80 protein-coding genes, 11 tRNA genes, 5 pseudogenes and 2 other annotated features are annotated in these 103,600 nt (G+C 43.2%); of the genes and pseudogenes, 72 read left to right on the top strand and 24 right to left on the bottom strand.

Annotated features, from left to right (window positions below):
• The first annotated feature begins 20 nt into the window (after positions 1-20).
• The 15 genes from B1A98_RS15055 (at position 21) to B1A98_RS14985 (ending at position 8,994) form a co-directional block, all read left to right on the top strand.
• Positions 21-95, top strand: a tRNA-Gly gene (locus B1A98_RS15055).
• A gap of 7 nt (positions 96-102) precedes the next feature.
• Positions 103-179 (top strand) — tRNA-Arg (locus tag B1A98_RS15050).
• Positions 180-209: 30 nt separating this feature from the next.
• A tRNA-Ala gene (locus B1A98_RS15045) sits at positions 210-282 on the top strand.
• A gap of 96 nt (positions 283-378) precedes the next feature.
• Positions 379-455 (top strand) — tRNA-Asp (locus tag B1A98_RS15040).
• 51 nt (positions 456-506) lie between these two features.
• Positions 507-582, top strand: a tRNA-Phe gene (locus tag B1A98_RS15035).
• Between the two features lie 28 nt (positions 583-610).
• Positions 611-695 (top strand) — tRNA-Tyr (locus B1A98_RS15030).
• Between the two features lie 16 nt (positions 696-711).
• A tRNA-His gene (locus tag B1A98_RS15025) sits at positions 712-787 on the top strand.
• 26 nt (positions 788-813) lie between these two features.
• A tRNA-Gln gene (locus tag B1A98_RS15020) sits at positions 814-888 on the top strand.
• A gap of 12 nt (positions 889-900) precedes the next feature.
• A tRNA-Gly gene (locus B1A98_RS15015) sits at positions 901-974 on the top strand.
• Positions 975-991: 17 nt separating this feature from the next.
• Positions 992-1,065, top strand: a tRNA-Ile gene (locus B1A98_RS15010).
• Positions 1,066-1,071: 6 nt separating this feature from the next.
• Positions 1,072-1,143 (top strand) — tRNA-Asn (locus B1A98_RS15005).
• Between the two features lie 145 nt (positions 1,144-1,288).
• Positions 1,289-3,043, top strand: a complete 1,755-nt coding sequence (locus tag B1A98_RS15000; RefSeq protein ID WP_052475163.1) for a DEAD/DEAH box helicase — start codon at positions 1,289-1,291, stop codon at positions 3,041-3,043.
• A gap of 379 nt (positions 3,044-3,422) precedes the next feature.
• A complete protein-coding gene (locus tag B1A98_RS14995; RefSeq protein WP_052475164.1) occupies positions 3,423-4,055 on the top strand; it encodes a TetR/AcrR family transcriptional regulator in 633 nt (210 codons plus the stop codon).
• 211 nt (positions 4,056-4,266) lie between these two features.
• Positions 4,267-5,544 (top strand): IS110 family RNA-guided transposase, encoded by a 1,278-nt coding sequence (locus tag B1A98_RS14990; RefSeq protein WP_063383990.1) that lies wholly within the window; start codon positions 4,267-4,269, stop codon positions 5,542-5,544.
• A 387-nt stretch (positions 5,545-5,931) separates the two neighbouring features.
• Positions 5,932-8,994 (top strand): efflux RND transporter permease subunit, encoded by a 3,063-nt coding sequence (locus B1A98_RS14985; protein WP_063383989.1) that lies wholly within the window; start codon positions 5,932-5,934, stop codon positions 8,992-8,994.
• A gap of 147 nt (positions 8,995-9,141) precedes the next feature.
• Here the strand turns inward: B1A98_RS14985 and brnQ are convergent, their stop codons facing one another.
• The 3 genes from brnQ to B1A98_RS14970 form a co-directional block, all read right to left on the bottom strand.
• On the bottom strand, positions 9,142-10,500 hold the full coding sequence (gene brnQ / locus B1A98_RS14980) for a branched-chain amino acid transport system II carrier protein (RefSeq protein ID WP_041114261.1): 1,359 nt from the start codon (positions 10,498-10,500) through the stop codon (positions 9,142-9,144).
• A gap of 139 nt (positions 10,501-10,639) precedes the next feature.
• Positions 10,640-11,605, bottom strand: a complete 966-nt coding sequence (locus tag B1A98_RS14975) for a proline dehydrogenase family protein (RefSeq protein ID WP_063383992.1) — start codon at positions 11,603-11,605, stop codon at positions 10,640-10,642.
• A gap of 89 nt (positions 11,606-11,694) precedes the next feature.
• Entirely contained in the window at positions 11,695-12,675 is a 981-nt protein-coding gene (locus B1A98_RS14970) for a proline racemase family protein (protein ID WP_041098890.1), read from the bottom strand.
• Between the two features lie 204 nt (positions 12,676-12,879).
• On the opposite strand from B1A98_RS14970, the gene B1A98_RS14965 reads away from it, so the two are divergent.
• A complete protein-coding gene (locus B1A98_RS14965; protein ID WP_082821642.1) occupies positions 12,880-14,259 on the top strand; it encodes a sigma-54 interaction domain-containing protein in 1,380 nt (459 codons plus the stop codon).
• Positions 14,260-14,503: 244 nt separating this feature from the next.
• Here B1A98_RS14965 and B1A98_RS14960 read toward each other — a convergent pair.
• Both B1A98_RS14960 and B1A98_RS20220 read right to left on the bottom strand, forming a co-directional pair.
• Positions 14,504-14,749 (bottom strand): annotated as a pseudogene (locus B1A98_RS14960) (transposase); the annotation flags it as partial.
• Entirely contained in the window at positions 14,677-14,865 is a 189-nt protein-coding gene (locus tag B1A98_RS20220; RefSeq protein ID WP_478212334.1) for a transposase, read from the bottom strand. The gene B1A98_RS20220 and the pseudogene B1A98_RS14960, both read right to left, overlap by 73 nt.
• Before the next feature lie 555 nt (positions 14,866-15,420).
• Here B1A98_RS20220 and B1A98_RS14950 point away from each other — a divergent pair.
• From B1A98_RS14950 to B1A98_RS14910, 9 genes and pseudogenes are all read left to right on the top strand, one after another.
• Positions 15,421-16,269, top strand: coding sequence for a hypothetical protein (locus B1A98_RS14950; protein WP_087903775.1), 849 nt, complete (start codon positions 15,421-15,423; stop codon positions 16,267-16,269).
• 111 nt (positions 16,270-16,380) lie between these two features.
• A complete protein-coding gene (locus B1A98_RS14945) occupies positions 16,381-16,560 on the top strand; it encodes a hypothetical protein (protein WP_041098395.1) in 180 nt (59 codons plus the stop codon).
• Between the two features lie 97 nt (positions 16,561-16,657).
• A complete protein-coding gene (locus B1A98_RS14940) occupies positions 16,658-17,263 on the top strand; it encodes a hypothetical protein (protein ID WP_063383987.1) in 606 nt (201 codons plus the stop codon).
• Between the two features lie 138 nt (positions 17,264-17,401).
• A pseudogene (locus tag B1A98_RS14935) lies at positions 17,402-18,154 on the top strand (SDR family NAD(P)-dependent oxidoreductase).
• A 502-nt stretch (positions 18,155-18,656) separates the two neighbouring features.
• Complete coding sequence (locus B1A98_RS14930) at positions 18,657-18,851, top strand: hypothetical protein (RefSeq protein WP_041098399.1); 195 nt, start codon at positions 18,657-18,659, stop codon at positions 18,849-18,851.
• A gap of 163 nt (positions 18,852-19,014) precedes the next feature.
• Positions 19,015-20,457, top strand: a complete 1,443-nt coding sequence (gene pdxR, locus B1A98_RS14925) for a MocR-like pyridoxine biosynthesis transcription factor PdxR (protein WP_041114259.1) — start codon at positions 19,015-19,017, stop codon at positions 20,455-20,457.
• A gap of 233 nt (positions 20,458-20,690) precedes the next feature.
• Positions 20,691-21,887: a M14 family zinc carboxypeptidase gene (locus B1A98_RS14920; RefSeq protein WP_041098402.1), complete on the top strand. Its 1,197-nt coding sequence runs from the start codon at positions 20,691-20,693 to the stop codon at positions 21,885-21,887.
• A 213-nt stretch (positions 21,888-22,100) separates the two neighbouring features.
• A complete protein-coding gene (locus B1A98_RS14915) occupies positions 22,101-22,469 on the top strand; it encodes an ArsR/SmtB family transcription factor (RefSeq protein WP_041098404.1) in 369 nt (122 codons plus the stop codon).
• Positions 22,462-24,594 carry a heavy metal translocating P-type ATPase gene (locus B1A98_RS14910; protein WP_063383986.1) on the top strand — a complete coding sequence of 711 codons (2,133 nt, stop codon included), beginning with the start codon at positions 22,462-22,464 and terminating at the stop codon, positions 24,592-24,594. Before B1A98_RS14915 ends, B1A98_RS14910 begins: the two co-directional genes overlap by 8 nt.
• A 78-nt stretch (positions 24,595-24,672) precedes the next feature.
• Here B1A98_RS14910 and thrS read toward each other — a convergent pair whose 3' ends face one another.
• Entirely contained in the window at positions 24,673-26,604 is a 1,932-nt protein-coding gene (gene thrS, locus B1A98_RS14905) for a threonine--tRNA ligase (protein ID WP_063383985.1), read from the bottom strand.
• A gap of 56 nt (positions 26,605-26,660) precedes the next feature.
• Positions 26,661-26,883 (bottom strand) — a binding site (T-box leader).
• Positions 26,884-26,921: 38 nt separating this feature from the next.
• Positions 26,922-27,144 (bottom strand) — a binding site (T-box leader).
• A 287-nt stretch (positions 27,145-27,431) separates the two neighbouring features.
• On the opposite strand from thrS, the gene B1A98_RS14895 reads away from it, so the two are divergent.
• From B1A98_RS14895 to B1A98_RS20530, 6 genes are all read left to right on the top strand, one after another.
• Positions 27,432-27,929 (top strand): RNA polymerase sigma factor, encoded by a 498-nt coding sequence (locus tag B1A98_RS14895; RefSeq protein WP_041098411.1) that lies wholly within the window; start codon positions 27,432-27,434, stop codon positions 27,927-27,929.
• Positions 27,929-28,780, top strand: coding sequence for an anti-sigma-V factor RsiV (gene rsiV / locus B1A98_RS14890; RefSeq protein ID WP_041098413.1), 852 nt, complete (start codon positions 27,929-27,931; stop codon positions 28,778-28,780). Before B1A98_RS14895 ends, rsiV begins: the two co-directional genes overlap by 1 nt.
• Positions 28,781-29,303: 523 nt before the next feature.
• Complete coding sequence (locus B1A98_RS14885) at positions 29,304-31,178, top strand: acyltransferase family protein (RefSeq protein ID WP_063383984.1); 1,875 nt, start codon at positions 29,304-29,306, stop codon at positions 31,176-31,178.
• A gap of 183 nt (positions 31,179-31,361) precedes the next feature.
• The gene (locus B1A98_RS14880) at positions 31,362-31,880 is read left to right on the top strand and encodes a GNAT family N-acetyltransferase (protein ID WP_041098417.1); all 519 of its coding nucleotides are present in this window, start codon (positions 31,362-31,364) and stop codon (positions 31,878-31,880) included.
• A 194-nt stretch (positions 31,881-32,074) separates the two neighbouring features.
• Positions 32,075-32,497, top strand: a complete 423-nt coding sequence (locus tag B1A98_RS14875; protein WP_041098419.1) for a DUF5391 family protein — start codon at positions 32,075-32,077, stop codon at positions 32,495-32,497.
• Between the two features lie 118 nt (positions 32,498-32,615).
• Positions 32,616-32,792 carry a hypothetical protein gene (locus tag B1A98_RS20530; protein ID WP_156487241.1) on the top strand — a complete coding sequence of 59 codons (177 nt, stop codon included), beginning with the start codon at positions 32,616-32,618 and terminating at the stop codon, positions 32,790-32,792.
• 95 nt (positions 32,793-32,887) lie between these two features.
• On the opposite strand, the gene B1A98_RS14870 is transcribed toward B1A98_RS20530, so the two are convergent.
• Positions 32,888-38,077: an ATP-binding sensor histidine kinase gene (locus B1A98_RS14870; protein ID WP_063383983.1), complete on the bottom strand. Its 5,190-nt coding sequence runs from the start codon at positions 38,075-38,077 to the stop codon at positions 32,888-32,890.
• Positions 38,078-38,185: 108 nt separating this feature from the next.
• Here B1A98_RS14870 and sinI point away from each other — a divergent pair, with 108 nt between their 5' ends.
• A complete protein-coding gene (gene sinI, locus B1A98_RS20215; protein ID WP_231560092.1) occupies positions 38,186-38,338 on the top strand; it encodes a DNA-binding anti-repressor SinI in 153 nt (50 codons plus the stop codon).
• Here the strand turns inward: sinI and B1A98_RS14865 are convergent.
• Positions 38,328-39,038 carry a response regulator transcription factor gene (locus B1A98_RS14865; RefSeq protein WP_063383982.1) on the bottom strand — a complete coding sequence of 237 codons (711 nt, stop codon included), beginning with the start codon at positions 39,036-39,038 and terminating at the stop codon, positions 38,328-38,330. The genes sinI and B1A98_RS14865 overlap by 11 nt on opposite strands.
• 249 nt (positions 39,039-39,287) lie before the next feature.
• On the bottom strand, positions 39,288-39,527 hold the full coding sequence (locus B1A98_RS14860) for a helix-turn-helix domain-containing protein (protein ID WP_041098896.1): 240 nt from the start codon (positions 39,525-39,527) through the stop codon (positions 39,288-39,290).
• Positions 39,528-39,759: 232 nt separating this feature from the next.
• Here B1A98_RS14860 and B1A98_RS14855 point away from each other — a divergent pair, with 232 nt between their 5' ends.
• Genes B1A98_RS14855 through B1A98_RS14810 form a run of 10 tightly spaced genes read left to right on the top strand, consistent with a single transcriptional unit; the run spans position 39,760 to position 50,819 of the window.
• On the top strand, positions 39,760-40,683 hold the full coding sequence (locus B1A98_RS14855; protein WP_041098425.1) for an NAD-dependent epimerase/dehydratase family protein: 924 nt from the start codon (positions 39,760-39,762) through the stop codon (positions 40,681-40,683).
• Between the two features lie 11 nt (positions 40,684-40,694).
• Positions 40,695-41,459 (top strand): YveK family protein, encoded by a 765-nt coding sequence (locus B1A98_RS14850; RefSeq protein WP_041098427.1) that lies wholly within the window; start codon positions 40,695-40,697, stop codon positions 41,457-41,459.
• Positions 41,416-42,030: a CpsD/CapB family tyrosine-protein kinase gene (locus B1A98_RS14845; protein ID WP_063383981.1), complete on the top strand. Its 615-nt coding sequence runs from the start codon at positions 41,416-41,418 to the stop codon at positions 42,028-42,030. The genes B1A98_RS14850 and B1A98_RS14845 overlap by 44 nt, the downstream gene beginning before the upstream one ends.
• Before the next feature lie 20 nt (positions 42,031-42,050).
• Complete coding sequence (locus B1A98_RS14840; RefSeq protein WP_041098431.1) at positions 42,051-43,499, top strand: oligosaccharide flippase family protein; 1,449 nt, start codon at positions 42,051-42,053, stop codon at positions 43,497-43,499.
• Complete coding sequence (locus B1A98_RS14835) at positions 43,483-44,736, top strand: O-antigen ligase family protein (RefSeq protein WP_063383980.1); 1,254 nt, start codon at positions 43,483-43,485, stop codon at positions 44,734-44,736. Before B1A98_RS14840 ends, B1A98_RS14835 begins: the two co-directional genes overlap by 17 nt.
• The gene (locus B1A98_RS14830) at positions 44,733-45,785 is read left to right on the top strand and encodes a glycosyltransferase family 4 protein (protein ID WP_041114249.1); all 1,053 of its coding nucleotides are present in this window, start codon (positions 44,733-44,735) and stop codon (positions 45,783-45,785) included. Before B1A98_RS14835 ends, B1A98_RS14830 begins: the two co-directional genes overlap by 4 nt.
• A gap of 60 nt (positions 45,786-45,845) precedes the next feature.
• Complete coding sequence (locus B1A98_RS14825; protein ID WP_063383979.1) at positions 45,846-47,234, top strand: sugar transferase; 1,389 nt, start codon at positions 45,846-45,848, stop codon at positions 47,232-47,234.
• Between the two features lie 11 nt (positions 47,235-47,245).
• Positions 47,246-48,466, top strand: a complete 1,221-nt coding sequence (locus B1A98_RS14820; RefSeq protein WP_063383978.1) for a glycosyltransferase family 4 protein — start codon at positions 47,246-47,248, stop codon at positions 48,464-48,466.
• A complete protein-coding gene (locus B1A98_RS14815; RefSeq protein WP_041114247.1) occupies positions 48,466-49,842 on the top strand; it encodes a sugar phosphate nucleotidyltransferase in 1,377 nt (458 codons plus the stop codon). Before B1A98_RS14820 ends, B1A98_RS14815 begins: the two co-directional genes overlap by 1 nt.
• Positions 49,842-50,819, top strand: a complete 978-nt coding sequence (locus B1A98_RS14810) for a hypothetical protein (RefSeq protein WP_052477372.1) — start codon at positions 49,842-49,844, stop codon at positions 50,817-50,819. Before B1A98_RS14815 ends, B1A98_RS14810 begins: the two co-directional genes overlap by 1 nt.
• A gap of 209 nt (positions 50,820-51,028) precedes the next feature.
• Here the strand turns inward: B1A98_RS14810 and B1A98_RS14805 are convergent, their stop codons facing one another.
• Complete coding sequence (locus tag B1A98_RS14805) at positions 51,029-51,355, bottom strand: helix-turn-helix domain-containing protein (RefSeq protein ID WP_041114246.1); 327 nt, start codon at positions 51,353-51,355, stop codon at positions 51,029-51,031.
• Positions 51,356-51,504: 149 nt separating this feature from the next.
• On the opposite strand from B1A98_RS14805, the gene B1A98_RS14800 reads away from it, so the two are divergent.
• The 7 genes from B1A98_RS14800 to pyc all read left to right on the top strand — a co-directional run bounded on the left by B1A98_RS14800 (position 51,505) and on the right by pyc (position 63,228).
• Complete coding sequence (locus B1A98_RS14800; protein ID WP_041114245.1) at positions 51,505-53,262, top strand: phospho-sugar mutase; 1,758 nt, start codon at positions 51,505-51,507, stop codon at positions 53,260-53,262.
• A 396-nt stretch (positions 53,263-53,658) separates the two neighbouring features.
• Positions 53,659-54,378, top strand: a complete 720-nt coding sequence (locus tag B1A98_RS14790; RefSeq protein ID WP_041098445.1) for a FadR/GntR family transcriptional regulator — start codon at positions 53,659-53,661, stop codon at positions 54,376-54,378.
• A 181-nt stretch (positions 54,379-54,559) separates the two neighbouring features.
• Positions 54,560-56,344, top strand: a complete 1,785-nt coding sequence (locus B1A98_RS14785) for an L-lactate permease (RefSeq protein ID WP_041114243.1) — start codon at positions 54,560-54,562, stop codon at positions 56,342-56,344.
• Between the two features lie 168 nt (positions 56,345-56,512).
• Positions 56,513-57,229 carry a (Fe-S)-binding protein gene (locus B1A98_RS14780; RefSeq protein ID WP_041098449.1) on the top strand — a complete coding sequence of 239 codons (717 nt, stop codon included), beginning with the start codon at positions 56,513-56,515 and terminating at the stop codon, positions 57,227-57,229.
• A 17-nt stretch (positions 57,230-57,246) separates the two neighbouring features.
• On the top strand, positions 57,247-58,674 hold the full coding sequence (locus B1A98_RS14775; RefSeq protein ID WP_041098451.1) for a LutB/LldF family L-lactate oxidation iron-sulfur protein: 1,428 nt from the start codon (positions 57,247-57,249) through the stop codon (positions 58,672-58,674).
• Positions 58,674-59,390: a LutC/YkgG family protein gene (locus B1A98_RS14770; RefSeq protein WP_041114267.1), complete on the top strand. Its 717-nt coding sequence runs from the start codon at positions 58,674-58,676 to the stop codon at positions 59,388-59,390. The genes B1A98_RS14775 and B1A98_RS14770 overlap by 1 nt, the downstream gene beginning before the upstream one ends.
• Positions 59,391-59,769: 379 nt before the next feature.
• The gene (pyc, locus tag B1A98_RS14765; RefSeq protein WP_162301618.1) at positions 59,770-63,228 is read left to right on the top strand and encodes a pyruvate carboxylase; all 3,459 of its coding nucleotides are present in this window, start codon (positions 59,770-59,772) and stop codon (positions 63,226-63,228) included.
• Positions 63,229-63,320: 92 nt separating this feature from the next.
• On the opposite strand, the gene B1A98_RS14760 is transcribed toward pyc, so the two are convergent.
• A complete protein-coding gene (locus B1A98_RS14760; RefSeq protein WP_063383977.1) occupies positions 63,321-65,069 on the bottom strand; it encodes a sensor histidine kinase in 1,749 nt (582 codons plus the stop codon).
• On the bottom strand, positions 65,069-65,767 hold the full coding sequence (locus B1A98_RS14755; protein WP_041098455.1) for a response regulator transcription factor: 699 nt from the start codon (positions 65,765-65,767) through the stop codon (positions 65,069-65,071). Before B1A98_RS14755 ends, B1A98_RS14760 begins: the two co-directional genes overlap by 1 nt.
• Before the next feature lie 160 nt (positions 65,768-65,927).
• Here B1A98_RS14755 and B1A98_RS14750 point away from each other — a divergent pair, with 160 nt between their 5' ends.
• From B1A98_RS14750 to B1A98_RS14735, 4 genes are read left to right on the top strand one after another with little or no spacing between them, the layout of a single operon-like run.
• Positions 65,928-66,617, top strand: a complete 690-nt coding sequence (locus B1A98_RS14750; RefSeq protein ID WP_063383976.1) for an ABC transporter permease — start codon at positions 65,928-65,930, stop codon at positions 66,615-66,617.
• Positions 66,617-67,522 (top strand): ABC transporter ATP-binding protein, encoded by a 906-nt coding sequence (locus B1A98_RS14745; RefSeq protein WP_063383975.1) that lies wholly within the window; start codon positions 66,617-66,619, stop codon positions 67,520-67,522. Before B1A98_RS14750 ends, B1A98_RS14745 begins: the two co-directional genes overlap by 1 nt.
• 12 nt (positions 67,523-67,534) lie before the next feature.
• Positions 67,535-68,020 carry a PH domain-containing protein gene (locus tag B1A98_RS14740; protein ID WP_063383974.1) on the top strand — a complete coding sequence of 162 codons (486 nt, stop codon included), beginning with the start codon at positions 67,535-67,537 and terminating at the stop codon, positions 68,018-68,020.
• Between the two features lies 1 nt (position 68,021).
• Positions 68,022-69,461: a PH domain-containing protein gene (locus B1A98_RS14735; RefSeq protein ID WP_063383973.1), complete on the top strand. Its 1,440-nt coding sequence runs from the start codon at positions 68,022-68,024 to the stop codon at positions 69,459-69,461.
• A gap of 86 nt (positions 69,462-69,547) precedes the next feature.
• Here the strand turns inward: B1A98_RS14735 and B1A98_RS20210 are convergent, their stop codons facing one another.
• Positions 69,548-69,847, bottom strand: a complete 300-nt coding sequence (locus B1A98_RS20210; RefSeq protein ID WP_125474328.1) for a hypothetical protein — start codon at positions 69,845-69,847, stop codon at positions 69,548-69,550.
• 537 nt (positions 69,848-70,384) lie between these two features.
• Here B1A98_RS20210 and B1A98_RS14725 point away from each other — a divergent pair.
• The gene (locus B1A98_RS14725) at positions 70,385-70,675 is read left to right on the top strand and encodes a hypothetical protein (protein ID WP_041114236.1); all 291 of its coding nucleotides are present in this window, start codon (positions 70,385-70,387) and stop codon (positions 70,673-70,675) included.
• 288 nt (positions 70,676-70,963) lie between these two features.
• Positions 70,964-71,812 carry a PhzF family phenazine biosynthesis protein gene (locus tag B1A98_RS14720; protein ID WP_041114235.1) on the top strand — a complete coding sequence of 283 codons (849 nt, stop codon included), beginning with the start codon at positions 70,964-70,966 and terminating at the stop codon, positions 71,810-71,812.
• 172 nt (positions 71,813-71,984) lie between these two features.
• Here the strand turns inward: B1A98_RS14720 and B1A98_RS14715 are convergent, their stop codons facing one another.
• Genes B1A98_RS14715 through B1A98_RS14705 form a run of 3 tightly spaced genes read right to left on the bottom strand, consistent with a single transcriptional unit; the run spans position 71,985 to position 73,050 of the window.
• A complete protein-coding gene (locus tag B1A98_RS14715; RefSeq protein WP_041114234.1) occupies positions 71,985-72,218 on the bottom strand; it encodes a hypothetical protein in 234 nt (77 codons plus the stop codon).
• Positions 72,219-72,243: 25 nt separating this feature from the next.
• Positions 72,244-72,450 carry a hypothetical protein gene (locus B1A98_RS14710; RefSeq protein ID WP_041114233.1) on the bottom strand — a complete coding sequence of 69 codons (207 nt, stop codon included), beginning with the start codon at positions 72,448-72,450 and terminating at the stop codon, positions 72,244-72,246.
• A gap of 3 nt (positions 72,451-72,453) precedes the next feature.
• Positions 72,454-73,050, bottom strand: coding sequence for a TetR/AcrR family transcriptional regulator (locus tag B1A98_RS14705; RefSeq protein ID WP_041114232.1), 597 nt, complete (start codon positions 73,048-73,050; stop codon positions 72,454-72,456).
• A gap of 731 nt (positions 73,051-73,781) precedes the next feature.
• Between B1A98_RS14705 and B1A98_RS20785 the strand changes: the two genes are divergently transcribed.
• From B1A98_RS20785 to B1A98_RS14690, 3 genes and pseudogenes are all read left to right on the top strand, one after another.
• A complete protein-coding gene (locus B1A98_RS20785) occupies positions 73,782-74,105 on the top strand; it encodes a hypothetical protein (RefSeq protein WP_041114231.1) in 324 nt (107 codons plus the stop codon).
• A gap of 274 nt (positions 74,106-74,379) precedes the next feature.
• The gene (locus B1A98_RS14695) at positions 74,380-74,796 is read left to right on the top strand and encodes a MarR family winged helix-turn-helix transcriptional regulator (RefSeq protein WP_041114230.1); all 417 of its coding nucleotides are present in this window, start codon (positions 74,380-74,382) and stop codon (positions 74,794-74,796) included.
• Positions 74,780-75,129, top strand: a pseudogene (locus tag B1A98_RS14690) (DUF3147 family protein). The gene B1A98_RS14695 and the pseudogene B1A98_RS14690 overlap by 17 nt, the downstream one beginning before the upstream one ends.
• Before the next feature lie 87 nt (positions 75,130-75,216).
• Here the strand turns inward: B1A98_RS14690 and B1A98_RS14685 are convergent.
• Positions 75,217-75,675, bottom strand: coding sequence for a GNAT family N-acetyltransferase (locus tag B1A98_RS14685; protein WP_052477370.1), 459 nt, complete (start codon positions 75,673-75,675; stop codon positions 75,217-75,219).
• Between the two features lie 353 nt (positions 75,676-76,028).
• Here B1A98_RS14685 and B1A98_RS14680 point away from each other — a divergent pair, with 353 nt between their 5' ends.
• Entirely contained in the window at positions 76,029-77,354 is a 1,326-nt protein-coding gene (locus tag B1A98_RS14680; protein ID WP_041114229.1) for a short-chain fatty acid transporter, read from the top strand.
• 64 nt (positions 77,355-77,418) lie between these two features.
• Here B1A98_RS14680 and B1A98_RS14675 read toward each other — a convergent pair whose 3' ends face one another.
• Complete coding sequence (locus tag B1A98_RS14675; protein ID WP_052475171.1) at positions 77,419-77,655, bottom strand: hypothetical protein; 237 nt, start codon at positions 77,653-77,655, stop codon at positions 77,419-77,421.
• 441 nt (positions 77,656-78,096) lie between these two features.
• Between B1A98_RS14675 and B1A98_RS14670 the strand changes: the two genes are divergently transcribed.
• Positions 78,097-80,772: a YhgE/Pip domain-containing protein gene (locus B1A98_RS14670; protein ID WP_063383972.1), complete on the top strand. Its 2,676-nt coding sequence runs from the start codon at positions 78,097-78,099 to the stop codon at positions 80,770-80,772.
• A gap of 593 nt (positions 80,773-81,365) precedes the next feature.
• Complete coding sequence (locus tag B1A98_RS14665; protein ID WP_041114227.1) at positions 81,366-82,529, top strand: MFS transporter; 1,164 nt, start codon at positions 81,366-81,368, stop codon at positions 82,527-82,529.
• A 210-nt stretch (positions 82,530-82,739) separates the two neighbouring features.
• On the opposite strand, the gene B1A98_RS14660 is transcribed toward B1A98_RS14665, so the two are convergent.
• From B1A98_RS14660 to B1A98_RS14645, 4 genes are all read right to left on the bottom strand, one after another.
• Positions 82,740-84,392 carry a recombinase family protein gene (locus tag B1A98_RS14660; protein ID WP_063383971.1) on the bottom strand — a complete coding sequence of 551 codons (1,653 nt, stop codon included), beginning with the start codon at positions 84,390-84,392 and terminating at the stop codon, positions 82,740-82,742.
• Between the two features lie 57 nt (positions 84,393-84,449).
• Positions 84,450-84,653: a transposon-encoded TnpW family protein gene (locus B1A98_RS14655; protein WP_063383970.1), complete on the bottom strand. Its 204-nt coding sequence runs from the start codon at positions 84,651-84,653 to the stop codon at positions 84,450-84,452.
• Positions 84,654-84,727: 74 nt separating this feature from the next.
• A complete protein-coding gene (locus tag B1A98_RS14650) occupies positions 84,728-85,627 on the bottom strand; it encodes a phage major capsid protein (protein ID WP_063383969.1) in 900 nt (299 codons plus the stop codon).
• A 273-nt stretch (positions 85,628-85,900) separates the two neighbouring features.
• Positions 85,901-88,204 (bottom strand): phage/plasmid primase, P4 family, encoded by a 2,304-nt coding sequence (locus tag B1A98_RS14645; protein ID WP_063383968.1) that lies wholly within the window; start codon positions 88,202-88,204, stop codon positions 85,901-85,903.
• Between the two features lie 819 nt (positions 88,205-89,023).
• Between B1A98_RS14645 and B1A98_RS14640 the strand changes: the two genes are divergently transcribed.
• From B1A98_RS14640 to B1A98_RS14625, 4 genes are read left to right on the top strand one after another with little or no spacing between them, the layout of a single operon-like run.
• The gene (locus B1A98_RS14640) at positions 89,024-89,251 is read left to right on the top strand and encodes a helix-turn-helix domain-containing protein (protein WP_063383967.1); all 228 of its coding nucleotides are present in this window, start codon (positions 89,024-89,026) and stop codon (positions 89,249-89,251) included.
• A gap of 4 nt (positions 89,252-89,255) precedes the next feature.
• Positions 89,256-91,316, top strand: a complete 2,061-nt coding sequence (locus B1A98_RS14635) for a site-specific DNA-methyltransferase (RefSeq protein WP_063383966.1) — start codon at positions 89,256-89,258, stop codon at positions 91,314-91,316.
• 14 nt (positions 91,317-91,330) lie between these two features.
• Positions 91,331-94,285, top strand: a complete 2,955-nt coding sequence (locus B1A98_RS14630) for a type III restriction-modification system endonuclease (protein WP_063383965.1) — start codon at positions 91,331-91,333, stop codon at positions 94,283-94,285.
• 25 nt (positions 94,286-94,310) lie between these two features.
• Positions 94,311-95,930 (top strand): ATP-dependent nuclease, encoded by a 1,620-nt coding sequence (locus B1A98_RS14625; RefSeq protein ID WP_063383964.1) that lies wholly within the window; start codon positions 94,311-94,313, stop codon positions 95,928-95,930.
• Positions 95,931-96,055: 125 nt separating this feature from the next.
• On the opposite strand, the pseudogene B1A98_RS14620 reads toward B1A98_RS14625, so the two are convergent.
• A pseudogene (locus tag B1A98_RS14620) lies at positions 96,056-97,005 on the bottom strand (LysR family transcriptional regulator).
• Positions 97,006-97,122: 117 nt separating this feature from the next.
• Here B1A98_RS14620 and B1A98_RS14615 point away from each other — a divergent pair.
• The 6 genes and pseudogenes from B1A98_RS14615 (at position 97,123) to B1A98_RS14590 (ending at position 101,569) form a co-directional block, all read left to right on the top strand.
• Positions 97,123-97,893: a class I SAM-dependent methyltransferase gene (locus tag B1A98_RS14615; protein ID WP_170808518.1), complete on the top strand. Its 771-nt coding sequence runs from the start codon at positions 97,123-97,125 to the stop codon at positions 97,891-97,893.
• Positions 97,894-98,836: 943 nt separating this feature from the next.
• Positions 98,837-99,268, top strand: coding sequence for a spore coat protein (locus B1A98_RS14610; protein ID WP_041098488.1), 432 nt, complete (start codon positions 98,837-98,839; stop codon positions 99,266-99,268).
• Positions 99,269-99,302: 34 nt separating this feature from the next.
• A complete protein-coding gene (locus B1A98_RS14605) occupies positions 99,303-99,734 on the top strand; it encodes a spore coat protein (RefSeq protein WP_041098489.1) in 432 nt (143 codons plus the stop codon).
• Positions 99,735-99,764: 30 nt separating this feature from the next.
• Positions 99,765-99,992 (top strand): hypothetical protein, encoded by a 228-nt coding sequence (locus tag B1A98_RS14600; protein ID WP_041098491.1) that lies wholly within the window; start codon positions 99,765-99,767, stop codon positions 99,990-99,992.
• 548 nt (positions 99,993-100,540) lie between these two features.
• Positions 100,541-100,993: pseudogene (locus B1A98_RS14595) on the top strand (GNAT family N-acetyltransferase); the annotation flags it as partial.
• A 315-nt stretch (positions 100,994-101,308) separates the two neighbouring features.
• Complete coding sequence (locus tag B1A98_RS14590; protein ID WP_041098493.1) at positions 101,309-101,569, top strand: hypothetical protein; 261 nt, start codon at positions 101,309-101,311, stop codon at positions 101,567-101,569.
• 852 nt (positions 101,570-102,421) lie between these two features.
• Here B1A98_RS14590 and B1A98_RS14585 read toward each other — a convergent pair.
• The gene (locus B1A98_RS14585; RefSeq protein ID WP_041114225.1) at positions 102,422-102,943 is read right to left on the bottom strand and encodes a DIP1984 family protein; all 522 of its coding nucleotides are present in this window, start codon (positions 102,941-102,943) and stop codon (positions 102,422-102,424) included.
• A gap of 356 nt (positions 102,944-103,299) precedes the next feature.
• Between B1A98_RS14585 and B1A98_RS14580 the strand changes: the two genes are divergently transcribed.
• Positions 103,300-103,482, top strand: coding sequence for a hypothetical protein (locus B1A98_RS14580; RefSeq protein ID WP_041098495.1), 183 nt, complete (start codon positions 103,300-103,302; stop codon positions 103,480-103,482).
• The last annotated feature ends 118 nt before the right edge of the window (positions 103,483-103,600 follow it).

The raw sequence follows: 103,600 nt of genomic DNA, 5'->3' as shown, positions 1-103,600 counted from the left end.
CTTCACCCGCACTTCATTATGCGGAAGTAGTTCAGTGGTAGAACACCACCTTGCCAAGGTGGGGGTCGCGGGTTCGAATCCCGTCTTCCGCTCCAACTAATTGCGCCCGTAGCTCAATTGGATAGAGCGTTTGACTACGGATCAAAAGGTTAGGGGTTCGACTCCTCTCGGGCGCGCCATTAATAAATGGAATTATTTATAGAAATCTTGGGGCCTTAGCTCAGCTGGGAGAGCGCCTGCTTTGCACGCAGGAGGTCAGCGGTTCGATCCCGCTAGGCTCCACTTTATTCATGTGGCGCGTATAAAAGATAGCAATTTTGCAGCTTGTCGACATGTATCAGTTGAGAATTGCTAATGTTATCTAATTTGCTCCATCTTGGTCCGGTAGTTCAGTTGGTTAGAATGCCTGCCTGTCACGCAGGAGGTCGCGGGTTCGAGTCCCGTCCGGACCGCCATATTTCTTCCAGCAGGATGGTTTCCTTGCTGTTGATATATATACTAGGTGTGGCTCAGTAGCTCAGTCGGTAGAGCAATGGACTGAAAATCCATGTGTCGGCGGTTCGATTCCGTCCTGAGCCACCATATTTTTAATAAAGATCGTTTTTTATATGGAGGGGTAGCGAAGTGGCTAAACGCGGCGGACTGTAAATCCGCTCCCTCAGGGTTCGGCGGTTCGAATCCGTCCCCCTCCACCAGTTAATCAAAATGATGGCGGTCGTGGCGAAGTGGTTAACGCATCGGATTGTGGCTCCGACACTCGGGGGTTCGATTCCCCTCGATCGCCCCATTCTTATAGACGATACATAGTGTAAATGGGCTATAGCCAAGCGGTAAGGCAACGGACTTTGACTCCGTCATGCGCTGGTTCGAATCCAGCTAGCCCAGCCATTTTTTTCTGATGCGGGTGTAGTTTAATGGTAAAACCTCAGCCTTCCAAGCTGATGTCGTGAGTTCGATTCTCATCACCCGCTCCATTTATACATATATAAATGGGCCTGTAGCTCAGCTGGTTAGAGCGCACGCCTGATAAGCGTGAGGTCGATGGTTCAAGTCCATTCAGGCCCACTTTGTTCCGCAGTAGCTCAGTGGTAGAGCAATCGGCTGTTAACCGATCGGTCGCAAGTTCGAATCTTGCCTGCGGAGTTCAAAAAACCCTATTTCTTCCGCTTTTCGGATAGAAATAGGGTTTTTTTATCGGCACTATTCTGTGAAAAAGGGGCTCAGGCAATGTTTGAGAGGATGACAGTCCATAGCATATCTATTTTTAACAAGCTAGGAGAGACTCATCATGTATATAACGGACAATGATATTCAAATAGCTGTCAAACGGTTCAGCGATACGTACCAAGTCAAGCAGGAGCTTTTTGAGAAACTAATTGGGATGGAACACATGTCTCTTATTCGTTATCAGATTGAACAAGTCAATCAAGAGCCATTCACCTGCAAAAAATTACTTGAAACGATTATTCGAATCAAGGGGCCTTCTCTATTATCAGGAAGCAGCGAAGAGGTTCGCGAAATTCGGAGGGCGTTGTTAAGGAAGCTGCCTGAAAATGAATTGCGCTCTCTGTACGAGCGTAATGCCATTAAAGGAAAAAACATCCAATCTGTTTCGTATATGCCGCGAGCTCTTGCGCAAAAGCAGTGGAAGGCTGGCGGAAAGTGGCCGCGCGATTTTATTAAAACAGTCGGGCTGCCTCTCTGTTTTTCGGGGTTTGGCCTGGCTAAGGAGGAGTCTGTGCCAACGATCATGGACATTGAAGCAAGAAAAGCTGTCCCTCCACTGGCTCCGTATCAATTATTAATAAAAGAAGAAATGACAAGCATTCTATCCTTGGAGGACGATGCGACCAGGTGTATTGTTTCATTGCCGACAGGAGGAGGCAAGACACGGGTAGCCGTCGAGTCATTTATTGACTGGATGCAGCCGCGGTTTGCGGAAGGACGCTATATGCTGTGGATTGCGCAAAGTGAGGAGCTTTGCGAGCAAGCGATCGCCTGTATTGCGGATATGTGGCAGGAGCGTGAATTTCCTGAGTCTTTGCGCATTTATCGTTATTTTGGTACTCATAATATCAAGCCGGAAGATTTAATAGGCGGCGTAGTGGTGGCGAGTATTCAAAAAATCGTCCGTCGCTTAAAAAACGATGAAAATGATGAAGCATTGGATGATATTTTGCAGCTTTGCGGAGCGATGATCGTTGATGAGGCCCATCATGCGGCTGCACACAGTTATCAGCTTTTATTTGAACGCGCCAGAGAAATGACAAACGGCCGTTTATTTGCCATATGCGGATTAACTGCTACACCTGGACGTTCAGGCGATGAGACCGCCTTATTAGTCAATCAGTTTGAAGCTCGTCTTTTACGCCCTCGCTTTCCGGATCAGCGGGATTATGATGAGAAACCCCTGAAGTATTTTCGAGATCGAGGGTACTTGGCCAAACCAATCTATCGTTTGATGAAAGATCAACGCATGATGGTAGTGGAAGAAGACAAGCTGGATGAGTCCGGCGACCTGTCAACGGATATGCTGCGTGTGCTGGCCAGCGACAAGGCGCGGAATCAGTGGATTATCAATACATTATTGGATGTTCCGTCGGGATCATCGACATTAGTGTATGCTTGTACTGTAGAGCACGCAGAAATGTTATCAATGCTCATAAATACGGCTGGACGTACAGCAGCGGTTATCGCAGCAGATACACCAAAGGGACTGCGCCGCAGTATGATTGAAGCCTTTCGAAAAGGACAAATTGAATTTTTGTTTAACTATGGGGTGCTGACAACCGGATTTGATGCACCAAAAGTAGACCATCTTTTTCTGCTGCGTCCGACAGCAAGTGAGATATTATATGAGCAAATGGTGGGGCGCGGACTAAGAGGGCCTTTGTTTGGCGGAACCGAAACCTGCATGATTTATGATTTTTCCGGCAATGTAACTGTTCACGGCCAGCCGCTTGCATATGCCAGATTCTTAGAAAAGTGGGATATTTCATATAAAGAAGAGAGAGGCGGACAGCCAGCAGCAAACAGCGTATAATGATCTTAAATGATCACAGGGGGATTGAAAGGCGGAGCTAGGCGAATTTAACAACTGCTTGCTCTCATATCTTCCTGGAAGGCAGTTGCACTGCTTGGCTTTGTTGGATAAAATTGTCTAAGAGCGTGTGTCCGTCGGCAAAGGGAGTTACATAGAAATGGAAAAGTGGAGGAAGCAAGAACGCAGCACGGTGATTGGATGAGCTGCAGGTTAAGGTTCAAGTGTGTTTCTCGTTTCGTTCGCCGATGAAATAATAAAGGAAAGCAGGCAATGAACCATTCGCTCGCTTTTGAAGAATGTTTATTGTTGACTCATCATAAAAATCATATTATGATTTTATCAATTGATAGGTTTTTCTGCTTTCCTGGAAGGGATTTTGATGATGAATAACCGCTTTGAATATGGAAATAAAACCCATCAAAAAATTGTAAAGGTGGCGCGCGATCTTTTTATGGAGTTCGGTTATAGAGCAGTGTCCACCCGAAGAATTGCGGATGCTTGCGGAATTACCCAACCTACTCTCTATCACCATTACCCTAATAAAAAGACCATTTATCTTGAGGTGCTGAAATCTGAGTTGTTCGATATGCAAACGGCACTCAAACGAATTATTAAGCGCTGCGGAGACAATTTGGAAGAGTGTGTGTTCCAAGTTACTTATTATATATTAATTAATAAGCCCTCTTCCATGGGACAGATGTTCCATGATATTAAAAATGAGCTGGATGAAGAGCATCAAAAGGAAATACAGCAATGGTGGATGGAGTCTTATCAAGCACCCATTGCCTCTATTTTTGAAAAAGGAATAAAAGAAGGGAAAATTAGAAACCCAGCCGAATTCGGTTCTTACCCAGTCCCTTCTGCTTATTTGCTTTTAAGCTTAATTTCATCGAAACATATGGAGCAGCAAGTGCCGGAGCATGTTGCAAAAGAGCAAGCAAGACTGTATACCAAGGTTATTTTATACGGGTTAGCCTCTTCAAGTGAAGGACAAAAAAATAATGAGCTTTAACAGTCAGTATGTTGAAGCCTCTTTTTTTGCAGATAAATCTATCAGTTGATAGGGAAATCAATTACAAAGATGAGCCGTAATAAAACATATAAGGAGCATTCCTGTTAGAAGGATTTTCGGGGACTTGAACAAAAAGAGCCCTCTTGGTATGATGCGGGGTGTCAAATCTGGACGAAATGACCCCTAATTTGTAACCAAGGAGGACTCCATAATGGATTTTAAACAAAATCAAAAAATAAATCAAGTCACGGAACAAACACTCGTTGTCGGGATCGACATTGCGAAGCGCACACATTTCGCTTGCTTTGTAGATGATCGCGGCCGGGTGCTCCGAAAATCATTTTCCGTTTCGCAGTCGCGAGAAGGATTTGAGCTTTTCTATCAACTCATCCTAAATGCGCTGAAAGAACACGGAAAAACCGAAGTCCTAGTTGGGATTGAACCGACTGGCCATTATTGGCTCAATCTAGCTTATTTTCTTGAAGAACGAGGCATTCCACTTGTCATGGCGAATCCGATGCACGTCAAACGTTCCAAGGAGTTAGATGACAATCTTCCCACGAAACATGACCGTAAAGATGCACTTGTAATCGCCAGACTCTTGAAAGACGGACGCTTTAGTTATCCACTAATCTTAAAAGATGTGGAGGCTGAACTTCGAGTCGGATCCACGTTTAAAAGCAAGTTGACAGAGGAATTAGGGGCGGTCAAAAATAGCATCATTCGTTGGTTAGATCGCTATTTTCCTGAATTCACGCAGGTCTTTCCGTCATTCGGAAAGATGGCGTTGGCCGTACTTGAATGTACGCCATTTCCGAGTGATCTTCACCAGAAACAGCCCGATGAGGTACTATCCCTTTATCGAGAAGTTGAGGGGCTCAAATCGCCCCAAAGACCGAAAGCTACGCGTCTGATTGAAGTCGCAGCTCACTCGATTGGAGTAACAGAAGGACGTGAGATGGCCCGTTATGAAATCGCCACACTGGTCCGTCGTTACCACCAGTTAGAACAAGAAATCGAAGACATGACTCAGCGCTTAGTGGAGCTTGTCCAAACATCGGTCGAATACGAATGGCTCTCAACGGTTCAAGGTCTTGGAGATCCAACGATTGTCGAGCTGTTAGCTGAAATCGGAAGTTTTTCACACTATGAACATCCACGCCAACTCATCAAACTTGCGGGATTAACGTTACGTGAAAACTCCTCCGGTCAGCACAAAGGTCAAAAACGGATCTCCAAACGAGGTAGAAGGAAGCTGCGTGCTCTTCTGTTTCGAACCATGATACCGATCATTCGCCACAACAAGGCTTTTCGAACATTGCATGAGTACTACACCACTCGTACGGTAAATCCGTTACGCAAGAAACAGTCCATCGTGGTTTTATGCGGAAAACTATTAAAAGTGTTACATGGAATTAGCACGAAGCACCAAGCGTTTGACGCACAGCGAATGATGAAAGACACCCCTAGTCTCGCAGAGGCTATGTAACGTCTACATTCCCTTGAAAGACCTAGACAACAGGATGACACGGAGAAGCTGGCATTATACCATCCATTCGACCTCGAGTCCCTTAAGGAGCTTCGCTAGCCTCTGCCTTATGACTAGACCGAACGAAGGAATGTAGGCACACAGATGCCCAGAGACATGGGAGGGTACGTCATCATAAGTTACGCAGAGATCCATGGTGCATCGAATAAATCCACCACACTACTTACCATATTTTCCTAGTAGTGACCGCGTAGCGTACCCACTGACTGTTAAAGAATCACATATTTTAAAAATACTGTTAGGAATTGTGTTGAAAAATATTTTTTTGACACCCCACCAACGGGTTAAATCGTTGATAAATCAATATTTATAGAGGGAGGTAACTAAATGAACTTTTTAACGAAATTCAGTTTAAAAAATGCCGTTGCTGTTTTTATTATTTCGTTTTTACTCATACTGGGCGGTATTTATTCTTTTTCCAAGTTAAAAGTCGATCAATTCCCTGATATTGAGTTTCCCAAAATTTCCATTGAAGCCGTTTATCCAGGAGCGTCACCTGACGATGTTGATAAGCAGGTCGTTTCCAAGCTTGAAAACCAGTTGAATTCCATAGAAGGCGTCACAAAGGTGACCAGCTCGGCCTATGACAGCATTGGAATGATTACTTTAGAATTTCCCTTTGACACAGACCTTGATAAAGTGGAACAGCAGGTTAATTCGGCGGTAGAGGAAGCAAGCCTCCCGGATGAAGCAGAAGTAAAGCTCAACCGTTTATCATTTGGCGCTTTTCCTATTTACAATATTTCTGTCTTCAGCAAAGATGGAAGCAATATTGAACGGCTGATGAAAGACGAGGTTATTCCTGAACTCAAAAAGATAAAAGGCATTAACAACGTATCTGTCGCCGGTCTGACCGATAATCTTGTACAGATCACAATAGATAAAGAAAAAGCGGAAAAAGCCGGGCTGTCTCTCAGCAGTATAAAAGAGCAGATTAATGAAAAATATCTTTCTTTTCCGGCAGGTGAATTAACGGAAAATCAGCAACAAATTCCGATAAGGGTGGAAGAAAGCCTAGAAACTCTTGATAAACTGGAGAACCTGCAGATTACCTCTGCTTTCGGAGCGGCTGCGCCAGGAACGCAAGGTGTGCCATCTCAGCCTGCAGAGGCGGTTCGCTTAAAGGACATTGCATCGATTAAGCAAGTCACTGATAAAAGTGAAATTGCCCGTTACAATGAAAAAGAGTCATTATCCATGGCAATTACGAAAAAACAGGATGCCAATACGGTCGAGGTAGCAGATAAAGTAATGGATATCCTCAAGAAATATGACGACAAGATTGCTTATGAAATCGGCATTGACTCGGCAAAGGACATTGAAAAGTCAGTCAGCACTTTAGTGAAGGAAGGGTTATTAGGCGCCTTGTTTGCCTCGATTGCTGTTTTGGTGTTCTTGCGCAATGCCAGAGCCACTGTGATTGCAGTCATCTCGATTCCGCTGTCCTTGCTGATTGGAGCGATTTTCTTAAAACAGCTGGATGTATCATTAAATATTATGACGCTTGGAGGAATGGCTGTAGCAGTCGGGCGTGTAGTAGATGACAGCATTGTGGTCATTGAAAATATCTTCAGGCGAGTGCGAAAATCAAGTGAAGGCATGTCCAATACGGTCATTTTAGAATCGACAAAAGAAATCTTAAAGGCGATTACCTCCTCTACTTTAACAACGGTTGTTGTGTTTTTGCCTATCGGATTTGTCGGCGGCATCACAGGAAAGTTCTTCTTGCCGTTTGCTTTAACCATTGTGTTTTCGCTGTTAGCCTCCTTGCTTGTTGCTATTACGATCGTGCCAATTCTAGCCAAGTTTTCTTTCAAAAAAGTGCCGCCGGAAGAAAAAGAGGGAGCTCTTCAAAAGCTGTATGGCCGGTTAATAGAAAAATCATTGAACCATAAGTTTATTATTTTATTTGCATCTGTCTTGCTGCTCGCCGGATCGTTTGCGGTCGTGCCTTCATTAGGGTTCACGTTTATTCCTAACGAGCAGTCAAAAACGTTAACTGCCTCGATTGAACTGCCATCCTCTGCTTCCTTGGAGAAAACGAACACGGTCTCTTTGCTGGTGGAGGATATGTTCAGCAAGCAAAAAGAAATTGCGGATGTAACGGCTTCTGTCGGTGCCAGAGATTTTGCGACAGGGTTGAGACTGGACAATAAAGCGAGTTACTTTGTTAATTTAAAAGATAACGCAGATGTTGAACGAACCATTCAATCGCTAGAGAAAAAAATGGAGAGCATTTCAAAAGAACAGCAAGCGGATTTAAAAATCAGCGTGCAGGAATTAGAAACGGGCGGACCTCCTTCTAACAACAATGTGGATGTTGACTTGTTTTCGAATGATTTAGAGGCGCTGCAGAAAGCTTCTAAGCAAGTAGAAGCTTATATGCAAAAAAACAACGAGTTAAAATATGTAACAAATAACTTCAGTGAAAAGCAGCAGCAATTCTTGGTGGAGATTGATCCTGATCAAGCAAGTGAGTATGGCTTGTCAGGCTTCCAGATTCTTGGAACCGTCAGCGACCAAACCAAACCAGTGAACGTAGGCACGCTTACTTTAGATGGCAAAGAGCAAAAGGTACAGGTATCCTTTGACAAAGCGCTTCAATCTAAAGATGAACTGGAAGATGTTACGCTTTTTTCTCAAAAAGGACCTGTAAAGCTTTCAGAAATTGCTGATGTTCAGCAAATAGATGCCTTTACTTCCGTGCAAAAGCTGGACGGCAAGGTGTATGCGCGAGTATCTGGCCAAGTGAAAGGCAACGATGTGCAGGCTGTCTCATCAGAGGTAAAAGCAGGCGTAGAAAAGCTGGATCTGCCGGATGGCGTGTCTTTAACAAGCGGGGGAGGAAACGATGAAACCGTTGAAATTTTCCAATCGTTAGGAATTGCTATTGTTGTAGCTATTGGGCTTGTCTATTTAACTATGTTGATTACGTTCGGTAAAGCCCGCATTCCTTTTGTGATTTTATCCTCGCTGATTTTCGTTCCAATCGGCTCACTGGTCTCTCTTTATATCGTTAAAGAGCCGCTGTCTGTTAGCGTGATGATTGGCTTTCTGATGCTGATCGGAATTGTTACAACCAATGCGATCGTTCTTGTGGATCGGGTGGGCCAAAACCGCAGCCGCGGATTGACGATAAGGGCTTCCTTAGTCGAAGCGGGAAAAACAAGGCTGCGCCCAATCTTAATGACGGCTTTCGCAACGATTGCCGCGTTAATTCCGCTCGCTATGACGACATCATCAGGCACGCTGATCTCAAAAGGACTAGCGGTGACAGTGATCGGAGGATTAACTTCATCCACTTTGCTGACCCTGATTATTGTCCCTGTTGTATACGAATTATTTTTCTTTAAAACTTCTAAAAAAGAAAGAGGATTAACAGGCAAGTAGAGAGCAGATTATGAGCAGCATGGCCCCTTTAGATGAAAAATCTGAAGGGGCTTTTTATAAGGGATGAAAAACCGGGAAAGCCGATGTTCTGAAGGAGAACATCGGCTTTCAATTGTGGACTTCAAAGGCTGCTATAATTAGTAGCCATTAAACCTTGCGTATTTCTTGTCCACTCATATTAATAATTGCGGCCGGCTCTTTTCTCGATTTAGCAGCAACGAGTCCGATGAAAAATCCGATGAGACCCGTAATGATCCAGCCAGCGCCATTTTCAAATAGAGGAATAAAGCCGAAGAAGTGGTTAATGGCCTCTGGTGCAATATTTGCGTCTTTTAGTGCATCAAGGACAGCTACCAGCCCTGTGCCGATAACGGTTCCAACGTAAACCGAGCGATGGCCATTAAATAAATTGTTCGTAAAGACTAAAGCAATTAACGCGATGGCTAACGGATAAAGAAGCAATAGAATGGGCGATGCCAGCGTTAAGATTGTGTTAAGCCCGAAATTTGTGATCACTAAACCTACTATCGAAAAGACAATCAGCCACTTTTTATAAGAAACGGAAGGAATAATCTTCTCGAAGTATTCAGAAACAGCAGCTAAACAAGCAACGTTTGTAGTAATGCCTGTTAAGAAAATGACTGTACCGATAATGTAAATGCCGGATTTCCCAAATAAAGCAATCGCACTTTGGGCTAATACTTCTCCGCCATTATTTTTAAATCCGATTGCTTCAACACTTGAAGCCCCGATCCATGCCATGGATAGTTGCAGGGCAACTAACCCGATCATCGTAATAATGCCTGCTTTAATAAACAATGCGGATACGGCTTTTTCTGATGTTATGCCTAAGGAACTAATGGACTTAATGAAGATGCCTCCAAAAACAAAGGCGGCCAGAACGTCCATCGTATAGTAGCCTTGAGTAAATCCTGTCAAGAACGTGCCAGTTACATAGTCGTCTTGAGGCTGCCCAATCATTCCCATGGGAGTGATAAATGATTTGACAATTAAGGTAATTAATAATATTACAAAAATTGGCGTGATCATTTTCCCCAGGCGATCAACAAACTTAGTTGTGTTCCAAGAAAGCAGGATAGTCAGACCAATAAATAAGAGAGAGAAAATCAATAAATAAAGGCTGGTATTTGATTTTGCCTGAACGAGCGGATTAATGGCGATTTCATATACAACAGAGGTCGTTCTTGGAATAACATAAATAGGCCCGAGAGTTAAAAATAAGAGAACAGAGAAAATGATTGCAAAAAGTGGATGAACCCTTTGTGCGAGTTTTTCTACTGTTCCGCCGCCGCGTGTCAAAGCAACGATAGCCAGCAGCACTAATCCGACTCCGGTAATTAAAAACCCGCTCATGGCCACCCAAATATTTGATCCGGCTTGCTGACCGACCATTGGAGCAAAGATAACGTTGCCTGCTCCTAAAAACATGGCAAAAAGCATTAAACCAATCGCAAGTACTTGTGAAAATGGAATGTTATTTTTCATGGTTTTTCTCCTTTCATTAAAAAGCTGGAGAGCTCGTCCAGGTCTTTCCAATGGATGATTGTGTAAAATGGTCATTTGCATAGAAGGGAATGGCGCCTGAGACCATTCCTCCAGGTGCTGGTTCTTGTAACTGACTTGGTCAGCGTTTATCTCTTGGCTGTTTCTTGCTCATTCTTCCTAATAAAAAGGAACTGGCTCCGACTCCAATAAACAGGTTGGTCTTTTTGTTAAACACTTGTTTGGCAAATAAGTTTAAGTTTTGCGGACGTTCAGCCAGCCGGCGCATGAAGTAGCCGTACCAATCAGCTCCAAAGGGTACATAAGTGCAAAAGTTAAAACCTTCCTTGACGAGCTGCTGCTGCAGGTCTTTTCTAAATCCGTACAGCATTTGAAACTCGAATTTATCGTTAGGAATCTGATGCGTTTTCACGAAGCGTTTCACGTGATGAATGACATGATGATCGTGAGTAGCGATCGATGTAAATTTCCCATTAAGCAAGTGGTACTCAATCAATTCAATAAAGTGACGGTCAATGTCTTTTTTATCTTGGTAAGCCAAGTGTTCAGGCTCTTTATAGGCGCCTTTGACGATGCGTAAACGATAATTTTTATAGGCTTTGATGGTTTCCGCCGATTCATGGAAATAAGCTTGGATGACTGTACCGATATTTGTATAGTGTTTGGACAACTCATCAATGAGATCAAAGGAAGGAGGCAGGTGACTGTAGTCTTCCATGTCGAAATTAATAAATATCTTGTATTTCTCGGCTTTCGAGACAATCTCCTCCAAGTTACCTCTACAGAATTCATAAGAGATGTCTAATCCAAGCTGGGTAGGCTTTAAGGAAATATGGGCGTCTAGTTCTTGTTCATGAATCGCTTGAATAACGTCCAGAATTTGTTCTTTTGCCTCTAGGGCCTCCTGTTTTTCAAAAACGAACTCCCCAAGGTTGTCAATAGTAGCAGACATGCCTTGAGCATTCAATTCCTTGACGCTTTTGATCATTTCCTCAATGTTCGTTCCGGCTACAACTGACTGTGCGCCAAGTTTTAATCCCCAGTGTTTTGCTCCGTTGTTTAACAATTTGTTTTGCGAAAGCATCATGAAAAAGTCTTTTGTTACTCCCAAAGTAAGGACCTCCGTTTCTTTTTAAAAGCGTTTGGTGATCAAAAAATTAGTATGATATATAAGAGTTATTTTAATAAGAAGCCTTCCGTATAAGGATCTGTCTCTTCCAATGAAAACTTATGCATCCCTGTCATCCATGCTGAGCCGGTAATTTTCGGAATGATCGCTTGAAGCCGGCCAGCTTCGGTATAACCAACCACCGTTCCTTTAAACTGTGAACCAATGATGCTTTCTTGAATAATTTGTTCCCCTGGTGCCAGGTTGAGGGTAGCGAGCTTAGCGCAAGTGCCTGTGCCGCAAGGCGATCTGTCGATTTGCCCATCGCCAAAGACAACGGTATTTTTATAATGATTCTCTTCTAATTGCAAACTAAATTCGACAAGGTCGACCGTATTTATTTCAGGGATTTCAGGATGACGGATCGTTAGCTGTTCGTTAACGGCATTGCGAATCAACATGCCTAAGGCTGCGATCTTGTCTTGTTCATCAATGTTCAATTGAAGGTTGAATGCCCTGGCATCGGCTATTGCAAAAAAGCTGCCTCCAAAAGCAATATCGACTGTGACTTGACCTACATTCTCAACTAAAACGCTTACACTTTTTTCTAAAAGAAAAGCAGGCACATTAATGAAAGATACCTCTTTTACTTTGCCGTTTTCATAGTCTACATAACATTCTACTAGCCCTGATGGTGTATCAAGCAGTACTTTGTCTTTTTTAGCAATCAATCCATTGTTGATGGCTACCGTCACGGAAGCGATAGTTCCATGGCCGCACATATTCAGATAGCCGCCGCTATCCATAAACAAGACGCCAAGGTCGCATTCCGGACGGCAGGGCTCCGTTAAAATGGCACCGAACATGTTTAAATGTCCTCGCGGCTCGTGCATGAGCAGCTTGCGGATGTTATCCATTTTAGTCTGCATATGCTGCTTTTTTTCCATCATACTGTGCCCTTGTATACGGGGAATGCCATCGACTACTATTCTGGCCGCTTCTCCCATTGTGTGGGCATCTATTGTCTCAATAAAATTTTCTAATGCCATCATAAAATAATTACCTCCCATTAATACATGATGTAATGAATTGTAATTATCTATATGCAAATATTGTGCCAATTCTAGAAAATAAGCCTATTGCGTTTATTGAAACTGTTTTCATTATTTAGTACAATAAAATTGTTAATTAATTTTACAATACTGTAAACTAAAAGTGAACATTTTGTTTACAGATGGCAGGAGGTTGACAAAATGAGCGCAATGCCTGTTGAACATTCAATTTTTTATTTAAAAACTTTAATTGAAACCAGCTCTGATGCCATTACGATCATCAATGCACAGGGAGAAGTGGAATATTGGAGTTCCCAAGCGGAGATCATTTATGGGATATCAGCGAAAGAAATAAAAAAGAAACGAATAAGTGATTTTTTTAAGCAGGAAGATTTGAAATTGTTGGAGATACTAGAAACAAAAAAGCCTGTATTTAATGCTTATCACCAGCCACGTCCGGATAAGCATGTCTTAATTAGCTCCTCTCCTATATTTGATGAAGAAGGAAACTTACTCGGGGCAATTTCTATTGACCAAGACATCACTAGTATCGTGAGACTAAATGAGAAGTTAACATTAACCACCAATCAACTGCAAAAAATTAAACAGCAGTATCATGTGCAAGAACAAATCGGACCTTTATCAGAAATTAAAGGAAATAGTCTGGCGATAAGGAACACAAAGGGACTGGCTCTAAAAGTTGCGAAAACGGATGCCACGGTATTGCTCCAAGGGGAGAGCGGCGTAGGCAAAGAGCTATTTGCCCAAGGCATTCATGAAGCAAGTCTGCGCCAAGACAAACCCTTTATTCCCATCAACTGCGGCGCGATTCCGGAAGCCTTGTTTGAAAGTGAATTCTTCGGATATGAAAAAGGATCTTTTACAGGAGCTTATAAGGATGGAAAAGCAGGAAAAGTGGAGATGGCAGATGGAGGTACGTTATTTTTAGATGAAGTCGGCATGCTGCCGCTTGATATGCAGGTAAAGCTTTTGCGCGTGCTTCAAGAAAGAGAGGTATACCGGATCGGCGGCAGCCTCTCTATTAAAGTCAATATCAGGGTTGTGGCAGCGACAAATAGCGATCTTGAAGAAATGGTAAAAGAAGGAACATTTCGTGAAGATTTATATTATCGCTTAAATGTTGTCAGCCTTACCATTCCGCCACTCCGGGAGAGAATTGAAGACATTCCGCTTCTAGTGAAAAGCTTTGTCCAAGAATACGCAGCTAAATACCAAAAACAAGAGCCCGCCCTGTTAGAAAGCGCCATGGAGATGTTTATGAATTATCATTGGCCCGGAAATATTAGGGAACTGAGAAATGTTGTAGAAAGAATGGTGATCTTCACGGATCAGTCCATGATAGGGGAGGATGACATCACTCATATATTTCCGACGGTTGAAAAAAGAAAGCCAGCTCAAGAAGAAATTGGACTCGCTCATGAGAAAGCACAGCTTGAAAAAGCCCGCATCCAAGAAGTACTTGCGGAAATGAATGGAAATAAAAGTGCTACCGCCAAAAAATTAGGCATCTCACGGGTTAGTCTTTATAAGAAACTAAAGGAATACGGGGTTGAAGTGTGAGTGAAACGGATCGATAGATGAACTTTTGAAATGATATGCAAACTGGTGACTGGTCTATGAGGGGCGGATCACTGAATAAAAGAAAAATCCATAGCCGGTCGTAAATAGCCAGCATCTTTAGGAAGGTACTGGCTTAGTTTGTCGGCAAAAGGGGTTCGGAATGATCTCATTCCGAACCCCTTTCTGTTTTTTAGGTGGTTTTCAAGCCATTTGAGAGAAAGATAGACCTCTCCGACACCATTATTTAGACCATTTTCGGCCCCTGCCAAGTCCAATTGGCTATTTTCTTGGGATTCATGGCAGCGAAAGTAAGCATCGCCTGCATCGGCAATTTTTTAAGTCCCCTTAAGGTTGTCCAACGCATGCCATGCTTTTCTTTTGCATCTGCGAAAACGCGTTCAATCGTTTCTTTGCGTTTCACATAGATAGGTTTGACCTCTTCGTGATGGCGAAGATGGTCGGCTTCCTCCACATATTCCTGCCAAATGTATATTGGATGAAAGTCAGTTTAATTAAAATAACGGGATCCGTGCTTGGGCGGCCTACTTCCGAGTACAACTCTTCCACCAAGTCATAAATGAAAGAGAAATCAATTGTTGTCTCCATTTTACGAACCAGATGATTCTGTGGTACAAGCTGGTCTAGAGCGATCATTTCTAGTTGTTCCCGTTGGCTTGAATTGAGTTTCGAAAGCATCTTCATCACCTCAAGCGTTTTATTTTAAAACAGGTAATCATTATACGGCTACCCTAACTTTGTAAACTCTGTTGATTGGAATGGAAGGCGCGAAGACTCCTGCGGGATCAGCGGGACAGGCGAGACCCCGCAGACGCTTTAGCGGTGAGGAGGCTCACCGCCCGCCCCGCGGAAAGCGAAGCAGCCTGGAATGGAAATCAACAGCCCCCATCTACAAGCAAAAGAAAAAGACTGCGGACCACAACTTCAATTTTCATTGAGTTTGTCTACAGTCTGAGCCAGCACCTTTAGGAAGATACTGGCTTATTTTTTTAAAAAAATATGCAGTAACGTGCGTCAGGTCAGGTATTCCTCTTTTTTCGTCAATCGAGTTGTCAACTAAAGCAGCAGAGCGTGTGGCAGCCGGCTATCTGAGTAAATAGAATAAATAAACCGTTTTAAGAAGTGGAAAAGGGGAGAAATGACTTGGCGCAAATTGAAAAAGTGTATGCAGAGGATTTTAACGGAGCCAATCACGCTTTACAGATACAAAATGCGATTGAGTTTGCCAGCAAGAACAATACAAAAACAGTGTTGCTTGCGGACAAAACGTATAGTATTACGGCTCCTTTAGTTATTAAAGAAGGGGTCAGTCTAGAGTTTGGACATGGCACCATCTTTGCGGTGTATGGGAACTTTCCAGTAATAGAGTTAGAAAGAAACGCCGCTATGAAAGGAGCCTATATTGCGATTGATGATGCAGCCTTTACTTCGGAAGTCATTCGGCTAGATGGTAAACACAAGTATTACAATGTCTGGAATAGAACCAAAATTGAAGAATTGAACGTTATTAACTGGTCAGGGAGCCATAAAGGAACAGGAATTTCTTTATTCTCAGGCGGGAGCGGCCACGAAATTTCTTATGTTCATTTTGAAAATGTGAAAATAGCAGGAATGGACATCGGGATCAAGTTAAAAGCGCAAAAACCGGCAAGCGGCATGGCCTGGGTGAATGCCAACCGGTTTGCCAACGCCTCAATAGATGATTGTATCACAATGATTTATATGGAAAGCGGATTAACAGTCCCGAATGAATGCAGCGGCAATCAATGGACGAATTTGCAAATACAGCCTTCAGCGGCCACCCGAAAGATCGCAAGAATTACCGGACAATACAATAAACTCGAAGGAATGGTATGGGACGTAGCTTCTATAGCGCTGGCAGGTCCTGTGATAGACTTGACTGCCACGTCAGATTCGACAGACTTGATTATGCCAGCTGTGCCATCCAATCGGATTAGCAATAAAGGCACCAATAACAATCTTCATAGGTAAAGAGACAATGGCCGTACACGCAGCAAATTAGCTTTGTGCGCTATCGGCGAAAACCTATAAGGAGGCTCTGAAGTACAAGAGCTTGTCCTGAACATGCTGAAATGAAGCAGCATGCAAACCAATGAGCACTCAAAGAAGATGGACAGCAAAAAGGGAAGTGTGGCCAGCACTTCTTTTTTGTTTGATTTTATCCCTCAGATTAAGAAACGGCAGCTGAAGAACGGGTTGGATGCCGTGCATAAGCCTGAACAATTGCTGATGATGGTTGTTTTGTATAAACAGAATCAATAGGTGGCCCCGCCTCATTGGAACTTTTTCCGTTGTTATCCGTATATAAGATACCAGCACTAAGCAGTGGAAGAAACATCAAAGAAAAGTGGTGATTGAATTGAACGTATTTGCGGTTGTATTGTGTTTATTTGTCATCAGCTGCCAAGCCTATAAGTTGATCCAGCTTTTGCTGAAAATGAAACAAGAAAAGCTGGCTCCCATTACGGCCGAAGAGTTAGCGGCGTTGAGAAAATATCCTCAGAAGCCAGTGGATGCCCCTGTGTATTCTAAGCAGCGAACAGGTCTTATCATTGAATGTTCTATGCTGCTGTTTCTTATGGTGGTGTTATTCATGGGGCTGTTTTTCGATAAGTTTGATTGGCCGTTTTTCTTTTTCATCTTACTGCCTTTTTCTTATTCGAATGATGTGTTGAACTTGTTTGCGGTTGTGGACGATGGTTTACTTAGCGGCAATCGCTTTATTGCTTGGGATCAGATAAAGTCGTTTCAGTTCGTTCCGATTGACCTCAATCACCGGTATTATGGTTTTGATAAAGAAGTGAATGAAGGATACGAATTGATCATTAAGCGAAAAGTATGTTCTACAAGCTGTATTGTGACATCTGCTGAAATGAAAGAAAAATTGACAGCCCTTTTGCATGAGCATGCTTCTAGGCTAAAAGAGCAGGAGAAAGCTCATATCCATGCTAAAGAAAGTCATTAGCGCTGGCTAAGCTATTCCTACTGAGGTCAAAAGAGGCGGGTGAAAACGAGTGCGATGCGGGACAAGCACCGCAGGCAGTTTCCGCGCTGCTAAACGAGCGGCATTCATACAGCAGCTTTTCAAAGGAAGGGAAAGAGAATGAAAGCAGGAGGATCGGACAGGATGGAAACATCAATCAACCAAAAAATATGCGTGATTACGGGCGGAACAGGCGGCATCGGGTATTATCTGTCAGCAGGATTTGATGAGGCGGGGTATAAAGTTGTTGCTTTAGATAAAGAGCAGCATCAGCCTTTAACGGACGGCATTGACTTTATTAAAACAGATGTCAGCAGGCAAGAAGACATTAAGCGTGCGTTTAGGCAGATTGCCGGCCGATATGGAGCGGTGCATGTGCTGATTAATAACGCGGCGGTTTCCGCGTTCTCCAAACCGGTTTCTGCTATCTCCGTTGAAGAATTTGAGGCGGTCATTGCGGTGAATTTGCGCGGCAGCTTTATTTGTGCGAAAGAGTTTATTCGAGCAAACAGCGGCCAGGATTATGGCCGAATCATTAATATCGCTTCGACGAGGTGGAATCAAAATGAAGCTGATTGGGAGGCGTACGGAGCCTCCAAAGGCGGGCTGGTGTCCTTAACCAGCACATTGGCGGTGTCTCTTAGCGACCGGCCTATTACTGTAAATGCCGTGAGTCCCGGGTGGATACAAACAGAAGGATACGGAGAATTATCGGCATGAGACCATGCTCAGCATCCATCCGGACGTGTCGGGCGCCCGCGTGATATTGTCAATGCTTGCTTGTTTCTTGCAGATGAGCAAAATGATTTTATCAATGGCCACAATTTAGTTGTTGATGGCGGCATGACAAAGAAAATGATTTATGAGGAGTAAGCTATAGCAAGAGTACAAGGGATAAACAACAGGGAAGCAGGACCAACAGTCAGATGGAAAGGTAAGGCGGATAAGAAGAAGCCTCTCATTGTCCGCCTTATGCATTGTTAAGCAGCTATGTTACTAGATATCACACAAAAGGAAGAAACGTTTATTGGAAGTAATAAACCAAGGAAAGAACCGATAAAGGTATCCTTAGATAATAGGGAAGGGATGTTTATGAATTTAGACGGCTGCCTAAGAGGAAAGCAAGAAATTTATCAGAAGAAGTAGGTATTCTCCTTTTTAGTACTGATAGAAAACGAGAAATGAAAAATAGGGTTATACGTTACTTGAATGAAGTCAAGGTAGTTTCACCAACGGATAGGCGCTCTCTTCATAAGTGGATGGCAGATTTTTGAGGGATTTGGATGGTTAATACTTTTGTATCTCCAGGTATACTGGATATGTCTACAAGAAAGATTTCTCAAATGATGTACATTATGATTGTGAGAGGTGCTATATGAGTATTGCCATTGCATTAGTTATTGTGATTGCTATCATTGCAGGTGTCTCTACCTTTTTATTAGCAGGTAAAGGTGACGAGGATTATAGAAGCAATGCTGGACGAAACACCAAGAACTTAAGCTTGATTTATCTTGTTGTCATGATTCTGTCATTTGTTGCTGTTGGGGTATATATCAAGTGGTTTGCATAGAGCCGAATGCTTTACCATTTTAAACCTAGCATCTGTTGCAGATGGTAGGTTCCTTTATTATTTAGAAAGACGTCCTTTGAGCCGATTAAAGAAAGTATATGCTATTGTCTATAATTAGGAAGCAAACTATGCTGTTTATCAAGTCAGCAAAAAGGAGATCGATATGGATTGGAAACTAGACAGAGCAGTTAAAAAGCCTATTTATAAACAGCTTGCTGAATATATTGAACATGGAATCGCAGATGGGACTTTTCCTCCCGACAAGCCATTGCCGTCAGAAAGAAAGTTGGCTAGTGAGTTAAATGTGAATAGAAGTACGGTCGTGTCGGCGTATGATGAATTAGAAGCAAATGGACTGATTGAAAGAAAAAGAGGGAGCGGGACAACAATAAGCAAAGACATTTGGGGAGTGACCAAAAAGCGTGTGCCGAGCTGGAACCAGTATATTAAGGCAGGCTCTTTTCTTCCCAATGTACCTGTAATGCAAAGAATACAAAAGGAACTGACGGTCCAAAAGCTGATTAATTTAGCCAGCGGAGAACTGTCGGAGGATCTTTTTCCAACCCGTTTTTTGCAGGAGATTATTTCAACTAGGGTGTTTGACGGAAACCTCGGTTACGATCATCCTCAAGGAAATGAAAATTTAAGAGATACAATTGGTAAGCATGTGGGAATTTATCGGGGAATTGAGGCAAGCCCTTCCTCCATTCTCATTACCTCTGGGGCGCAGCAGGCGTTGCATTTGGTGGTCCAATGTCTCTTAAAACCAGGGGATGCCATTGTTTTGGAGGATCCTTCTTATCACTATGGACTTCCAGTGTTTAAATCTGCAGGGTTGAAGACGTTTTTCTTACCCGTTAATAGGGATGGAATAAATCCTGAGGATTTGCTCTTTCTGCACAAGCGGCACCGGATTAAAATGATATTTTTAAATCCCGCCTTTCAAAATCCAACAGGCGTGTTTCTGCATAAAAATCGCCGTCAGCAAATACTTGAGCTGTCGTCTCAACATGGAATCCCAGTGGTCGAAGATGATCCTTACAGTTTAACTGCTTTTACAGGGGAAGATGCCTCTCCTCTGAAATCGATGGATCAGCACGGGAATGTTTTATATATCAGTTCTTTATCAAAGGTTGTTGCTTCTGGCTTGCGCATTGGATGGGTTATTGGTCCAAAGCCGGTAATTGAAAGGTTGGCGGATGCCAAGCAGCAAGTAGACTTCGGGCATGGAAGTTTTGCTCAATGGATGGCGAATGAATTTTTGAAGTCTAGCTATTTCAGCATCCACATCAAAAGCTTGGTGAAGCAGCTGAAGCAAAGGCGGAACCAAATTGTTACAAGTATGGAGACTTATTTGAGGGGCGATGTCGATTTTCAAGTCCCTCAAGGAGGCATCCATTTGTGGTGCAAACTAAAAAAGGAATATAATGAACTGCAATTACTGGAGGCATCTATTAAGAGAGGGGTTATTTATGTGCCTGGAGCAACTATGGGATCGGAGGCAGGCTATGTCCGCTTTACTTATGCCAGGGAAACGGAAGAAAAAATAGATGAAGGAATAAAGAAGTTTGCAGATGCTTTTTATGCCATGGATAAAAAGCTTTAATTTTCCTCGAAATAATTCAATGGAATATAGTCAAAGCGTGCTTTAATAAAAATGAGTGAAAACTCGTTTCTTCTGTAGAAATGGAAATGTTCAGAAAATAATAAACAATAAGACCTGTTTTCTTTTCCCTCTTCTTAGTCTCTTCTATTCATTTTCCTTTGGCAACAAAGGAAACGATACAAAGTGATCGAATCCTTTCCTTAGAAGCAGAGAATTGAGTGGAGGGATGAAGGATGAAAAAGGCATGGAAAGTGTTAGGCTCAACCGCATTAGCGGCATCATTATTGGCCGTGCCGGCGGTAGGCTGGGCGGAGCCGGGACCCAGCCCGCAACAAGGGGACAACTTATCGATTGACGGCTTCATTAATTATGAGGAGCTTGGGCAAAAACTGCAGCAGATTCAAAAGTCGAGCCAAGGAAACGTAAAGGTGGAAACAGCTGGTTATACGAACCAAGGAAGAGAAATTTACAAAGTATCAACGGGCCATGGCAAGAAGGTAGTGCTGATTCAGAGTGAAATTCATGGGAATGAAAAAACAGGCACGGTGGCCCTGTTAAACATGCTGCAAAGTCTTGGTTCCAGCCAGTCTAAAGAAGCAAAGAAAATTTTAGACGAACTCACTATTGTAGCTATTCCAATGATGAATGCAGATGGATCGGAATTAAACCGCCGGGCAAATGATATGGATTGGGCAGAGGTGACAGCTAAATTTCCTCAATTAGCTCATGTAAAGCCAGCCTGGAATTATTATTCCTCTCCAGGAAGCTGGAATTATGACAAGAACCCCGGGTTTGATGTGAATCGCGATTTTCATCCGGATCTTAATTACGTGCCCAAGGCTGAAGATTTTCCAGGAACATCGAATGCCTACGGCTGGTATATTACCCCCGAAGCTCAGACGGTAAGAGATGTGTATAAGGACTTAAAGGCACAGTTTGGAAAGGTGGATGTATTCGTCGATCTCCATCATCAAGGGTTCCCTTATGTAGAAGGGACTGATGACAGAGTAACAATGTCGATATCAGGAAAGTTTGTGACCAATCCAAACAGCCCAGGCGGTGAAAAATATGCCGCTTATGCCGACCAATACAATTATGATTTTTCGCGCCAGTTGAATGTAGCTGTCTATAACGCCTTGCAAGCAAAAGGAAATTCCGTGTTTACAAACATTTCACTATATGACCAAAACATTGATCTGCCTGGCACGGCTCTCGGCTCTTTTGCGCTAAATGGGAGCGGAACCGTTCTGTTTGAAGTCAGCGGTCAAACGCAAAACTTTGGGCAAAAACAAAGAGGACAGCTTGTAAAGACAGTTGAAACAGGCCTTATGGGGATTATTAACGGAGTAGCAGACGGATCAGTTCATCAATTAAATCCGGATGACTATCAGAATATCCCGTTAAGTGTCAGGACACCAGGGGGACTATAAGAACGTTATTCACTTGCCGCGACTGGAGAGATCCTTTCGCGGTTTCTGCTGTATAAAGCGCACTGCTGAGGGGTTCTTAAGATCTGCTGTTCCTCACTAAACAGGTCGAATATAACTAAAAGCAGCTCCTTCCTTTTCCTTTCAGTCAACATCTGAATAAAAAAGGTATATACTATATTCAAATGAATATTTGAATGTTAAGGAGTGAGCCGAGTGAGTGATAAAGACATTTGCGAAGTGTATTGTTATGACGAGGAGAAAGTAGATCGGATACAGAAGAAAATCAAGTTAGAGGATTGGTCCGGCGTGACCCCGTTATTTAAAGTGCTGGCTGATGAAAAGAGGGCAAAAATTGCTTATTCCCTTTGCCAGGAGGGGGAGCTATGTGTGTGTGACATGGCGAATATTATCGGCGTTTCTGTGGCCACGGCTTCCCACCATTTACGGACCCTTCACAAGCAAGGGATTGTGAACTATCGAAAAGAGGGCAAATTAGTTTTTTACTCATTAGATGACAAGCCGGTCAAACAGTTAATCACCATGGCGCTGGCACATAGGAAAGAAGTGAAAGCTCATGTCTGACCAGTCAGTCAAACAGTCGAGCCGAGACATGCAAGCTTATCGGGTCCAGGGGTTTACTTGTGCCAATTGTGCCGGCCTCTTCGAAAAAAATGTAAAAGAATTACCCGGAGTGGAGGATGCCAAAGTAAACTTTGGAGCGTCCAAAATTTATGTGCAGGGTCATGTCACGATTGAGGAGCTAGAAAAAGCTGGAGCCTTTGAACAGCTAAAGATTCGAGATGAAAGAGAGCGGCAGGTGGAGCATACGCCTTTTTGGAAACAAAAAGAAAATATAAAGGTGTATGTTTCAGCAGTGTTGCTTATTGTTAGCTGGTTTTTAGGGCGGCAGTATGGGGAAGACTCAGTCTTTGCCACAGCCGGTTATGCTGCGGCCATTTTAATTGGCGGGTATTCGCTGTTTTTTAACGGCTTGAAAAATTTGAGCCGGTTAAGGTTCGATATGAAAACCCTTATGACCATTGCGATTATCGGAGCGGCAATCATCGGTGAATGGGGCGAAGGGGCCACAGTGGTGATTCTCTTTGCGATCAGTGAGGCTTTAGAGCGCTATTCGATGGATAAAGCCCGTCAATCCATTGAATCGTTAATGGATATTGCGCCAAAAGAAACGCTGATCCGGCGTGGAAATAACGAGTTCATGCTGCATGTAGAAGACATCCAGATCGGCGACATTATGATTGTAAAGCCGGGACAAAAATTGGCGATGGACGGGGTGGTAATCCGCGGGACTTCGGCATTGAACCAGGCGGCGATCACTGGTGAGAGCGTGCCGGTCGCCAAGACAGCCGGTGATGAGGTGTTTGCAGGAACGTTAAATGAGGAAGGGCTTTTGGAAGTCAAAGTCACTAAACGGGTAGAAGACACGACTCTATCCAAGATCATTCACTTAGTAGAGGAAGCGCAGGCCGAACGTGCTCCATCCCAAGCGTTCGTCGATCAGTTTGCCAAATATTATACACCGGCTATTGTGTTCCTTGCTTTTCTCATAGCCGTGGTGCCGCCGCTGCTGCTGGACGGGGACTGGAGCAAATGGGTTTATCAAGGATTGGCAGCCTTGGTTGTTGGCTGTCCGTGCGCGTTGGTTGTGTCAACGCCGGTTGCTGTCGTGACAGCTATCGGCAACGCAGCAAGAAATGGCGTGTTAATTAAAGGCGGCGTTTATTTAGAAACCGCCGGAGCTCTTCAGGCCATTGCTTTTGATAAAACCGGCACATTGACGGAAGGGATTCCTTCAGTTACCAATATGGCAACCTATGGCGGAGATGAAAAAGAATGGCTGGCGATTGCCGCTGCCATTGAAAAGGGGTCCCAGCATCCTCTTGCTTCCGCTATTATCCGGAAAGCAGAAGAGATGGGGCTGGACTTTCAAAGCGTTGCGGTGGAGGAGTTTCAATCAATCACCGGCAAAGGGGTGAGGGCGAAGGTTAACGGCCAAACTTATTACGTAGGAAGTCCCCAGCTGTTTGAAGCAGAGCATCAGATTATGAAAGATACGATTAAGAAGCATATCTCTGCCTGGCAAACGGAAGGAAAGACCGTCATGGTTTTGGGAACAGAGCAAGCCATTCTTTTACTCATAGCCGTGGCAGATGAAATCAGAGAATCGTCAAAAGAAGTGATCCGCCGCCTCCACGACCTTGGCATCCGCACCGTCATGCTGACAGGTGATAATGAAAGAACAGCCGCAGCGATCGGATGGCAGGTAGGCGTAGATGAGATAGAAGCGGATTTGTTGCCTGAGGATAAAATGGATTTCATTAAAGCTCTGCGCGCAAAGCATCAGCATGTAGCGATGGTAGGCGATGGCGTCAACGATGCGCCAGCGCTTGCTGCCTCATCCGTAGGTGTAGCCATGGGCGGAGCCGGAACCGATACCGCCTTGGAAACCGCCGATATTGCCCTTATGTCTGATGATTTAAGCAAGCTGCCGTATACAGTCCAGCTGAGCCGCAAAGCTTTGGCCATTATTAAGCAAAATATCACTTTCTCGCTAGCCATTAAGCTGGCCGCCTTGCTGATGGTAGTGCCTGGCTGGTTAACACTGTGGATCGCTATCTTTGCTGACATGGGGGCCACGCTCATTGTCACCCTGAATAGTCTGAGGCTGTTGAGGGTGAGGGAGTAACCAAAGCACTTTATTAAATTCTGAGCGCAAAAGCCGATCTCTTTTAGTAGCGATCGGCTTTTGCGATGCTTTGAGCTTCTATTGCCTTGGTTCATCACTGCGCTCTGTAATTTGGCGCCACACTTTCTCTTTAAAGTCTTTAAATAAAACACTTTCTGATTGCTGAGCGCCGTATCTTCTGACGTTAACGGCTCCTTCGTCCATTTCTTTATCTCCCAGCACTAGAATGTACGGGATTTTTTGCATCTGTGCTTTTCTTATTTTATATCCCATTTTTTCATCGCTTTTATCTATTTTTACCCTTACACCGAATTGCTTCAATTCGGCTTCGATTTTTAAACAGTAGTCTAGGTGGACTTGTGAAACCGGAATAATTTGGGCTTGAATCGGTGCAAGCCATACAGGGAAAGCACCGGCAAAATGTTCGATTAAGATCCCGAAGAAGCGGTCGATTGACCCGAAAATAGCGCGGTGAATCACAACGGGCCGGACCTTTTCATTCCTTTCGTTGATATATGTCAAATCAAACTTTTCCGGCATTTGAAAATCAAGCTGAATGGTTGCGCATTGGTGACTCCGTTTCAACGCATCTTTAATATGAAAGTCAATTTTAGGGCCGTAAAAAGCTCCGTCCCCTTCGTTTAAGGAATAATCGACATTTAAATCTCTTAGCACGTTTTTCAACGCTCCTTCAGAAACCTCCCAGAAGGCGTCATTGCCTAACGAATCCTCTGGACGAGTGGAAAGCTCCACTGAATAATCAAATCCGAACGTACGGTAGACGCGATCAATTAAATCAAATACTTTCTTGATTTCACTTTCAATTTGATCCTCCCGAACAAAGATATGGGCATCGTCTTGGCAAAATGTACGGACCCTGAGCATTCCATTTAAAGCGCCGCTGTATTCATGGCGATGAACTTGGCCAAACTCTGCCATTCGAACAGGCAAATCCCGGTAGGAATAAAGGCTGTTTTTAAAAATCAGCATATGGCCGGGACAGTTCATTGGTTTTAATGCAAATTTTTTGTGCTCCACCTCAGTAAAATACATGTTCTCATGGTAATGATCCCAATGACCGGATTCTTCCCATAGCTGCTGATTCATCATAAATGGCGTGCGAACCTCTTCATAAGCCGCCTGGCTTTGAAGCTCCCGGGAAAACCTTTCTAACTCATTTCGAATCGTCTGCCCCTTTGGCAAGTAAAACGGCATGCCGGGAGCTTCCTCGGAAAACATAAATAGCTCCAGCTGTTTTCCTAACTTTCGGTGATCTCTTTTGGCTGCTTCTTCCAAGAAGTGCAGATAGTCAGTCAGGTCTTTTTGCTTTTTAAAGGAAACTCCATATACCCGCTGGAGAACTTCATTTTGATTGTCGCCTCGCCAATAAGCACCTGATACACGCGTTAATTTAAAAGCTTTGATCCAACCTGTTGATGGAAGGTGAGGACCACGGCACAAATCAATAAATTCTCCTTGCTGGTAAAGGGTAATCGTTTCACTTGGAGGGAGATCTTGAAGGATTTCCAATTTAAACTGCTCGTTCTTTTCTGTAAACAGTTTTTCAGCTTCTTCATAAGACACTTCTATACGTTGAATCTTTAAATTCTCGCCGACGATTTTTTTCATTTCTTTTTCAATAGCGAGCAAATCATTGGAAGTGAGGTGATGATCCAATTTGACATCGTAGTAAAATCCATCTTCAATCACCGGGCCTATCCCTAATTGCACGTTCCCGTAAATTCTTTTGAGCGCTTGCGCCAAGACATGAGCGGACGAATGCCTTAACATATGCAATCCTTCCTCCGAGTTTAAAGTTAAGATAGAAAGGCTGGCATCTGCTTCAACCTTGCAGCTTAAATCCACCAGTTGTTCATTTAGCTTTCCGGCAACAGCTTCTTTCTTCAGGCTGGAGCTGATTGACCCCGCAATCTCTTCGACTGTAGTGCCTGGGGCGAAGCTCTTTATCTGTCCATCCGGGAATTGAATATTGATCTTTTTTTTGTCCATATCGTTGACACTCCTTTAAAGTAATAGAAAGATAAAAAAAGCGCACTCATCCCTGAAGAAGGGACGAGTGCGCTTAACCCGTGGTTCCACCCAAGTTTCCATAAGCAAACAATACACTTATGGCTCTGGTGCTGTAACGCAGCAAACGGCATTGGATACTTTAGTTCCCCAATGCAGCTCAAAGGCGGTAAATCATTTTCCTAAGCTAGGAAGGTCGCAGCTGATCCTTCCCTCTCTGAAAGCCGTAAAAATGATTCATGTCCTTATCATCGCAATCAATATTTACAGTGAAAAAATAAAAACACACTCATCCCTAAAGAAGGGACGAGTGTGTTTAACCCGTGGTTCCACCCAAGTTTCCATAAGCAAACAATACGCTTATGGCTCTGGTGCTGTAACGCAGCAAACGGCATTGGATACTTTAGTTCCCCAATGCAGCTCAAAGGCGGTAAATTATTTTCCTAAGCTAGGAAGGTTGCAGCTGATCCTTCCCTCTCTGAAAGCCGTAAAAATAACTCATGTCCTTGTCAAGGCTTTTACCATGTAAGCAGTATTTTCAATTATTTTACATAGTACAGTAAATCATTAGAAATGACAACCCGGTATTTACAGGCTGCGCTTATGCCAGAGCTTCCTTTAATAGGGAACGCGCGCGGGCATTCCGAATGAAAACTAGCAATGCAGTGAAGGATTCGCAGCTTTTGGAGCAGACATTTGTAAATCCTCTATATAAATTTTTCGGTGAAGCAAACTTTTCTTCAGGCTAGCCCGTCTATCCTATGTAACGGCAGATAAATTGTATTTTTGAAAAGGAGCTCTTTGAAGCAATGAATAAAAGAGAGGCACATGAATTATTTGTTACTTGTATGACCGATCACAAAGAAGATTTTTATCGCTTAGCGTTTAGTTATGTGAAAAATCAACAAGACGCACTGGATATTGTGCAGGAATCGATAAAAAAAGCTCTTGTATCTATGGAGGGAGTGAAGGAGCTTCAGTCCATAAAGAGCTGGTTTTATAAAATTGTTGTGCGCACGGCGATTGATTTTCTAAGGAAGCAGAAGAGGTTAACGGTGGCCGACCATCAAACCATCGATTTTTTGAGCAGCGGAAAAGAGGATGACTATGAAGATCTGGATCTTCAGAATGCCCTGGACGCCTTGCCGATCCAATATAAAACGATTCTTATTCTCCGTTTTTTCGAAGATTTGAAACTAGAAGAAATTGCAGAAATCGAAGAAGAAAACATTAGCACCGTCAAAACGCGCCTGTATCGGGGATTAAAGTTGCTGAGAATTGAAATCGCCAAGGAGGACCTATTATAATGGATAAGCGATTAGAAATGTTAAGAAAAGACTATAAAGATATACCGATTCCAAAAGAATTGGATAGGATTGTTGCCCAAGCTCTTCAGGAAAAGCCGAAGAAGAAAACGCGTCCGGTATGGCCGGCAAGTGTTGCTGCTGCTGCCTTGCTATTTACAGCTACTGTCAATTTCAGTCCGGAAGCGGCTCAGGCTATGTCCAAAATCCCTTTAGTCAAAGAACTGGTAGAAGTAGTTACCTTTAATGAATTTAAAGAAGAGAAGGGCAATGCCAGCATTGATGTCAAAACCCCGGCGATTACCGGTCTCGATAATCAAGCGCTCGAAGACAACTTAAATCAAAAATACGTGGAAGAAAGCCAAAAGCTTTATGAAGAGTTTGCGAAGTCAGCTGCCGCTGAAAACGGACATTTTTCAATGAACAGCGAGTATGAAAAGGTAACAGAGTCACCGGAGATTTTGTCCGTTCGCCGGACGATCCAAAGAACTCAAGCTTCCGGCTATATTCAAAACCGGTATGTGACGATCGACAAAGAAAATGAAGTGTTGATCACGTTAAAGGGCTTATTCAAAAATGGCCAATATGTGCCGGTCATTAGCGAAAATATTAAAGAGCAAATGAAACAGCAAATGGCCGCCGATCCTAATAAGATCTACTGGGTGAGTGAGAATGAGATAGAGCCTTTTACACAAATCAGCCCGGATCAGCCATTCTATATTAATCAAGATCACAAGCTCGTCATCTCCTTCGATGAATATGAGGCAGCCCCTGGATACATGGGGCCTGTAGAATTTATTATCCCGACGGCTGTCATTTCCGATCTGCTTGTCGGTGAGCGGTATATCCGCTAAAACAACGGCATTCACAAAATAGCTTTGCATCAGACCAAAATAAGTGGCCCTTTCTTCTTGTCAGCTAGAGGAAAGGGCGTTTGATATTGTACCGATTCGATGGAACGGGAACAGAACAAAAAGAAAAAGAGTCTTCCCTCCTTTCCGTGGACTTATCACAGCTATACATGCAGGTTAGGCTCTTCAAAAAATAGACGGCTGAAGGCACAGAAGAGTTTGTTTCTTTTTTTAAAAAAGCGCTGCTGTTAGTTCATGCTGGCGTCTCAAGGGAACGAAAGGCTGCTTCCTGAGGAAAGCGTCTGCCTGCAGCAAAATGTACATACTCTTTAACAGAGACCCCAAAAGATGAAAATTTTTTTCTTTTATGAAACTAAATGATAGGCTAGATACGTCTATTAACGAGAGGGGCGTTCGCCCCTTAGACGGATATTGATGGAAAGTTTAATAGAGCAAGATTATAACTGTACCTGCAGGGGAAATTTCAAGTATCATCTTAAAGAAGTGGCAATTGGAGGAATTTTTTATGTTAGGCAAGACACAAAAACACCGGTACGTCCCCGGGTTAGACGGCCTTCGAGCATTAGCTGTGCTAGCTGTTATTGCGTACCACCTTAACTTCAGCTGGGCAAAGGGCGGCTTTCTCGGAGTGGATATCTTTTTCGTTTTGTCCGGCTATTTAATCACATCCACCATTTTACCGGCAAAGGGAGAAGAATGGACATTCGATTTACGGGAATTTTGGATGGGCCGGATTCGCCGCTTGCTTCCAGCTGCTTATTTCATGATTATCCTTACGTTCATTTGGGTGATGCTGTTTCATCAGGAGCTTTTGGACACGGTGCGCGGAGATGCCGTTGCCTCTATTTTTTATGCAAGTAATTGGTGGTTTATTTTTCATGAAGTTTCCTACTTTGACAGCTTTGGCTCTCCATCGCCTTTAAAAAATTTATGGTCGCTGGCGATTGAGGAGCAGTTTTATATTGTTTGGCCGCTGGTGCTGGCCGCCGGCTTGTACATATTTAAAGGGCGGCAAAGGTTTTCGCTATTCGTTTTTCTCGGAGCCCTATGCTCAGCCGTTTTAATGGGGGTGCTGTATCAGCCGGGAGCTGATCCTAGCCGCGTCTATTATGGCACCGACACGCGTTCCTTTGAATTGTTGATTGGCGCCTGGCTGGCTCTCGTTTGGCCTATGAACCGGCTCTCGTCCAACCGGCTGTCCCCTGAACTTGTGAAGACACTCAATATGACTAGTTTGATTGCTTTTGGCATTTTTCTGCTTTGTGCCGTTTTCATAGATGAATATCAAACGTTCTTATATAGAGGGGGCATGCTGCTGATCGGGCTTAACGCCGCCGTTCTGGTTGCTTGCATTTGCCACCCGGCCAGCTTGCTGGGGAAATGGCTGTCCTGGAAGCCTCTTCGATGGATCGGCTCAAGATCCTACGGCATTTATCTTTGGCATTATCCGGTGATTGTGTTAGGAACGCCGGTGCATGAAATCGGAAATCCGGTGTACTGGCGAATAGGCTTGCAGCTTATCCTGATATTAATCATAGCTGAATTTTCCTATCGCTTGATTGAAATGCCGATTCGCAAGCATGGATTCCGGCCATTTTTCCAAAAGCATCTGGCGATCAGTGCCTTAAAGTGGAGAAACTCTCCCCCGATTGGCAAGGTATCGACGATTCTTATTCCTCTGGCTGTTCTAATATTTGCTGCCGGTATCGCTGGCGCAGTCGCAGATGACGAGCAGCAGGAAACAAAACAGTCCCATCCAACGGAGGTCAAAATCGACGGCGGCAAACAGGAAAGTCTGCCGGCACAGGGGGACGCATCTCATAGCAAAGAAGAACAGACACCTGAAGATGAAGAGATAGAAGCGCCGCAGGAGGAAGGTGACGCACCGGCTGATGCCTCCTATACCGAAATACTGGCGATTGGCGATTCTGTTACAATCGATATCGCCTCTAGTTTGCAAGAACGCTATTCTGATATGACCATTGATGCGAAGATTGGCCGGCAAGTCTCGCAAGCAGCGAAACTGGCATCCGGGTATGCCTCGTTTAACCGTCCGGATAAGGCTGTGATTATTCAGCTGGGGACGAATGGCTACTTCACCGATCATCAAATTGATACATTGCTGAGCAGTTTTTCAAAAGCCCATATTTACTTAGTCAACACACGCGTTCCGCGGCCATGGGAAGGAAAAGTCAACCGAACGTTAGCAAAGAAAGCGCAAGAATATGAAAATGTCACGCTAGTAGATTGGTATTCCGCCGCGGTTGACCATCCGGAATACTTTGCGGCGGACGGTGTGCATCTGTTGCCAAAAGGAATTGCTGCCTTAACCGCCTTGATTGATCAATCGATTGCCGGAGATACCCATGCTGCTGGATAAAGACTTGTTGCATAAAATAACGCCATCCCCTTGGTTCGCCAAGGGGATGTTTAGCTAGGTGTCAGACAAAGCAGACAGCTTCTATGGGTATATACGATATACTCATAGAAGCTGTCTGCAGCAAGGGGAGGTTTTTGTTATTCAGATGAGCGAAGGATCAGAAACTCAAGGGGGAAAGAGAACATGGAGATCAGATTATTAACTGCTGCTGATGCAGAAAGGTATCGAAACTTACGGCTTCAAGCCTTGCAGCACAGTCCGGAAGCTTTTTTAATGACGTATGAGGAGGAATCCAGCCAAACAGATTCCCTTCAGCAATACAGAGAAAAACTGCAGCGGGAAAGCAGCTATACATACGGCATCTTTAAAGGAGCGGAACTTGTCGGCACAGGAACGCTGCAAGCAGAAAAACCTTTAAAGGTAAGGCATAAGGGCAATGTTTTTGCGATGTATGTAGCACAAGGGGAAAGAGGCGGGGGGATTGGCAAGAGGCTGCTGCAGCAGCTGATTCAACAAGCCCGGTCACTGGATCTGGAGCAGCTGCACTTAACTGTGGTATCTGCCAATCGTGCTGCGAAGGCATTATATGCTTCTTTCGGATTCCGCCGATATGGCTTAGAGGAACAAGCATTAAAATGGAATGGGCAATATTGGGATGAGGAGCACATGGTTTTATTTTTAAAGAAAAAAACACCTGAATGATCAATGGAGAGAACGGGTCTGCAGCTCGTTCTCTCTTTCTTGCATAAAGGGTGCTGCACATACAAACAAGAAGAACCTGCCCCGCTTCAAAGGACTCCCCAACATTTTGAAACTTTTTGGTTGATTATCCGTATATTTACAAGAGATAGCTCCTTCTTTTCGCATGAAAGGAAGGAAGCTGAGGGAGGAGAACGATGGAAAATAAAAAGAAAACAGCAGCAGCTACTTTGCTTTCCGCTGCATTGTTTTGTGCGTTGATAGCAGCCAGCTCGCTGAGTCCGTTATCAGAGTGGGGGAGAAATGCCAATCAATTTAACTCTCCGGGCATGTGGCTGGCCATGGCGATAGTATTCATTCTTTATATAGTCCCTTTATCAATGTATATGGCTGGCTTCGCATGGATGAAATACGTAATGGCCGTTTGTTGCGCGCTCGGCTTGCTTAGCTTTCTATTTACTTTGGTCGTTGCGATAGTAGCCGGTATGGTTAGCGGAACAACTTTACAGTTTATAGGCGTATTAGGGGTGTGCAGCTTGGCGATGGCTGTCAACATCAGCTGGTTCTTTATCGCGCTCGGCTCTAAAGAAAAGCGGACAGCTTCAGTGATCAACATGTAGCTGGCCGTCGAATGCGGCTTCGTCATGGAAAGGGCGGAGAATCAGTCAGCTGTCCGCCCCTTGCAATAATGGGCCAATTTCGCCCCCTCTTATGCGAGCTTGCCTGGAGGCAGATAGGATGAATATAAACAAATATTTAACGGGGTTTTTGGCAGGCTATATGATTTGCCTGTTGCTTGTTTATTTGGCCTTTGACTATTTTTCTTGGTCATTTACAGCCGGTTCTTTAGCTGACGCGGCTCTCTTTGCGCTCCTCATTAAAAGGGGAGGGAAAAAAGGCCGCAAGTTTCCATAACAGCAAAGCCTGTACGCTGCTCTTAGAGGATGAATAAAGCACAGAAGTTAACCTGTGCTTTATTCATGGATTAGCTGCCGGCAGGATAGCTGGGGTTAGCTATATTCTGCGGCGTATTGAAAGAGGGGCAGCGTAATGAAAAAAGTTGTCCCCTTGTCTTTTGTACTTTCTACCCAGATTTGTCCCTTATGAAAGGTAACAATTTCTTGGCAGATGGACAGGCCGAGCCCATATCCTTTTTTGTTTAAGCGAGAGCTTGTCTTCGTATAGTTTCGATCAAAGATATAAGGGAGGTCGGATGAAGGAATGCCGCTCCCTGTATCCTGGATATGAATCATTACTTCGTTGCCTTCGTTTACTTTTTCAAAAAGAAGGCGAATTTCCCCGGACTTCGTATGGTTGCGGGCATTAGTCAGCAGGTTGGTGAATACCTGTTCCATCTTTTCCACATCCATTTCAATGAGAGGATCGGCTTCTTCCTCACTTTGAAATTGGTTCACTACTGTAAAAGAAAGCCCCTGTTGCTTGATTTCATATTCAAATTTGCGATAGAGGCGCTCGGCGAACTGCTGAAGAGAAACAAAGTCCATGTTAAATGGCATCTGGCCGGACTCTAATCGTGAGAGCGTGAATAGATTGTGAATCAATGAGTGCAGCTCATCTACCCGCTCAAGCCCTTTTTGTAAGTAGCGGGTTTTTTCCGCTTCTGTTAAGACCATCCCATCTGATATAGCTTCCATATATCCTCGAATCGAACTCAGCGGAGCGCGCAGGTCGTGGGAGATGTTTTCGATAAAGTGCCTTCTTGATTCCTCGGCTTGCGCCAATTGTTGATTCAGCTTTTCCAAATCAATGTTTGCTTCATGCAGTTCAGCTGTCCGTTTTTCCACCGTCGCTTCCATTTGTTCATAAAGGTCAGCATTTTCAATGGAGATCGCTGCTTGGGTTGAAATGAAAGCAAGAAATTGAATTTTCTCTTGGGTAAATGCATGAGTGGCTTTATTATTTTCCAAGTAGAGCATGCCTGTGACTTTTCCTTTATTTAAAATAGGCAGGCATAGAAGCGACTTTGTTTTTTGGCGAAGGACATAAGGATCATCGGTAAACATCCCCAGCGCTGCCGCGTGATCAAGCACGACGGGCTCTTTGCTTACATAAGCAAACTGGACAATTTTATCAGACAGAATGCCTGTCCCGGTTATTGGCTGCTGCTTGTTCCAGTTGCCTTGTGATTCATCTAAGCTTTTATACTCGCTAAGTATAAATTCATCTTCCTGCCTGTACAGCAGCATGCCGCGGTCAGCACCGCCATATTCCATTGCAATCTGCATTAACTTAGCTGATAGTTTCTCCAGCACGATTTCCTTTGAAATGCTTTGAGTCACCTCCAGCGCAGCGTGGGCATCAAACGAGGAGTGCTGCGGCAGAGAGGCGGCCGAATTCTCCTCTGACAGCTCTTCGCAGGCTTCTGCCATTTGCTGTGCTTTCGCGGCAGCTCCCCATTTCTTGAATGCTTCAGAGGCATTTTTTAAAAAGGGATCGGCAAGGACGGATAATCCGGCACCGGCAAAATAATTGCCTGCACATTCGTAGGCAATCGCTGCGTCCTGGGTAAAGCCGTTTTGTTCGGCGTAATGGATGCTATCCGTATACAAAGCAATGGTCTCATGATGGCTTCTTTTAGATGTTAAACGCTGCATCTCAGCTTTTAACAGCAAATATTTGTGCCGATAATTGCTGGGGGAGAGATCCGCCCACTTTTTTAACTTGCGGGCATGCTTTTGCAATGTCCTGTATATTCTCTTTTTTTCAGAAACCCCTTCTGCTTCTTCATAAAAGCGCGCCTGCCAGAGCGCGTTATAAAAATAATATTCAGGAACAATGACAAGCGTCAGCCGCTTATTAATCATCGGCACAAGCAGAGCCAGCAGCTGTCTGGCATATTCGCGCTTATCAAATAAATAGGCCATTTGCAGACGGATCGTGTAATGAATAATCTTTGCTGAATCGTCATCTACGATGGTTTCCAGCTCCCAAAGCGGCTTGGTTTGACGGCCTTTCAGAAACTCAATCCAATCGCGGATTTCATATAAAAAAGCCCGAGATACTTTATATTGAATTTGGTCTATAAATTGAATTTGATTTTGCACCCCGGCCAAGGCTTCATCCAGGGATGTCCCTTTAATTAATAAGGTAATCACGATAAACGAGCTGTTTGCCCCGGCAAGGTGGATATTGCCGGCATCAAGGCAATACCGCTGAGATCTTTCAAGGTACAGGAGATTGTCACTGATTGGACCCAGCCAATGCTGCACAAAGCTTCCGTACACGAATTGAACACGGCCTTTGATTCCTAAATGGTTAAACCGTTCAGAAAGCTCGAGCGCCAGCTGTCCAAATTCATGACTTCCTTTAAAATCGCTGAAGCCGGCGCTAAGTATCAAGGCATAGTTATTGACAACTAAAGCACTGATATCCGTCAGCCCATACTTTAATGTGTACCTTAGAGCTTTCAGCATAAGCAAGGTCGCTAAGTGCTGATCGATATGATAGCTGGAGGAATTCATCGTGATCATTGTATCTAGAACATTAATTCGATCTTTATCTGTGAGCTTTGGAAGTGTAAGGATTTTTTCTTTGGCGTTCTTGGAGAGAGTTTGCTTCACAAGCAAAAACTCACGGATAATATCCCATTTTGTTATTTTCCTTGAAAGGTCAATGTCAAATAATTTAAGCCCTTCAATGCCGGCTTGAACAGCTTCCTCCACTCGATGCATATGTGTATAAAGCCTCATTTTCATATTGTAAATCGCGAGCTTGTCAGCCGGCGAACGAGAATGCCGCAAAATCTGATCAAATGTGCTTTCCGCTTCTGCGAATTGGCTCATGACATACTGGCATTCACCGAGCCCTTTCAACATTCGAAAGGTAAGCTCGTATTCTTCAGACCAAAGGGGCCCTGTTAAGCTGCCGGCTGTTTGAAAATATTTCAAGGCTTCGGCAAACGCCGCTGAAGCCTTGGCTTTTTCTCCAGCCTGGACATTCCAGTTGGCCAGCTGAATCATTTCTTCCTCAGTTAAATGCCTGATGCTTCTATTCAAGTGATGAACAACCGTAAACAAATGGTCTTCGATTCCTTTGGAACAGTGCACAAGGAAATTCCCAATTGTTACATGTGCTTTTTCTTGCTCTTCTCTGGTCATCGTTGAATAAACAGCTTGCTGGACACGGTCGTGAAGAAAGGTGTAGGCAGGGGACTTCTCCTCCTTCAAGTATCCCCATTTGTACCATTGATCGTTCGGCAGAATCAGCCCGGCTTCCAGTGCCATCCATAAGTCGCTTGCGGCTTCCTTCTTTGTTTTTTTTGAAATCATCGCTAATGTTTCTAGATCGAAGAAGTTTCCAATACAAGCCGCCAGCTTTAAAATATGCTGAGTCGCTTCAGGAAGCAGGTGGATTCTGTTAACCAGAAAGCTAATAATGCCACCTTTCACCGGATTTTCAGTAATCGCTTCGTATGCGATCGTCCACTTTCGTTTTTCAGGCTGCAGCATAATATAGCCATCCTCGTAATACGATTGCAGCAGCTGCTTTGTGTAAAAAGGGTTTCCTTGCGTGATCCGATGCATAAATATCGATAATTCCTTTATGTGCGGGCCCTCATCCATGAACGATTCCATCAGCCATTCATAAATCGTCTGTCTAGGAAGGGTGGTCAAGGGAATTTCAACATAGTGAACGGCTTCTTTTTTTAATGTCCGAATCGTTTTCTGCAGAGGGTGAGGCTCATTCACCTCGTTATCACGGAAAGCTCCTATTACCATAAAATACGGAATATTTACCCGGGTGAGCAGATATTCCAGCAGTTCCAGTGAGGCGATGTCCGCCCACTGCAGGTCGTCAAGAAACATGACGAGCGGATGCTCCTTTGCAGCGAAGATCTCAATGAATTTCTTCATCACTAATGGGAAATTTTTCTGAATATCTATATGCTCCTGTTCCTTTATCGTCTGACGTTCACCAAGCAGCCATTTAAGCTCCGGGAGGATCGAAGCTAGAACAGCGGCATGGATAGAAAGCTCCTTTTCGAGCTTCTCCTTCCATGTTTGAATTTGCTGAGGCGTTTCCGCTGTGATTTGTCTAATTAATGACTGAAAAGCCGATATAATTGAGGAAAAAGGAACTTGTCTTTGCATTGGATCGAATTTTCCTGATATGAAATAGCCTTTCTCTTTGATGAGCGGCTTATGGATTTCATGGACGAGGGCCGTCTTGCCAATGCCAGCTTGTCCAGGTATGAATACAATGCCGGGACTTCCGCTGCTCACATGAGAGAAAATGTCTTCCATTTGTTTCGCTTCATGTTCCCGCCCATAAATTTTGTGGGCGGTGGTAAAAACGCTCAGATCATCGTGCAATCCAAGGGGAAATTCTTCGATGCGGCCTACTACATAATATTGGCTGAGACAGGCACTTAAGTCTTCCCGAACACCCCAAGCGCTCTTATATCGGGCCTCTGGGGATTTGGCCAGCAGCTTCATGATAATAGCCGAAATCTGCGAAGGCAGGTCTTTTCTAAGGGCTGAAGGCTGCTTGGGTGTTTTCGCTAAATGAGCATGAACCAGCTGCATAGGTTCTTGGTGCTGAAACGGGACTGTTCCAGTGAATAATTGGTAAAAGGTGATGCCGAGCGAGTAAAAATCCGTTCGGTAATCAACGGAACGGTTCATTCGGCCGGTTTGTTCAGGGGACATATACGGCCAATGGCGGCTAGTTGCCCGATCCAGGCGTGTCACCGCTTCATAGTGCTCCTGTTTTAAAACGGTTGAATGGTTGAGCCCTGTGATTTTCACAGCATGCGAACGTCTTGATAACAACAAGTTTTCCGGGTTTATGCTTTGATGAATGAGCTGCTGCTGATGAAGAGTGAACAGCGCAGTGGCTATGTTTTTGGCAATTTTCAGCCCATCGTAAATAGAGACCGGCTGCTGCAGAAGTTCTTCTAAGGTGATGCTTGAAAAATACTCATAGACAAAATAGTCCTTGTTCAAATAATGAACGGTCTGAAGGGGACGAAGCGTACTGTCGCCAGTCAATTGGCGGCTCATATGGAATTCATGAATGGCCGAGGCCCTTTCTTCAACAGAAGAAGCGTTCGTTTTCATTACTTTGATTAACACATGTTTACCGGTGTCAACGGCGTACGCTTTATAAAATAAGCTGCTGGCGTTTTCCGTTTCAACATCGATCAATTGAAATCCAGGTATCTGAAGTGGATTTTTCATGTTTACTCCCCTCTTTACTTAAAGAAAGCTTTAGTCGAACTTTAACTAAACTTTAACTTTTCCCTCTATAATTTAGTTGTGTTGTAAAATAATGGGGCGGAGGTAAATATGAAAAAAATTTGCAGAGGCATAGGGCAAATGGAATCAGCGAAACCGTTAGAAGACTGGCTGCAGCTGCTTATGGAGGCAAAAAAGTTAGGGCTCACAACAGAGGAGGTTCGCTGCTTTCTCAAACAAGATCTGAAAGCTGTTAAAGACTAAATTTGTAGCCTAGTCCTCTGACGGTCAGTATCCAAGCCGGCTTGGCCGGGTTTTCCTCAATCTTTTTGCGCAGGTTACTGATATGAACCATCACCGTTCGATAATCGCCAAGACTCTGTTCTCCCCATACACGGTCGAAAATTTCTTCCAGGCTGAATACCCGATTCGGATGATCCGCCAACAAGCACAGCAATAAAAATTCTTTTGTCGACAAGGCAAGAGGAACTCCTTTCTTTTTGACGACACAGTTTTCCTTCTCGATAACAATGTCTCCAAAATGGATGATCGTTTGCTCTGAAGGAGCGGCTAGTGATTCGTTCTGACTAGATAATTCACGGTAACGCCGTAAATGTGCTTTGACTTTAGCGATTAAAATGCCAGGACGAAACGGTTTGATCATATAGTCATCTCCGCCAATTCGATGGCCAAGAATTTGATCGACATCATTTTCCCTGCCGCTCAAAAAAAGAATTGGAACCTTCGTGATCCGGCGTAAATGCTGGCATACTTCAAAGCCGTCTATATCGGGCAGACCAACATCCAATATAATAAGGTGGGGATTCTTGTTTTTGACCAATGTAATGGCAGTTTGTCCATCATGCGCAAATAAGAGATGAAATCCTTCTTTTTTCAAATAAATCTTTTGAATTTCTTGTATGTCTTCATCATCATCAACAATTAAGATCGTTTCAGCAGCCATCTCCTCTCTCCTTTCCTCATAAGAGTATTTTCAGAATAAAAAGTTTACTCTTTTACTATTATACAAACAATTGGAAGATAAGTCCTTATTTTCGCCTAAGCGGATGAACCTACGGGCTTTTTGCTTGAAACAAACAGAGAACAGCGGCAGGCTTCATCGTTTCTTAATTAAAGGGTGTGCTGCTCCGTATGAAAGATTGAGCCTGCTTATGATTGAGAGCGGAACCAAGTAACGTCTTCTTTTCCGGAATTACTTGCTGTACTCATCTGTATTGAAGGAGTTGGGTTCAAATGACAGCGGATGAATCAAAGCATCTATAGGGACTCCGAGAGCAAGTGCGATTTTAGAAAGCGTGCGCAGCGAGGGATTACTGCCAGCTTTTCTTTCTAAAGTTGATAGATAGGATTTAGAGATCGAAGCTTCTTTGGCCAATCTTGTCAGAGAATAACCTTTTTGTTCGCGTAATTGTTTAATGCGCTGTCCCACCATAGCACCAGGCTCCTTTTGCGTATTTTGTTCATTATAACGCACTTTGTTCGTTTTAAGGCACAAATAAAATATATTATTCTTTATAAAGAACAAAAAGAGACGAAAGACCTATTATTAATACGGGGGATGCATGGTATAATCTCTCTAAATTGTTCTTTTTAAAGAACGATATACAAGCAAATAGAACCTTCACACGTACGTATAAACAGGTTTGATTTAGGAGGAGGAAAAAATGCGCGTATTAATTACAGGGGGAGCTGGGTTTATCGGTTCGCATATTACAGAGGAATTGCTTTTGCAAAATCATCAAGTAGCTGTAGTGGATAATCTTTCGTCGGGAAAGAAAAGCCAGGTGCCATTGGAAGCCAGCTTCTACCAAAAGGATATTAGACAAAAAGACCTGGGTGAAGTGTTTGATGAGTTCCGGCCAGATTATGTGATTCACCTGGCTGCGCAAGTGTCTGTATCTAAGTCGATCCAACAGCCTTTTCATGATTGTGAAGAAAACATCTTAGCAACGATTAATGTGCTTGAATCTTGTGTCAAGCATCACGTGAAAAAGCTGGTGTTTGCTTCTACGGCTGCTTTATATGGAGACCCTCAATATTTGCCTATTGATGAGCAGCATGGCATGAACCCTACCTCTTTTTATGGGCTATCCAAAAAAATTGCAGAATCCTATATTAAGATGTTTGCTGAATATCATGGACTCACATACACCATTTTGCGTTATGCCAACGTATACGGAATGAGGCAGGACGCTTACGGGGAAGCCGGTGTCATCGCTATTTTCATTGAGCAGCTATTGTCCAGCCAGCCGCTTCACATTTTTGGAGACGGGGCACAAACAAGAGATTTTGTGTTTGTTAAGGATGTGGCGAAAGCGAATGTAGCAGCATTAACGAGGGGAGAAAATGAAACCATCAATATTAGTACGGGCCAGCAAACCTCTCTCTTAACTATTATAAATGAACTGCGGATGATTACTAGCGAAGAGGTATCACCTGCTTTTGGCCATGAGCGGCGAGGGGACATCAGACATAGCTGTTTGTCCAATGCCAAAGCAAAAGAGCTCCTGGATTGGGTTCCGGCTTATTCGCTTGCAGAGGGGCTGAGAGCAACGATTCACTACTATCAACAAAAAGCGGTTGTCTAGGGGAGGCCGTTATGCAAAGAGATATGACCATAAAAGATTTCTTGCAATTAATGAGGAAACGGGCCCTTTTAGTGAGCATGACAGCCATGTTGGCGGTCATCATTACGGCTGTTGCCAACTTGTATATTATGAAACCGATGTATGAAGCCAGCGAATATTTATTGATAGGCAACTTGCAACACACCAATATGGAAGCCTCCTATGAAGAAACGCAAAAAATTCCACAGATGCTGGCTTCTTCAGTAGATTTTATCAAAAGTCCAATTGTTTTGGATGCTGTAGAAGAAAAGCTTGATTTAAAAGCAAGCTCCTTGAAGGAGAAGTTATTCATTGAAAATAACAAAGATTCCCAGATCATTACGATCACGATTAAAGCCCAAGACCAAAAGCTGGCCAAAAAAATTGCCAAGACAACAGCTATGATTTCAATTGAAAAAATGAATGCGCTTCTTAAATTTAATCAAGTGAAAATCCTGGAAAAACATAATGGAATCAATGAAAAGAACAATATGGGGGCGGTCCTGGTTATTGCTCTTATGGCGGGGATCGGATTCGGCATAGCCCTCGCTGTCATTTGTGAGCAGCTGGATGATTCCATCAAAAGGGAGCATGTGGCGGAAGAATTGCTTGGAGCAGCCGTTTTAGGAACGTTTAATCGCAAAGCGGAGCTTCTCCCTAACCGGCAGGAGCAGCGTTTCCAACGAGGGCGTACCGAAGAAAGGAGGGAGCCTCATGCGAATGAAAAACAAGTGGATAAAGCGACTTCGCTCTCCTGAAAGGTGGGGCCATACAGAGCAAATCCGAATGATTCGAACGAATATTTATCACATGATGGACGATCGGCGCCCCATTGTGCTGATTACCTCTCCAAAGGAAAATAAATGGCAGCCATTCTTTTCTGCCAAACTGGCCAGCTCCTTTGCCGAAGCTGGAAAAAAGGTTCTGCTTGTTGACATGGACTTCCGCCACCCGATGCTCCATCAGCTGCTTCGCCTTCATCTTCCGGCAGGCCTCAGCAATATGCTGAGGGGCGAAGAGGGAACGGTTTATAAAGGGTTTATCGAAAATCTTTATATACTGCCCGCTGGTTCGGTTTCTGTCTGTCTTGAAGATATGGAGGAGATGGAACAATGGCTGCTGGAATGGCAGGATCGCTACGATCTCATTCTTTTACACGCCCCTTCCTTCTTAGAAACGGCCGATGCGCAAATTCTTGCTGCTACTTGCAGGAACATTATTCTGATGATTCAGGAAAATAAGACAACGAAACAAGATCTTTTGGATGTAAAGAAAACACTTGAAAGGATAAACAGCACGATTGTGGGAGCTGTTTATCAAACGAGTTAGCGCTGTGCGGGTGATTGCAGGTGAGTAGTCAAAGGAAGAATTCCATTAGCAAAAATGCCTTTCATTTATTTTACAGCACGGTTTTTTCGAGCGGGCTAAATGCCATCACACTGGTGATTTTAGCCAATTACCTTGATTCCCGCAGCTATGGCCTGTTCAGTGTCGCGTTAGCTTATGCGCTGATTATGGGGTATCTTACCGATGCCGGCATCAATGTCGTTGTGCTTCGTGAAGGGGCAAAAGCAGGGGCTCATCTGCCGGCTATTATGTCTTCCTTTGTGAAAGTAAGACTTGTGTTATTAATCATTACCTTTATCGGCGGCTTTTGCCTTGTTCAATGGCTTTATGAGGGCCAGCCGGAGTTAATGGAAACGATCTATTATTTAATGTTTCCCATGGTGACAGGGCTGGCTTTACAAAGCATCAGCATCACTTATTTTCAGTTAATTGAAGAGATGCACTATCTGGGGATCATTCGCATTTGTTCAGCCGTCTTTCTAATTGCGGCGGTGTTCATTGGCCTGCTTTTTTCTCTGTCTCCTCTGTTTATTTGCCTGCTTTATGGCAGTGCTTACTTGCTTGCCGGGGGGATCGGCTTCTATTTAGCGGCAAAGCGGACGGCTATCCGGCTGCGCAGTTCCTTTCATAAAGGGCTGCTGAAGAATCTTCTCTCTTTTACGGTTAGCGGTTTGCTAATAGTTGTCCTTCCTCAACTCGGGCCGATCGTACTGGAAAAAACGCTGACATTCAAACAGGTGGGGTTTTTTGCGGTGGCTTACCGTATCCCTTCAGCTTTGTATCAAGTGCCGGGGGTGCTCGCAGGCGCTTTTTACCCGGCGTTGTTCAAAAGCTATCACAACCACGGGCTTGCAGGGCATTTGCGGTTGAATATTCTGCAGCTGAAGCTGATGGCATTAGCCGGAATGGCGATGACCGTTCCTCTGTATTATCTCCCTGACATGATCATTCGTTCGCTCTTTGGTTCAGAATGGCTATTCGCTTCCGGTGCTTTGCAAATATTATCTTTTCTGCTGGTGCTGCAAAGCGTAAATGTCGCGTTAGCTGATGGGTTGACCACAAAAGATTTACAGTCCCGCCGAACGGCTGTTCAAGCGCTTGCGCTTATTGGAGGAATCGGTTTTTATATTGGCTTTAGCCGCCAGTACGGAGTAGAGGGAGCTGCTTTTGCAGGAATTGCTGTGGAGATCGTATCGCTTGCGGGTCTTTGGCTGTTCAACCCGTCCAGAAAGACGCTGGCTGTTAAGGGGTTGCTTCCTTATCTCGTTTGCTTTTTTTTCTTATTCGCTGTTCTGGCTCATTTCTTCTCCGGCTCGCCGATAGTGGCTGCCAGCCTTCACCTGCTGTGTCTGTTGATCATGGCAGCAGTTGATCCAGACGTCATCGGCCGGCTAATGAATCGGACCAAACAGCCAGCAGTCCGGGAGGGAAAAGATGAAACTTTCTACTGAACTGACGCACAGGGAGCATGGCCGCACCTTATTATTTCTGCTGTGCTTCTTCCTATTAAGTAAATATCACCTGTACATCGGCTTTGCGCTAAAACCTTATATGATTTTTTTATGTGTGTTTTTGCTGTTCCATCTTTCTGCTTTTTCTTTTCAAAAAATGTATGCCTTTGAACTGGTCCTGCTTTGCTTTTATGCATTTTACGGATTTACCGGGGCTTTCTCGCTTTACCCCCTGGCCAGCCTGCGTCTAATGTTAGGAATCATCTTATTGGTGGGCTGTTATTTGATTGTAAAGTTCATTTTGAGCACCTGCTCCATCCAGGCGATACAAGCGGCGATTGCGAGAGCAGGGTTATTGTTCAATGCAGTGAGTCTCCTGCTGTATACCGTCGGTTTGAAGAGCGTTGGGTTTCATGGAGAAGAAATGGCTGCCAGCTACGGCGTGCTGTTAGACAGGGGGTATCCGCGGCTAATCGGTTTATTGGAAGATCCGAATTTATATGTCTTTTACAATACGCTCTTTTTTGCTTACTTTTTAACGCACATGAAAAGCTGGAGCCATAAAGCTGGCTTTGCCCTGTGTCTGTTAACGACGATCTTAACTTTTTCAAGAGGCGGCATACTGGCTATGCTTCTTATGATCTTGCTCTATATGGCAATCAGCCATTCCGTGAAAAGCTGGCGGCTACTGCTCGCGATGGGAGTTACTTTGTCAGTCATCAGCTATCTGGCTGCAGCAGCCATGAAGATCCCTATTGGGAAGCTGCTTGAGAGCAGAATGGAGGATTTTTCAAGTGATGGCGGGAGCGGACGCTTTGAGCTGTGGGGGCGTGCGTGGGAGTATTTTCTTGATCATCCAGTGATGGGCATAGGCGCAGATAACTTTATCGAATATAACACGGCTTATTATGGAAAAAGCTTATACACCCATAATACGCTGCTGCAAATTTTATCAGAATCCGGCTTTCTGGGCTTCTCCTTATATGCCGCGTTCCTTTTGCTGGTTTTCAAGCAGCTCTTGAGCCGGTGCCTGGCCAAGAAGCATCTTTATTTGCTTTTAACGTTTATGGCTTTCTTGCTGCAGATGCTGTCTTTATCGCTCATCATTAATGAATTGTTTCTCCTCTATTTAGCGATCGTATCGGTTATCTTGCAGAAAGAAAAAACGAGCCGGCTTTCCGGCAAAGAAAAGCTGGCGAACCATCCATTAGTCACCAAAGGGGTGCCTGCACAATGAATATATTATTAATGACGGATAAACTGACGACAGGCGGAGCCGAGCATTATTTTTGCAAATTAGAAAATGAATTAAATCATCCTGAGCTTGTTTTTTACACAGCAGCCAGCGGCGGGGAGCTTTATAAAAATATTTATCACAAGAACCGGTTTATGCCGATGTCCCGCAGGAATCATGCGGCTAACCTTTCGATGATCAAACGGAAGGTGATGGAACATGATATTGACGTGATTCATGCAAACAGCTTAAGAATGGTGTTGTATGCTGCCTGGGTCCAGAAATTGATCCGTAAGCAACTGAAAATTATTTATACGAAGCATAATGTGACGATGATGGAAAAAAAGCTGCGCCCGGCTTTTGTGCGGCTGTTAAACAGCTCTGTCATGAAGGTAATCACAGTGAGCGGCTATGAAGAAAAAAATCTCATCCGGCTCGGTGTTCACCCTGATAAAGTAACCACCATTTACAACGGCGTTGATTTAAAACAATTTGCCTATCGCCAAAAGGAAAGCGAGGGCGTCTGCAAGGTCGGTATTCTAGCGAGGTTGTCTCCGGAGAAGAATCACGAATTATTTCTGGAGATTGCTAAGCAGTTAAAAGCCGAGAGCGGCCTCCGGTTTTATATCGGCGGAGACGGACCGCAATATCAAAAAATTCGCCAGCAGATTGAAGCGCTGCAGCTTACTCATTGTGTTGAAATGATAGGGGCGGTAGCCGCTCCTGAACGTTTTATTCAAGAGATGGATATTCTTCTTCTGACCTCTCACCGGGAAGTATTTCCAATGGTCATTCTGGAGGCGATGGCTGTTGGCACCCCTGTTATTTCAATAGATACCGGCGGAATTAAAGAGGCCATTATCAGCGATGAGGTTGGCTGCTTGATACCGGACTATTCAGCTGAACGTTTTTGCCGGCAAATTTTGGCCTGGAAGGAAAATGAACGATGGAGACATAAAGTGGCAGATTGTGCCTATGATCGGGTGACCAAAAGCTTTTCTTTAGAAAAGATGGTCCATCTCACTATGAATGAATACTTGGACACACATTAGCGGGAGATTTATTGCGCGTTTGTTCTTTATTAAGAACAAACAGTGAGGAGAGGATGGAAAATGAGTAGGAATAGCGAGCAACGTGCGGGTCAATTATTCCTTTTCTTAGTAGATATGGTTTGCATTCATCTAGGGTATGTAACAGCTTATTGGCTGCTGAATGGAGAGAGCCTTCCCTCCTATGCCACTTACATAGAGTTAGGGGTTTCAGCGGCAGTGTGCGTCGTTTTGTATCTATTCGGCTTGTACACCAGCTGGCAAAGAAGGAGTTTTCAGCAGCTAGCCGGTACGATCGTTGTTTCACTTGGGGCAGCCGCTGTTTGTATAAGTGCCGCGGTTAGTTTTTTCTCTGTCACGTTTTTTTCATTGCCGCTCATTATCGTCGCCTTTATCGGCCACATGATTTTACTGCTCTCCAGCCGCTTTGTGATGTGGCAAGGGCTGAGGCTCCTTTATGGCAGGAAAAAGGTATTGATTATTGCAGAAGATGAATCGAGCAGCTTGGCTTTGGCAGATAAGCTTCTTTCCTGCTCTGGCAGGTGGTTTGCCATTGGCGGATGGCTGCCTTGGAAAGATGAGCGCCAGCTAAAGGAGGGTTTGCAGGCAACGGACGCTGTACTTATTAGTCCATCCATCAATGAACAGCAAAAAAGGGAGATTGTTCGCTTATGCATAAAGCTTGAAAAAGAGATGCTGGTCGTGCCTCAGTTGTTTGAAATAACTATTGGCCGATCCGTCCATCAGCAAGTGGATGATACGTTGGTGCTGTCGATTCCTCCTTTTAAAATGAGCCGATGCCAGCGCGCAGTGAAAAGATTGTTTGATTTAGTCGCATCCCTCGTGATTGCCGCTGCGGCCAGCCCTTTTATTATTGGTCTTATGGTGTTTATACCGCTCACTTCCAAAGGGCCTGCTCTCTTTAAACAAGAGCGGATCGGGAGAGAGGGGAAGCCGTATCAAATTTATAAGTTCCGAAGCATGGTGCAGCATGCTGAACAGCAGACAGGACCGGTCATGGCCACAGAGTTTGATCCGCGCATCACTTTTCTTGGCCGCTGGATCCGGGCCACACGCTTAGATGAATTGCCGCAATTGTACAACGTTATAAAAGGAGACATGAGCTTGGTCGGGCCAAGGCCTGAAAGGAAATTTTTCATTGATCAGTTTCAGCAGCAGTTGCCTGACTATTCTTATCGGATGGCTGTCAAGCCGGGAGTAACAGGTCTTGCACAAGTCATGGCCAAGTATTCAACGAGTGCAGAGGATAAATGGCGATTTGATTTGATGTACATTCGCCATTACTCATTTACAGCGGATATAAAAATTTTGCTGCAAACCGTCCTGGTCATGCTTCAAAGAAAACAGGCGAACGGAATACAAAAGAACAATCATCAAAAAGAACAACAGCTATTGCAGCTGCTGAGACAAGATGAGGCTGCCGGCCAATAAGGGGGATTTGCATGGATATTCTATTCATCACTCACAGAAGACCGAAAATTCCAGGAAAAGGGGATCAAGTGAGAGCTTTTCAGCAAATGGTCAGCTTGTTGAAAAGGGGACACCGTGTTCACTGCTTGTTCCAAGAAAAGAATGAAGCTTATTGCTATTCGCTTTCGTCTGCAAAGGGAGACATGGAAGAGCAATATCGGTTGAAAGGAAACGATGGCTATTTGCCGCTCCTGAAAAGTTTTTTCTTAAAGGGCTACCCGTTAAGTGTATCTTTGCATTCTTTTCCGGCTTTAACATCCTTGCTGCAGCAGCTTCTCAGCTGCACTGATTACGATGTGATCCATATTCAGTCAAAGCTGGTTCATAACTTTACAACGGTTCAACCGCCGCGTTCAACGGTCGTCATTGATTATATTGATGCGATCAGCCTTCACTTGGAAAGGCGATACAAGCGGGTGAAAAACCCGATTGAAAAGCTTGCCGTTAAGGGAGAGCTCGTCAGAATGAAAAAGTATGAGGCTTTTTTGAAAAACCAAGAGGCCAAGGCGATTATTACATCCCCTGCTGATAAAGAGTTTCTTCATTTCGGAAGAGCCAGCCAAGCGGATGTCGTGCCAAATTATATTGATTTGTCTTATTTCCATTTGAATCCGCTGATAAAAAGCAAAAAGACAGCGCTGGTGTTCACTGGCACTATGAGCTATGCACCTAATGTGGATGCCGCTGTAAGGCTGGTGAAAGATATTTACCAGCCTCTAAAAAAGAAGTTGCCGGATTTAGAATGCTGGATCGTTGGGACGAATCCGTCATCAGCTGTAAAGAGGCTTAGCAACATAAGCGGCGTGACGGTGACTGGATTTGTAGAAGACATTAGAGAGTGGCAATGGAGAGCTGCGGTTTATGTTTGCCCGCTGCGGTTTGGAGCTGGCCAGCAAAATAAAATACTGGAAGCTGCGGCGCTCGGCTGCCCGATTGTGATGAGCCGCATAACCAATCTGGGCATCGGCTTTGCCGATCAAGAAGAAGCGATGATCTGTGAACAGGACCAGGAGTTTATCGCACAAACTGAAAAGCTGTTAGCAGATCAGCATTTAAGAGAAGCTTTGGGCGGAGGGGCGAGACAGTTTGTGGCGGCGCGCTTTTCAGAAGAAAAAGTAGCCAATCAGCTAATAGCTGCCTACGCAGATAGCGTTTATCAGTTGAAAAATAAAGAAGTGGAGGCCTGCAAATAATGGAGCTTATCTTATTATCCGGCGGATCGGGAAAACGTCTCTGGCCCTTATCCAATGATGCCAGATCCAAACAGTTCTTAAAAGTGCTAGCTAATGAGCATGGGGAGATGGAGTCTATGCTTCAGCGGGTATGGAAGCAGCTTGACCGTGCTGGCTTGCAGCAGTCAACAACCATCGCTGCAAGCACAGCTCAAGTAGACATGATTCAAAGCCAAATTGGCTGGCCTGCGCCCCTGATTATCGAGCCTGAGAGAAGAGATACTTTTGCAGCGATTGCTCTTGCGGCGGTTTATTTATACTGCATCAAAGGAGTCGGCTTGCAGGAGGTGATCGGCATCCTTCCAGTCGATCCCTTTGTGGAAGACCGTTTTTTCCAAAGAGTCAGAGACCTGGAAGGCGCATTGATTGCTTCACAGGCGGAATTAGCGTTGATCGGCATAGAGCCGACCATCCCGTCGTCTAAATACGGGTACATCGTTCCAGCTGCTGAAAACAGCCAACAGGATTATCTAACGGCCGGCCGCTTTAAAGAAAAGCCATCCGAATCGGAGGCTGCTTGTTTAATAAAGGAAGGTGCTCTATGGAATGCAGGTGTGTTTGCCTTTAAGCTGGAGTACATCCTGTCCTTGCTTGAAAGCAGAGGACTGCCCATTCATTATGAGGAACTGCAGAAGCACTATTCCCGCCTGCCAAGCCATTCTTTTGATTATGAAGTGGTAGAAAAAGCGGAAAAGATCGTGGCGATTCCATACAGCGGAAGCTGGAAAGACCTCGGCACGTGGAACACATTGACAGAAGAAATGGGAGCAGCACAAATTGGAGACGGTCTCGTCAGCAGCGATTCCAGCAATACTCACCTCGTGAATGAATTGGGCATTCCAGTGACTGTGATCGGAGCGAACGATTTGATTATAGCAGCAAGTCCGGACGGTATTCTTGTCGCAGACAAAAAAGCAAGCCCGCGAATAAAAACGATGATGGAAGGGATCGAGCGGCGGCCGATGTATGAAGAGCGGCGCTGGGGCTGGTATCGAGTGCTCGATTATACAAAATTGGGAGATGGAACGGAAGTGCTGACGAAACGGATTGGCATAAAAGCCACAAAAAATTTGAGCTACCAAACACATGGATGCCGCAGCGAAGCTTGGACAATTATTAAGGGAGAAGGCGAGTTTGCTTTGAACGGCTGTATATACTCCGTCAAAGCAGGAGATATTCTTCATATTCCGACAGGGGCAGAACACGGAATTAAAGCCGTATCTGAGTTAGAAATAATCGAAGTGCAGTCCGGCACAAAACTTGTAGAAGAAGATATTCACCGCATCTACACAAATTGGAATGATGTGGTTCAAGCCTGCAATAAAGTTGTGAGCTAATGCAAAGCAGGAAGCCAAAGTGCTATATAAGCGGACTGCTTCTCGCTTTGTTCATCGGCGCTTTTATTTCATATATGGCCTTTCAAACAAAAGGTTTTTCCGAGCGGCCGGCCGAGCTGTCACAAACAGGCGAGGTAGCGGTAGAGGATTTTTTAGATGATACTCAAGGAGCAGACAGAGATGATGCCAAGGCCATACAACGGGCGATTGACTTTTGCGCTGCGCATAAGAAAGAAAAAGTAACGCTGCAGGCGAGCAAAACATACAGGGTTCAATCTGGTTTTACAGTAAAAGAAGGAGTCAAACTTGAATTTGGGCAACAGGCTGTTTTAGCCGTTAGAGGGAATGCCCAGGTGATGAAGGTAGAAAAAGATGCGGCCGTTATAAACGGAACGATTCAAATTACGGACCCTTCGTTTCAATCCGAGGTGATCGCTTTAGAGGGAACCGACCGCTTCGACGCAGCAAATAAAACCCGTCTGGAGAATATGACCATTATAAATAAGAGCGGAAGCCACAAAGGGATCGGTCTCTCTCTTTATGCAAAAGGGCCGTGGCACAATATCAGCTTTGTCAACTTTACTAATATCACGGTTATCGGCTTTGAAACAGGCATTCAATTAAAGGCGGAAGATCCCGGCGGAGGGACTTACAGCTGGGTCAACGCCAACCGTTTTGACAATGTTGCTCTGGAGGACTGTGTGCTCGGTATTCGTTTAATCGGTTCTATCAGCATTCCTAATGAATGTTCGGGGAATTTCTTTACAGGGCTGCAAATACAGCTGACGGAGAATACGAAGCGGCTGCTGGAGGCAGATGGCTCATATAACCGGTTTGAAGGCATGGCATGGGACCAGCAAAGAGTTCAGCATCAGCAGCCGCTGATCGTTTTTACATCACAAACAGAGAAAAATAAAGCAGAGATCAACATCGACTCCCAATATATTCACGATAAGGGAACACGCAATGAATACTAAGAGGACCAGTCCCGCAAAAATAAGGAACCTGGCTCATACAAAGCAGCTTTTGCTGAGGTATAAATGTAAATTTATCAAGAAGAAAAGAGGAGGATAGGCGGGGATCAGTCCATTCAGAGACATTAAATTATGGAAGCCCTCCTGTTTATGGCTGATACAAACATGAAGCTGGAACAGGCATACGTCCAAAGCGGCAGCCGAATGCCAAGTTATTCCCTGGACTTCTGCCATTTATGAAATTCAAGAAATTCTTTAAATTGTTCTGGGGTAACGCCGGATTCCATGGCTTCTTTGGCGAGCTCAAGCCATTCGGTGTCCAGCTTTTCCGTCTGGGCATTTTCTTCGCCAATTAATTGTTGAACACTGACGCCTAATACAGCAGATATTTTATTAAGAAATTGAATGGAGGGATTTAATTGCAGCTGCCGTTCAACTGAAGAAATATATGATTTGGCTACTCCTGCGCGATTAGCCAGCTCAGTCAACGATAATCCCTTCTTTATTCTCATTTCACGAATGCGCTCTCCTATCGACATCATGACCACCCTTAGAACAGACTCAATTTAACGTTTTTATTTTAACATGGAGGCTGCAAAAATACAAAGCGTTGGCGCCAAAGGAAGCCGGATCAAGAAATCGCAAGCAAGATCAGTCAGTGAATCATTATTCGTTAAGGAGGAAGAGTATGCGCTGGAGAAACAAGGCTGATAGGTGGTTAGCCTTTGAGGAGTTGGAGGACACCTTAAAGGAACAGCTGCGGGCCATTGAAAAAGACGAACAGCTGCTGGAGGATCATTTTTACAAAGATCTTCAATTTGGAACGGGCGGCATGCGCGGAGAGATGGGGCCAGGCACCAATCGCATAAATATTTATACGGTTCGAAGAGCGGCGCAAGGGCTGGCTCGATATATGGAGGATCAGGGAAGAAAAGCAATGAAACGCGGGGTAGTGATTGCTTTCGATTCTCGTCACCTGTCTTCACAGTTTGCCTTGGAGGCGGCAAAAACGCTGGGGAAGTGCGGCATTCAAGTTTATCTCTTTGATGAGCTGTGCCCAACCCCTGTGCTGTCCTTTGCTGTAAGGCATTTGCATGCGTATGCTGGGGTGATGATCACTGCCAGCCACAATCCTCCCGAATATAATGGGTTGAAACTATACGGAGAAGACGGCGGCCAGCTTCCTCCGCTAGCAGCTGGTATTCTCACGGAATATATTCAGAGAAGCGGCAATGAATTGCTGATTGAAACGGAGGAGGCGCAGCAGCTGTTGAAGCAGGGACGGCTCATTTATATAGGAGAAGAAATCAATCAAGCTTACATTCATGTGTTAAAGACGATTCAGCTTCAGCAGCAGAACAATAAAGACTTGGCGATTGTTTTCACTCCCTTGCATGGTACAGGAAATAAGCTGATTCAGAGAGGATTAACAGCCTTTGGGTTTGAAAAGGTAACTGTCGTCAAAGAGCAGGAAGCCGCTGATCCGGACTTTTCCACTGTCCAGTCGCCTAACCCTGAAGAGCATGAGGCGTTTAAGCTGGCCATCCGTTATGGAGGAAAAGCAGGCGCAGATTTGTTAATAGCAACGGACCCGGATGCGGATCGGCTTGGATTAGCCGTTCGCAATCATCAAAATGAGTACGTGGTGCTCACCGGCAATCAGACAGGCGCCTTAATGTTGCATTACTTGCTTGAAAAAAAGAAGCAGCAAGGCACGTTGTCCAGTAATGGCGTTCTCATTAAAACGATTGTGACGTCTGAGCTGGGCCGGGCGATAGCTGATCATTATGGCGTCACGACGATCGATACGCTGACGGGCTTTAAGTTCATTGGGGAGAGGATTAAGCAGCTAGAGCAAGCGGGCAAGCAAACATTCTTATTTGGATATGAAGAGAGCTACGGGTATTTAGCCGATGCGTTTGTTCGTGATAAAGATGCCATACAATCAGCCTTGCTGGCAGCGGAAATGGCTGCTTATTATAAGAAGCAGGGACAATCCTTATATGATCAATTGCTCGTCCTTTTTGAGACATACGGATTTTATCAAGAATCCACCTATTCCTTATCCATAAAGGGTCGGGACGGGGAAGAAAGCATGCTGGCGCTGTTCAATACGCTCCGCTCTGCTCCGCCTAAATGGCTTAACGAGGTGCAGGTAACAGAAATGGAAGACTATGCGTCAGGGCAGCGGCTCTATTTATCTACAGGAGATAGAACGCCTATCCATTTGCCAAAAGCGAATGTGCTGAAATTCAAATTAGCGGACGGCTCATGGGTATGCATCCGTCCTTCCGGTACAGAGCCGAAAGTGAAATTTTATTTTGCAGTAAAGGAAGCAACGTGGAGCACCAGCCAAAAAAAACTGGCTCGTTTAGAAAAAAAAGTCCTGGAAATGGTCGGTGAAAGGAACATACTGTCAGCGCTAAAGCAAATAGAACATGCCTAAAGCGGCTTATATAGTGGGTGAATGTCCGTTCCATTATCCACGAGCAAACTAAAAAAGGCTGCAGACAAACTCCTATTTTCATTGAGTTTGTCTGCAGTTTGGACCACGCGTTCGCACGCGTGGTTTTTATTTGGCTCGCAGATTTGTGTATAGGGATTGAAATAAATGGTATTTCTTTAGCGTGTGAGGCAGCGATTGCGGGCCAGTGTCTGTACGGGATCGGGCAGCCTGGAAAGGAGGTTCGCCATTTAGATAAAAGGATTGACGGTCCCCAGATAGGCTCTATAATTAAGATGGAGATTGGAACAGTTTGACAAACGTTCATGTATTGTATGTTATGGTTAGCTTAACAACAATTTCGTGGCATCGTACATATATAGATTGAGGTGACTGTGAGTGGATTACAAACGAATTAGGCCGCGCAAAATATATGAAGAAGTAGCTGAGGCCATTTTGAGCATGATTAAATCCGGCCAGTTAAAGCCTGGGGATAAGCTGGACTCCGTTCAGCAGATTGCCGAGAGCTTTCAAGTGGGCCGTTCAGCAGTTCGGGAAGCGTTAAGTGCATTAAGAGCTATGGGGCTAATCGAAATGCATCAGGGGGAGGGGACATACGTCCGCGCCTTCGATTCTAAGATGCTGTCTTTGCCCGTGCATACAGCGCTCTTAATGAAAAAAGAGGATGTAAAAAACCTTCTGGAAGTCCGCCGCATATTGGAAATGGGGGCCGTTGAAGCTGCAGCTTCAAGATGGACGGACGATCAGCTGGACGAAATCAAGGAAGCGTTAGACCAGATGAAAGGCGCCAATGACGAGGAACTGGGCGAAGAGGCAGATTTTCTCTTTCATATGGCGATCGCTAAAGCGTCTCAAAACGACTTGCTAATCAGTTTGATGAACAATGTGTCCGAAATGATGGTCACTACAATGAGAGAAACGCGCCGGCTGTGGCTTTATTCTAAGAAATCCACGCTCGAGCGTCTGACTCAGGAGCACTCCAGCATTTACGAAGCTATAGCGAATAGGGATGAAGCGGAAGCGCGGCGTTTGATGCTGGATCATCTTCAGAGCGTAGAAGAAGTATTAATGAAATATTTTCATGAGATAGAAGCATAAACAGAGGGGAGGTCTAATCGTTTTTGAACGATTAGGCCATTTTTATTAAATATTTAGAAAATAAATATTGTTTTATGAAAGCGTTTTAATTATACTGATTAGTGTAATAAGGTCATCTGATGACCTGCTAATCAGAGTTAATGAGATAAGAGGAATTTTTGTTACAGAGGGGGAAAAGAAATTGAGTATCCGTCTATTGGCTTTAATAGCTACCTTGCCTATCGTTTCTGTATTTTTATTTTTAGTCATATTGAGATGGCCAGCCAAACGAGCCATGCCTGTATCACTCGCGGTTACCATTCTAGTCGCTATGTTTATATGGAAGGTACCTGGAAATCAGGTGGCGGCTGCCAGTTTCAAAGGCATTGTCACAGCCCTTGAAGTGGGAGTCATCGTTTTTGGCGCTCTCCTTTTATTGAATACACTGAAAGAAAGCGGAGCCATTTTTACGATCCGCAAAGGGTTTACTAGTATTTCTCCAGACCGCCGTGTGCAGACGATTATTGTATGCTGGTTATTCGGGTCGTTTCTTGAGGGGGCAGCCGGTTGGGGAGCTCCCGCTACCATCGTCGGACCGCTGCTCGTTGCGCTGGGCTTTCCGGCTATGGGAGCGGTTATGGTCGCTCTCATTTTGCAGTCCACGCCAGTTTCTTATGGAGCCGTAGGAACGCCGATTTTGGTAGGTGTGAATACAGGACTGAAGGATTCGCCCCTTGTTCAAAGCTATGTAGCCGAACAAGGAACGACTATCGAAGCGTATATTAATGGAATTGGGGGACAAGTTGCTCTCATCCATGGAATCATCGGCATCTTTATCCCATTGTTTATGGTGACCATGCTGACCTATTTCTTCGGCAAAAACAAATCGATTGTAGAAGGCTTGGCCATTTGGAAATTTGCCATCTTTGCCGGCTTGGCTTTTACAGTACCGTACGCTCTGGTGGCTAACCTGCTTGGACCGGAATTTCCGTCTTTGCTCGGCGGTTTAATCGGCTTGGCCATTGTTGTTCCCGCTGCGAAAAAAGGATGGTTTATTCCTGAGAAAACATGGGATTTTGCAGAAGCATCGAAGTGGGACCCGGCGTGGACCGGCTCACTTCAGGTGGATCATTCTGAGGAGCCGAAGAAAAACATTTCTTTTATGGCGGCTTGGCTTCCTTACTTGTTAGTCGCTGTTTTGCTGATTGTCACTCGTGTTGCCTATTTGCCGTTTGCCGGCTGGATTCAGTCGCAGGTGATCCGGTTTGAAAATGTCTTCGGCACGTTGATCACTGTTGAATCCAAACCGCTCAATATTCCGGGAGTGATTTTCATCCTTGTTTCGCTGTTATCCATCTTTATTTTTAAGATGAATATGAAAGAGTATGGACGCGCAGTGAAAAATTCTTTCAAAACAGTTGTCAGCGCAATGGCAGCTTTAGTGTTTGCTGTTCCTATGGTGCAAGTGTTTATCAATTCAGGTGTGAATGCGGCAGATTATGCCGGCATGCCCCTTGCCATGGCCGAGGGAATTTCCAATATATTTGGCAGCTCCTGGCCATTGGTGGCACCCACGATCGGAGCTATTGGCGCCTTTGCAGCAGGAAGCAATACCGTCAGCAACATGATGTTTTCTCTTTTCCAATTTGGCGTAGCAGATAATATTCTTGCAAACCCGGCGACCATTGTGGCTTTACAGGCGGTCGGCGGCGCGGCTGGAAATATGATTTGCGTGCATAATGTAGTCGCTGCTTCTTCGTCTGCAGGGCTGATTGGCAAAGAAGGAAATTTGATCAGAAAGACGCTGATCCCGATGACCTTCTACGTTGTTTTTGCCGGAAGCATCGGATATGTCGCCATTTATGGGCTGGGGTTGAATATCGGCACAGTGATACTGGCTGCTATAGCATGCTTCCTTATAGCTGTTATCGCCAAGGGGCAAATGCAAAATAAATTAGATACAAAACAGTTAAAGAAAATAGTTTGACCCGACATCAGCGGGCTCCTGTACAGGAGCTTGCTTTATTTCTTTAAAGTCATCTGATGACCTGTTGACTAGAAGAAAGGAAAGATTTACACTAGAACTAATAATGTCCGAAAGAGTCCAAATGGTTGGTCTATTCTGATTCTTTTCGGGGAAGAGAAGGTGAAGCTTATGAAAGTATCGCTGTTTGTAACCTGTTTAATAGATATTTTCCAAACAGATGTAGGAATGGACACAGTAGAATTGCTTGAAAGACTGGGGTGCGAGGTCGAGTTTCCGGAAAAGCAAACGTGCTGCGGACAGCCGGCATATAATAGCGGATATGTAGATAAAGCAAAGGATTCAATGAAACATATGATTCGCGTGTTTGAGCAGGCGGATTATGTGGTCACGCCTTCAGGTTCATGCGCAACGATGTTGAAAGAATATCCGCACATTTTAAAAGATGAGACTGAGTGGGAGGCGCGCGCTCAAGCGCTCGCCAACAAAACATATGAGCTGACCCAGTTTATTGTAGAGGTTCTGGGAATAGAAGATGTCGGGGCAAAGCTGAAGGGCACAGCGACTTACCATACGTCATGCCATATGACGAGATTGTTGGGTGTAAAGGAAGCGCCGCTGAAATTATTAAGCCATGTAGAGGGGCTGGAAATGAAGCCGCTTCCACATAATTATAATTGCTGCGGGTTTGGCGGAACGTTTTCCGTGAAAATGACTCCGATCTCTGAACAAATGGTAGATGAAAAGGTTCAAAGTGTAGAAGAGGCAGGAGCGGACATTTTAATTGGAGCGGATTGCGGCTGTTTGATGAATATAGGCGGCCGGATTGACCGGAAAGGGAAGCCGATCAAAGTCATGCATATTGCTTCGGTATTAAACAGCAGATAGGAAGGGAGGAACAGTAGATGGCTATGAAGATCGGTGACAAGCCGTTTAAGGAGCGCGTATCGGATGGAATTAATGACGCTTTTATGCGCGGAGCTGTTGCTTCGGCCCAGGGCCGTTTCCGAAGCGGCCGGTTAAATGCCGCTGAAGAGTTGGGGAATTGGGAGGAATGGCGCAAGCTTGGTGAAGAAATCCGTTCTCATACAATTGAGAACCTGGACTACTACCTTGAGCTTTTAAGCGAGAATGTCATCAAGCGCGGCGGCCATGTTTTTTTCGCCAAAACGGCAGAGGAAGCCAATGAATATATTACTAAAGTAGTAAAAGAGAAAAACGGCAAAAAAGTCGTGAAATCAAAGTCTATGGTGACAGAAGAAATCAATATGAATGAGGCGCTTGAGCGGGCGGGATGCGAAGTGATCGAAAGCGACCTGGGAGAATGGATTTTGCAAGTCGATGACCATGATCCTCCATCGCACATTGTGACGCCGGCCCTTCATAAAAATAAAGAGCAAATTCGCGATGTTTTCAAGGAAAAGCTGGGGTACGACAAAACTGAAAAACCGGAGGAATTGGCTTTATTTGCCAGGGAAAAGCTGAGAGAGGAATTTTTGCAGGCCGATATCGGGATTACCGGCTGTAATTTTGCTATCGCCGAGTCCGGAACGATTTCGCTTGTAACGAACGAAGGAAACGCCCGAATGGTAACGACGATTCCGAAAACGCAAATTACAGTGATGGGAATGGAGCGGATTGTGCCGACATGGGAAGAAATGGAGGTTCTTGTCAGTTTGCTTACCCGGGCAGCGGTAGGACAAAAGCTGACCAGTTACATTACCGCATTAACTGGGCCAAGACAAGAAGGGGAGGCAGACGGACCGGAAGAATTTCATCTTGTGATCGTCGATAATGGGCGCTCCAACATACTAGGCACGGCTTTTCAATCCATTCTTCACTGCATTCGCTGCGCCGCGTGTATCAACGTCTGCCCGGTCTATCGCCACGTTGGCGGCCATTCCTACGGATCGATTTATCCAGGACCTGTTGGTGCCGTGCTAACGCCGCTTCTTGGCGGATATGACGAATATAAGGAACTGCCGTACGCTTCGACTTTATGTGCAGCTTGCACCGAAGCATGTCCTGTAAAAATACCTTTGCATGAACATTTGCTTCGCCATCGCCAGGAGATTGTTGAAAAAGAAGGGAAGGCTCCTGTGTTTGAAAACCTCTCGATGAAGGCTTTCAGTTTAGGCACAGCCTCGCCCGCTATGTATAATATCGGATCGAAGCTTGCACCGACAGCACTTGGCTTCTTTTCTGCCGACGATAAAATTTCTAAAGGTCCTGGACCATTAAAGAATTGGACAGATATTCGCGATTTTCCGGCGCCTAAGAAAAACCGGTTTAGAGATCTGTATAAAAAGAGACAGAAAGGGGGAGAAGAATGATGGCAGCGGGCCAAATGCATAATCGTGATTCTTTTTTAAATGATCTGGCAAAAAGCTTCGGGAGAGAGCGGCGCCGCCAAGTGAAAAAGCCGGAATGGACGTATCGCCCTCAGTGGGACGTGCTGAAGGGAGCCTCACAGGATGAGCTGGCAGAGGCATTAAAAAAGCAATGCTCCCTCATTCATACGGATGTGTACGAAACGGCTGCTTCAGAGCTTGGCGGGCTCGTGAAAGATTTAGTGCAGCAGTATGGCGGCCAATCTGTAGTTATGTGGGACGACCCGCGCATGGACGAATTCGGACTGTCCAGCCTTCCGGACGAGTTAACTAAGGAACAGGTGGCTGTGCATATCTGGGACAGCGGGAAAAGGGAAGAAAATCTTTCCTTTTCCTCAACTGCCGATATCGGCATTACTTTCAGTGATGCGGCCTTGGCTGAATCAGGGACGGTTGTTTTATACAACGGCAAAGAAAAAGGCCGCGCTGTTAGTCTGCTTCCGGCTATTTACTTTGCCATTATTCCTAAAAGCGTCATTGTGCCAAGGATGACCCAGGTAGCTAAGCAGCTGCATTTAAAAATAGAGGCAGGCGAGCTTGTTCCTTCCTGTGTTAATTTTATTTCCGGTCCAAGCAACAGTGCCGACATTGAAATGAATTTAATTGTGGGCGTTCATGGACCTGTGAAGGCGGCCTATATTCTCGTGGATGACAAATAAAAAGCTGGTCTAATCAGTCTCTGAAATCAAAGCAGGCGGAGACTCTCACGGAAAGCGTCCGCCGGAACGAACATCCGCCTGCTTTGGAGAAGAGAAAGGGAACGGACCTAAAAGGTATTTTCATCGCCTTTTGGGTCAAACTCCAGCCTTTAAGCAATTATCTGATGACCTGATGAATAGGTGTGTTTTGCAAGTAAGAAAAGGGCGGGATGGGCTCCTTAGTTACATGAGAAGTAAGAAAAGCGAAAGTTTGTCCAGATTTAACAGAAGATTGCGTATAGATAGACTATTTTCGGAGAGCTATGCAACAAAGGATGACAGTCAAAAGAGCTATCATTTAAACTATTGAATCAGCGTGCTGACATGGGGGGAAATCAAGGTGAAAAATAATAAACACACCATTCATAAAGTATTGGTGGCTAACCGCGGGGAAATTGCCATTCGCGTGTTTCGTGCTTGTACAGAGCTTCATATTCGGACAGTAGCGGTTTACTCGAAAGAAGATTCCGGCTCCTATCATCGTTACAAGGCAGATGAGGCCTATTTAATCGGAAAGGGAAAGAAGCCGATCGATGCTTATCTTGATATTGAAGATATTATTCGAGTAGCCAAGCGGGCGGAAGTAGATGCCATTCATCCAGGATATGGTTTTTTATCAGAAAACATTGACTTTGCCAGAAGGTGTGAAGAAGAGGGCATTCTCTTTATTGGCCCGAATTCTCGGCATTTAGATATGTTTGGCGATAAGGTAAAGGCAAGGGAGCAAGCGATGAAGGCGAATATCCCTGTCATTCCCGGTACAAACGGACCGGTATCCAGTCTGGAAGAGGTGGCAGCTTTCGGAAAGCAGCACGGTTTTCCAATTATCATCAAGGCCGCTCTCGGCGGCGGCGGCCGCGGCATGCGGATCGTGAACAGTCTGGGGGAAGTAAGGGAGGCCTATGAACGGGCGAAGTCAGAGGCGAAAGCAGCCTTTGGAAGCGATGAAGTATATGTGGAAAAATTTGTTCAAAATCCTAAGCATATTGAAGTACAGATTCTTGGAGACAGGGAAGGCAACCTTGTTCACTTGTATGAACGGGATTGTTCCGTGCAGCGCCGTCATCAGAAAGTAGTAGAAGTAGCGCCAAGTGTGTCTGTGTCTGAGAGATTAAGAGAGAAGATTTGTGAAGCAGCCGTTCAATTAATGAGAAATGTAGATTATATCAATGCGGGAACAGTTGAATTCCTCGTTTCAGGAGAGGCGTTTTACTTTATTGAGGTCAACCCGCGTGTGCAAGTGGAACATACCATTACTGAGATGGTTACGGGTATTGATATTGTCCAGTCGCAGATTTTAATTGCAGAAGGCCATTCTTTACATAGCGAGAGGATAGGCATTCCTAAGCAGCCGGATATTTCCGTTCACGGCTATGCCATTCAATCGCGCGTGACAACAGAGGACCCGTTAAATGACTTTATGCCGGATACAGGAAAGATTATGGCTTACCGCTCAGGCGGCGGTTTTGGCGTCCGTCTGGATGCGGGAAACAGCTTCCAGGGAGCGGTCATTACCCCTCATTATGATTCTCTTCTCGTAAAGGTATCGACACATGCGATGACGTTTGAGCAGGCGGCTTCTAAAATGCTGCGGAATCTAAGGGAGTTTCGGATTCGGGGAATCAAGACGAACATTCCGTTTTTAGAAAATGTCATGCAGCATGAAAAGTTTCTTACGGGAAATTACGATACCTCATTTATTGACACTACACCGGAGCTATTCCTTTTTCCGGAGCGAAAAGACCGTGGGACGAAAATGCTGAATTATATCGGCAATGTGACGATTAATGGCTTTCCCGGAATCGAAAAAAAGAAAAAGCCGCTTTTTGACCGCCCATTCCTCCCTGAAGCGCAGGCATCAGCAGCCGTTTCTTCAGGAACCAAACAAATTTTAGAAGAACGAGGGGCAGAAGGGGTGGCTGAATGGGTCAAGTCGCGAAAAGAAGTCTTGCTGACGGACACGACTTTCCGTGATGCTCATCAATCCTTGCTTGCCACCCGCGTGCGGACTTATGATTTAACACGCATAGCCAAGCAGACGGCAAGGCTGCTGCCGGAGCTTTTCTCTGTAGAGATGTGGGGAGGAGCGACGTTTGATGTGTCTTATCGTTTCCTGAAAGAAGATCCTTGGAAGCGATTAGCCGCATTAAGAGCGGACATGCCGAATGTGCTGTTTCAAATGCTTCTGCGGGCATCTAATGCTGTCGGATACAAAAACTATCCGGACAACGTTATTTATGAATTTGTGCAGCAGTCTGCCGAAGCCGGCATTGATGTTTTCCGCATATTTGACAGCTTGAACTGGATAAGAGGAATGGAAACAGCGATTGACGCTGTCCGCCAAACGGGAAAAATCGCGGAGGCGGCTATCTGCTATACAGGGGATATCGAGGATCCGTCCCGTGCCAAATACAATATGCACTATTATAAAGACATGGCGAAGGAGCTGCAGAATCAGGGCGCCCATATTCTTTGTATCAAAGATATGGCCGGTCTGCTAAAGCCCCAGGCTGCTTACCGCTTCATTGCCGAACTGAAAGAGACGGTGGATCTTCCGATTCATCTTCATACGCATGATACGAGCGGCAACGGCATTTACACGTATGCCAAAGCAATCGAAGCCGGCGTGGACATTGTGGATGTCGCCGTCAGCTCGATGGCCGGCATGACATCGCAGCCTAGTGCCGATACGCTGTGCTATGCGCTCGCCGGAACAGAGCATGAACCAGCTGTGTCTGTCGATGATTTCCATAAGCTATCAAAATATTGGGAAGGTGTCAGACACTATTACCAGGACTTTGAAAGCGGAATGAATGCGCCGCATCCGGAAGTGTATCAGCATGAAATGCCAGGCGGCCAGTACAGCAACCTGCAGCAGCAGGCCAAAGCGGTAGGACTTGGTGAACGCTGGGAAGAAGTCAAAGAGATGTACAGCCGGGTTAATCTGCTCTTCGGCGACATCGTTAAGGTCACACCCTCCTCTAAAGTCGTCGGCGATATGGCTCTCTTTATGGTCCAAAACGATTTAACAGAAGAAGAAGTATTGGCGAAAGGGGAAAAATTAGACTTTCCTGATTCTGTGATCGAGTTATTTGAAGGCTATTTGGGACAGCCGGCAGGAGGGTTTCCGGAAGAGCTGCAGAAAGTGATTCTCAAAGACAGGCAGCCTATTACTGTCCGTCCTGGTGAATTGCTGGATGACGTCGATTTTCAGGCGCTCCGGGAAGAGCTTTCCGAGGAGCTCGGCCGCCCAGCAGCCGATTGGACCGCTCAAGATGTTATCGCTTATGCGCTGTATCCGAAAGTATTTCTTGATTACGCCAAAACAGTTGACCAATTCGGCGATATCTCAGTGCTTGATACCCCGACGTTCCTGTATGGAATGAGATTGGGCGAGGAGATCGAAATTGAAATTGAAACAGGAAAAACATTAATTGTGAAGCTGTTGTCTATCGGGGAAGTACAGACGGATGGCACACGGACGGTTTACTTTGAACTGAACGGACAGCCGCGTGAAGTGATAATTAAAGATGAAAGCGTAAAGTCGTCAATTGCTTCTAAAATCAAAGCAGATCCAAGAAATGAAACCCATATTGCGGCAAGCATGCCGGGAACGGTTCTGAAGATACTTGCAGAAAAAGGCGAAAAAGTCGCCCAGGGCGATCACTTAATGATTACGGAAGCCATGAAAATGGAGACTACCGTCCAGGCACCGTTTGCCGGCACGGTAAAGAACATCTATGTGAGCAATGGAGAAGCTATTTCAGCGGGCGATTTATTGATTGAATTAGAAAAATAAGGAGCGGTGTTTACTCAAGCCATCAGCTGCCGAATGGACAGCTGATGGCTTGTTTTGATGTTGGAATGGAACAGGAAGGGGGCTGGACTTGGTTAACCTGCCGAATGCTGTTCTTCTTTTTCCTTGGCAGGAAGTAAAATCCGGATCGAGGTTCCTTCGCTTGGAGCGCTTTTTACATTAATTGAGCCCCCGTGCAGCTTAATCAGCTGTTTGGTAATGGCCATGCCAAGACCGGTGCCACTACTTGGATCGGTCGTGTTTGTACCGCGATAGTAACGCTGGAACAATTTATCGAGTGTTTCATGATCCATGCCGATTCCGTCATCGTCAATGGTGATCATCACGAGCTCCTGCTCAATCATTGTTACAGATAGCTGAATGGTCGTGCCCGCCGGATTATACTTAAGGGCGTTCATGATGAGATTATCGAGCACGCGCTGGAACCATTTCGGATCAATCGGCGCGAGTAGCTGTTCCGGATACGGTTCAAATTGAAAAATGAACGGCTCATATTCCGCCATATTAATATAGTGGATAACTGTTCTGCGAATAAATTCATTAAGGTCCACCGGCTGTTTGACGATTGGCAGGCTGTCATTTCGCAAACGATAGGTTAAGGTCAAATCTTCAATTAACTTCATCATATAGTTTGATTTCTCGCTAATCGTTTGAATGAACGATTTTTTTTCTTCCTCCGTCCAATCATATTGGTCGGACTGCAGCATGTTCGTGTAGCCCGCAATGGAGGAGAGGGGGGTTTTTAAATCATGGGATAATCCGCTCGTCCATTCTTCGCGTGTTTGGGACATCTTCTTCCGCTGGCGTTCGTTGTCATGCAGCGTACGGGTCAGCTCTTCTAGTGTGTCAATCAGTTCCTTATATAAGCGAAACTTTCTTTTTAATTTCCCTTTTCTTGTCAGAAGCAGTGGCCGCTCGTGCAAATCACGCGGCTGCTCATAAATCCCGTTGCCGAGGTTTTCGATCCATTTCATTAACACAACGACTGGAGTGCCAAATTTGTTGGCATACCAAATGCTAACGGCCAGCAGCAAAATGAAAAGAAGCACGAGAATGACTAAAAGGGGACTGCTCAGTTTTTTCTCTATTGAGCTGCCCGCTGATGACTGGACGTGATGCTCCGCTTCCACCGTTACGGTCAAGCCGGATGGCTCATGTTTATACACGGCAACGGAGTACTGTTCGTTTTCGGATAAATCGCTCAATGTTTCAAGCGAAGAACGTTCTGGCAATGATCCGGCCGAATCGAGAACTTTTTTGTTTGCGTCAATCAGCTGTATCCGCGCCTTCTGTTTGTCCAGTGCTTCAAGTGTGGCTGTTGATAAGCCCAATTGCTGATGCGCCCAGTCGATGTCAGCCGCTAAATGCTTCAATAACAGCTGTGCGGCATTGGTTTTCCCGAAGAGCAAGATGACCGGCTGTGTATCCATAGGATGAAGCTCCCATATTTTAAACTGCGACAAGGCAGCGTCTTTTTCCAGAAGAAGAGCGGTGCTTTCCTTCGTTTGTATAGCTGAGGCGAGGGACTCGGGCGCATGATAGGCTGCTAATACCTTTCCTTTCTTTGATAAGGCCAGCAGCCAGCCATTTTGTTCATCCGCCCTTTTTTTTAATTCGGCGTCAAAGGCTGGTTTCCCGTTTTTCTTTATCATATGGCTGCCTAGGTAGAGGGAATCGGCCGCGGTTAAATCGTTTTTGGCTTCATCGTTTGATAGATAGAATCCAATGATCATTAACACGATCAGGCTTGTTAAAACCAGCAGCAAAAACAGCAATATCAGCTGTGTGAAAAATTGAATGATAAAGCGGCGGTGAATAGTCATTAGGCCTCACCAGCCGGTACGAATTTATAGCCAAGCCCTCTCACGGTGACAATCCGCTGTGGCTGGCTCGGATTGTCCTCAATTTTTTCCCGGAGCTTGCGAATATGCACCATTACTGTATTATCTTCGTTCAGGCAAGGCTCTCCCCAAACTTGTTCATATAATTGGCTTTTGCTGAACAGCTGATTTGGATGCTGACAGAAGAAGACGAGCAGCTGGTATACTTGGGCAGGCAGTTCCGTCAACTGCTGGTTAACGGATACCTCACCTGTATTCGTATTGACGGCAAGCGTGCCGAATTGGTAGATCGTTTTTGCCGCCGGCTTGATCGTCTGTCTGCGAAGATGCGCCTTGATGCGGGCCACTACCTCAAGAGGATTAAACGGCTTGGTAATATAGTCATCTGCCCCGACCGCGAACCCGGACAGCTTATCTAAATCAGACGACCGGGCTGTTAAAAAGAAAATCGGTGCGTCCGTTCTGGCGCGGATGAACGGACAAATGTCAAAGCCGCTCTGGTTCGGCAGCATGACATCGAGCAAAATTAAATCATATTCCCTCGATTGACACAGCGACAAGGCTTGTTCGGCAGTCGTGGCGGTATCAATCGCCGCAAACCCTTCTTTATTTAAAATCATAGTAAGCATATGTAAAATAGCTTGTTCATCATCCACGATGAGCAGTCGTGCACTTTGCATCGTATTCTCTCCAATTCTTTGTTAGGCGATATAGCTATTTTATCATTGTCATAGGCTGCTATTTGTAAAATTAAGCAAAAATTAAGGTGATATTCCATCAGTGGTAAGAAACAGGCAGTATGATAAAACCTAATAAAGGATCACGCAGGAGGAAGAATTTATGTATTCAATTGCTAAGAGAGAATTTTTTCAGTTATTTAAAAGCATTAAATCCATCTTGATCATTGCCTTATTGCTGCTGACTACGTACTATGCAGCGAAATTTGCGGATGTAATTATTGCCATAGCCGAGCTGTCCAGCGAGGAGGCGAAGGATGCTCATACCGCCGGGCTGCTTTTTTTCATGCTGCTGTTCGGACAGCTGTTTGTAATGGCTTTATCGCATGATGTGATGAATAGGGAGATATATGAGCGCACGATGCGTTTTTTGGTGACAAGAACCTCGAGAACCTCGATCATTGCGGGGAAATTTTTGGGGGTATGGCTGTTTTGGTTTAGCTGCGTAACGGCTGCTTTTCTTGTCACCATCGTATTTTCTAAGCACTTTAATCTATTCTTGCTTGCGCAAACAATCAGTTTGTTTACATTTCAAGTGGCTCTGGTCGTGCTTTTATCGGTGATCATTCCAAAACCGGCGTTTTCCATGTTTATTGGTGTGATGGCAGGTATTGCTTTTCCGTTCTTTGGCTTTTGGGCAGCGTTTCTTCAGGACAGCTGGTACAGTGCGCTGCGGTTTCTTAGCCCATATACGTACTTAATCCGCGATGATTATACATTTCTCGTTGTTTTCATCGGCTCGGCAGCCATGCTCCTCGCAGCAAATGAATTATTTAAAAGGAGAGAGTGTTAATGAATGCGATTGAAGTGAAGAATTTGCGAAAATCTTATGGAGAGACGGCCGTTATTCAAGGAGTGGATTTAACAGTCAAACAAGGCGAGATTCTCGGTTTTCTCGGGAGAAACGGAGCGGGAAAATCCACCTTTATTAATATACTGACTGGTATTATCCGGCCTACGGGCGGCTCGTTTTCCATTCTTGGCTGCCGCGGACTGAGCGATCAAGTGAAGAAAAGAATTGGCGTGATGCCGGATTACTCCACACTTTACAGTTCAATGACAGCTCTTGAACATTTACAGTATTTTTCTGAGGTATCCGGGAAAAAGAAGTCAACGAATCAGTGCTTGAGAGTTTTGGCATTAGTAGGTTTAGAGGGAGATGCCCGTAAAAAAGCCGGAAAATTTTCATTTGGGATGAAAAAAAAGCTGGGCATTGCCGCAGCCATGATCCATAACCCGGAGTTGCTTTTTTTAGATGAGCCGACATCCGGGCTCGATGCGGAGTCTGTTCTTCATATTCAGCAATTGATCCAAGACCTTCATAAGCAAGGCAAAACGATCTTTATGACCTCTCATAACTTGCACGAGGTAGAGAAGCTTTGCCACCGTATTGCGATTATGAAGGAAGGCAGAATTGTGAAAGCCGGCACGATGGAACAGCTTCGCGCCCACTGCCGCTCCACGATAACCGTGAGCCTGAAGCATTTGCCGGTTCCAAAGACGCAAACAGCGATGCTTTATGACTGGCTTGAAGGCTTTGGCACAGAGGTTGAAGCGCAAGAGACGTTTACGCGCGTAACGATCGATGCCGAAGAAAAAATTGCACAAGTGATTCGAGCATTTAACCAGTGCAAGGTCGACATTCTCAGAGTAGAGGTCGATGAGCCGACGTTAGAAGAAATCTTTCTTGAGGAATAGGGGATGGCTGGCATGAAGGTGCATGAACCAAAGCAGCGTATATCAAAGGAGGCGATCAAAGTATGGCTATGGAGTGACACCATTGCTAACCTGATAGGGGGCATGATTGTTGGTATCATTTATGCTCTGTATATCCGGTTTGGCTGGAAGGAGTGGGTTTTTTGGCTCATAGCAGCGATAGCGGCGTTAGTAGCAATCGGCATTATCTGGTCGTACATTCAGCCGTTTCTTCTCTATAAAAATTGGCGCTATGATGCGGATCAAGAGTTCTTGCATATGAAAAATGGGGCGCTGCAGCAAGTGGATGTCCTTGTGCCCATGACGAAAATTCAATCTGTAGCAACAAAGCAAGGGATATTCATGAGAAAGTATAATCTTATGTCTGTCAGTGTGCAGACGATCGGCGGGGAGCATGTTATTCCCGCCTTGCCAAAGGAAAGGGCAGAGCAATTGCGGAATGCTATTGCTGTGTACGCGAAGGTAAAGGATGATGAGTAATATGAAAAGGCAGCACCCGCTTTATATGCTGTATAAGCTGGGAGGCGTTCTGCGAAACGCTTTCTTCTTCTGGCTGTTTTTATTTGTGATCAAGGCAGACTCAACTTCTGCCTTTATTCACTATGGCCGAATAGTTTTTTATATCGCGCTTCCCTTCAGCATCGCCCAGCTCATCTATAAATGGCTGACAGCGGTTTATCGCCTGGATGAACATGCTTTTCAGCTTCGAAGCGGGATATGGCATCATGCGATAACAACGATTCCATATAGGAAGGTGCAACAAACGGTGCGGCACCGTTCATGGTTCCACCGGTTGTTTGGAGTGACAGCCATTCGCTTTGAAACCGGAACAGGGGAAGAAGAGGCAGCTGCCGCATTTGACGTCCTATCTGAGGCGGAAGCCCGGCGAATGGAGGCTTATGCAGAAGGAAATAGCGGCGAATGGCAGGCGGAGAAAGGGACAAAGCCGGATATCACTGTCCATTTTGAAGCCGACAAAAGGGAATTGTTAAAGGCGTCTTTTACATCCCTTCGCTTTTTAGTATTTATTCCATTCTTTGTTTCTATCTATTTCAAGATAGATGACGTCCTTCCATTAGAAAAGAGGCATCTAAGCATCGAGCTATTCGTTCAGCAGCAGCCGGCTTATTTGATTGCCTGTGCGGCCGTACTCCTCGTTTGCGGGACTCTTGGAGGAATGATCTATACGTTTGTCCAGTATAGCAGCGATCAAATCACGTCTGATCAAGAGCGAATTTACGTGAGAAAGGGTGCATGGAAGGAGACGCAATTATCGATTCAAAAGCGGAACGTGCAGACGATTGAAGTAAAGCAGAGCCTAGTGAAGCGCCTGCTTGGCTTGGCGCAGATAAATCTCATAGCGGTCAGCGGAGAGAATGGAGAGGATGAGCGCAAAGTGCATGAGTTATATCCGTTTTTTCCTGTCGAGCGCGCTTGGGATTTAGTGTCAGAGCTGCTTCCCCATTATGAACTCCATGGGAGGATGCACCCGTTGCCTAAAAAAGCACTCTGGATCAAACTCCTGATGTCAAGCTGGTTCTGCGGCGGGGCGGCCATTGCGTTGTATGCGCTGAAAGAACATTTGCCTGCTCCCTGGTGGCTATTGGCAATCGCTGTGTTCGGCAGTACCAGCTGCTTCGCTTTTCTGGGCCATCGGCATACGCGATTTGCCCTATCCGGCGATCAAATACAATGGCAGCGAGGGGTACTCACAACCACACTATGCATTGTCAAGCGCAGTAAAATTGTAGAAATGAAGAAAAAGCAAGGGCTTGTGCAGCGAATAATGGGAATGGCGACCGTTGAATTTGCCCATCGGCTGAATCCAGTGCGAGTAAGGTCAATCAGCGGCCTTCCGGCTGAATTTGCTGAAACGTGCCGCAGATGGTACGTTCAAGGCCCAAAGGGATTTGATAGCTGAAACAGGGGGAGCCTATGAAAAGGAATGCCCCCATCAGTTCAGCGGCCGGGGCGGCTTCATGGCACTGCCGCCCTTTAGGCTTTCGTTCAATCAAGCCGGAAGGTGTCTGTATACGACGTTTCATTTTCTTTCCAGGTGACGGCTGCCTGATAAACACGGCCTTTCTTTGGCGCGTCTCCTAAATAAAACTCGCTTGAAAAAGGATGAAGAGCCGTCCACGATCTATCTTCAGCTCTTCCTTCAAAAAACTTGTCCTTCCTCATCACCGCTTTTCCGTTTTCCATCAGAACCACAGATTGAACATCCACCTTCTGCGTCCCCCTTTGCTGCAGCTTGCCCACCCAGCCGGCAGACTCACTAGCGTTCACATTTTGTTTGAATGTCACTTTCCACATCCTAATGTCTGAGACCCCCGACATCGATATGCTGGAGAAATATCCGAGAATGCCTATCCGGAGAATAAAAAGACCCCTGGCCATACATATTTTTTGATGTTCATACCCATCCGCCTTTTTATCCATGATTTGCATATACATCAAACAGATTATACCATTTTTTGTATAATAAACCTGTAGGATAGTGAAAATAAACCATTCGATCAAGCTCTGGACTCATGCTAGATAGATAATTGATTTTCATCATGCATGTAATAAACAAATGTTTCATTTAGTTTTATATTCCCAAGCATAATCATCTTAATTAAAATAGCTAAATAAGAAACTAAAATTATATTGATTTAAGCTTTTCTTAATTAATGTTGTACTTAATAGTACTCCTGACAATAACCCTGCAAGAGTTTTTTGGCTTCTTTTCATCTTACACCCACTCTTCTATTTTTAATAATTTCCATTTGTAGGATATAACTATATAATATTCGAAATGAATATATGGTATATATTAAAATAATAGTAAGGAGTGATTTGGTGAAAAATGTTGAAAATGAATTTCCCTGGTATTTAAAAAGAACACCTTTTTTGATAATTGCCTTTTGTTTTGCACCATTAGCTTATATTATTATCTTTTTAAATTGGAGTCGGTTAGATAATGAAACAAGGGGAGATCGCTTTTTTGTAGCATCTATATTGTTTTTGATTTTCTCTATAGGATTTATGCCGCGTAACTTTTTAAGTATTTCGCTTGCAGTCGGCGTAGTTCTCTTTCTATGTTCTGCTACGTATGTTGTTTTGTTAAAAAAAAATAGTTTATTGTTTTGATCCTACAGATACAAAAGAGAATGACTTAAATGATAGCAATGGAGTGTTGGAAATTGCTGAATATGCGGCAAAACATAATGATTGATTAATAAATGAGAAAGTATTTGATGTTTTTTATAAATCTTGAAGGGATGGCAGCTGCTTGTATGCTCTGGTCTTATGAAAGACTATCCTCAAAAATATGAGAGTAGTAGATTTATAGAAAGTTGATTTTGCTTATTTTTATTCCAATAAAAAAGGCAATAATCAACTTTCTATATTATAGTGTAGCAAATGAGGTGAAAAATAATGTATTACGAACACGTTGATGTATTTTCTAAAGATCCATTAAAAGGGAATGGTTTGACTGTTGTATTCCCAGAAGAAATGCTGCCAGATGATGTGCTGTTGTCGATTGCACAAGAGTTAAAACAGTTTGAGACCATTTTTATTTTTCCGCAAACAGAAAAGGGCGTTTTTCCGTGCAGGATTTTCACGATAGAAGAAGAATTGCCTTTTGCGGGTCATCCTGTTATCGGTGCTGGTGCAGTTATTCATCATCGTTTTTTTAAAGAGCAACAGAAGCAAGAAATTTCATTTGATTTATCGGGAAGACGTATTCATCTAGTTTCTTCAAAAGAAGACGGGTCGCACTGTGTCGTGATGAATCAAGGAAATCCGCAATTTATAGATACAATTGAAGAAAAAGACTACCTGGAGATTTGTGAGGCCTTATGTTTGAATGAAGAGGATTTAGATCGAAACTATCCACTAGAAGTTGTTTCAACAGGCTTGCCATACCTATTAATACCTGTTCGTCGACACATTCAAGACGTACAAATTAAACGACATGATTTTGAAGACTTCATTGGTAAATGGCGAGCGAAATTTGCTTATATTTATGAAACACCTGCCCTAGAATGCAGAAGTTTTGATAATCAGGGGGCAGTAGAAGATATCGCAACCGGCAGTGCAGCAGGACCATTAATTGCTTCTCTAGTACATAATGATAAAAAAGCGGTGAATGAAAAAATACAACTTTATCAAGGGAAGTTTGTTGGGCGGCCAAGCGTAATCGAGGGTTGGATGACAGAAGAAAATGAAGTTGTGATTCAAGGGCATGTTGCCTTTTTTGCATCGGGCAAAATAAATATATAAGACCTTTAAACCATTACACGCGTGTTGATTAACCAAATTTATCCATGAAAACAGCTCCGTAAATGTTAATTTGTGTCTAACATTTACGGGGCTGTTCATCTCTTTGAAAGAGGAGGCCATTTATATTCTTATAGCTAATCGACATCTCCTGGTTTAATTGTTTAAAGGGAGGCTAAAGCTTTTTTATTTCAACGGTGGTTACGATAGAACTTAACATACTAATGGCTCCTAAAACGAATAAAGGGGCAGACGAACCAATTATTCCTACTGTTAGTCCTCCTGCTCCTATAGCAGTTGTAAAATATCTGCTGCGCTTCAGCTTAGCTTTCGTTGCTTTTGGAATCGTCATGTTCACTCCAGCTAACTTATTTACTTTTGTCAATGCTGCATCTAATTGTTTAATCATTTTTATTTCCCCCGTTTGAATGAATTTATAAGAAAATACTAATAGCTGGATTAATCAGCAACAATGAACTAGAAGCTAAAATATACATCCCATACTTGTGTTTTTTCTCAATGCAATATAAACCAACTACAAACACGACAAACGCAAGAGCTAATGAGATAGAGTTAAAGGTTGCGGCGGAAGTGTTTTGCAAATAATTGACAAACAAGATATCTGATAATTGTTTATCCACTGGTTATTCTCCCTTCTCATCCACTTCAAAAATTTGAGAGACCGAACTATCAAGCAAAAAACCGAATATTTCTTTCTTGTTGTAAGCAAATTTCTTTTCCATCGTAGCCGTAAATAATAATGTACTAAAGATTCCATATGCTTTTTCTTTTGGAATTTTCAGCTTTAAATGGGAATTCTCTAAAACATGATGAAGAAAATTTTCATCATTTTCTCTGAAGCTTTCAATTTTCTCTTGCGGCAACTTATTTAAAAATAATAGATAGTCTGGGCTGTTAAAGCTATACAGCTTCGGATAGTTGGCATATTCATCGAAAAGCCATCTCATGGCTATTTTGAACCCTTCAATGCCTGGATTAGTCTGCATAATGGAATTCCACTGTTCCTTCAATTGTTCTTGAATCATCAATAGTACTTCTAGGAAAAGTTCTTCTTTTGTTTCATATAATCTGTAAAAAGATCCAGTGGATATGCCAACTTCCTTAGTAAGAAAAGCGATATTAGTTAATTTGTATCCTTTCGTTTTCCAACCATGTGCACAGGATTCCCGCAACTTCTCTTTAAGCAGTTGAATATCTTCTTCTGTAAAGTTCTTTTTCATTCAGTTACTCCTTTCATTAAGAATCATTCACCAAACTAATGAATATTTTTTTAAAATTTATTCATGAATATAATTTATTTTATATTCATGAAAATGTCAAGCTGCTTTATCTGATGAAATGTTTAAAGGTCATGAAAAGAGATCTTAGAAACAGCCTTCCTCTCGATTTATTTTTGATAAAGAGAGCTGGTCAAACCTGCTAGAGACCCTGACCGTCAAGCTGGAAATCAGAACTAAAACTATTTGGGAGAATGTTCATAAGGCGTTGAAGACGAATGTGGAGTATCATTTTTAACAAAAAGCTTAATTAAAATCATTTGAGAGAAAATGACTGAACAGTAGGTTTCATGATTTTTATTTTATGAGGCAAATGATTCAATGAAGAAAATGAAAGAGTCTTGGCCTTCTATTTATTGAGAAAGGATCTATCAATAAATAAGACAGAATAATAAATGGTAGGATTACTCTATATTTTAAAAAGAGGTGAGAACCATTACTAGACAGCAGCGGGCCTTCAGGGTTTCTTTCTTCTCTTAATAGCCGCGGTCGGTTTATCGGCATGCAGCTCGACAGCTGATCACATCCGTCAGGCAAATAGCTTCCATTCCCCGCTTTATTCCGGTGAACCCTTAAAGGTTGGTATAATTGGAAAAGCACCAGTTGTCAGGGAAGACCATATTGAATTTGTTCCCTTACGCTTCAATGAACTTTCAGAAAAGCGGTTAAAGCAGGTGGATGCTGTTTTTATAGATCAAAAGCATTTACCGGAAGCAGCTGAGGCCAAATATGCTCAGGTATATCTCGATTCTCCCGTTCCGTTTGTATTCATCGACTCTGAGAAAGTGTACCTGGCATTCATCGATGAGGAGCTTTCTTACGAAGAGGCGCATCGTTCCCAGTCTGGAGATTATTTAATTGGTTATTTTAATGACCAGTATTTTGGCGCAGACTTATACGCTCATCAAAAAAACAAGCAAACTATCCAGGATTGTTATTCGCGCGTCTTTTCATTGCTAGAAGAAACGAAGAATACCGGAAAGATCACCCTCGAGTAGATGCCAGTTTCCAGTGTCTTTTAGGGAAAAGGGCCTATACAGTATAGAGAGCTGGGAAGGGTGAAATAAAGAGACCGCATCATGTGTGCGGACCATGGTGATTTGCTGGATTTTCTAATGACTGTCAATGAAAAGCTTCCGCCAGGACAAATAGAATGAATGAAAAAAAGAGAACTCCTCGTCTGCCGCGTTCTCGGCGACGAGGAGTTTTATTGCTCATTTGCCGGCGGTCTGATGAAATATCGTATTATACGATATAAAAGCAGGTGAAGCGATGAACGCACAGTTTATTAACGAGGCATGGACGGATCTTTATTATTATTTGCATTACCAGCACGAAGAGTCTTTAACTCACCAAAATATCAGGTGCATGCAAGCCGTTAAGAAAAATAAAGACGCCACGATACAATTCCTGTCTGATGCATTACAGGTGACCCACCACACGGCATCTGAGCATGTGAAAAGGTTAATACAAAAAGGATACCTGAAAAAAGAACGTTCTCTTCAAGACAAGCGGATTGTGTATGTGAAGCTCACCGGGCTGGGGGAAGATGTTTTGAAGAGAAATACCGAGCTTGACGAGGAAAAGCTTCAAACCATTTTAGAACGTGTCAGCGCAGAAGAGCGGCAAAAGATTATAGAAGCCTTTTCGCTGTTAAGAAAGGAAGCAAAAGATGTCTTTTCTCGTTAAGACGCTGATTTCAGCTGTTATTATTGGAGCCATAACCATGATTGCGAAAGCTTCCCCTAAATACGGCGGCATTATAGCGGCTCTGCCTCTAGTCAGTCTCCTCAGCCTTTTCTGGTTATATGTGCAGGGGAGAGACCCAGCCAGCTAAGCCAGTTTCTTTTTGGGGTGTTATATGGTTTGCCCAGCACAATGATTTTAATCGGGATTGTCGCTCTGGCTTTAAAGCAGTCCCTGCCGTTTGTAGGATCGCTGATTCTCGGTCTCGGCGGCTGGGGAGTGTGTCTGTTTTTACAAAAATGGCTGCTTTCCGGCTCATTCTTTCATTTGCGTTAACAAACAAGGCTACAGCCGGACCTGCAGGAATGGTATTCAGTGTCATTCTTGTCTGAGAGCTCCCGTTCTATTGGACGGGAGCTCTCTTTAGTCTTCTGACAGAAGGATAAATTCCGGGCTGAAGCCATTATGTTCAAACATTTTTCTGGCCCGTTCATTGTCTAAGGCGACATGTACATGGACAACAGGTATTGCTTGTGTATGGAACCACGCGCGTATTTCGCGGATTAACTGCTTGGCCGTGTGTTGTCGGCGATAAGCCTTCGTGACGAAAATTTCATCAAATAGGCCATACAGAGAGTCTGTAACTAGATCTTTTTGAATAGTTGCCAAAGCATAACCAGCCACACGCTGTTCCTTTAAGGCTACAAAGAGGGCTCCATAGCGGGAATCGGCCATTTGCTGCAGCTGTTTAGCAATATTAGCTTGTTCGTCTGCTTCCAGCGCTACATCTGCCATTTCCAAAGCATTTTCGTTCCATAATGTTAAAATCTGGTCTTGATATTGGGAGAGGGCATTGATTGATTGAATTCGCTTTATATCCATCAAGTACGCTCCTTTCTTGTAATAAACAGGGGATCGTTCCCGCACCTCATCAGAAACAACAGGAGGCAAAGCAGGCTAGTAAAAAAAGATAAACAATAGCATGTTGCCTCCCATCTCATGAGATGGGATCTATCAGTGCAGTAACACCATTTTATCAAAAATGGTAAAAAGATACACTTTTTCAAACGAACAAGAAAAAATGGCCACACCGATTGGAACTAGGACATGGGCGTTGATTGTATCATTTTGTCAATATCTGTCTATGAAAAGAAAGAGGAGATAACAGCAAAAAATGGAATGAATAGATAAAACTTACTAATGTGGAACACGTGCAAGAGAGAGGAGAAAACAGATTGAAGATACTGATCTCATTATCTAACCGGTTGATGCAAAGGTATTTGCCGGACCCATTTTTATTTGTTATCATCCTTACCTTTTTTGTTGCTGGCCTATCGCTCGTTTTGACGGACAGTACGCCTATTCAAGTCGTGGAGTATTGGGGCGGGGGGTTTTGGAGCCTATTGGCGTTTACGATGCAAATGGTTCTTGTTCTTGTGACCGGCCATACACTGGCAAGCAGCCCGATCTTTAAAAAAGGGTTGGGAAGCCTCGCTTCAATTCCAAAAACCCCGGGGCAGGCGATTGTTCTTGTTTCCATTGTTTCGCTGCTGGCCTGCTGGATCAATTGGGGGTTTGGCCTTGTCATTGGCGCTTTATTTGCTAGGGAGCTAGCAAATAAAGTCGATGGGGTGGATTATCGGCTGCTGATTGCCAGCGCATACAGCGGCTTTCTTGTATGGCATGGCGGTTTATCCGGTTCCGTGCCGCTGACGATCGCGACACCCGAACACTTCTCAGAAAACCTCATCGGCATTGTGCCGACAAGTGAAACGATTTTTTCTGCTTACAATTTAGTTATCGTTGCTGCGCTGTTTGTCATCATTCCCTTGATGAACCGTCTGATGATGCCGGCAAAGGATCAAACAATCACCATCGACCGTTCCTTGCTGGAGGACGCGAATTCGCTGCAGGCCGCGGCCGTTGAGGCCGATGTGTTAACGCCGGCTGACCGCTTGGAAAACAGCCGTCTTCTCTCTATGGTGACAGGGGCGTTAGGACTGTGCTTCTTGGCGTTATATGTGAGAGAGAACGGCTGGAATCTTAATTTAGATATTGTTAATTTTATCTTCTTATTTTTAGGGATTTTACTGCATGGCACACCGAGGCGTTTTTTGGAAGCGGTAGGAAACGCGGTTAAAGGATCAAGCGGGATTATTATTCAGTTTCCGTTTTATGCAGGCTTAATGGGAATCATGGTTTCCTCAGGATTAGCGACGGCATTATCTGAGGCTTTCGTTTCCATCTCAACCGAGAGCACCTTTCACGTTCTTGTCTTTTGGAGTGCCGGTCTCGTCAACTTTTTCGTTCCGTCAGGAGGCGGACAGTGGGCCGTTCAGGCGCCCGTTATGCTGGAGGCCGCGCAAAGCATGGACGTATCCATGGCAAAAACAGCCATGGCGGTCGCTTGGGGAGATGCTTGGACGAATATGATTCAGCCGTTTTGGGCATTGCCGGCATTGGCAATTGCCGGGTTGAAGGCAAAAGATATTATGGGATTTTGCCTGATTATTTTATTTGTGAGCGGCGCGGTCATTTCTTTAGGTTTCCTTCTCTTATAAATACCGAGTCAAGTGAACAAAGGAAGAAGAGCTCCCCTCACATCGGGGAGCTCTTCTTCCTTTGTTAATCCAGCTTCTGCTTCAAACATTTCATGCTTAAGAAAGCCGCACCCAGAGAAAGCACGGAAATGATCAGCGGCGAAATCGCGTCGGCCGCGCCAAATTCAGTGTCAGATGATAGCGGCACGGAAGGAGCGGTCAAATCCGGAGTATAGAACGCTGTGAGCACGAAGCCGGAGCCGATTTGCAGCAGGACATATGCCAGCACAAAGATGCCCGTGAACAGTAAATAGTTTTTCATCGCCATTTCCCCCTTTTTAGCGGATAGATGACTAGTAGTTTACCATATTTTTCAATGCTCAAACAGCTCCTTAGATCGGCTTTTTCTATATTCAGTGATCTCGGCAGCCTGTGCCTGTTGGCTAAATGGTTAAAGATAGGTGTCTCTAATGAGTATGACTCCAGGATATCGAGGGTAAATGAGAATAAGCCTGCCTCCTCATTTGGAGGAGATCAATGGACGGTATGGTTGATTTTGTCTATTTATCTAAATTCCATAATGAACTTGTTGAATCCACAAGTTTTTTCCTCTATAGTTTGTAAGGTCAAATGCTTTCATAGAAATGAGAAAGTTTGTTAAATTTAGGGAAGGCACAAAAGATCAAAGGATAGATTGCACGTTTATATCCAAAATAATGATTATCTCGTGCTAATGAAAATTGTTAAAAGTCGGGTGAGAGGAATGAAAAAGGTTTTTCAAATTTATAAGGATGACTGGAAAAGAATTTTCAGTGTACCAACTGGGATTCTGCTCACCATAGCCATTATGTTTTTGCCATCTGTTTATGCTTGGGTGAATATTAAAGCGATGTGGGATCCTTATCAAGATACCTCGGGACTGAAAATCGCCGTAACCAATTTGGATAAAGGCGGAGAAGTCAGGGGCAAGCAATTAAATGTCGGAAAAGAAGTAGAGGAGAATTTAAAGAAAAATAAAAAGCTGGGCTGGACGTTTGTTTCTCAGGAAGAGGCAGAGCGCGGCGTCAAGCAAGGAGACTACTATGCCAGCTTATTAATTCCTGAAGACTTTTCCAGCAAAATGGCCAGTGTGCTGTCCAAAAATCCGGAACGGGCAGAGATCCTGTACACCGTGAATGAAAAGCTCAATGCGGTAGCGCCGAAAATCACTGGAAAGGGTGCAGCGAGCATCGTTGAGGAAGTAAGCGAGAACTTCACCAAGGAAGTGGATCAGGCGGTGTTAACTGAGTTCAACAAGGCCGGAATTGAGCTGGAAAGAGAGCTGCCGACAATCCGCAATATCGAGAGCAAAGTGTTTGCGTTAGAAAAGCAGCTGCCGCAGTTAAAGGCAATGGGCAACAAAATCATTGCTCTTGATGAAAAGATGCCGGAGCTTAAAGAAAAAAGCCAAAAAATTGTCGAGCTGGAGAAGGAACTGCCAAAAATCAATGAAGTTGGCAATAGTGTTTTAAAAGTAGAAGAGAACCTCCCGAAATTGAGGGAGGTAGGAAACGAAATTTTGGTCATTCAAAAGAAGCTGCCTACGATCGAGCGGGCAGCCGACAAAGTAGTGGAAATCGATAAAAACTTTTATCGGATTGAGCAAGCGGTGGATAAAGGCATTGAAGACGCACAGAAGGCCAACAAAATTGTGGCGGCCGCCCAGCAGGAGCTGCCTAAGGTAGCGAAGATTGCGGAAGGGGGAAGTGCGTTTGCCAATGAACTCAATGACTTCCTGCAGAAAAACGATGGGGCGTTTGAGACAGTTGCGCCGGTCATTAAGCAAAACTTAACACTCATGCAGCAAATAGCTGATTCCGCTGTTCAACTGACAGAGGCGATCCAAGCGGAGGATTTTGATCCTCAAAAGGTGGTTAATTCTGCAGAATTTACTAAGGAACGCCTGCAAACAGGGGTGACGATCATTGACCGGACGGTGAGCCTGCTGACGAAGCTGAATGAATACGCGGAAGGAAGTCCGTTAACCGGCACGATTGAACGCTTAAATAATGTAAAGCAAAATTTCCAGCAGCAAATAGAAGTGCTGAACAAGATAGAGAACGCGATTAAAAACGGCGAACAGCCGGCAAAGGAACTGGTTGACCAGCTGAATCAGCTGGCCACGTCCGCAAGCGGCACGTTAGGGGATATTTTGGCGATCTATGACACGGATATTGTGCCAAGAGTCAATCAGGCGCTAAGCAAGCTGAAAACAGCGGCCAAGACGTCTTCTCAAGCCTTGCAAACAGCCAAAGAGAAGCTGCCGGATATCCAGCAGGTGTTAAAGGAAGCTCAGTCCAGTGTTCAATTTGGACTGGAGGAATTACAAAAAATCAAAAAGCGGCTGCCGGGCATTCAGAAGGAAATTCATGAGGCGGCTACAGCTATATCAGGCAAAATGGATGATTTCACAACATCTGTGAATGAAGCGGCTGTATTTGTGAAGAATGATCTGCCATCTGTGGAGAAGAAAGTGCATAAAGCGGCGGATTTTGTGCGAAATGATCTGCCAGCCGCAGAGAAGGAAGTGCGGAAGGTATCTCGTTTAGTTCAAACGAAGCTGCCTGAAATGCAAAAATCCGTTCATCAGGCGGCAGAACTGATCCGGACGGATTTGCCTGAAATGGAAAGCTCGATTAAAGACGCAGCCGATAAAATTCGAAAGTTTGAAGGCGAAAGAAACTTAGGCGACATTATTGAGCTGCTAAAAAATGACGTAAAGAGAGAAAGCGACTTTTTAAGCAAGCCGATTAAGTTAAAAGAAGAAAAGCTATTCCCTGTTCCAAATTATGGATCAGCGATGTCGCCATTCTATACAACGCTGTCTTTATGGGTCGGGGCGATGCTGCTGATTTCCTTGTTCCGGACAGATGTGGTGGACCCGGAAAATCAGTATACGATCTACCAGGTGTACTTTGGAAGGCTGCTGACGTTTTTGACAATTGGCATGTTCCAGGGGCTGATCGTCAGCCTGGGCGACGTCTTTCTGCTCCATGCTTATATCGTGGAGAAATTCTGGTTTGTCGTCTTTGCGGTCATCACAAGCATTATATTCGTGACGATTACGTATACGCTCGTTTCTGTTTTCGGAAACATTGGGAAAGGGCTGGCTATTATCTTTCTCGTTCTCCAATTTTCCAGCTCGGGCGGAACCTTCCCGGTAAGTCTGACACCGGAATTTTTCCAAAAAATTAACCCGTTTGTTCCATTTACGTATGCGGTCAGCCTGTTGCGGGAGGCCGTTGGGGGCATGCTGCCGGAGGTTATCAGAAAAGATTTATTGGCCCTGCTGTTCTTCTTCATTCTGACGATTTTATTCGCGCTGGCACTGAAGAAGCCGTTAAGCGGGATCACCAAAAAACTGGCAGAAAACGCCGAGAAAACAAACATACTTTCTTGATTTTCCATCAAGCATCCGAAAAGCGGACCTTTGCCCGCTTTTCGGATGCTTTTTTAATTAGGACCAGAAGGGGAGAAGGCGGCATCTGGAGTGTTATGAAACCGTTGATATAATCTGAGCGAGGGCAAGTGATGCATCCGCTTCTTCAGGAAAAACTAAGAGCAGAGTTGATTCTCCAAATTGCACATGCCTGAGGATGAGGAAGGCACACTAAAACTGATGGAGACTCATCGTTGTGAACAAATTACTGATGATTCGATAGACGAAGCACATAGAACTTGGATTTCAATCTGAATGATTGGGATAATGAAGAGTTAGTTGGATGACAAAATTATTTAATTTCTATCGTGCGGCATCGGCCGTCTGGTGAATGAATAACAAGGTTGTTTCATTTTTATCGAATGCAAGGGGCAGAACAGCGCAGCTCATATGAATGTTTAATCAGTTGAACAAGCAGCTTGAAAATGGAAGAGGGGGTTGATGTTGAAAATCTGTCAAAAGCACCTATATACAGGGGTTTTTGGATTCAAAAATTTCCCTGGGAAGAAGGATTTAGGTTATAGTAGGAGGGAAGTTGAAAAGGAGTAAATTATATGCAAAAACCAAATATAACGCTCGCTATATTATTGATAAATCTATTCATTGCTTTTTTGGGAATTGGGCTTGTGATTCCGGTAACCCCCAAAATTATGAATGAGTTAAATTTGTCTGGATCGGTTGTTGGCTATATGGTTGCTGCTTTTGCTACCACACAGTTAATTATCTCACCGGTTGCCGGTCGTTGGGTAGACCGGTTTGGACGCAAACGAATGATCGTTATTGGACTAATGATCTTTAGTCTTTCAGAGTTTTTGTTTGGAATCGGTAAAACAGCTGAAGCTCTGTTTATTTCGCGCATGCTTGGAGGTGTCAGTGCAGCATTCATCATGCCGGCCGTAACAGCCTTTATTGCCGACACTACGACTGTTAAGACAAGGCCAAAAGCACTTGGCTATATGTCAGCAGCCATTTCCACAGGCTTTATCATCGGACCAGGTATTGGCGGGTTTTTAGCAGAGATCGGTACTCGTTTGCCGTTCTTCTTTGCGGCTATTCTCGCATTAGTTGCAGCCATCTTATCTATCCTTGCACTTCGTGAGCCAGAACGAAATCCTGAATACAAAGAAATAACCGTTGAGAAAAAGGGGATCAAGCGCGTTCTTATCCCTATGTATTTTATATCATTTATGGTGATATTGATTTCATCGCTTGGCTTAGCAGCTTTTGAGTCGCTATTCGCTTTATTCGTCGACCATAAATTTGGTTTTACCCCAAAGGATATTGCTATCATGATTACAGGAGGAGCCATTTTAGGAGCGATTGCTCAAGTTGTATTATTTGAGCGCTTTACGAAATGGTTTGGTGAAATTCGCTTAATTCGTTATAGTCTTATCCTTTCGACAGTGCTAGTGTTTTTAGTTACTATTGTGAACTCGTATTTTACCATTTTACTTGTTACCATAACCGTATTCATCGGGTTTGATTTAATGCGGCCGGCTGTAACCACGTATTTATCCAGAATTGCCGGCAATGAACAAGGGTTTGTTGGAGGCATGAACTCCATGTTTACAAGCATCGGCAACGTAATTGGCCCGATTGTTGGCGGGATTTTATTTGATATTGATTTAAACTATCCGTTTTATTTTGCAACGATTTTATTAGCAGCGGGAATTGGGATAACACTCGCTTGGAAAGAGCCAGCAGCTCAAAAACCTTGATTTAGCAAAAAGCATACTATTTGCTGCACATTGGCAAGCATTGCATACAAACTGGAGCCGTCCCGTTTAGACGAAAAATTTCAGCAAAAGACCGATTTCTTTGAGGGATCATATAAAAAAGAAGGAGCTCTTTTGGAGCGGTCAGATAGGGATTTATAATTCCTGAAAAATTCGGCATAGTCGTTGATATTCGGCTATGTCGTTTTTCGTTTAGTTTGGCAAATCAATAGCGCCAATGCAGTTATAGAAAATTTGAATCCGCTGGGTTCTGCGGCCATCTACCTTTTCAGCCTTGAATACTATAATTTTGTCAATGAACTCTCGAATAATCTCTGCATCCAATTCTGTAATTTCTGTGTACTTTTTAACCAGTGCCAAAAAGCGGTCGGTATTGAGGGACTGTTCATTTACTGTATCAATGGTATGCTTTAATTCAGTTATCCTTTCTTCCAGTGCCTTCTGCTCGGTTTCATATTCAGCCGACATCTTGTAAAAACGCTCTTCGGGAATTTTGCCCATCACATTGTCTTCATATAGCTTTCGAATGATTTTGTCTATGTCAGCAATACGAGCCTGTGCTTGTTCGTATTCCTTTTGACTTTGGCGGAGTTCCTTGGCAAGTTCCTTTTCTGAATTATTCATAACTATACGGATGAATTCCTGTTCATGGTCTTTTGCAAAGGAGGTTACACGCCTTAAGTCCTCTAGCAAAAGCTGTTCCACTACTACATTGCGTATCTGATGTGAACTGCACATACCCTTTTTCTTGCGGTAAGTCGCACAAACGAAGTATTCCTTATCGTGTGTCCATCCCTTGCCTCTAACCTGATACAGCTTTGCTCCACAGTCGGCACAAAACATCATGCCAGAAAGCATTCCCATTTCACCTAATCGTGATGGTCTTCGCTTGCCATCTCTAATTTTCTGCACTGTTTCCCAAGTGCCTTCATCAATAATTGCTTCATGGGTATTTTTGAAAACCAGCCAATCTTCTGGATTGTTCAATATCTTGACTTTGCTCTTATATGACTTTTTAGAAGTCTTGAAATTCACCGTGTGACCTAGATATTCCATTTTAGCCAGAATATCTGCTACGGTACGAGCCGACCAAGCATATGGGTTTTCTGGTGGTCTTGCTGGAGTGTTAATACCCATTTTACGAAGATGAACCGTAGGTGTATCAATGCATCGTTTTTCAAGTTGCTTTGCTATCTGCGTGGGTCCAAAACCAGCCATGCACAGTCGGAAAATATCTCTGACCACTTCGGCGGCTTTCTCATCTATTATCCAGTGCAACTTGTCTTTAGGGTCTTTAATATAACCGTAAGGCGGATTGGTGCAGAGCGGCTTGCCAGATTGTCCCTTGGATTTGAACACAGCACGGATTTTCTTGCTAGTATCCTTAGCGTACCATTCATTAATAATATTAAGAAACGGTGTAAAGTCACTGTCTGCTTGGTTTGCACTATCAATACCGTTGTTAATAGCAATGAATCGTACATCTGCTTCAGGAAACATAATCTCGGTATAATAACCTACTTTAAGGTAATCCCTGCCGAATCGGGACATATCCTTGATGATAATCGTTCCGATTCTACCGGTCTCCACATCTGCAATCATGCGGTTAAAGTCTGGTCTATCAAAAGTTGTACCGCTGACCCCATCATCCACATAAAATTCGATGTTGCGAAAACCGTTGTCCTCAGCATACTTTTTTAGAATTGCCTTCTGGTTTACTATACTATTACTGTCTCCTGCAAGCTCATCATCACGTGAAAGCCTGCAGTAAAGAGCAGTAAGTTTTGCTTCTTCAAATGCTAATGTTGATTTACGTATAGTGCTAAATGTTGACTGTCTATTCATTTTTCTCCTCCATTTCCGACAGTCTTCAAGCGGTTTAGCACTATGTATATTACCGTACTACCTTGAAGAAGTCGAGTTGATTTCCGTGGATTTATTTGAACTATCTGATAACTTTGAAAGGCTTTTTGCGTTGACTGTAATCAGTCGTTTCAGCTTGGAATATGCACTTTCCTTTGCTGAATCACTTATTCGTGATTCCACCACATAGACCGTACCTCCGATATCGGATTTGGTTGTTCGGCTGTTAATTTGGTTTTCCATATCGTGACCTCCTGTCCGATGTTTTGAAGGACTGGCACTGAGCTGAATTGATGACTCAGTGCCTAATCCATTATTTAAGCCTTTATTTGTAATATTTTCAGAGCATCCGGTTGAATTAGCTTTCCATCCAATCTCTCGTAAGCAGAAAATCCAATTTGCCCCTGCAATGCATATAACTCACTTAATTTTTTTATTGTTATTGGTTGACGCTCAATCAGCCAGTAGTATGATAAATCTCCAAATACAAGGCTTTTTGCTCCTGCTAATACTGTAGGCATATATGGAGAGGTAACTACAGGCTTTCCGAAGATGGTGTTATCTGAAGGATTCCACAGATAACTGCCGCTTGTATCCTTAAGGGTTCTAAGAAGCATAGCTGTATTATCGTGCATGATAAACACAGCGTTGTTGCGATATTCATCTTTTAATGAAAAATACAGTGAAATAATCTCGTCAAAAGAGATGGTACTATTGTCTGCTGTAGTTACATCTGCGTCTGCCGTAAGTATACCTGTTGGCTGTGTTGTGCCATTTCCATTAAGCAATGCATTTTCCTCAGCCTTGCCAAAACGCTTCGCAAAATCACCCATCAAATATTTTTCAAGATTAAAGTTCATATCGGTGACAAATGAGCGGTTTAGCTTGACAAGAGATGCCAGCTTGTATGATTTCACCAGAAACTGTGTAAATGTATCGGCACTTTCAGGGATTGGATCCCCGTCTTCAACCCAATCTGCTGTACCCGTTGAGGATACCGCTTGAATTTTACCTTCTGCAGAAGATAGATTGATAACAGTGGCAAATCTGCGGAATATATTCTCCTTTGCCAAAGCAGTGTTAAAACCTTCCCTGAATTCATCTGGTGCGACATATGCTCCGACATTATCGTACCCCTCGTTCAGATTCTGATAATTTTCGTCTTTTCCTTTCATAACGTTCCAAAACGCTCTATTATAAGTTGTTGATGTTGCCATAATCGTTTACCTCCTAAATTTAATTCGATTGTGGGGTATATACCCTGTTTGAAACCGCGTTTTTTTACGCATTGCCCCACGCCCGTTACACAAATGAAAAGCTGTGGAGATTTGACCTCCCCTAGGGGGTAGGTATTAACACATAGGGTTGTTTCAGTGTTTTTTGTGGTTTTAAGCTTTGTAGCAAGATGTAGCAGGTAAAAACTAAACTCTCTATACGAGAGTGATTTTTAATATAACCTGTTTTTCTTGCTACAAGCTGCTACACTGTGTTTAAATAAGAAAAAATTCTTCTTCTGTCAGCTTATATCCGATAAGCATTGTGGTCATCCCACCACCAGAACGTGGTCGTTTCCGTTCTACACGGGCGATAGCTGTTAATGCTTGTTTGAAGTTTCTTGCATTCTCCGAATAACATCCATTGGCACTGCACCAACGCTGATACCGGGCATACACTTCGGATGTCCGCACCTCACTATTAGGACTTTCCTCCAAGGCATCCTCGAAAAATAATGCTATTTTGTCGCTATCACGTTTATAAGCCTCCGTTGCTGTCTTAACAGAATCAGGTAAAGTCAAGCCTTCCTTCTTTAACAGCTGATAGCCTTCAATTAGCCAGTTAAGGATAGCACTCTGATTCTTCGGTTTAGCGAATTCACGTTTTAGGTTTTTATCCTGCTCGCTTTCATCAAAGTGTCGTTCAAAAGGGATAATCACCACTCTGCCACTGGAAAACAGCGTCATATCCGTAATAACGGGCAGATAATTGGTGTTGATATACAGCTTAAACTTTGGCGAAAAGTCAAAAGAATTCTCATGTAGAAACCTTGCGTTGATGGTGTCACCACCCGTCATGCTTTTTACCTGTGCAGCATTTAGGACAAGTCCTCTGCTAGGTTCGGAGATATTCACAAAGCGTACTCCTGCAAGCCGGGCAATATCTTCACTTGGACTTGAACTGTTATTGTTCTTTTTCAGACTGATAGTCTCCGGCCTTGCGGTACAGCCATAACTGCCTAACACCTTAAGAACGCTCTCACATAGCGTACCTTTACCGTTTCGAGTTGTAGCACCATAGAGAACAAACAGGCATTCATACCGAGTGTCTCCGCTGATACTGTAGCCAAAGGCTTTTTGGAGGAATTTTGCCTTTTCCTCATCTCCGCTCATAATCTCATAAATAAATCTATCCCATCGCTCACTTTTTGCTTCTGGATCATATTTAACGCCAGATATCTTTGTAAGTCTGTCCTCGCTGTTGTGGGGATGAAAATCCATGGATGTTAAAAACAATGTTCCATTGGCACAGTTGAGTACCTGCGGGTCTTGGTCGAATTCAGCCATTGATATGGGATATACACTCTGTGCATCTTTAAGTACCGTTTCTCGGTATCTTCTTGACTGCCACTTTCGGCAATAGTCAATGTATGCTTTTCTTTGATGTTCATCCTGAATAGTCAAAGCATAGGTTAGCAGTTGATTAGCCAATGATTTACACATTTCCATCACTTTGAGATTGCCGACATCAGGAATCCAAATGCCATTCGCATAGCAAAACCACATCTTCCTTTCGGGAACAAAGCGGGCAAAAGACTTATAATAATCAGCAAACAACCTGCTTGCCCCAATATCCGTCCAAGGGTAGCGATCGTTACTCTCAGGCTTAAAGCCAGCAAGGGAACATTCACCAAAATCTTCTGTAGCTGATGAACGCTTGCCACCTGGTTTATATATTTCAGTAGCATTTGCGATTGCTTTTTCTATGGTTATCATTCCATAAGTACTGCCGGACTGTGGTCTATTCCATTTATCTCGCATTAGGCCGCTCTGCCGGAAAAGTCTGTCTATCTGTCCAATATCCCTGCCACACCAAAAAGCCAGCATACCGCAAAGTGCCAAATCAGCTTCACTGGCAGAAGCATAGCCTGATGTATCCCCTTGCCATAATGCTTTGAACCTTTCTCCATTTGCCGATTTTAAAGCCTTCTCAATAACAGACTTGTCAGACAGATATGATTGACTTTCTGTATCCAGAAGTTGCTTCACAGTGGTAGGACGTAGCATATACTTGTCTAGTATCATCTGTAGTTCATTCGATTTCTCCGCTATATCACCATCTGCATATACATTGCCTGTTACGGTAACAAAACGATTTGTTGCTCCAGCCACATAGACCTCAACTCCCAGCTTTCTGTTGTTGATATAGTATTTTGTTTTGTCAAAGTTAAAGCCTGTGGCCTTAAAGAAAATATGAAGCCCTTTTTCAGATGGACTGTGTTCCATATAACAACCACTAAAAGCCTCTACAATACTTTGGGCAACAGGCTTAAGCTTACCGCTGCTATCGAAGCAATCATCTAAGTCGATAGCACAAATATCATTACCTACCAAAAATCCCATACCATCATAATCACTTACAGTAGCTACCGCCGAACTAAAATCTTTAAATGTACTCCGCTGATCCGCTTTTGCCCTTTTTCCTGTTACAGGGTTATAAGGAACTTTGGTTTTCCTACCACTTCGCTCTTCATATTTCCAACAGCAGAACTGTGGCTTATCTTTAAGTTTCTGCGGCAAGTTATCGTATTGTGTATTCAGTTATTTCACCTCCTTGCCTTTCATAAATCGCCCGAAATACTACCGTTCCAGAGGGCTTGCCTTGTTTGGCATAGCCTCGTTATCTTTCAAGGAATACGCTCGGAATCTTCGTCATGGCATATTCTGCATGATGTATCTCTTGCATTTCGGGGTATTCAGTTGTCAAGGAGCAGTGAGAGCAAAAACGTTGCTTTAATTAGTAGTCCACGAGAAAAGCAAATCCGCAGAATATGTTTTGAAGGTTATTTCCTCCCACCAACCACTGGACAAGTCTGCAGTTTGAGTACTGGAACAAATATTTCTGTAATTTTGATTTCCTCTACTAATAGCCGAAATAATTAACTCCCTAGCTAAATGCCACAGCAAATAGTTACTCGGACGGTCGTGCATAGTATTTTTCCTCTCACCTTATAGCCTTGGTAGAGCAAATTAGTTGAGGATTTTCAAAAAATATTTTTTGTTCCTAATTAATAAGCGAAGGATTTGGTTGATTCAAATCCATAAAATAAAAAACAACCTGTCCTCCTTGTGGCGGAGTTGGTTGTAATGGTTATGCTTTTGCTCAAATAAGAGCAAAAGTAATATTTAGTTTAAAAAGGCTTAATGCTATAGCTTTGACTTTATAATAGACTTTCCGACTTTTTTGTCTAAATGCCTTAACTTGAACACATTTAAATAAATTCGTAAATATGAATATGCAATTAGAACAAATGAAAATTGATGTGTAATTAAAAATTTATACTGTTTATAGCGTATTTTTGTGATATAATTATTAATATTTGCGGGAGGTGCAAAAAAATGGCAATACATTATAACAAGCTATGGAAGCTGTTAATTGATAAGAATATGAAAAAGAAAGATTTGCAACGCTTATCCGGTGTTAGCTCTGCAACTATCACAAAGCTTGGCAGAAACGAAAATGTAAATACAGAAATACTTCAAAAAATATGCACAGCTTTAGAATGTGACATTTGTGATATTTTAGAGTTTGTACCTGATAAAATTGAGAAAGGTGAGGTAGATTGAAACAATGATTAAAGATATTATGAATGCCAATGAAGGTGTAACACCGAACAGCCGAGAAATGGCTGTATTAAAAGAGAACTTTCCGTCATGCTTCAAGGAAGACGGTTCCTTTGATATTGAACGGTTTAAGGAATTTTTAAGTGATAAGATTGCTGTAACTGGAGAAGGTTATGAACTTAAGTTTCTGGGTAAAAACTATGCTCGATTGCTGGCTTCAATTGATACCACAACAGTTGTAGTGCCAGACGAGGAACATAACTCAAAACCAGAAAATGTGAACAGTGAGAACATTTACATAAGCGGAGATAACCTTCATGGATTAAAGCATCTTTTGAAGTCCTATTCTCGCAAGGTGAAAATGATATATATTGACCCGCCTTATAATACGGGAACAGACGGATTTGTGTATAATGACCAGTTCAATTTTACTGTGGAAGAACTTTCAGAAAAACTAAGTATTAGTGAAGAACAGGCACAGCGTATTTTAGACTTAACAAAGCGTGGTTCGGCATCAGACTCAGCATGGTTGATGTTTATGTATCCAAGACTTCTACTCGCAAGGGATTTACTGAGTAATGAAGGGACAGTATTTATATCAATAGATGATAATGAACAAGCAAATCTTAAATTAATATGTGATGATGTATTTGGAATTGATAACTTCGTTGCCCAAATCATTGTTCAGTCAAATAAAAGAGGGCAGACATACAAGCAACTAGCTAAGACACATGAATATATTCTAGTTTATACGCGAAATATTGATGGTAAGATAAATGAACTTATGAAAGAGATAGGTTCATTCAAGATGGAGGATAATATAAGTGAATTTTCAGAACGGGAACTTCGAAACAGGAATCCGAAATTTGGAAGATTTAACAGACCTAATTTATATTATCCAATTTATGTAGATACCACTCAGGTAGATAAAAATGGATATTCGCCTATATCCTTGTCTAAACATGGTAACTTTATTGAAGAAGTGTACCCACTAAACAGCGAAGGACAAGAAAGTTGTTGGCGATGGGGTACTAAAAAATTGGAAGCCAATAATAATGAGGACACTATGCTTAGTAATGTTGTCGCTAGGCAAAAAAACACTGGAGAATACGGCATTTATGAGAAGTATCGTAAAACAACATATAAAGCAAAGACTATATGGTTTAGCGATGCAATCATTGATGATTTAATCGATGAAGATGATGACATTTGGGATGAAACAGGCGTAATTACAGAACAAGGTTCTGTCGAGCTAGGAAATTATGAAATGGGCGATGTTTTTGATTTTCCGAAACCTAGTTATTTGATTAAAAAGGTTCTTACACTTGGTTCAGATCATGATAGCTTATGCGTCGATTTCTTTTCTGGTTCTGCAACAACAGCAGAAGCAGTTATGCGTCTTAATGCTGAACTAATGTCGAAAGGACAAAGACGTTATATAGCTGTACAATTGCCAGAGGATTTAGACATAAAATATGAAAATGCCTCCGCATCGGAGAAACCTAAAATTCAAAGAGTTATTGATTTTCTTGATAGTGTAAACCGACCTCATACACTCGACCAGATTGGTATGGAACGCATTTTAAGAGCGGCAAAAGCTATAAAGGAAGAATTTCCGGACACAACGTCTGACCTTGGTTTTAAGCACTTTACTCTTGCCGAGCCTGAGCAAAATACTCTAGACAAGCTTGAAAAGTTTGATCCTAACGAGAATAAATTATTTGCAGATAAAGACCTTCTTGGTGAATTTGGAAAACCTACAGTCCTTGCTACATGGCTCGTTAGAGATGGATATGGACTCACTACAAATGCCGAGGAGTTAAACTTTGCGGGATACAAAGGCTATTATATAGGAAAACATCTTTATCTTGTTGACCCTGAACTGTCAGATAAGGCGATTGAAGCCATTGTTGTAAAATATGAAACTGACGGTAGCTTTAATCCCGAAAATGTGGTGTTATTCGGTTATAGTTTCACTTGGACGGAAATGGAAGCTTTGAAAATTAATTTGAAACGGTTGAAGGATACAGAGAAAAACTTGCGTATCAACTTCGATATCCGTTATTGATTGGAGGGTATGTCATGGAACTTATCCTACAACGAGGATTACCACACCAACAAAAAGCTGTAGATGCAATAAGCACTGCCTTAGATGGTGTACAAATTACCTCACCAGTACAATTTTATGAAAACCCACATATTTCTCTTTCTGACTCTCGGCTTTCTGCAAATATTAGAGAAATTCAAAAAAGCATACCTGCAGAATATCGAAGCAGTATGCCAATTGGGGATTGCCTAAATATCGATATAAAAATGGAGACAGGAACAGGAAAGACTTATGTTTATACACATACCATATACGAGCTGCATAAACGATATGGATTTAATAAGTTTATTATCGCTGTGCCTTCTCTTGCGATTAAAGCGGGAACAGCACAATTTTTGCGTGATGAATATATAAAACGGCATTTTTCAGATGTTTGTGGTTATGGGACAGAGATTGAGATTGGAGTACTGGAAGCACCGAAAAAGAAGAAAAAAGGACGTTCATATTTTCCAAGTGTTGTAAGTGATTTTGTAAAAGGTTCCTGCCAGAACACTAAGAAGATTTATATCTTGCTAGTTAATATGCAACTACTCACAGGTGCAAAATTGCTAACGCGTGATGATTATGATTATGGAGTAGAAGGTTTTTATAGACCGCTTGACGCTATTCAGGCCACTCGCCCAATTGTTATTATTGATGAGCCGCACAGATTTTCTCGTGGCCAAAAGGCATTCAAGGTTATCGCTGATGAAATAAAACCACAATGTATCATACGTTTTGGTGCTACCTTTCCTGAAACCACAAGCGGACGTGGAAAGAACAAAATAACTGTAAAAGATTACCAAAATCTACTTTACGATTTGAATGCATGTGAATCTTTTAATCAAAACTTGATAAAGGGAGTAACCAAGGAACATTTTGAGCCAGTATCTAAGCGTGAAGAAAAAGTGAAAATTACTTCCATTACAAGCAAGGATTCTGTTACCTTTCATTATAAAAAGCGTGATGAAGCAACTAAAACCTTTACCCTTAAAACGGGTGATTCACTATCTATCATTAATGAAGCTTTTGAGGGAATTACTGTTCATGCTATCACCGCATCAACAGTGGAGTTTTCTAACGGTATTCAGAAGTCAACTGGTGAGGAATTGGATGTAGACATTTATATGACCTCTTATCAAGAGCAAATGATGCGTCTTGCACTTGAACGTCATTTTGAAACTGAGAAAGCAAACTTCTGCGGTCGCAATTTCAAAATCAAAACATTGGCATTATTTTTTATTGACGATATATCATCTTACCGTCCAAATGTGGAAGGTAAAGAGCCTTATCTTCTTCAAGCTTTCGAGAGATTGCTTAAAGAGAGGATAGAAACTGTACTATCCACTCTTGGTGAGCATGATGCAGAATATCGAGCCTACCTTGAGGCAAGTCTTGCAAATATTTCTGATTGTCATGCAGGTTATTTTTCACAAGACAATAGTGATTCAGATGAAGATATAGCAAAAGAAGTAGAAGTTATTCTTCATGGTAAAAAACAGCTGCTCTCATTTAAGAATCCAGATGGTGGCTATAACACTTTACGTTTTCTGTTTTCTAAATGGACACTTAAAGAAGGTTGGGATAACCCTAATGTATTTACCATAGCCAAACTACGCTCCAGTGGAAGTGAAAATAGTAAATTGCAGGAAGTTGGTCGTGGCCTGCGTTTGCCAGTAGATGAGAACGGGAACAGAATCTCCAATGAAGAATTTCAACTTAACTATATTGTTGACTTTACAGAAGCCGACTTTGCCAAACGTTTAATTGATCAAATAAATGGTGAAATACCTCAAGCTGCTTCGATTAGCGAAGTACGACTGGAGGCAGTGGCTAAGAAACTCGGCTTAAGCTCTGATGAACTTTTTGATGCTTTATATGATAAGCATTATATCGACAGACGAATGAATATAAAACCGGATACGAGAGAGGCTTTCTTTGCAGAATACCCAGACTTTGCGACAGGACTGTCCTCTGGAAAGGTTAAAGACCGAAATGTTAACAAGCCAAAGCCTGTAAAAATCCGTAAGGCTGTGTACAGCGAGATACGAGAATTATGGGAGACAATCAATCAGCGGTACTTGCTATTTTACGATGCGGATTTGGATTCCGATATGATTGATGTGGTGGTTTCATTGTTGGAAAAACCCGGGGTATTTACAGATGTTGTTATGACTAGCTCAAGGGATGTTGTAAAGAGCGATGGTTCGCAGATGACGATTGTTTCTGATACAGGTACCCAATACATTGTATCGAAACCTATTCCCTACAATGAATTCCTTAAGAGAATAATGCGTTCTACAAATATTCCAATCAAAGTATTGCATGAAGCACTGTGTGAGTATGTAAAAAGGAATGGAACTATCAATCCTGAACACATTAATGAAAATTCTGTCAGTATGTTTATCCAGCAGTTTCATGACTGGAGAGGCAATAATTTGCAAGGCCGATTCCATTATGCAAAAAGTAATACCCCTGTTGGTGCAACAGCACTCACCTATTCAGACGGTTCTCCACGTGAAGATATCGCACAGGGACGTATTGGCACAAAGATGGCTCCGGGAACACCAAGTGGTAAGTATTTATACGACGCCTTCGCTTACGACTCGCCATTGGAACAAAAGAATATTATGTCAGACATCGAAGAAGTCATTGTATACGGAAAAATCCCACGCAGCAGTATTGCTATACCAACTGTTACTGGTGGAATGTATAGTCCGGACTTTATGTATGTTGTAAGGCGGGCTTCTGGCGAGAAAGAACTTAATATTGTGGTCGAAACAAAGGATGTAGAAAACAAATCTGATTTACGTGGTACAGAAAAGGCCAAAATTGAATGCGCTCGAGTTTTCTTCGATATGCTATCAAAAGATGGATACACCGTCTACTTCCGCGATCAGCTAAATAATAAGCAGATGGCTCAGATTATAAAAGATGTATTGGTAGAGTAATTTTTTCTTAAAGGGGGATGTAATTTTGAATTTGGAAGCAATCGTCATTAAGCATTATCGTTCTATTGAAAATGTTACTCTTTCTCTTCCACAAAATAAGCCGCTTGTTCTATTTGGGCCAAATAATGCAGGAAAGTCTAATATATTATCAGCTATAAATAGAGTACTCGGTGAACGGTATCCAACTTATATTGAAATGCTAGAGAGTGATTATTTTAGAAGAAATCAAAAAGATTATCCAACTGCACAGATTACAGCTAAGTTTACAGAGCCTCTTTATTATGATTACAGAGGAAACGGATATGATGTTATATCTGTAAGTTATGGACACAATGGGCAAGCTAACAACAACCTCTTCCATGATGGGTATGGTAATAAAATATATCCCTCAAATGAGCAGCGTTCCGCTTGTCAATCCTACTTAATTGATGCAGAAAGAAATATTCAGAGTGCCTTTAATTACGGTAGTAGCTACTCTTTATTAAGCAAGTTCTCAAAAAAAATACATGAAGCCTTGAGTTCTGAACACAAGGAGGAATTGTCGCAAGCTTTTAATCAAATAACTACATCTTTTGAGCAAACAGATGAGTTTTCTGGTTTTTTTAATCGCTTCTCAGAAGCATTAAAAGGCGCAGTTAAAGGATTTGTTCATTCATTAGCTGTTGATTTTTCTGCTTATGATCCAAATAATTACGCAAAGTCACTTCGAATCTACGCAAAAGAGGAAGATAGTATTCGTGGATTTGAAGAATTCGGCACAGGGGAACAACAAGTTTTATTAATGGCTTTTGTAAAAGCATATATGGAAGTATTTACAGGCGAGAATTTTGTATTGATTATTGAAGAACCAGAGGCCCACCTTCATCCTTTAGCTCAAAGATGGTTAAAAGAATATGTTGTGGATATGTGTTCCAGTGGCATTCAAGTAATCATTTCAACACATTCATCAGAATTTATTGATGCGGAATATTTGGACGGACTTGTTCGAGTACATAAAGAAGGCGGAGTTACTAAAGCAATACAATTATCTGCACAACAGCTTTGCGATTTTTGTGTAGGGTCAGGCGTTCCAGAGAATAGTGTTTCACCAGGAAATATAGTTGATTTTTACTCAACCAAACTATTTTCTGACCAGTTAAAAGGAATGTTTGCAGAAACAATCATATTAGTAGAGGGCGCAACTGAATATTTTACTCTGCCTATCTATTTAAAACGTATTGGATATTCTCTGGCTGAACATGGAACTGAGATTGTTAATTGTCGTGGTAAAGATGCAATCCCTTTGTACTGGAGGCTGTTTAAAGCATACGGTTATAATTGTTATGCAATATTTGACTGTGATAAAAATGATTCAAAGACCAGAAGTGTGTTTAACGGCATCTTCAGTGAAGAAGCTTGGGACACAGAAACTGGGAACTGCATTGTTCGAAACGATTATGCATACTTTGGCAAAGATTTTGAATCCTATTTACGTACGTCAATAGTTGATTATACTTCTATGGAACAAACCGTTTCTGAAAAATATCATATTTCATCAAAGCCAGGGAAGGCTAAAGCTATTGCACAGCATATAGAGGAAATTCCCCAATTTATTAAGGATATTGCAGATAAACTCTTGATAATTGAACTGTTGGGACAAAATTAGCTGAGTATTAAAAAGACCACATCGGAGTTTTACACTCTTATGTGGTCTTTTTTGCCCCGCTTGAAGCTGTTCATTTAAGTTTTTCTTCAATCCCTAAGTGAACGCTTCGTTATTGGAGCTTCCTTTCAGTGTTCAGTGAATGATATAGAAGATTGATGATGTTTTTCATATATGTCCATCAGCGCTTTTGCTTTCATGCCAAGATAGCGCTCTTTACTGTATGTAAATACCAAGGTGCGGGTAGGATGAGACGTTAATTGAATATAAGAGAACGCCTGCTGCTGAGGGCTCTGGTGAATGACCATTTCAGGAACGATCGTGACACCAAGACCGTGCTTCACAAAGGATTGAGCGGTTTCGATATTGCTGGTTTCATAAGCGACCAGCGGCTTAAAGCGCCCTCTTGCGCATAGTTCTAATACAGTATGGCGAAAACCATATCTTTTTTTAATAAGATAAATGGACAATCCGCCACATGTTCAATCGACAAGGTAGTCTGTTCCAGTTGTTCGGGGGAGTGGATGACCTGTTTTACTTTTTCAGACATCCATGGTTTTTCCTCTTTTGGCAAGACGAGATAAAGCGGCTCAGTAAGCATTGCTTTTGTATGTAGACGGGCATCTTCGATCGGAAGCGACAGGATAGATAGATCTATTAACCCTTTCGCTGTCAAATCAATGAGTTGCTCTGTTGATTCTTCAATCAGCTGAATCGAAACCTCCGGATAATGTTCTTTGTAAATTTTAAAAAGCGGAGGCAACAGATGCCCGCCGGTAATAGCGGTGGAGCCAATCTTCAATTCGCCCCTTATTCCTTCTTTTCTTTCAAGCAGCTCCCTCCTTAAATCCTCCCTCATTTGTAAAATCTTTTCCGCTTGTTGAATAAAACATAGTCCATCAGAAGTGGCTTCCACTGTACCGGGTTTTCGGTCGAATAAACGTACACCAAGCTCCTGTTCCAATTTTGAAATTTGTTTGCTTAAGGATGGCTGTGCAATATGAAGGTGTGACGCCGCCTTTGTAAAGCTTTTGGTTTTATAGATTTCCAATGCATATTCAAACAGTCTTATGTCCATGCTATCCCTCCATAGCCTGTAGCTATTAATTCAATAGATTATATATCTTAGTCGAATAGATGTGTATAGATTAAGATGAAAATAATCATATTTCACATTTGAGGGGGATTGGTCTGAATGAGCTCGATAAATAGTTGGGATGCAGAGTTGTATGATAATAAGTTGGGGTTTGTATCTGGTTTTGGCAGAGGAGCAGTTGAATGGCTTCAGCCTCAAGCAGGCGAAAGCATACTTGATTTGGGATGCGGAACGGGTGACTTGACATATGAGATTTCCAAGTCAGGTGCTCGTGTAACCGGAAAAGATTATTCTAAGGAAATGATTGAGAAAGCGCAGAGTAAATATCCGCACATTCCTTTTCAGGTGGAAAACGGGGAAACATTTAGAACGACTGAACAGTATGATGCCGTTTTCTCCAATGCCGCTCTTCATTGGATGAAGCAGGCTGACAAAGTAGTGGAATCTGTCCAATTGGCGTTGCGTCCAAACGGCCGCTTCGTTGCCGAATTTGGCGGCAAAGGAAATGTTCAAACCGTTGTTCAGGGAATAACGGAAGTTCTCTCTCAAGAATACGGACTGGATGCTGCGGAAAGAAATCCTTGGTATTTCCCAAGTATCGGGGAATACAGCTCGTTACTTGAAGAGCACGGATTTAAAGTATCGCATGCTTATCATTTTGACAGACCTACTCCGTTAGCGGACGGAGAAAGAGGATTAACCCACTGGTTAGACAGTTTTGCAGATGACTTTTTCCCTGAGTTTTCCACAGAGGAAAAAACGGTCATTTACGAAAAAATAAAAGACAAAATCCAATCAGATTTATACAAGGATGGAATATGGACAGCTGACTATAAACGAATAAGAATTGTGGCTGTGAAGAAAACGTAAATAAAGTGTTCTAGAGAAACAACTGCTGTTAAAGAAGCCTGTAAGCTGATTGTGTAAGTCGCGTCCTCCCAAGTGTCAACTATCAAGCAGACGCTCAAATAAAAATCATTTTTAGCGAAGACATCTGTAAAAGGTCCTGTCGGCAAAACGAGGAAACCGCCACTGAACAAAGGGCTAACAGTAGCGGCGTATAGGTTTTGCGTTTTGTCGATGGATCTGTTTGGACTAATGAAGTTATCCAAATAAAAACTAATAAAAAGCATAGAAACAGCACAGTTTTCATTATTTTCATCGCAGTTTTCCTTTAATACCGCTATATAAAGGGTGAGTCGAATGTAAGTCTCCATCAAGTTCGCGGCAAATAAAGCATAGCGGAGCTTTCCAAAAATCTTTCACATTATACAGCCATATTTAAGCGTGTATTTACAATTTACATTCCATATAATACCATAATCAGTTCGGATTGTAAAAAAGAGGGAAACGATGTAGCAAGATTCATATTATATAGAACGGTGTCATTCTTATCTTTTGGTTAAGCGTCCCTTGCTTGTACTCAAACCTTAAGAATTGTATAGCACCAATCATTAGACAGTGAAACAGGTTCTGTTCTCCTATACGGGGCTATAGCATTCTTTATATTCGCCGTTCCTAGCTATCTGATTGATAAGGAATTCGAAAGATGCAAAGGATTCTATCTAAGCTTGAAGGGAACCTGACATCTATTCTAGTAAAAATGCCCGCGATGCAATGGGATCGCGGGTATTTTGTGTTAGATAAAGCAGCATACGAGGTGGCAAAGAAAAGATATCTTTCTTTCAAACAATAAAGTTTTTAAAGATAGTTAAATCAACTATACCATTAATTTCTAAATTCATAACTTATAGTAGACAGGTTGTAAAGTATTTTTCAACTTATCTATCTTTTAAGGAAGGAGGCGGGTAATTTGGGTAAAAAGCATTACAATCGTCATGAACGCAATCACAACATGGGCACTCATGAAGAGGCAACAGTTACACAGAATGGCGATCAGTTTTCATTCGTAGATCAAGAATCTGACGAATTAATCTGGATTAGAGAGTCTTGCAACATTACGGTTCAGACGACAGATACTCAAGCAGCAGTTTCTCTTCAAGTAGGACTTCAACTGGCCATTGCGTTAGTGATTAGTATTACCATTGGGGATAGCGATCGTGGCAGAGCCGTAGTACAAGATATTTTACAGCAATTCAATGACGAACAAACTAACAGGCAGAAAATTTTTATCGAAAACTCAAAAGACGTCAATATTGTCACTACTGATACCGACTTGACAGTCAATGTTCAGGCGTTGCTGGAAGTGTTGGTTGCGCTAGTCGCCAAGCTAGATGTTCTTTAATAAAAAATGAAAAGAGAGGAAAAGGGGTGAAAAAATGAAGGAAAAAGAGTGGAGAGCATTGGACCATTGTGATAATCACTGCGGTCAGGAAAACGAGGATGTAGTGCAAGAGGGCGAGCAAGTGGTGTCTAATAAACAACAATCCTTTGAGTGGATCATTGTGAAAGATTCTGAAGGCGTCGATGTCCAAACGACAGATACACAAGCAGCCATATCTTTGCAGCTAGGCATCCAAGCAGCCATCGCAGCTGTGATCAGCGTTACGATCGGTGATACAGACCAAGGTAAATCCGTAGCTCAAGACATCCAGCAGTTTATCAGCACTAAACAACGAAATGTCCAAAAAACAATTATCGAAAAATCAAAAAATGTAAAAGTGACAACGACTGATACAGACTTGGCTGTTAACATTCAAGCTATGCTTCAAATCCTTGTCGCTATTGTAGTCAAATTAGATATTCTATAATATTTGAACAAAACGAGGAAGGGGAGCAGGATGGATAAGACAAGTCGGGATATGGTCGAGAGCTTGCGTCAACATAATGAGCGCCTAATGAAAAATCTATTAAGCAGCTTTCAGCAGAAACGCACCAATGCTAAATGGAAAGAAAGTCTCAAAAAAGACCAGGCTGAATCGCTGGAAGCGTTGAAAAAGCAGTTTCTCCCTATGACGGATTCGACAAACTCTAGTTTGAACAATCTATTAGACAAATTGTCCGAATAAATTCAAGTGATTGATCTATGTCACTTCTATTCATAAAGATACGCAGCAGCATGTATTCTTTTTTCATGAGGGAAAAGGAGGCAAGCCGAAACAAGCTTTTCCCTCATAACTATAAAGGATAGGATGCCATAGTCGAAAACCACTTTATAGCGAACGAAACTCCCTTGATAACTGAAGTGACCGATTCTTTCACTAGGCAGCTAAAAAGACCTGAATCCGGTATCGTACCGGGTCAGGTCTTTTTAGCGTTGGCATATACTGCTTTGCTTACTCAACTAATATACAGTCCTTTATACATCCTTACTGTAATCATCGCTCTCGGCGTGCTGATTCTCTTACGGCATAAAAAGGGATACTTACTATTCTTTTATAAAACTTGGGCTGTCGGTCACATTATTATCTATCTTCTCGCTATTTATCTCTATTTGATAAAGCTGAATTGATTCATAGACTATATCCGCTATTCATAAAATGCTCTCCAATTCTTTACGTTTTTCCGATGAATAGATAGAGCGATTGTATTTCTGCTTCTGAATGGCGAGGGATAGTTACATGATATGAACGATGAAGTGGCACTTAAAGAAAAATACTTAGAAAGCGATGTGGAAAGCAATGGGGAGAAGCGATATTTTTTGATTGCCGTGGAGAGCAACAAAATTATTGGTTCAATTGAATATGGCCCAGCAAGCGATCTCATATGTCATGGCACAAACAACACTTTCAAACAACTAAATGAGGTTGGTACTGTATTTGTTCATCCAGACTATCAGAAAATGGGAGTAGGAGATTTACTATTACACGCAATGTATTCTATTTTACAGAGTAAAGGTATAAAGGAATTTTGTTTAGACAGCGGATATGTCAATGCACAGAAAATCTGGAAGAAGAAATTTGGAGCTCCTGATTGTCTATGAAAGGATTATTGGGGTGAAGGTTTAGATCACATGATTTGGAGGGTTAAGCTTAGTCATGCAGCATGGGGTGAGAAGGAAGGAAATTAAGTATTGCTGAAAAAGGACCTTGCTTCAATCATTGGATAATGCCGCGGCAGAAGCCGCGTTTAAAAGGATTAACACGGAATTTGTCCGACAAATCAGGTTGGATAGTTCAGAGCATCTGATACTCGAATTCAGTGACGATATCAAACTACGAATTTATGAGACATTAGGCTATGTAATCTCGCTTGAATATAAATGAGCATCCCTTAAAAAGTTGTGTGAGTTAGTGTGGACCCTCCCAAATACCTTTTTTATTTAAGAATGATCGTGTAGAATTAAGTATATAATTTCCAATAAAGGGAATAAGGTGGGGTGGGAATGGAAAATAAGATTTTGCGCTATTCATATACTATCATTTCAGGGATCTTTGTCTTAATTATGTCATTCATCGCTTATAGCATGAGCGATATAAGTGAAAGCGCTGTTCGAAATAATGATTCTCGCTATTGGCTCTGGTTTTTACTGTGGGCTATTGGGTTTGCTATGCAGTTTAAAAAATCTCTGCGATTAATTGGATTTATTATTACATTAATTCCAGTAGCGTATTATCTGGTTGCACTGTTTCAAATATTCAGCTAATTTGTAGTTTTTTGAGAAACCCCCAATAATTTTGTGTAAATGCTTCATTCCTTTTCCTGCAGATAGCCATTCATTAGCGGCTTTGAACATGGCGGCGAGTTCTGATTGCGCTTGATCGAAACCGAGTTAAATTATTCATAAGCAGGCTTAAAAAGAAGGTGAATTTTCTTATTATCGAATCAAATAAACGGACTTGTCCTAATAAGCTTTACTTTGCTGAGTTCGTCTTTAGTCGTCATGATTGCTGTTTTATCGTTCCTGTATATTTCCTAATCATAATACCCTTAGCCATCGGTTCGCATTTGCTGCTAAAGAAAGGCAAGTAAGCGAAAAGTGAATGTGAGTCAATCATTTCGACACAAAAAAGTTAGGTCTTAAGCTATTCTTCTAACTTGATCCTCAATGGCTGGAGGTGTTTGGTAGTCAATGATAATGTGAATTCTCTTTCGATTATACATCCTTTATTTTAGCAAGCTTACTAGGTGAATTTTCTTCTGCTCTTCCTCATTATTCGCCTTAGAAGCTTAAACAATTATTTTAAAGACAGTTTGGTCTCTAAGGAATACGGTACATAAAGCTCTGCTTGTTCATACAGCAACCAGGCTGATTGGATGGTATTAGAATGCTCTGAAAATGAGTTTGGGAACGTAGCATTTATTTGAACTAACTATACATTCCGTTCGTTATACGTTAGGCGTTAGATCGTAAAGCGTAAAGCGAATCCGTTCGCTATACTAATCGAAAAGAGTTTAAATACTTTGTTACCCACAAAGCAAAGGGTCGCTAACACTTCCCAACTCATTTGGTGCATAAGCACCCATGAAGGTATTTGGACAATACCCTCAAAGCTACTTATGCCTCTAAATACTTATTAGCAAGTGGAACTTCAATTTCAACCGTATAATTTACTTTATCAATACGGCTAGACAGCAATTCAACTTGACGAGTTAATTTGTCGGCCTTTTTTTTGAATTCAGCAGGGTCAAATAAAGCGATTTGTTCCATTATTGCGCCTGAGTGGTGATGAACATTGTATTCTCTTTTCTTAGTATTGGCAAGCGTTTTGAGCAGATCAAGTCGTTCACGCAGCTGCTTTGCTGTTTCAATCGCGCGAATCATCGAGATTGAGCTACCATCCCATTCAACCAGATTGCTTAAATTAGCTTGTTGGATGATCTCTTTTAATTCCAATATGTCACGCTGAACTTCCGATAACTGCTGTAACACAGCCTCAACTGTGATTTCGTATGGTGTATAAGTTTCTCCTTTTGGAACCTCAATCACATGAACATTAAAAAATTCACCCTGTAATTCTCCAACTTTTTTATGAAGACTAGAAAGAAGATTAATGGCTTGTGCTAATGTTATTTTCATTCAATCGATCCTTTCATCAAAACATATGAACCATCTTAACATAGATTAAAACTTACCAGATAGTTTTATATAAATTATAATTAATAGGTGATTGTGAAACTATATTTTTTGGGCTTTCTATATTTTTTATTCTAGAGTCGGTCACGAAAATTGAAGAAGTAATAAAAAAAGATCTTCGATGAAAGATCTATAATGTGGGGTTATGTGAAATAAAAGTGTATGAGGTATTTCTTCGATTCTTTGCGACCTAATTCAATTAATGAGGGCGATTAATTGAATTAGGTAGGGAATCTTGTGGAATCACCCAGCATGAAGTAAATGATCCTAATAAAGTAGATCTAGTTAGGAAATTTCTGATGAAGCCAAGAAATAAAAGTGCTGCTAAACGATTCTTTGTAATATCCATATTTCTTCTTTTATTCGCTATTGATGATTACCTTACTGAATGTGCTAGATGTATGAAAACTGATTTGCGCTATACTGTTATCGCTTTAGTTTTATATATTTCTGACAAAAGAGACAAAGCAGATAAAGATTAAATATTTAATGTAGCGGCTTCGTCTGTATTTGTTAACCTAAAAGTGAACCACCATCGCAATTGAAAAGTGAGCCACCTTATATGAAAATAATCCTAGCTTGTAAGAGTTAGGGGGATAT

Origin of the sequence: Pseudobacillus badius (genome assembly GCF_002189605.1) — a bacterium.
GTDB lineage: Bacteria > Bacillota > Bacilli > Bacillales > Domibacillaceae > Pseudobacillus > Pseudobacillus badius.
This window is presented reverse-complemented; position numbering and strand designations above follow the sequence as displayed.

Bases quoted from the DNA above. Each gene is read 5' to 3' on its own strand.
- B1A98_RS14585 (WP_041114225.1), bottom strand. From the start codon at position 102,943: ATGAAAATAACATTAGCACAAGCCATTAATCTTCTTTCTAGTCTTCAT.
- B1A98_RS14760 (WP_063383977.1), bottom strand. From the start codon at position 65,069: ATGACTATTCACCGCCGCTTTATCATTCAATTTTTCACACAGCTGATA.
- B1A98_RS14670 (WP_063383972.1), top strand. From the start codon at position 78,097: ATGAAAAAGGTTTTTCAAATTTATAAGGATGACTGGAAAAGAATTTTC.
- B1A98_RS20220 (WP_478212334.1), bottom strand. From the start codon at position 14,865: ATGGAGACAACAATTGATTTCTCTTTCATTTATGACTTGGTGGAAGAG.
- B1A98_RS14655 (WP_063383970.1), bottom strand. From the start codon at position 84,653: ATGGAAAACCAAATTAACAGCCGAACAACCAAATCCGATATCGGAGGT.
- B1A98_RS14805 (WP_041114246.1), bottom strand. From the start codon at position 51,355: ATGTCGATAGGAGAGCGCATTCGTGAAATGAGAATAAAGAAGGGATTA.
- B1A98_RS14810 (WP_052477372.1), top strand. From the start codon at position 49,842: ATGCAAAGCAGGAAGCCAAAGTGCTATATAAGCGGACTGCTTCTCGCT.
- B1A98_RS14630 (WP_063383965.1), top strand. From the start codon at position 91,331: ATGGAACTTATCCTACAACGAGGATTACCACACCAACAAAAAGCTGTA.
- B1A98_RS14830 (WP_041114249.1), top strand. From the start codon at position 44,733: ATGAATATATTATTAATGACGGATAAACTGACGACAGGCGGAGCCGAG.
- B1A98_RS14930 (WP_041098399.1), top strand. From the start codon at position 18,657: ATGAGTATTGCCATTGCATTAGTTATTGTGATTGCTATCATTGCAGGT.
- B1A98_RS14600 (WP_041098491.1), top strand. From the start codon at position 99,765: ATGGATAAGACAAGTCGGGATATGGTCGAGAGCTTGCGTCAACATAAT.
- B1A98_RS14995 (WP_052475164.1), top strand. From the start codon at position 3,423: ATGATGAATAACCGCTTTGAATATGGAAATAAAACCCATCAAAAAATT.
- B1A98_RS14605 (WP_041098489.1), top strand. From the start codon at position 99,303: ATGAAGGAAAAAGAGTGGAGAGCATTGGACCATTGTGATAATCACTGC.
- B1A98_RS14720 (WP_041114235.1), top strand. From the start codon at position 70,964: ATGTATTACGAACACGTTGATGTATTTTCTAAAGATCCATTAAAAGGG.
- B1A98_RS14640 (WP_063383967.1), top strand. From the start codon at position 89,024: ATGGCAATACATTATAACAAGCTATGGAAGCTGTTAATTGATAAGAAT.
- B1A98_RS14615 (WP_170808518.1), top strand. From the start codon at position 97,123: ATGAGCTCGATAAATAGTTGGGATGCAGAGTTGTATGATAATAAGTTG.
- B1A98_RS14650 (WP_063383969.1), bottom strand. From the start codon at position 85,627: ATGGCAACATCAACAACTTATAATAGAGCGTTTTGGAACGTTATGAAA.
- B1A98_RS14945 (WP_041098395.1), top strand. From the start codon at position 16,381: ATGCAAACCAATGAGCACTCAAAGAAGATGGACAGCAAAAAGGGAAGT.
- B1A98_RS14750 (WP_063383976.1), top strand. From the start codon at position 65,928: ATGTATTCAATTGCTAAGAGAGAATTTTTTCAGTTATTTAAAAGCATT.
- B1A98_RS14975 (WP_063383992.1), bottom strand. From the start codon at position 11,605: ATGATGCTTTCGCAAAACAAATTGTTAAACAACGGAGCAAAACACTGG.
- B1A98_RS14855 (WP_041098425.1), top strand. From the start codon at position 39,760: ATGCGCGTATTAATTACAGGGGGAGCTGGGTTTATCGGTTCGCATATT.
- B1A98_RS14660 (WP_063383971.1), bottom strand. From the start codon at position 84,392: ATGAATAGACAGTCAACATTTAGCACTATACGTAAATCAACATTAGCA.
- B1A98_RS14910 (WP_063383986.1), top strand. From the start codon at position 22,462: ATGTCTGACCAGTCAGTCAAACAGTCGAGCCGAGACATGCAAGCTTAT.
- B1A98_RS20530 (WP_156487241.1), top strand. From the start codon at position 32,616: ATGAATATAAACAAATATTTAACGGGGTTTTTGGCAGGCTATATGATT.
- B1A98_RS14755 (WP_041098455.1), bottom strand. From the start codon at position 65,767: ATGCAAAGTGCACGACTGCTCATCGTGGATGATGAACAAGCTATTTTA.
- B1A98_RS14870 (WP_063383983.1), bottom strand. From the start codon at position 38,077: ATGAAAAATCCACTTCAGATACCTGGATTTCAATTGATCGATGTTGAA.
- B1A98_RS14885 (WP_063383984.1), top strand. From the start codon at position 29,304: ATGTTAGGCAAGACACAAAAACACCGGTACGTCCCCGGGTTAGACGGC.
- B1A98_RS14845 (WP_063383981.1), top strand. From the start codon at position 41,416: ATGCGAATGAAAAACAAGTGGATAAAGCGACTTCGCTCTCCTGAAAGG.
- pdxR (WP_041114259.1), top strand. From the start codon at position 19,015: ATGGATTGGAAACTAGACAGAGCAGTTAAAAAGCCTATTTATAAACAG.
- B1A98_RS14865 (WP_063383982.1), bottom strand. From the start codon at position 39,038: ATGGCTGCTGAAACGATCTTAATTGTTGATGATGATGAAGACATACAA.
- B1A98_RS14815 (WP_041114247.1), top strand. From the start codon at position 48,466: ATGGAGCTTATCTTATTATCCGGCGGATCGGGAAAACGTCTCTGGCCC.
- B1A98_RS14695 (WP_041114230.1), top strand. From the start codon at position 74,380: ATGAACGCACAGTTTATTAACGAGGCATGGACGGATCTTTATTATTAT.
- B1A98_RS14820 (WP_063383978.1), top strand. From the start codon at position 47,246: ATGGATATTCTATTCATCACTCACAGAAGACCGAAAATTCCAGGAAAA.
- B1A98_RS14590 (WP_041098493.1), top strand. From the start codon at position 101,309: ATGGAAAATAAGATTTTGCGCTATTCATATACTATCATTTCAGGGATC.
- rsiV (WP_041098413.1), top strand. From the start codon at position 27,929: ATGGATAAGCGATTAGAAATGTTAAGAAAAGACTATAAAGATATACCG.
- B1A98_RS14875 (WP_041098419.1), top strand. From the start codon at position 32,075: ATGGAAAATAAAAAGAAAACAGCAGCAGCTACTTTGCTTTCCGCTGCA.
- B1A98_RS14780 (WP_041098449.1), top strand. From the start codon at position 56,513: ATGAAAGTATCGCTGTTTGTAACCTGTTTAATAGATATTTTCCAAACA.
- B1A98_RS14965 (WP_082821642.1), top strand. From the start codon at position 12,880: ATGAGCGCAATGCCTGTTGAACATTCAATTTTTTATTTAAAAACTTTA.
- thrS (WP_063383985.1), bottom strand. From the start codon at position 26,604: ATGGACAAAAAAAAGATCAATATTCAATTCCCGGATGGACAGATAAAG.
- B1A98_RS14835 (WP_063383980.1), top strand. From the start codon at position 43,483: ATGAAACTTTCTACTGAACTGACGCACAGGGAGCATGGCCGCACCTTA.
- B1A98_RS14850 (WP_041098427.1), top strand. From the start codon at position 40,695: ATGCAAAGAGATATGACCATAAAAGATTTCTTGCAATTAATGAGGAAA.
- B1A98_RS14685 (WP_052477370.1), bottom strand. From the start codon at position 75,675: ATGGATATAAAGCGAATTCAATCAATCAATGCCCTCTCCCAATATCAA.
- B1A98_RS14770 (WP_041114267.1), top strand. From the start codon at position 58,674: ATGGCAGCGGGCCAAATGCATAATCGTGATTCTTTTTTAAATGATCTG.
- B1A98_RS14740 (WP_063383974.1), top strand. From the start codon at position 67,535: ATGAAGGTGCATGAACCAAAGCAGCGTATATCAAAGGAGGCGATCAAA.
- B1A98_RS14825 (WP_063383979.1), top strand. From the start codon at position 45,846: ATGAGTAGGAATAGCGAGCAACGTGCGGGTCAATTATTCCTTTTCTTA.
- B1A98_RS14880 (WP_041098417.1), top strand. From the start codon at position 31,362: ATGGAGATCAGATTATTAACTGCTGCTGATGCAGAAAGGTATCGAAAC.
- B1A98_RS14745 (WP_063383975.1), top strand. From the start codon at position 66,617: ATGAATGCGATTGAAGTGAAGAATTTGCGAAAATCTTATGGAGAGACG.
- B1A98_RS14715 (WP_041114234.1), bottom strand. From the start codon at position 72,218: ATGATTAAACAATTAGATGCAGCATTGACAAAAGTAAATAAGTTAGCT.
- B1A98_RS14775 (WP_041098451.1), top strand. From the start codon at position 57,247: ATGGCTATGAAGATCGGTGACAAGCCGTTTAAGGAGCGCGTATCGGAT.
- B1A98_RS14985 (WP_063383989.1), top strand. From the start codon at position 5,932: ATGAACTTTTTAACGAAATTCAGTTTAAAAAATGCCGTTGCTGTTTTT.
- sinI (WP_231560092.1), top strand. From the start codon at position 38,186: ATGAAAAAAATTTGCAGAGGCATAGGGCAAATGGAATCAGCGAAACCG.
- B1A98_RS14580 (WP_041098495.1), top strand. From the start codon at position 103,300: ATGAAGCCAAGAAATAAAAGTGCTGCTAAACGATTCTTTGTAATATCC.
- B1A98_RS14970 (WP_041098890.1), bottom strand. From the start codon at position 12,675: ATGGCATTAGAAAATTTTATTGAGACAATAGATGCCCACACAATGGGA.
- B1A98_RS14800 (WP_041114245.1), top strand. From the start codon at position 51,505: ATGCGCTGGAGAAACAAGGCTGATAGGTGGTTAGCCTTTGAGGAGTTG.
- B1A98_RS14735 (WP_063383973.1), top strand. From the start codon at position 68,022: ATGAAAAGGCAGCACCCGCTTTATATGCTGTATAAGCTGGGAGGCGTT.
- B1A98_RS14635 (WP_063383966.1), top strand. From the start codon at position 89,256: ATGATTAAAGATATTATGAATGCCAATGAAGGTGTAACACCGAACAGC.
- B1A98_RS15000 (WP_052475163.1), top strand. From the start codon at position 1,289: ATGTATATAACGGACAATGATATTCAAATAGCTGTCAAACGGTTCAGC.
- B1A98_RS14675 (WP_052475171.1), bottom strand. From the start codon at position 77,655: ATGAAAAACTATTTACTGTTCACGGGCATCTTTGTGCTGGCATATGTC.
- B1A98_RS14860 (WP_041098896.1), bottom strand. From the start codon at position 39,527: ATGGTGGGACAGCGCATTAAACAATTACGCGAACAAAAAGGTTATTCT.
- brnQ (WP_041114261.1), bottom strand. From the start codon at position 10,500: ATGAAAAATAACATTCCATTTTCACAAGTACTTGCGATTGGTTTAATG.
- B1A98_RS14920 (WP_041098402.1), top strand. From the start codon at position 20,691: ATGAAAAAGGCATGGAAAGTGTTAGGCTCAACCGCATTAGCGGCATCA.
- B1A98_RS14665 (WP_041114227.1), top strand. From the start codon at position 81,366: ATGCAAAAACCAAATATAACGCTCGCTATATTATTGATAAATCTATTC.
- B1A98_RS14895 (WP_041098411.1), top strand. From the start codon at position 27,432: ATGAATAAAAGAGAGGCACATGAATTATTTGTTACTTGTATGACCGAT.
- B1A98_RS14705 (WP_041114232.1), bottom strand. From the start codon at position 73,050: ATGAAAAAGAACTTTACAGAAGAAGATATTCAACTGCTTAAAGAGAAG.
- B1A98_RS14990 (WP_063383990.1), top strand. From the start codon at position 4,267: ATGGATTTTAAACAAAATCAAAAAATAAATCAAGTCACGGAACAAACA.